The sequence below is a fragment of the Actinomadura alba genome, from assembly GCF_014323705.1.
GTDB classification, from domain to species: domain Bacteria; phylum Actinomycetota; class Actinomycetes; order Streptosporangiales; family Streptosporangiaceae; genus Actinomadura_C; species Actinomadura_C alba.
This window is the reverse complement of record NZ_JABVEC010000006.1, coordinates 170,664-265,104: the sequence shown is the minus strand read 5'-3', so window position 1 is coordinate 265,104 and position 94,441 is coordinate 170,664. Positions and strand designations below refer to the sequence as shown.

Sequence of the window (94,441 nt, the reverse complement as noted above, 5' to 3'; positions counted from 1 at the left end):
GCGTCCCACCGTCGCGAACGCGGACCGCGGTGAGCATCGCCTGCTGCCGGGCCTCCAGCCAGATCGCCCGGGTCATCGCCTGGCGCGCCAGCATGGCGCCGATCACTCCCGCGGGCGCCAGCAGCAGCACGGCGATGAAGGTGACCAGCAGCGCCATCCGGCCGCGAATCGACCGCGGCCGGAGCCGAAGGGCCCCCGCCCGCACGGCGGCACCCAGACGACGGCGCCGGCCGGCGGCTCGCCGATCGGCACCCGGCTCGTAAAGTGCGCGGTCGCGAACCGATGGTCGGTCAGACACGCCGCACCCGGCGGCGGCCCGCCTGCTTGGCGGCGGCCACGCCAGGATCGCGCAGATCGGCGATGACCGGTTCATCGTGCTCACGGCGTCTGCGGACGCGACCCGCGCGGTCCCTCCGGACCCGTACCCGCAGCATCGGCTGTCCCCCCATGCCCACAGACATGCTCTGGCCGCTAGACGACTGATTCCAGACTTCTGGCACCCCAAGCATGGCTCACAACCTGCGGCGCGTCGTTGCGGCCAACGGCCATCCGCGCTTGCGGCCTGCGGGTACCGCGCTCTTACCGCTAGCCGGTAGAGGTCGGCGGCGCGGCATGGCTCAGATGAGCGCCGCCGGGCTCTTGCAGGCCGGCAGCGAGACCCACAGTGAGGTGCCCTTGCGCACCGGGCTGGCGATCTTCATGGTGCCGCCCGCCGCCTCGACGCGATCGATCAGGCCGATCAGGCCGGAGCCGTGCGCCAGATCGGCGCCGCCCACGCCGTCGTCGCGGACCGAGAGGCACAGCCGGCCGTCCAGTACCTCGGCCTCGACCTCGACGACCGAGGCCTTCGCGTGCTTCGCCGCGTTCGCCAGGGCCTCCGCGACGACGTAATAGGCGGCCACCTCGATGCTCTCGTCGAGGCGGGTCCCCATCCGGAGCGTGAGTTCGACGGGCACGACCGAGCGGCGCGCCAAGGCCTTGATCGCCGGCGCCAGCCCACCCTTCGCGAGGATGGCCGGATGGATGCCGCGCGAGGTCTCCTGAAGATCGGTCAGCGAATCGGCGAGCCCGTCGGCCACGGCCGACAACCGCCCGCTGAGCTCGGGCAGCCCGGGCGGAACGCTCTCCCAGGCGGCGCGCAGATCAAGGGCCAGCGAGACCAGCCGCTGCTGGATGCCATCGTGCAGGTCGCGCTCGATGCGCATCCGCTCCTGGTCCGCTGCGGCGACGAGCCGCGCCCGCGACGCGGTGAGCTCGGCGCGGGCCTGGGCGTTGGCGATGACGGTGGCGACGAGTTCGGTGATGTCGCTGATGCGCGTCTCGGCGTCGCCGGGGAGCACCTTGCGGGTGGAGAAGCCGACCGCCACTCCCCACAGCCGGTCGTCGACGATGATCGGCGCGCCGACCGCCGAGCGGACGCCCTGCCTGCGCAGGTAGGTGGCGATCGGGCCGGAGGCGTCCGCGTAGTCGTCGATCCGCGCGGGACGGCCGGTGCGGGCGACCACGGCCGGGATGTTCTCGCCCTTGATCGCCCAGCGGCTGCCGACCTCCAAGCCTCCGGCTGTGTCGCAGCACGTGGCGACGACGGTCGCCAGGCCGTCAGGGTCATAGCGGAAGATCCGCGCACCGTCGATCTCGAGGAGCCGGCACATCTCATCGGTCACGGCATTGCACACCACGCGCGGCGGTGCGCTGTGTGCGGCGATCGTCGCCACCCGCCGCAACGCGGCCCGCTCGTCGTCTCGGTGCTCGAGTGCCACCGCCATGCTGTTGAACGCCCGCTGGAGCTTGCGGATCTCACCACTGTCGGTCTCGGGGACCCGAGCCGACGGGTCGCCGTCCGCCAGACGGCCGGCCATCCGGTCCGTCCGGCGCACGGGCCCTATGATCGCCCGCACGAGGTAGCCGAAGGCCGCGCCGACCATGCTCACCAGCAGGGCGCTCGCGGTCAGCCTACGGACGGTCGAGCCGCTCATGCCGGCCTCCAGAGCGGGGTTTCCCCAGGTCGTGCCCCAGCGGATATCGTGGCCGTGACGATGGAGGCACCGCGTTCGCACAGCTCAGGGCTCGATGAAGACGCCACGGTGACACACCGTGGGCGTCTGGTCGTGGCCGATGACGACGTGCTGCTCCGGGAAGGTCTGGCGAGCCTGCTCACCCGCACGGGGTTCGAGGTGGTGGCGCAGGCCGACGACGGCATGCGGCTGATCGAGCTGGTCCGCAGGCATGGCCCTGATCTTGTGATCATCGACATTCGGATGCCACCGAGTTTCACGACCGAGGGTCTCGATGCGGCCCGGGTGATCCGCGAACGGTTTCCGCAGGTCGGAATACTGCTCCTCTCAGCATATGTCGACCTGGAACACGCGATGGAGCTGCTGGCCGGCGGTGACCGCGTGGGCTATCTGCTCAAGAGCAGGGTCACCGATGTGGCCGAGTTCATCGAGACGCTCGACCGCATCGTCAAAGGGGCCGCGATCGTCGACCCGTCACTGGTCGGCGAACTCATCGCGGCTCGGCACCGTAACGACCCACTGGCCGAGCTCAGCCCGCGCGAGCGCGAGGTGCTCGCCCTCATGGCCGAAGGACGCTCGAACGCCGGCATCGCACGGAAGTTGTGGGTCACCGAGGGAACGGTGGAGAAGCACGTGCGGAGCATCCTCATCAAGCTCCGGCTGCCCGAGACCGAGGCCGATCACCGCCGGGTCCTCGCCGTGCTGGCCTTCCTGGAGTCCCGCCGGCTCTAGAACCACCGCACCGGCGATGCGCCGGGACCGTACGGCCGACCGGTGGCCGGCGCGTCTATCGCCCCTGAGGCGAGCAGCGCCCTGATCGCGTCCGCGGACAGCGCCGGCTTGCTCAGGAATCCGACCGCGTCGCTGTCGGCGATGAGATCCGCGTAGTCCTCCTCGGCGTGGGTCGACGTGAGGATGATCGACGGCCGCCAGGAGCCCTGCGGAGGCGTCGTCCGCGCGACCTGGGTGAGCAGGTGCGCCAGTTCGAGCCCGCAGTCGCCGCCGAGGCAGATGTCGAGCAGCACGAGTTCGGGTCTGAGTTCCTCGGCGCGGCAGACCGCCTCGGTTCCCGTCGAGGCGGTGCCCACCACCGAGATCCCCTCCTGCTCGAGCAGATGACGGGCGGCCTCGAGGAAATGCCGGCTGTCATCGATGAGCAGGCAGCGAATCGCCATGGAGCCAGGATGGAGGCCGCCTCGCTCCCGCCGCATTGCGGCTAACCCCAATCCCGGCACGTCGCCGGGATCGCGGGAACCGGTCCGGCACCCGGCCGATCATGACCTGTCCCACGCCCGGGACAGCATCCAGGTGGCCGTCGCCGCGTCGAAGCGCAGTTCGTACACGCCGATGTCCCCGTCCGGAGCGGCCTCCACCCGCCAGAACTCGCGCTCGCTGGACTCCTCGGCCTCGGGATGCAGGTCCTTCCACCAGTCCCTGGTGGCGACCCAGTGCTCGAGCACGGACCGCACCGTGTAGAGCCGGCCCCTCCACACGAACCGCACCGGACGGCCGTCGGCCACCCACACCTCGATCGGGTCGCCGTACACGCGACTCACCCTGGCCACCTCCCGAGTCCATCGCCCGGGGGAAGGCAGGCGCAGTACGATTCGAACATACGTTCGCCGAGCCGTCAGGGCAAGTCGGAACGGACCGGTCCGGGGTGAGCCATCGACTACCGCTATCCGCTGTCGCTGGCGTGGCTCTGCCACCGCATCGCCCCGTCCTGATCTCACCCGCGACGCTCCCAGCGCGGGCTGGGGCGGGAACAGATCGGTGCCGCCACCCGTTGGCAACGATCACACCACCTCGTAACGATCACACCCCAGGAGTTTCCATGCGCGCGATCGTCGTCTCGAAGCCGGGCGGACCAGAGGCCCTCGACTACACCGAGTTCGACGATCCCGTACCGGGCCCGGGTGAGATCGTGATCGACATCGCCGCCGCCGGGGTGAACTACCTGGACGTCTACTTCCGCACCGGGCGGTACCCGAAGCCGACGCCGTTCGTGATCGGCACCGAGGGCGCCGGCACCGTCACGGCGGTCGGCCCGGACGTGACCGGCGTGAACGTCGGTGACGTGGTCGCGTCGTCGGACGTGAACGGGTCGTACGCCGCCAAGGCCATCGTGCGGGCGGACCGGGCCGTACACGTCCCGGACGGCGTCTCGGCCGAGGACGCGGCCGCCGCCATGCTCCAGGGGATGACCGCGCACTACCTCACCAGCTCGGTCTACGCGGTGCAGCCGGGCGACACGGTCGTCGTGCACGCCGCCGCGGGCGGCATGGGCCTGCTGCTCACCCAGGTCGTGAAGCTGCTCGGCGGCCGGGTCATCGGCACCGTCTCGACCGCGGAGAAGGAGCGGCTCGCCCGTGACGCCGGTGCCGACGAGGTCATTCGGTACACCGAGACCGAATTCGCCCCGGAGGTCCGGCGGCTGACGGACGGGGAGGGCGCCGCCGCCGTGTACGACGGCGTGGGCGCCGCCACCTTCGACGGCAGCCTGGAGAGCCTGCGGTGGCGCGGGACCCTCGCGCTGTACGGCGCGGCGAGCGGACCGGTGCCCCCGTTCGACCCGATGCGGCTCAACACCGGCGGCTCGCTGTTCCTCGCCCGCCCGACGCTGGCCCACTTCGTCGCCACGCGCGAGGAACTGCTCGCCCGTTCCGGTGACGTGCTCGGCTGGGTGAAGAGCGGAACGCTGAGGCTGCACATCGGCCGGCGCTATGACCTCGCCGACGCGCGCACGGCGCACGAGGACCTCCAGGGCCGCCGCACCACGGGCAAGCTACTACTTCTCCCTTAGGACACGACTCTTCGCTAATCTGCCTCAACGTGCGCTTTCGTGCACGACGCAAAGGGAGGCGTGGACTAACCGTGTCGGCAGAGAACGTGGTCGATCCCCTGACGCCCGGCGACCCGCGAACGCTGGGCGCCTACCGGCTGGTGGGTCGGATCGGCCGGGGCGGCATGGGCACCGTCTACCTGGCCGAGTCGTCCGCGGGCGAACGGGCCGCGGTCAAGGTGATCAACCCTGACCTCGCCCACGACCCGTCCTTCCGCGACCGCTTCCGCCGCGAGGTCGAGTCCGCTCGGAGGGTGCGCAGGTTCTGTACGGCCCCGGTGCTCGACGCCAACCTCGACGGCGACCTGCTCTACATCGTGACGGAGTACGTCAACGGCCCCAACCTGCACGAGTTCGTGCGCGACTCCGGGCCGATGCGGGGGGCGACCCTGGACCATCTCGCGGTCGGGGTCGCCACGGCCCTCACCGCGATCCATGGCGCCGGCGTCGTGCACCGCGATCTGAAGCCGGCCAACGTGCTGTTGTCCTCGCTCGGCCCACGAGTGATCGACTTCGGTATCGCCCGCGCGCTCGACACGGTCGTCGACCAGACCAAGACCGGCCAGTTCGTCGGTACCCCCGCCTACATGGCACCGGAGATCATCGGTGGCGGGCGGGCCACCGCCGCCTCCGACGTCTTCGCATGGGGTGCCGTCGTCGCCTACGCCGGTACCGGCGAGACCGCGTTCCCGGGGGCCACCCTGCCTGCGGTGCTCTACCGGATCTCGCACGGCGAGCCGCAGATCGAGGGGCTGGAGGACGAGATCCGGCAGCTCGTCGAGCGGGCGCTGGCCAAGGATCCGGCACTGCGGCCGTCCGCCCAGGAACTTCTGGACGGCCTGGTCGGCCAGGACCGGGCCGACACCGCCCAGACCGCTGAGACGCTCCGCAGCACCTGGCAGACCCACCCGTCCTCCGTGCCACCGTCCCCCGTGCCACCGCCCGGCGGGCCGTATCCGGGCCAGCCGACGCGAGCGGACGGCCCGGGAACGCTGATGGCGCCGCCCGGAGCCTTCCCGGGCAACGGCCCCGCCGCTCCGGTGCCGCCCGGCCGGGCCCCGGGCCACGGTCCCGGCCGTACCTCGGGCGGGGGGCGGGGCCGTACGCTGGCGCTGGCCGGCGCGGTCGTGGCGGGCTTCCTGGTACTCGCGCTCCTCGCCGTGCTGTGGCTCACCGGCTCGGGCGGCCCGCCCACCAGCACCACTCCGGTCTTCAGCGACGACTTCTCCAGCACCGGCACCAGGTGGTCGGGCGGCGAGTACAACCCCATACTCGGTACCGGCTACCTCGGTGGCCGGTACCGGCTGGGGACCACGGGCAACGACACCGACGAGTCCAGTGTGGCGCCGTACGACGCGGAACTGCCGCCACGAGTCCTGGTGTCCGCGGACGTGACCCCGGTGTCCGGACCGAAGTACGGGCAGGTGGGCCTCTGGTGCTTCGGCGAGACCACGAACCTGGACGGTTACCTGTTCCTGGTGCGCCTCGACGGCGACGGCGCGGTCATCCGCAAGGTGTCCGGCTCCAACATCTCCAAGGAGCTCGTGGCGCCCCCGGACGCCAAGGGGTTCGAGACACAGGGGGTCAACAAGATCCAGATCGCCTGTGAGCAGCAGCAGGACAAGAGCATGCACCTGCGGATGTGGCTCAACGGCGAGCTCGCCGCGGAGTACACCGACGCCGCCACTCCGCTGACGCGGGGCAAGGCCGGCATCGTCGTCATGCGGCAGGGCGGCGGCAGCGGTGGACAAATGTCTGCAGACTATGACAATTTCGAAATTTCACGCATAAACGATAAATAGCCAAACGCCGTCGGCACTGACACCGGCCAAATCCGACATAAATGGCGATTCCGGTTTTGGCCGCAGTAAAGCCTACTTCCGGGATTCTTTCCTTGCGGCGTGCCCACCTCGCAGGTCTAATGAGAGGTGCCCGTACCACCGAAAAGGGGGGAATATCGTGTTCATTCAGATCATGGAGTTCGACACGAAGAAGCCGCAGGAGATCATGACGCTCCTGGACGAGTGGCGCGTCCACACCATGGGGAAGAGCCCGGTCAGCCACGACATGATGGGCCGTTGTCATGACCGCCCGAGCCATTACGTCGCGGTCATGGAATTTTCGTCCTACGAGGAAGCGCAGCGCAATAACCGGATGGAGGAGACCGAGCGTTTCGCCAAGCGGATGGCCGAGCTTTGCGATGGGCCCATCGTCTTCGGCGACTACGACGTGATCCGCGAGGACGGCTGAGCCTCTACCGTTGAATTCAGATCTCCAGACAGGTCAGGACGGCCCGGCCAGGCAGCCGCGGCCGCCCTGACTATCGCTCGGCGGAGGACTCGACGCGGTGCCGGCTACCAGCCCTGCCGGGGCAGTTCCTCATTCGCCTCCTTGACGTCCTTGACGGTGTCGACCCCGCGCCAGTAGCCATCGATCTTGTACGCGGCCAGGCGCTTGTCCACCGCCAGCTGCGGGAACGTGGTGTCCTCGTGATCGCCCTTGACCGGCAGCAGCCCCACGACCTCGGGCTCGAAGGCGTAGATCCCGCCGTTGATCCAGTACGGCAGTCTCGGTGACTGCACGAACCCGGCGATGCGGTCCTCCTCGTCCAGGGTGGCGATGCCCCAGGTGGTGCGGTACTGCGCGAGGGCGATCGTGGCCTTGGCCTCGGCCGTCGCATGCCGGTCGATGAGATCGGTCAGCGGGAACCGGCACAGGACGTCGCCGTTGAGGGCCAGCCAGCGCTCGTCCGGATGCGGCAGGTGGCCGGCCGCGAAACGCAGCGCCCCGCCCCGGCCGAGGGGCTCGGCCTCGACGGTGACCTCGATCCGCAGCGGGTGGGGATGGTCGGCGAAGTGCTTTTCCAGCACGTCGGCCAGGTAGCCGCACGAGATCACGACATGCTCGCAACCCTCCCGCGCCAGCCACTCGAGCTGCCAGTCCACGATCGGCCGGCCCGCCACCGGGACCATCGCCTTAGGCCGGTCATCGGTATAGGGCCGCAGCCGGGTCGCCTGACCACCCGCCAGGATGACCGCCTGCCGTACCTCCGCGCTTCTTCCGGTTATCGACATGTGGAAACCCTATTGCCGCGGGCCTGGCGCCATGTCCCGCGCTACGCCATCCGGTCGGGCCGCCGACGGGCCGGCGGAGCGAGGAGCACCCGCGCCTTCGGCCGAGAGGACCGTACGGCCGGCGCTGGATGACCGTCCGTACGATCCCCCGTGATCCGCGTCCGCGGCCGCGGGCTTGCTCCGGCCTCGAATCCAATGCCGCGAACAGGCGTGACCACGTTGGTGGTCCTGCCCGGACCGTTCACATGACCCATTGTCAGGCTAGACCCGCGCGCACCGGCGGGCGTCAGCGGCTCAGCCGCCGGTAACGCCGCATCGACAGCAGGAAGAAGAGCACCACGAGCACCGACGGCCACACGACCGCCATGAGCACCGGATGCCCGGCGATCCAGGAGCCCTCTTCGAGTCCGGGGTTGCCGAACAGCTCCCGGGTGGCGGCGACCGTGGAGGACAGTGGGTTCCATTCGGCCAGCACGCCCAGCCAGTTCGGCATCTGGGACGGTGCCACGAAGGTGTTGGCGATCATGGTGAAGGGGAACAGCAGTCCCCACACGGCGCCGCTCGCCTCGACGCTCGGGATCACCAGCCCCAGGTAGATGCCGATCCACACGCAGGCGAACCGGAGCAGCAGCAGAAGCCCCACCGCGGCGAGCGTCGCCGCGACCCCGCCGTGCGGGCGCCAGCCCACGACATAGCCGCAGGCGACCAGGATGGCCACGTCGATGACGGAGTTGACGATGTCGGCGAGGCTCCGGCCGGTCAACACCGCGGACGGCGCCATGGGCATCGAGCGGAACCGGTCGGTGACGCCCGCGGCGGTGTCGGCGATGACGGCGGTCATCGTCGTCCCGATCCCGAACATCATGGTCTGGGCGAACATCCCCGGCATCAGGAACTCACGGTAGGCGCCCTCGCCGGGCACGGACATCGCGCTGCCGAACACGTAGCCGAACAGCACCACGAACACGATCGGGAAGATCAGGGTGCCGAGGATGCGTGTCGGCTCGCGGACCCAGTGCATGAGGTCGCGGCGGGCGATGGTCCAGCCGTCGAGGACGGCCCAGCGGGCCAGGCTCAGCGGCGTGGCCGGCGGCACCGGCGTCGGCGGGGTCCCCAGGACCGCCGGGGTCGTGGTCTTCACGCCGCGGCCTCCTCGTCGGTGCGGTGACCGGTGAGCCGCAGGAACACCTCGTCGAGTGTCGGGCGGCGCAGGGCGATGTCCTCGGCCGTGATCTCCGCGTCGGACAGCGCTCGTACGACCTCGGTGAGCACGGACATCCGGTCCCGGACGGGAGCGCTGATCCGGCGCAGCTCCGGTTCGGTCTCGGCCTCGGCGCCGCAGACGCGGGCGATGAGCTCGGCGGCCGCGGGCAGCGCGGCCGCGTCACGGACGACGAGGTCGATCCGGTCGCCGCCGACCTTCGACTTGAGCCGATCCGGTGTGCCCTCCGCGATCACCCGGCCGTGGTCCATCACGGCGATCTGGTCGGCCAGCCGGTCCGCCTCGTCGAGATGCTGCGTGGTGAGCAGCACGGTGGTGCCCGCGGCGGCCAGGGTGCGGATCGACTCCCACACCTCCCCGCGGTTGCGCGGGTCCAGTCCGGTCGTCGGCTCGTCGAGGAACAGCACCTGAGGCGCCAGGATGAGGCTGGCGGCGAGATCGAGCCGCCGTCGCATGCCGCCGGAGTACTGCTTGGGCGGCTTGCCGGCCGCGTCCGCCAGCCCGAACTGTCGCAGCAGCTCGTCCGCACGGCGCCGGGCGGACCGGCCGTCGAGGTGGAAGAGCCGGCCGAACATCTCCAGGTTCTGGCGGCCGGTGAGGATCTCGTCGACCGCCGCGTGCTGCCCGAGCAGCCCGATCCGGTAGCGCACCTGCCGCGTCTGACGCGCCACGTCCAGCCCGGCCACCTCGGCCCGCCCGCCGTCCGGCCGCAGCAGCGTGGACAGGATCCGGACGGCGGTGGTCTTACCCGCGCCGTTCGGCCCGAGCAGCCCGCACACCGTTCCCTCCGGAACCCTGAGATCGAACCCGTCGAGCGCCCTGGTCCCGCCGTAGCGTTTGCGCAGCCCGTCGGCGACGACCGCGTCTTCTCCTGCGTCTTTCACGGCACCCACCCCCACTTCATTATTCAAATTTGATGACCAGTCGGAGCGTAGCCAGCCAGAGGGAAGTCGTCAAGTTTGAATAGGCATACGCGGGGAGGCACTCGCGTTCGGATGGCCGGGTCGTCGTCAGGCGCCGGCGGCGCCCCCGGTCACGGCCGTGCTCGGCACCGCCGCGCCGTCCTTGTTCTCCGCGTTCTCCAGGTCATGGACGCATCCCGCGGCATGGCGGCCCGGAGCGTCAGGCCCTTCGCCGGCCATGACGTAGGCGCCGCCCTCAAGCCGCGCGATCAGCCCCCTCGTCCACTCCGCGCCCGTCTCGGCCGAGTAGACCCACAGGCCCAGCAGTTCCTGCAGGCTGTGGTCCCAGTCGCCGAGATGCGGGGCCACGGAGGCGCGCCATTCCTCCAGCGCGGCCAGCCGCTCCCTCAGCAGGCCGATCGCCTTCTCTCTCGTCAGCTCGGACAGGAAACCGAGACCCGCCCAGAACATGTCCTGCCGCTGATCGACCTTCGTCAACGACTCCGTGAGCAGGCGGAAGAATTCCGCATCGCCCTTCTGCGTGAGTTCGTAGTCGGTATGCGGCGGCCCGGCATCGCTCTCCTCCACATCGTGGGCGCGCAGCAACCCCTCTTTGCCGAGCTGCTTCAGCGCGTGGTAGATCGACCCGGGATTGACGTTGGCCCACTCGTCCGTTCCCCAGGAGAGCAGCTCGCTGCGGATCTGGTAGCCATGCGCCCGCCCGAGCGAACGCACGCCTCCGAGCACCAGCAGCCGCGTCGCCGACATCCTCGTCCCGCCTCCACTTGGAGAGCCCCGTGTTCCCCCTCAAGGCTAACGGCCACGTGCGCGATGTCGGAGCCGGCACTCGCAGGCGCGCGCCGCGCGGACCGGCCGGTCAGTCCAGGGGGCGGCGGCCGGCGAAGCCGAGTTCGGTGAGGTGGTACCACGCCAGCTCGGGTTCACCCTCGATCCAGCAGAGCCGTACGGATCGCCCACCGCGACGAGCGGGGAAGTCCACCAGGAAGGGGGCCAGACCTTTGACCTCGATGCCCTGGTCGGTGAACCAGGTCACGTGCTCCTGCAACCGGGCCTCATAGGCCTTGGCCTCGGGCCTGCCGCCCATCGCCGACGATCCGGCGGTGTGCAGATCGAGGGTGAGCTCGGCCAGGTCGGCCCGGAGTCGTACGATCTCGGCGGCCTTCGCCCGCACTTCGGGCATCAGCGCACGCGCTTGCGCGATCGTGAACTCTCGCTCGCTCGTCGTCATCGGTACCCCTCGCCTCCCGTGCGAACATACCGACTCGCGGGCGGGCCCGCCGGGTTCACCGACCTTCGGGATCGTCCGGGATCACCGGGAGTCGCTGGGTGAGCAGGGCCTGTGACGAGATCACGCCGCTGGCGAGCACGGTCTTCTCATGGCGCAGCGAACCGTTCTCCCGCAACAGGTCGTCCGCCTCGGCCCGCAACCTGGTCAGGCGCTTCGCCATCCGCATCTGGACGACGAGACCACCGATGGCGACGCCCACGACGAACGCCGCGATCTGGGGTATCCACAACACCGTCCCGGCCGCGATGAACAGGACCACAACAAGAGCGATCGGGCGGATGTGCCCCTCCACCCAGTCCCAGGCCGCGTTGACGGGCTTGGGGATCTTCACTCGACTCTCCTTCCGGCTCGATCTCGGAGCTCCTGGACATGGCAACAACGATGGGAGCGGAGTCGCATGTTCCTGCCAGTGGCCGATGTCACCGCCCAGGTCGGGCCCTATGCCCGGACCGGGCCGGTTCAATCGCCGGGGACGCGGCTCGTGGACCGGCTCGTGAACCACCCGCGCGCGCTCGCGCTGCTCGACCGGCTGTTGCTTCCGGCACCGGCCTGATCGGCCGGTCAGGACCCGGACGCGGACCCGGGCTCAGGCATCGGCCGGTCGCTTCGCCCGGATGCCGGCCACTCGCGCACCCGGCTCGGGAGCGTCACGGCCACGCCCTCGATCACCAGCAGCAGCCGCTCTTTGGACAAGGTCACCGCGGCCTCCCGTTCGGCCGCGCCGAGCCGGTCGAGCGGCGTGGGCCGCAGGCAGGTGGTGAACGCGGCAACCAGGTCGGGCCGGTCGAGCACATACCGCCCGACGAACCTCGGATCCCTGCCGTCCTTCACCACGATGAAGCCGGGACCACGCCGGAAATGGCAGAAGGCCCGGGGGTGGGACTCCTCCCAGCCCGCGCGCTCCGCGGCCGCTCCCTCGAGGGCCTCGGGCGGCGGCAGGTGGTGGAGCGGGGTGACGTCGAGCGAGCCGGTGAGCCGGCCTCGCCAGCCGACCGTCATGTCGCGTGCGCACTGGTCGCGAAGGAACGCCACGACGCGGGCCGTGGACATCGGCTCGGCTCCGAGCTCGATCAGCGCGTCGATCTCGACGTGATCGTATGTCGCCTGGCGCACCGGCACGCCGGGCAGTCCGGTCGCGTCGAGAGCGGCCATGCTCATGCCTGGACCGTCGGCACGCTCGGGACCGGCGGCGCCAGGGCGGGCTCGTTCTCGAACCTGTCCCACGGGAGGGTGAGCGGCAGCATGACGTGCGGGTTGACCTTCAGATTCTCGGCCGGCCGGCCGGCCGCCTTTCGGGGCGCGGCTCGCGTGGCGAGCGCGACGTGGACGCCGTCGTCCACGAACACCAGGCCGCTCGCCACCTGCTCGGCGAGCCAGTCCTCGACGTCGGCCAAGGTCTGCTCGTGGCCCGCGGCGGCCAGGGCCTTGACGAGTGACTCCGGGCCGCGGCCCCGTTCGAGCGCCCGGTACGCGGCGGCCCGCCAACCGGTCAGGACGTGTTCCCGTTGCGGCCGGCCGGCCCGGGCGTCCTCGACGACCAGCGTGTCACCGGATCCGTCGCGAACGATGAGCCTGGAGCGCGGGTAGTCCCGCTGCCACCGCTCCACGGCCTCGTGGAGCCGTCTCGCGGTGTCGGTGCCGATGCCCAGCGGCGGGGAGTCGAAGAAATAGACCAGGTCGTGCAGCTCCCGCTCGGGGAGGTCGTAGACGTGCTCGTACATCTCCGCGGGGCGCCGCGCGCGGAATCCGAGCTCGGGCCGGTCGAAGTACGGGCTGAACCGCTCCAGCAGCAGGCGCGAGACCGAGCCCGGAGGCTGCAGGTGGACCAGGGCCGGGATCTGGTCGATGACGGCCTCGTAGTCGGCCGCGTTCTCACCGGGGAATCCGTACAGGTAGTTCCACGACACGGTGATCCCGCGGTCCTCGCACTCGCGGAGCAGCCGCAGGTTGATGGCACCGGTCGTGCCTTTGTCCATGAGGCCGAGCACCCGGCGGCTCAGGCTCTCGATTCCCGGCTGTACGTCCGTCACGCCGGCGGCGGCGAGGAGTTCCACCTGTTCCGGCTGCAGGTTCGCCTTGACCTCGTAATGGATCCGCAGGTCCCAGTCGGCCCGCGCGAGTCGCGGCAGCAGGTCACGGAAATACGCCATGTCGATGATGTTGTCAACCATGATCAGATCGAGAATGCGGTGCCGGGTCACGAGGTGCCGGATATCGGACCACATACGCTCGGCCGGCCTGCTCCGGAACTGTATCGACGACCCGTTGAGCCCGCAGAAAGTGCACTGGTGCTTCTCACCCCACCAGCAGCCCCGGGCTCCTTCGAGTACGAGCTCGGGCTCGAAGTGGTCGGCCATTCCCGAGGCGTCCAGCGCACGCTGCCAACCGTCGAAGTCCGGCCGGGGGATCAGTTCCGGTGGCACGGCACGACGCGACTGCGGGTTCGCCACCGGCTCATCGCCCCGCCACCAGCACACGCCGGGCACGTCCACGGGCCGCACGCCGGCCTCGACGCAGCCGAGCAGCTCGGGGAATGCGAGCTCTCCCTCACCTCGTACGACGTAGTCGAGAAAGGGATGGTTTCGGTGCAGGACCTGACCCATGGGACCGTCGCAGTTGCCACCGCCCATGACCACGATGATGTGCGGAGCGCGTTCTTTCAGCCGCCGGGCGGCCGCGAGGCTCGGCACATTCTGCATGAACGTACTTGTGAATCCCACGACGTCCGGCTCGGTGGCGAGGATCTCCTCCACCGCTCGCTCGACGAACTCCTCGGCATGCGAACGAGCACGCCGTACGACCCCGATGTCCACGCCGTAGCCCCGCGCGTACTCCTCGAGCACGCCGGTCCGCCAGTGCGGGTCGCCGTACAGCACACCCGAGAAGACCCAGTCCCCCAGCCCATGGAACACACCGTCGTCGGCGACGGACATGTAGTGCGCGGGAGTCAGCTCACCGTTACTCGACTCCAGCAGGAACTCCGCCCATCGGAGATAACCGTGGTACTCCGTGACGGTGTCACCGGGGCGGCTCTCGGCAAGGCGCGCGCGCAGCAGGGCGATGGGCAGAGACGGCAGCTTGACCGACTGCCATGGCATCGAGACAAGACAGATTCGCATGGTCCTAGTTTTCGCCAGTGGGGTAATCCTTGGCAATAAGACGGAAAGTCACGTTGCGCGGTCGGACGACTACTATGGATCACACTCGATCGCCATGTGTCACCACCTGAGCACTTTGCCACGCTTACCGCAAATAATAACGCCGATGTCCAAATATGGTCAACCACCCGGGTCCAGGCGCATAGCACTATTGACCGGCACTCCATTACCGCTTTAAATCTCGTAGTCATGGCTGGATGCTGCATCCGGAATGAAAACCAGTCAGAATCTGGGTAAAGTGATTGGGGGCCCTTGCATGGCTTATGGCACACCCGATGACCCGTCCGCCCTCGAGGAACCGCCTCCATCCAATCCCGGCATGCTCGCCGCGTTGTCCCATCGCGACTTCGCGCTGTTGTGGTCGGGTCAGTCGCTCAGCGCGATCGGGAACCGGATGTTCCCCATCATCGTCGCGCTCGTGGTCCTCGACCGTCGTGGCGGGGCGGCCGGGCTGGGTCTCGTACTGGCGGTCCAGGGCATCGCCCTGCTCGTGGGGACGGTCGTCGCCACCTCGGTGGGCGACCGCTGGCGGCGCAGCCGGGTGATGATGGCGACCGACGGCGTACGGATCGTCGGCGTGATCATCATCGCCTTCGCCCCGGCGACCCTGCCGTGGCCGGTCTTCATCGGCGCGATCGTCGGCATCGGCGCGGCCGAGGGCATGTTCCAGCCCGCCTACCGCGCGGCGCTGCCGCGGGTCCTCCCCCGAAGCCATCTGCAGGCCGGCAACGCGCTCACCTCGCTGTCGCAGTACATCGCCATCGTCATCGGACCCTCGCTCGCGGGCGTCGTCATCGCCACCCACGGGGCGGGGATCGCCCTGTGGATCGATGTCGCGACGTTCGCCGCCAGCCTCGCGACACTGTCGCTGATAAGAGAACACGCGAGTACGGAGAAGGCCGGAGCCGCCGAGGCGGGTCTGCTCCGACGTGGTGCCCGCGACTTCACCGAGGGGGTACAAGCGATCCGGGTGCGGCCTTGGCTCGCCGCGTCGATCTGTATGTCCACGCTGGTCATGGGCTTCGTCATGGCTCCCGCGATCGTCGCCGCCCCGATCGTGGCGGAAGAACGCCTGGGCGGCCCCCAGGCCTACGGTGCCGCGTTCACCGCCCTCGGGGTTGGATCGATCCTCGGCGCCCTGCTCGGCAGCAGGATCCGTACCGGCCGTCCCGGCGTCGTGGGGGCTCTCGGAGTGATGACCATCTTCGGGGCGATGATGTCGCTGGCCTTCCTGCCGCTTCCGGGTGTCGTGCTGTGCTGGGCCATCGCGGGCATGGGACTCACCATCTTCGAGATCCTCTGGATGACGGCGATCCAGCAGGACGTGCCCGACCACCTGCTCGGCCGCGTCCTGGCCCTCGACTGGCTCGGGAGTGACGGGCTGACGCCACTCGGCTTCGCTCTCGCCGGTGTCGTCGTCGGCGCACTCGGCACCCGCGACGTGCTCGTCGCCGGAGCGCTCCTGGTCCTCGTGATCGCGCCACTGCCCCTGCTGGTCCGCGGCGGCACCACCTTCTCCAGCACCGAGGCCGACGACGCCGCGCGCTCAGCGAAGGCCGAGGCGGCCCTCTGAGCCCGCGCCGGGAGTGGACGAGCGCGCTGGCAGAACGCGCGCTCAGCGTCCGGCGATCTCCTTCAGCGCGTCCAGGCTGGGGGCCTCTTGCTCCTGCGCATCGGCGGCGACGCCACCCCACTCCGGGTCCTCGGGCACACCGATCCAACGGCGCAGTGCGTCCAGCGGGGGCAACCCCTCTTTCTTGCACTGGTCGAGCCGGGAAATCCATAGTCGACCGGCGCGGAAGCCCTCGGCTCCGGCGGACAGGCGGCGCTGGTAATCGGCGGCGTCCTCGGTACCGGACGCCCACAGGTAGCCGAGAACCTCACCGCCCTTGGTCACGGGCAGATAGCGCACGGCCGAATCGGCCTGGAAGGAGTAACCCGGCTTCTCCAGGGTGAACGGCGACAGATCACCCCACCCCTTCGACCGGTCCATCGGCGTGCCATCCGGGAACGTGCCCTCCGGCCCGAGGGAGTCAGGGGGAGGGTCGCCGCCCGGATTGGCCAGCTCGTACAACTCCGCCAGACTCGCCGCCTCGCCCTCCTCGGCGTCGGCGGCGATCGCACCACCCTGCGGATCTTCAGGGGCACCCTGCCAGCGGCGTAGTGCCTGCAACGCCGACAGGCCCTCACCATAGGACTCTCGCATCCGTTCCGACCACGTCACCGGCGACCGGAACGCCTCCTCCGACGCGGTCAGCCGGCGCACATACCCCCCCGCCTTCTCGGTCGGCGATGCCCACAGGTAGCCGATGACCTCACCGGTCAGGGTGACGGGAAGGTAGTGAACGGGGCCCTTCGTGATGAGCAGGTACGTGCCCGGCGGAGGACCGGAACGACGCGGCCGGTCCGCGGCCGAGGGCCCCGATCCGGTCCCGCCGGGAGGCGGGCCGTTCTGTCCACCCGACAGCGGATCACTCTGCTTGCTCTGCGGGCCCACCGGCCGCACTCCCTTCACGTTGTTCGTACATGCTCACCTACGGCAGAACGTCGGCGTCGATGTCGTATCCACCATGGGCGTTCGGCGTCACGCTGTTGATGCGGTAGCGGGTGCCCCGCGGCAGGATCAGCTCACGCTGGTCATCGAACACGCTCTGCTTGCCCATCCACAGCCCGGGCGAGCCTTCCGGCACATTGATGTGCAGGTTGAATTTGAACGGATTCCCATCGACGACGGCGGGTGTCCTGCCCAGCGAGGTCGACATGTAGGCCGGCTCGGTCTGGGTCGTCCCCTCCAGCGCCCTGGGATTGCTCGGATCGAACCCATCCATGAAGCTTACGTCGTGCAGACCTCGCTGCACTTGGACGCCCTCCGGAAGCGGCTGGTCCAGCGCCCGATCGATCTCGTCGATCCGGTGCCAGAAGTCGGCCTCGCTCGGGAATCCGTCGAAGTACCGGGCCAGGAATCCGCGATGGCCCGAGTAGTTGAGCCACTCCTCCAGTCGCGCCTCTGGGTCCGGGCGGCGCAGGATGTCGTCGACGATGGACCGCTGATCCGGTGTCAGATCGGTCCGGCGTGACGCATCGTAGATGTCGGCGATGGACGGGGGACGTCCACCGTTCATCTCGAACAGATGCCATCCCGGCTGGACGCTGTTCCACGCACGGTGCAGGGCGGCCGGCAGATCGGCACCCGGGCGCAGGAACGGGTTCGGGAACGACTGCCTGGTGTACCACCGCACCGCGTTCTGCAGGTCGGGAGGCAGATTCCGGTAGACGTCGCCGAGGCGTTCCTCCCCGTAGCGCTCACCATCGGCATCGGAGTCGAACCGCCGGATACCGTCCTCGACCCGCCCGGGGAGCGGATCGGTGTGCCCACCGGGGTCGGCACCGTCATGATCCGGGTCTGCGCCGTCCGGGTCAGCGTTGTCCGGGTCAGCGTTGTCCGGGTCAGCGTTGTCCGGGTCAGCGTTGTCCGGGTCAGCGTTGTCCGGGTCAGCGTTGTCCGGATCTGCGTTGTCCGGATCTGCGTTGTCCGGATCTGCGTTGTCCGGATCTGCGTTGTCCGGATCTGCGTTGTCCGGATCTGCGTTGTCCGGATCTGCGTTGTCCGGATCTGCGTTGTCCGGGTCGGAGGTGTTCCCATCACCCGGGTTCTGGTCGCCCTGACCTTGCTGATCGCCGGGTCCGTCGGAGTCGCCGTTGGGCGGGTCGGTCGGACCGTCTCCGCCGCCGTCCGTGGGTGAAGGGTCACCCTGCTGCTGGCCGCCGTCGCCGTTCTGCTCGCGTCCGCCGACGTTGACCGGTTCGCGGTCGGGCGTGTTGTCGGTCGTGCTGTCAGGGGTGTTGTCGGCGGGCACGTCGTCGAAGCCGTCGGCGTCCCGCAGGGCGTCGTCGAGGCCGTTGAGCTCGTCGGTGTCCAGATCCAGGTCGTCCAGGGAGTTCTGCAGATCCTGGGTCGAGGGCAGGTTGGACTGCTGACCGGGCAGGTCCGCCTGGTCCAGGTCGACCCGATTGGCGTCCGGGGAATCGACGTCCACATCGGCGTCGCCCCGCCGGCCCGCCCGGATCAGGCCCTTGACCACACCGGCACCACCGAGGAAGCAACTGCCGATGTTCAGCACGCTCTGGGTGATGACGTACCCCGCGCCGTTGCCGCCGTCCCACTCCCGGTACGGCACGAACGCGTTCACCAGGCCGAGCCAGTTGTCGCCGAGGTTGCCCCAGCCCTGCCACCCCCAGCCGTCCGGTCCGTAGAAACCCACCAGGCCCACCAGGCCACCCGCCATGGCCTCCCAGTTGCCCAGCAGACCGTCCCAGCCCTGCCAGCCCCAGCCGTCCTCGCCGTACATGCCCACCAGCGAGGCCAGGTCCTGCACGATCCCGACACCGAAGTCCTTGACGCCGTTCCAGACATCCTCGTACCACGGCGCGTCGTACTCCTGCGGCTTCGCCCACGGAGTCTCGATGTCCTCGATCGTCCGCGACAACCCGTAAACCTGCTCACCATTCCGAACCAACTGCTCATCAGCAGTCGGATCAGAACCAATGAAACGCGTCCCGCCGAACAACGCCGTAATCGCGTTCGCGCAGGTCCGCTCCGCCTCCTGATAGGCCACCAATTTGGCCATCACATCATTGTTCAGGTCATTATGCTGATTGACCTTGTCCTCATCCTCACGCCAATCATCGTCCCCATCGATACTCGCCCGGAACGACACCGCCTCAGACTTCAACCGCCGCAGATCCCCCACCAACGTCCGCGCCGTCGCCGCAAACGTCACCAACGCATCACCCGCAGTACCCGTAGGCGCCTTCAACGAATCCCCGGCCGACGCCACCGGATTCGTCCCGGCGAACAGCAACCCCGCCTCAGGCGCCGAATAAAACTGCGACAACCCCTGCCACGCCGAATCGATGTCATGACCCTTCTGAGCGATACTCACCCCATCCGCCTTCAGAGCCCGCCCAGCAGCATCCACCTCCTCCGGATTCACCGCAGGAATCGGAATCGCACCCGGATCGATCACACCACTCAACGTCGTCACACCACCCAAAACCCGATGACCGGATCTGCCCGGTCTCCGTCATCGTCACGAATCCGCGCCGGCGTCCCCGGCGTCCGTACTGGTGTCCACTGGTGCCGGCGGCATCCCGTTCGCCCATGTACGGGCATCCGACGCCGCCGGCCCGTTCACTGCCGAGTCGCGTTCCGCTGGGCCTCCGCGGCCATTTCCAGGTCGCCGTCGATATACGCCCTGGTGGCCGCGACCGCGCCCGTGATGCAACTGCTCGTCTTGGTGCCCATGCTCTTGAGAGTGGGCGAGTAGTGCTCGACGAATTCCTTCAGCGCGGTGCCGATGGGAGCGCTGGCGGCGCCGGTGCCCGCGTCCTCGACGTGGTTGGCGAAGTCGGTCACCTGCTTCTGGAGGGTCTTGCCGTCGCCGCCCCCGCCGCCGGCGCCGTCGGTGACGTGCCCCGCGACCCTGGTCACGACGCCGCTCACGCCGGGAGGGTCGATGTCCCAACTCGACATGCCGCTGTTCTCCGTTCCTACTCGTCAGTCGATCGACCCGGTGCCACCGGACGGCCACTGGAATGCGGACTCGACGTCGGGCGACTTTCGGGTGCCGCTGAACCGGCCCGCACGGAAACCGGCGGGCGGGCGCGTGGTCGTCGGCCCGTGCTTTCGTACGGTCGCCGCCGCCGCCATTCCGGCCAGGTCCGCCATCTGGGCGACGCTCTCACTGATCTGCTGCGCGTCCGCCTTGATGTCCGATGCCAGCCGGGCGGTCCCCGCCTTGAGCGCCGTGAGGGGATCCGACGCGCCGGTGCCGTCCTCGTCGGGACGGGACGTGTTCATCTCGGCATGGTCGTCCGCATGGTCGCCCAGAGCGTCCCAGCCGGGCTGCTCCACCACCTCGAACTTCATGACCCCGCCTCCCGTTGATCCGCCATGTCGCCCAGACTCTTTGATGGCGCGAACCCTCCGAAGGTTCCGGTCAAATCAAGGTAAAGCAAGACTATGCCGGGACGCATCTGGTCCGCACGCCCTTTGCGGCCGTACATTCAAGGACGAACACATTGGATACGTGGGAACCAACGCTCCTCCGGTCACATCTACATATAGGGAAGAGCCGAAGCCACGACCTGTGAGAGCATGGGCGATGGCGTTCGTGCTGAGGTTCCCTCGAACGGACAGAGCGCGACAAGTGACGAACTGAGTGGGCAGGTGAGAGCATGTCAGGGCGGTGGGACCAGGGCGATCAGACGCTGGTCACCCTGGCGCGGGGCACCCAGGGCGCGAACCAGGACCTGGGGACTCTGGTCAGGCAGCTGATCCAGGCGGCAGAGCCGCTCGTGGGCAAGTTCAACGGCGCCGGCAAGGCGACTTTCGACTCCTTCAAGGCCAATGCCGACCAGATCACGGCGGACCTCAACGCCGGCCTGGGATCGGTCAATACCGGTCAAATGGGCATGGAGCAGGCGTTCTCTTCCGGTGACCAGTCGATGGCGGACGAGGCCCAGTCGAGGATGGGCTCGGCCAACTTCGACGCCGCCAAGTTCCGGTGAGCTGAGCGAGATCGAGGGAGACGCACTGTAATGAGCGGCAACGGACGGCGCAGCTACGACATCGATGCCTCGGGGGAGGCACAGACCAATATCCACGCGATCATCGGTCAGCTCGAAACCCTCATCGGCCAGCGCGACACCGATGTCTCGACCGCGATGTCGGACTTCGAGGCCACCGGGGTCTCCGATGAGTACAGCGCCAAAGAGCTCAAGTGGCACAACGCGGCCAATGAGGTCCGGGAGATCATCCGGCTCGTCAAGGGGACGCTCGAGGCCAACGACGGCACCGCGCAGACCACGCTGAGCAAGGCCGGCGCGGCGGTCCAGGCCATCTGACGGACCGCGCGGCCAGGCAGGGCCAAGCAGACGGCTCGAGTACGGGGGGGACACCCGCTGAGGGGCGTCCCTCCCGCACTGTGTTCAACGCCCGCCGGCAGGCGGGCCGGTTCGTTGTCGGGAGACGTGGGTGGCCCGGGACTATGACACACAGCTGCTCGAATCAGTGGCAGTGCGTCGTCGGCGTCTTCGTGACGCGGCATTGTTCGGACAACACCGCACCCGCCGTACGCTCGACGAGAACATCAACAAGATCCTCATCGGGCTGTGCATCGCCGCGGTCGCGTGCGCGGGCTGCGTCGGCTGGTCGGTCGTGCAGACCCAGTTGCTGAAGCAGAAGAAGGAGCAGGCCGCCCAGTCCCAGACCGCGCCGAATCCGGGTGCGGCGCAGGTGCCGGCCGACTGGGTGGGCGCCCAGGTCACGATTCCGATGCTCCGGACCGCGCTGTCCAGGGCGCGGGTTCCGGCGTCCCTGTACGTGCTCCCGGGCCAGCCGCGTCCCCCGGCGCATCGCACCTCCAGCTACTACCTGCTCGCGAGGAACCAGACCCAGTTCTCCGCCGGGATCGTCGAGGGCCGCGAGGGCCGGATCGGCGCCGAGTTCGGCACCGAGGACGAGGCGTGCCGCTGGATGTACGGCGAGCTCGTCGTCAAGGAGACCCGCCCGGCGCGCCTGACCGCGCTCGAGGAGCAGGAGGCCCCTCGGCTCGCCACGTCATTGGTCGGCGATGTCAGGGCCAAGATGGCGCAGCAGGGGGGCGGCGGCTCGTTGGCCTATCCCCTGCCACAGGGCACCCTGGTGGATCAGTTCGGTCAGGAGAGCGGATCCGCGCTGTTCCCGGCCGGCACACCGTTCGCCCAGCGGGGACAGCCGCCGGCCGCGCGCTTCACCGTGAACTCGCAGGTGCCGTCGAACTACCACCGCTACCGAGTGGTCAGACCCTTCCAGGTCGACGCCTCAGTCGTGCCCGCCGGTTCCGGAGGACCCGGCGGAGCCATGCGTTTCACGATCGCGCCGGCCCTGTTCAGCCAGCCGCCCGCCCTCCCGAGCGTCCGCTGGCTCCTGCGCAACGGCTACCTTGAACGGATCACGGTGGCGACCATCCCAGACTAGGCCGGGCGATCGGGGCCGCTCGGCGGTCGCGCGCACCATCATGCAGGTCCGGGGCGAAGGCCACCGGAGGAGTGACGTCAACGGAAGGCGCTCATGGCTTCGTGGAGCCGGGTCACGATCGTCGGTGACCAGCGGAGGGTCGATGCGGTCCTGCCCGCGCAGGAGCCGATCGGGGCCCTCATGCCGGACGTGCTGCAACTGGTCGGCGACCCGGTGGAGAACCCGCCACGGCTACGGCACCTCGTGACCACGACCGGCGACGTGCTGGACGGGAACTCCACCCTCGCCGAGCGCAGGATCCCCGACGGTTCCGTGCTCCGGCTGATCCGTGCCGAAGAACCGCTGCCGGCCCCCGTCGTGCACGAGGTCCCCGAGGTGGTCGGCGACGCTCTCGACGGCCATGTCTGGCGCTGGGGACCCGGCCCGATGCGATGGACGGCCACGTTCAGTGCGACGGCGCTCACCCTGACCATCGGGCTGCTCATCAGGAACGGCCTGCCCGAGGCCGGAGGACTGGCGATCGTGGCCGCGGCGGCCTTCCTCCTGCTCCTCGCGGGCATGGCGATCGGCGCGACCTGGCGCGAGCCGCTGGGCACGGCGCTGTCGCTCTGCGGCGCGGGCATGGGCGGCCTGTCCATCTGGTTCGCCGCCGACCTCTACGCCTGGGGAGGCTGGGCGCGCTGGGGCGGCATCGCGGTACTCGCCGGTCTGGTCACCATCGGACTCGGCCTCACGTCTCCGCTGCGCGGCGGCGGGACGATCGGCGGTGCCCTCGCCCTGGTCCTCGCCCTGGCCTGGACCATCAGCACCGGCCTCGACCTGGACGCCGCGCGTGTCTCGGCCGTCCTCGCCATCGTCTGCGTGATCCTGCTCAGCCTGCTGTTGCGCATCGCGCTGATGCTCTCGGGACTCACGACGCTGGACGACCGGCGCAGCGCCGGAGCCACTGTCGCACGCAGCGACGTCACGACGGCACTGGCCAGCGCGCACCACAGCATGGTGATCGCCACCGTCGCGGTGGCGATCGCGGTGGTCGTGGCGGGGTACGGCACGAAGACGGTCTTCAACGGCTGGACCGCCGCGCTGTCGGTCCTGCTCGCGATCGTCGTGGCCAGCCGGGCAAGGGTGTTCCCGCTGGCGATCGAGAAGATCACACTGCTCGGCGCCGCCATCTCGGTGATCGTCCACCTGGTCCTGGCCTGGGCCGACCATGAGCCATGGGCGGTGGCACCGGCGATCGCCGTACTGCTGCTCATCCTGCTGCTGCCGATCGTGGTGCTGTCCACCGAGCAGCCGGAGCACGTACGGGCCAGGCTGCGGCGGATCACGAACCGCATCGAGGCGGTGGCCGTCGTCGTGATGGTGCCTGTGGCGATCGGAGCCTTCGGGACCTTCGAGCGCCTGCTCAATACCTTCTGAGCCGAGAGGAAGCCGGGGTGGCGGACCAGAACCGCAGCGGGTGGGACGACCCGCCGGGCGCCGCACGACCCGACCCTGACCAGGGGCCGGGCGAGCCGCCCGCCTCAGGCGAGCACGCGTCGAGGCCCGCGGCGGCGCCCGACCCCCGGTCCACACCGCAGGCACCGCCCGGGCAGTGGTACGGCGGCCAGGCTCCCCCGGCCCCGCACCCAGCGCCGGCACCGGCACCCGCACCCGCACAGTGGTATCCCCAGCAGCCTCCGCCCGGCAACGCGCAGTGGTATCAGCAGCCCGCGTCCCAGCCCCAGCCTCCTCGAGCCGGGTCTGGGTCCGGGTCCGAACAGCCGGCGGCGGCCGGGCCGGTCGCCGGGCGACAGCCGGACCCGCACCAGCAGGGCTCATGGACCTACGCTCCGCCCGCGCAGCCCGGGTCCCCAGGCCCGCAGGTGCCGCAGGTGCCGCAGGTGCCGCAGGTGCCGCAGGTGCCGCAGGTGCCGCCGGCCGGGGTACCGAGCCTCGGCGCCGAGGCTCTCTTGCCGGGGGCACGGCGGGAAGCCGGTGAGCTCGTCGGGCAGCAGGCGCACGGCGACTCCCTGATGCGCCGGGTCGGCCACGGGGTCGCACAGGTCTTCCGGCCGGCCGAAGAGGTCCAGACGGCCGCGCAGTTCGGCGAATGGGTCCAGCATCCCGTCACCACCGGCCGGCGCATCGCCGTGACGAGCATCCGCGGCGGCGCGGGCAAGAGCACGATCGCGGCGCTGCTCGCGACCGTGTACGGCCACTACCGGCAGGACCGCGTGCTCGCCCTCGATGTCGACCCCGGCCTCGGCTCGCTGGCCCTGCGGCTCGGCATCACGCCCACCCACTCGCTGGGGGACCTGGACCCGAACCTCGCCCAGAGCGGTTCGTTCGACGAGGTCCAGCCGTATCTGACGCGCGCCGGCCGGCAGATGTGGGTTCTGCCGGGCACCCGGTCCGCTGTGCACGACAGCACGTTGGACGCGGGAACGTACCAGGGCGCCGCCGCGCCACTGAGCCGGTTCTTCGCACTCACGGTCATCGACTGCGGGGCGGGCCTGCTCGGTGACCTGCATCGCACGGTGCTGAGCAGCGCGCACGCCCAGATCCTCGTCACCCATGCCACGTACGACGGTGCGGTGAGCGCCCGTGAGGCGCTGGACTGGATGATGCTCGGCGGCCTGTCCGAGCTGGTCCGCCGTACGGTCGTGGTGTTCGTCGCCCGCAACCCGGACGCCGAGTCGGTGCTCGATCTCGGCCGGGCGGCCACCCTGGTCCAGGAACCCGGTGCCGGCGCCGTGCGGTTCGCCTACGACCGGCACGTCGCGCTCGGCACCACTCTGGACGCGCGCCGGATGGCCTATGCCACCAGGCTCACGGGCGTACGTATCGCCGCCGAGGCCATGCGCCGCGCGGTCGCAGCCTGAGGCGGCCCCCCAATGTCACCCTTTGGGCGGAATACGCGGTATGAGGCCGGACAGCTCGGCCGGCGGCGCGCCGTCCGGCGTCACCAGGGCGAGCCGGTTGTCCAGCCACCAGAACGTGTCGCTGGAGCACGCGTCGTCGCTGCGCTCGTACATCTCACCGACGACGTCCGTGAACACCGGCAGTACGTCGAAGACGGCGGTGGAGGTCACCGGGTACAGCAGCAGCGTGTTGTGATCGGGCACGCCGACCAGCGCGCCGTAGGGGCACGGCCCGGGCAGGAACTGCGGCAGCTCGGTGAGCGCCGCGGACACGTAGCGGTTGCCGGGTTTGGTGACCAGCCGTACGGACTCGGTCATCGTGATCGGCCGTTCGGTGGCGATGACGCCGATGAGCTCGCGCTCGTGGGTGTTGTTGACGGCCAGGCTGCCGACCCGGGACAGCCCGAGCCGGGCGCATCGCTCCTTGGTCAGCGGCCCTCCGTACAGCGGATGGTCGATGACGACCATCGCGTCCAGGTGCCGCCCGAACTCGGTGACCACGAAGGTCTCCCGGGCCGTGTCCGGCACCCTGGGCACGATGCGCAGCCGCAGCAGCCGCCGCACGTCACCGAGCAGCTCGATCTCTCCGATGGCCATCGCCGCCCGGTCGCTGACGCCGAGCAGCCATTCCTCGATGAGCTTCGGCCACTTGTGCTGCGGGGCGCGCGCGCACCGCTCGACGATGACCGCCGTGGCCGCGCGCGGCTCGGCCCGGCCGACCGGCAGGACGACCTCGGCCGCTTCGGCGTTGAAGCGCGCGTCCGGCACGAGAAGGGGCAGCAGGTCCTGGATGAGGGCATGCACGTCGGCCGCGACGTCGGGGACGTCCGGCGGTTCGGTGCTCATCGGCCCGTCCCCCGTGAAAGGGCTGCACTCACAGATCCTTCTTACCATCGCGGCCGCTTCGGCGATCGCAGCTTCGGCGCAGGAACGATCGGCGCGATGGCCCACGCCCATAGGCTGTACACGACAATCGACGACGTGGAGGAGGGCTGGTGACCACCCGCATCGTCCACCGCCCGGCGCGCACTGTCCACCCTCCGGCCGGGCAGGGTCCTCGGCAGATCGAGGCGCCGCCCACCCTGCCGGACGAGCAGGGCGGCGGAAACCAGCTCATGGCCATTCTGCCGATGGTCGGCATGATGGCCTCACTGACCCTGATGACCGTGGTGCGCAATCCGGCCTTCATGGGGCTGGGCGCGGTACTGCTGGTCGTCGCGGTGGTGGCCGCCGCAGCCATGCTGCTGTCGCGGCGCGGGCAGGTGGGCCGGCAGCGCCGCAGCCAGCGTGAGCGCTACCTCGACTACCTCGAGGAGCTGCGCGAGGACCTCGGCCGGCAGGAACGCGAGATCCGTGCCCAGGCCCGGCTGCTCGATCCGCCCCCCGAGGCGCTGTACGACGTCGTACGCGACCCCACCCGGCTGTGGGAGCGCCGACGCCAGCACGCGGACTTCCTCAAGGTGCGCATCGGCACCGGTTACATGCCGGGCGACCCGCTGATGCTGGGCGAGCAGGGCAGCGCGCTGGCACCGACCGACCCGTTCATGGCCTCGGAGGCCAGGGCCGCCATCCGGCGGTTCGAGAGCATGCCGGACATGCCGCTGACGGTGCCGCTGGACCTCGCGGGGAACGTGAGCGTCATCGGGCCCCGCGAGGACGTGCTGCGGCTGATGCGGGCGCTGCTGCTGCAGGTGACCGCCTTCCACGCCCCCGGCGACATCGCCATCGCCGTCGCCCACCGTGCGGCGCACACCCCGGACTGGGACTGGCTGAAGTGGCTGCCGCACGTGCTCGACCCGCACCGGCGGGACGGCGGCGTGAACGCCCGGCTCATCGCGCCGACTCCGCTGCGGCTCGGCGCGCTGCTCTCCGACGACCTGCGCCAGCGCAGCGACTTCGCCGCGGAGATCCGCCGGGGCATGGGCAAGCGCGATGCCTACCGCCTGATGCGCCGGCTGCTGGTCGTGCACGACACCCATGGACAGGTGGCGGACGAGCTGATCCGTCCCGACGAGGGCCTGTCGCCGGAGGCCCTGGGCACGACCGTCATCCATCTGGTGGCCGACCAGGTCGCCGAGCCCGGCGAGGTCAGCGTCCGGATGACGGTGGCCGGCGACCAGGTACGGGTCGAGGACCTGCGCGGCGAGACGCCCGTGGTGCTGACCGGCACCGTGGACGACGTGAGCGGCCCGATGATGAGCGGGATGGCGCGGATGCTCTCCCCCATCCGGCTGTCGCGCGAATCGCTCGAGGAGGAGGCGGCGCACGCGGGCAGCGTGGAGTTCACCTCGCTCATGAACGTCGAGGACCCGAGCGACCTCGACGTGCGGCGGCTGTGGGCGCCGCGCACCGAGCGCAACTTCCTGCGCGTGCCGATCGGCATCGACGAGGCCGGGCAGCCGATCATTCTCGACCTCAAAGAGGCGGCCCAGCTGGGCATGGGTCCGCACGGCCTGTGCGTGGGGGCCACCGGATCCGGCAAGAGCGAGATGCTACGCACCCTGGTGCTCGCGCTCGCCGCCTCGCACCCGCCGGAGCGGGTCAGCATGGTGCTGGTGGACTACAAGGGCGGCGCGACGTTCGCACCGTTCGAGAACCTGCCGCACGTCGCGGGCGTCATCACCAACCTGGAGGACGACGCCGGCCTGATCGAGCGGGTCTACTCCAGCCTCGCCGGCGAGGTGCAGCGCCGTCAGCAGGTCCTCAAGGACGCCGGCAACATCGCCAACATCGGTGACTACACCTACCGGCGCCAGCACGACTCCGGCATGCCGCCGCTGCCGCACCTCCTCGTGATCATTGACGAGTTCGGTGAACTGCTCACCGCCCGGCCGGACTTCATCGAGCTGTTCCTCTCCATCGGCCGGATCGGGCGCAGCATCGGGGTGCACCTGCTGCTGTCGAGCCAGCGGATCGAGGGCGGAAAGCTGCGCGGGCTCGACACCTACCTGTCGTACCGGCTGGGGCTGCGCACCTTCTCCGAGGAGGAGAGCCGCACCGTCCTCGACACGCCCGACGCCTTCCATCTCCCCGCGCTGCCGGGCTTCGGGTATCTCAAGGTCGACACCAGCGTCTACCAGCGGTTCAAGGCCGGGTACGTCTCCGGGCCCTACCGCGGCCCGGCGGTGATGGTCCAGGAGACCGACGAGGCCGCGCCGGTCCTGCCCTATCCGTCGTACAACACCATCGCCTCCGGGCAGCAGGACGACGACGCCGCCGGCGACGTGAGCCCCGATCTGCCCGACCGCACCGTCGGCCCGACACTGCTCGACGTGATGGTGAACCAGCTCGGCAAGCAGGGCGACCGGGTACAGAACATCTGGCTCCCGCCGCTGCCCGAGGCGATCACCCTCGACATGCTCACCGGTCCGGTGCGGGTCACCGACAACGGGATGTGGCTGCCCCTCCGGGTGCCGCCCATGCACGTGCCCGTCGGCGTGCTCGACGACCCCAAGCGGCAGTGGCAGGGGCTGTGGAACATCGACCTCACCGCCGCCGGCGGCCATGTCGCGCTGATCGGAGGTCCGCAGACCGGCAAGACCACCCTCCTGCGCACGTTGGTGCTGTCGATGGCGCTCACGCACGCGCCGGGCCAGGCGGCGGTCTACGCGGTCGACCTGGTCGGCGGCGGCCTGCAGGTGCTCTCCGGCCTGCCCAACGTCGGCGGCGTCGCGGGGCGGGGCGATCGGGAGCGGGTGCGCCGCACCGTCGAGGAGGTCTGCGGCATGCTGGACCACCGCCAGGAGGTGTTCCGCGTGCGCGGCATCGACTCGGTCCAGCGACTGCGTGACATGCACGCCGCGGGGCAGGTGCCCGAGCTGCCCTCCGCCGAGGTCGTCCTGCTCATCGACGGTTTCGGCGCGATCAGGAACGACTTCGAGGAGATCGACGACATGGTCGGCGACCTCCTGCAACGCGGTGGCGGCTACGGCATTCACATCGTCGCGGGCATGCTGCGCTGGAACGACGTGCGCATGGCCATGCAGTCGAACTTCGGTCAAAAGATCGAACTGCGCCTCAACGACCCGTCCGACTCGGCGGTGGACCGCAAGCTCGCCGAGACCATCAGCGCCAAGCTGCCGGGCCGTGCCCTCACCGACTCGAAACTGTTCGCGCACGTGGCCCTTCCCCGCATCGACCGGCAGCCGGAGGCGAGCGACCTCGGCCGGGTGGTCGAGACGACCGCCCGTACCGTGCGCAGTGCCTGGCACGGCGTCACCGCGCCTCCGGTACGGGTGCTCCCGTACGAACTGGCCGTCAGGTCGCTGCCGGGACCGGACCACGAGCGGCACCGGGTGCCGATCGGCATCGACGAGCGCGCCTTCGACCCCGTGCTGCTCGACCTGTTCGACCGCGACCAGAACCTGTTGGTGCTGGGCGACGGCGAATGCGGCAAGACCAATCTGCTGCGGCTCATCGCCCAGGGCCTCATCGACCGCCACACCCCGGAGGAGGTCGTGTTCGCCGTCATGGACCCGCGGCGCGGGCTGCGCGACCTCGTACCCGAGACCTACCTGGGCGGTTACGCGAGCAACGCGCGGGTGTGCGCGGGCCTGGCCGGTGGAGTGGCCAAGGAGCTCGAAGAGCGGATGCCCGGCGACGGCGACCAGTCGGCCCTCGCCGACGAGGGGCGCTTCGAGGGGCCGCGCATCGTCGTCCTCGTGGACGACTACGACATGCTGACCACGGCCGGGCAACAGCCGCTGGCACCGTTCCTGCCGTTCGTGCCGGCCGGGCGGGACATCGGCCTGCACTTCGTGGTGACCCGCAGGGTCGCCGGAGCGAGCCGGGGCTTGTACGATCCGCTGATCCAGGCGATCCGTGAGATCGGCACCGGCGCCCTGCTGATGTCCGGGGACCGGTCCGAGGGCCAGCTGTTCCCGCGGGTCTACGCCGCCCAGCAGCCGCCGGGCAGGGGCAAGTGGATCCGCCGCGGCGAATCGGCGCATCTGATCCAGACCGCACTCAGCGAGGCCCCCGCGCCGGCGGGTACCGACACCACGAAGGGGAACCAGTGACCCACGACGTCGTCGCCCTGGTCCAGAAGGCACCCGACGTGCGCGCCATCATCGACAGCATGGTCGACACCGGCAAGGACCTGCGGGTCCGCGGGGCCATCGAGGGCGCGGTCATCCAGCTCTGTGACGATCAGGGCCGGACCCTCGTGAGCATCGAACCCCCGCAGTTCGTCCGCGTCGAGGGCGAGGTGGAGCGGCTGCTCGGCGCGGAGGTCGCCGCCCGGGCCCCCGCACCCGTCTGGTGGGTCGAGGCGCGCGCGTCCGGAACGGACCCGCGCTCGGCCGCGCTGGGCCGAAGATTCGCCGAGGAGCTGGTCCGCCGACTCGGCGGCACCGTATGGACCGGATGGCGTGAGGGGCAGAGATGAGCGAGCCGGACGGCGCGGCGGAAGTCCAGGACGACGCCGTGACGACGCTCCACCCCGCGGTGGACATCGTCACCGACAAGGCGGCGGTCGTCATCCAGGACCGCCCCGTGGTCCCGCTGGCCACATGGCTGGTCGACGCGGCCAAGGCGTGCGCCGAAGCCCGCCAGGGCCTGCAGATCCTGACCTCGGCCGACGCGCGGATCACCATGCCGCTGCGGATGACCCTCTCCCAGCCGAAGGCCCGGTGGGTGGTGCGCGAGCCGGGCGACACCGGCTACTTCGACGGCTTCTCCGGCATGCCGCTCGTCTGGGACGGCTCGGCCTTCTCGGTGGCACCGGGCGATCGCCTCAAGGCCGGGCCCTCGCCGACGTTCGCCCGTCCGGCGCCGGAACTCGGCGCCCACCTGGTGCTGGACGTGAAGGTCCTGCACCAGGCCGCGAACGATCTGGTGCTCGGCGGCACCGTGGAGAGGCTGGCGACCGTCCTCGCCGGGGGCGGCCCAGCCGGCTGGGGCATCGCCGAGCCGGCCCTCAACCCGTGGGACCGCGCCGCCCTGACCGAGCTGTGCCACCGCCGGTCGCCTAAGTCGACCTGGGTCATGTTCACCGGTGCCGGGGAACGGCGTTTCATCGGCGGCCAGACGGTGTCAAGGGTGACGTCCGGCGTCAAGGAGGAGATCAGCTTCGTCGTCGGCCACGAGCCGGGCGAGGAACCGCCGCTGGACCTGCTGCCCCGGCTCGCCGCCGAGTTCGCCGAAGCGGGCACCCTGCTGTCGATGACCGTGCAGCGGACCGCCGGACGCCCGGACCTGACCTATTCGCCCCGCTGGTGCGGCGCGCCCGCACCGGTCGGCCTGGCCATCGGGACCGAGGCGGTACGCGAGATCGGTCTCGAACACGCCCAGGCCGGCCCCGTGGCCGGGAAGCCGATCGGGCCCGGCCGTGCCCGCGCGATGTGGTATCCGCTCGGCGACGGCCTCGACCCCGCGGCCTGGTCGCTGTTCAGTGACCTGATGCGGCACCTCCGGCCGGAGGGCCCGGCTCCGCGCCGCTGACCAGGTCCTCTTCGAGCGGGGCGGCGGAACGGTCGGCGGTCATCACGCGGAGCAGCACCGGCGGCAGGAACAGCGACGCGGGCCGCGACCTCAGCGCGAGCACGTCGAGGAGCTGAGCGCAGACCCGCCGGTCCACGTTGGCGGCCCCGACGACCCGGCTGACGTACCGGTTGACGATCCGGGTCCGCAGCCGGATCGGCGGGCCCTCGGTCTCGGCGTAGCGCAGGTCCTCGCCGGTGGCGATCAGCCAGGCGCCCGAGGCGACCCGCGCGGCCGTGCGCTGGAACCTCCGGGTGTCGGCGTGGCCGCGCAACCAGCCGTCCAGCGCGACGGCCTGGAGCGCCGCGACGCTCATGCCCTGACCGTAGATCGGGTCGAACGTGCACAAGGCGTCGCCCATCACGACGAACCCGTCCGGCCACGCGGGCAGGCGGTCGTAGTGGCGGCGCCGGTTGGCGGTGTGGCGGAAGCCCACGATGGGCGTGAGCGGCTCGGCGTCCCGGATCGCCTCGTAGAGCAGCGGGCTGCGCAGGTTCTTGGCGAAGTCCAGGAATGCCTCCTCGCCGGTGGGGGCGTAGTCGCGGCCGGCTCCGCTCAGGCTGCACATCCAGCGGCCGCCCTGCATGGGGAACAGGCCACCCGTGCGCCTGGTGGCGGGCGGGTCCGCCTGCAGGTACAGCGCCTTCCAGCCGGCGGCGAAGCCCTCGGGGATGGCGTAGTGCCGGCTCGCGTACCCGAGCAGCGGATCCACCACCGTCTCGCGGGGGGCCGGATAGCCCAGCTCGGCCAGCCAGCCGGGCGTACGGGCGCTCCGCCCGCTCGCGTCGACCACGAAGTCGGCCCGCAGGGGCTCGCCCGCGCCGGGTTCGCCCCGTTCGCGCGCGATGACGCCCGCGACGCCCCGGCCCCGAGGCACCAGGCCGGTGACCTCGTACCCGGTCATCAGCTCGACGTCACCGGCCAGGCGTCCGAGCAGCGTCCAGTCCAGGAGGCCGCGGCCGAAGGTGAGCAGGCGGGTGACCGCAAAGCGCCGACGCCAGCCGGCCGCGGTGAGCCAGAGCGCGTCCTGCGGCGCCCGGAGCATCGGCGCCCCGGCGGCGCGCATCTCCTCCTCGAACCCGGGGAACAGCCCCTCGATCAGTTCCAGCCCGCGGGTCCACAGGATGTGCAGGTGATGGCCCTGCGGGATGCCCGGTCGTACGTCCGGTGTGCCGGGGAGGTGATCGCGTTCGACGATGGTGACCCGGCCGAAATGACGCGAAAGCACCCGTGCGGCCAGCAGACCGGCCAGACTGGCTCCGACCACCACTGCGTGGTCGCGACTCTCCGGCACCGGCGCCTCCTTGGTCTCGGCGACTGTCGACTGATTGTCGGCCCGTCCGATGGCTTAACCAAGGATCAGTGTGCGAAATGTATGCGTTACCGACATATCTAACGAAACGGTAAGGAAATCGTTGATTGCCCCTTGAGCCCAGCGTGCCGATACTCTAATCCATCGCACGGAGGAAATCGGGGTAGGGCCATCCACCTAGGAGCGCACACCGATGAGCACTGCGACTCGACCGCCATCTCGCACCCAGTACCACCGGGCTGTGAAGGAGGACCTGTCCGAGACCCCTCATCCCGAGTGGGTCGAGACCATGATCGCCAACATCGCGCCGGAGTGGAACGGTGTCCTGAAATCTCCTCTGTTCGCGGCGACCGCACAGGAGCCGTTCCCCGAGGGCGCCTGGCGGACGTCCCTGCCGGAGTTCTTCTGCGTCATCGAGGCGTTCCCGAAGTACATGGGCGCCTACCTCGCGAGGACCACGTTCGGGCAGCGACCGGGCGACATCCTGGCCCGCGACTGGCTGATCGGTAACATCCGCACTGAGGCGCTGCACGCGCAGTGGTACATCGACTGGGCAGCCGCACTGGGCATCCCGTACGAGGAGATGGTCGCCCACCGGCCGGGCCCCGAGGTGGGCGCTCTTTACGAGTTCCTGTGGTCGATGGCCTACCGCGGCTCGCTCGCCGAGGCGTTCGGCGCCATCAACTACGCCATCGAGGGCGTCACCGGTGAGTGGACCCGCCTGGTACTGCCCGCCTTCAAGCGCCGCTGCGGTGAGGACAAGCACGCCCTCATGTGGCTCGTCGAGCACGCGGAGTACGACGACGCCCATCCCCGCGAGGCCCTGGAGCTGATCAAACTCACCGCTCGCGAGGACGAGCACGAGCAGGTCGAGGCGGCGATCCGCCGCTCACTGGAGTTGTTCCGCCGGGCCTTCGACGCCTGTCTCTGACCGGGTCAGGGCAGCTTCCAGTCGATCGGCCGGGCGCCCTGCTCCTCGAGCGACCGGCCGGCCCTGCTGAACGGGCGGGAGCGGAAGAAGCCGCGGTCGGCCGACATCGGGCTGGGGTGCGCCGACTCGATACAGGGCACGCCTTGCAGCAGCGGGCGGAGGTTCCGGGCGTCACGGCCCCACAGAATCGCGACGAGCGGCGTTTCGCGCGCGGCGAGCGCGCGTATCGCCTGCTCGGTGATCTCCTCCCAGCCCTTGCCGCGGTGCGAGGCGGGCTTGCGCGGCGCGACGGTGAGCGCGCGGTTGAGCAGCAGCACACCGCGCTCGGTCCAGGGGGTGAGATCGCCGGTGCTCGGCAGCGGATGGCCGAGGTCCTCGGAGTACTCCCGGAAGATGTTCACGAGGCTGCCCGGCAGGGGCCGCACGTCAGGGGCGACGGAGAAACTGAGCCCCACCGGGTGGCCGGGCGTCGGGTAGGGGTCCTGGCCGACGATCAGGACCCGGACATCGGCGAAGGGCTGTTGGAACGCCCGCAGCACATGGGGACCGGCGGGCAGATAGCGGCGCCCGGCTGCCACCTCGGCGCGCAGGAAGTCGCCCATCGTGGCGATCCGCCCGGCGACCGGTTCGAGTGCCGTGGCCCAGCCGGCTTCAACGATTTCATGTAGTGAACGTCCCGCCATGGGCATTCAGTTTAGTGACAAGACGGACGTCCCGGGTGCACTTGCCCATGTCAACGTGCCGTTAAGTGCGGGTTACTTCCTCACCATCTCCATTGACCTACTGTTGGGTACCACGTAATTCGTGGTGAGGATCGCTTATGCGCTTACGTGCCGTGGGGGCCTCACATGAGCCAACTGACCGCAGTGGACACCAACTTCCTGCATGTCGAGAGCGGGCGGACCGTCGCCCATATCGGCGGGCTCGGGATCGTTGATCCGACGGAGTGTCCAGGCGGCGTGCTCACCCGCGAGGTCGTGGTCGAACTCGTACGGCAGCGCTCTCATCTGGCCAGGCCGCTGCGCCGGAAGCTGTCGGCGGCGCCTCTCGGCATCGACCGGCCCTACTGGGTCGAGGACACCGATTTCGATCCCTCCTGGCACGTCCACGAGGTGGGCCTGCCCGCCCCGGGCACCGACCTGCAGCTCGGCGCGGAGATCGCGCGCCTGCACGAGCGCCCGCTCGACCGGCGACGCCCGCTCTGGGAGCTGTACCTCGTGCAGGGGCTCCATGGCGGCCGGGTCGCCCTGTTCGCCAAGGTGCACCACGCGGCCATCGACGGCGTGCTCGCCGCCGAGCTGCTCACGGCGCTCCTCGACGTCGGCCCGACGCCGCGGCCGGTGCCCGCCCCCGAGGAGTCGGACGAGCCGCAGGAGCCGGAGCGGCCGCCGGGCCCCGTGCGGATGCTCGGCCTCGGGCTCGCCAAGGCCGCCCTGCACCCGCTCCACGCGGCGCGCTCGATCGCGCGCACCGCTCCGTACCTCGACCAGATCCCCGTCCTCGGGCAGTATCCGGGCGCCGACCTCGTGGCGCGCGCCGCCCACAGCATGCTGCGGCGCGACAGCCCGCCCAGGCTGGCGCGGCTGATTCCGCCGCACACGCCCTTCAACGGCCCCATCGGGGCCCGCCGGACCTTCGCCTTCGGGTCCGTGCCGCTGCGCGACATCCGGCGGTTGCGGCGCGAGCTCGGAGCGAGCGTGAACGACATCGTCATGGCGATGTGCACCACCGCGTTGCGCCGCTGGCTGGACAAGCGCGACGCGCTGCCGGAGCAGCCGCTCGTCGCCGCGGTGCCGGTGTCGATGCGCAGGGGCGCCGCCGCGCGCGACCGCGCCAACCGCCTGTCGGCCATGATCGCTCCGCTGCCGACGCACATCGCCGATCCGGCCGAACGTTTCGAAGCGGTGCACTCCACCATGGCCACCGTCAAGCGGCGGTTCGTCTCCACGTCGGCCGGCGACTGGTTCGAGCAGCTCAGCGGCATGGTCCCTGGCGCGTTCTCCGCGATGGCCACCCGGATGGCCCTGCAGGTCGCTCCCGCGTTCGTCCAGCCGGTGAACCTGATGGTCTCGAACGTCCCTGGGCCGCAGGTTCCCCTGTACATCTGCGGCGCGCGGGTGCTCGCCTATCACCCGGCGTCGGTCATCAGCGATCTGACCGGCGGCATCAACATCACCGTGTTCTCCTACAACGGCAGCCTCGACATCGGCATCGTCGCCTGCCCCGAGCTGGTGCCCGGCAGCTGGGACCTGATCGACTACCTGCGCGACGCCCTCGAAGAGCTGAAGATCCTCGCCGACGCCCCATTGCCGTGAAGACGCTCATCGCCACCTGCACACTTCCTAGTGTTGCGACCAACACAACATCTGTTGCAGACTAGCTAACATGCCGGCCAAAGAGATCCTTGCCGCGGTCCGCGAGTTAGAGGTGGCGGGCTGGCGCGTACGGTTATCGGGCGCACAGGCCCATGCCTATGCGCGGGCTTATTGCCCAGGCAGCTCGGCATGCTGTCCACCGTTGACGGTCTACGGGTCGCCAAGGGTGCCGGAGCATGAAGCACTCAAGATCCGGCGAGCGCTGAGACGATGCCCGCACGAAGAGGAGGAGCAACTCTCGTGAACGTCTACTGGTTCGATCTCGAGGTCGCCGGACCCGTCACAGACGCGCACATCGAGAGCCTGGGGGCACTTCTCACTGCACGAGAGGGCATCGACGCCACCGTACAGGCCGACCGCCGAGGGGGGACGATCATGTTCTCCCGTCCAGCCGACGACGCCGTACAAGCCATCGTGTCGGCCATCGACGACGTGGAATCAGCAGGGATGGTCGTGGCCGGCATTGCCGAGGACCGGGTCACCATTGACGACATCGCCGAGCGAGCGGGAGTCACCACTGCGTCGGCCCGCTACTGGATCGCAGGTGAGAGGGGCCCTGGAGGCTTCCCTGAACCCAAGGTGGAGCGTCCGCGCGCCAGCCTCTATTCATGGGCCGAGGTCTCGGCATGGCTCACCGCCGCGAAACTTGGCGAAGTAGATCATCTGGCTGCTGAGACGGCTCGCGCCTGTGCGCTCATCGAAGCGGTTCTCATCGTGCGTCGGGGACTCCGTGAGCTACCGAAACATGACAGACCGTTGATCGCCCGCCTGGTCGCCTGAGACAAGACGCTCAGTCGAAGACGGTCTCCTTGGCGGCGCCGACGATGGTGGTGACCGCACGGAAGCAGCGCACGGCCTCGATCATGGTGGGCAGCGTGTAGGTCACCGTGCGCGGGGCGGTGAGCTCGACACCGGGAATCACCGTGACGAACTCGGCGAGGTGCGTGGCGCTCAGGTCGACGTCGAAGCGGAAGGGTCCGTCGGGCCGCGGCGGCACCCGGCCGGCCGCCGCCGGCAGAGCGCGCTCGGCCGCCTCGCGGATGAGCGCGGCCGTCCGCGACGGCGCCAGGCACCGCGCGGCGTACCGGCTGACGCAGAACTTCACGGTCACCCGCTCGGCGTCCGGCGCGTACGACTCCGCCTCGGCACAGGTCAGATCGTCGCCGGTGACCAGGACGACCGGCACGCCGAGCTCCGCCGCGAGCAGAGCGTTCATCCGCCCCTCACTCGCGGGGGCACCATTGATCCGCAGCTGCTGCAGGCCCGACCAGACATAGGTGTGCGCGAGCACGCCGCGCTCCCCCGCCCCGGTGTGGTAGCCGAGGAACACAACGGCGTCGGCGTCCTGAACGCCCTGCATCATGGCCAGCGGCTTGTGCCGGCCGGTGATCATTGAAGCTCGGGGGTCGAGCTCCTCGATGAGCACGTTGCGCTGCGTGGCGTGCGCCTCGTTGACCACGACCTCCGTGGCACCGCCGGCGTAGAGGCCGTCGACGGCCGCGTTGACGTCACCGGTGAGCATGCGGCGGAACCGCCGCCACTCCTCGGTGCCCGGCTCTACGTCGGCGGGCGCGGTGACCCCCGTGGCACCTTCCATGTCGGCACTGAGCATCACCCGCACGGCCGCCCCTCCTTCCCCCTCGAGCACGCCGCGCTCGTGTTCCCGCGACGTCACCTAGGCTACGGTTCCGCTATGAGCGAGTTCGTATATCCACCGGTGATCGCGACGGCGCGCACCCTGTTCCGTCTCATGGGGCTGCGGTTCCGGGTCGAGGGCGCCGAGCAGGTGCCCCGCACCGGTGGCGCGGTGCTCGTCAGCAACCACGTCAGCTATCTCGACTTCATCTTCGCCGGTTTCGGGGCCCATCCGTCCAGGCGGCTGGTCCGGTTCATGGCGAAGAAGGAGGTCTTCGACAACAAGATCTCCGGCCCGCTCATGCGCGGAATGCATCACATCCCGGTCGACCGGAACGCCGGTGCCTCGTCCTACCGCGCCGCCCTGAACGCCCTCAAGGGCGGCGAGGTCATCGGCGTGTTCGCCGAGGCCACGATCAGCCGGTCCTTCACCGTCAAGGACATCAAGAGCGGTGCGCTCCGGATGGCGGCCGCCGCCGATGTGCCGATGATCCCGATGGCGGTGTGGGGCGGTCAGCGGCTGTGGACCAAGGGGCGGCCGCGCCGCCTCTTCCAGCGCAAGGTGGCCGTCACGATCCTCGTGGGCGAGCCGATGCATCCCAAACGCGGCGACGACTTCGAGAAGCTCACCAAGGAACTGCGCGACCGCATGACAGAACTGCTGGAGAAGGCGCAGCGCGAGTACCCCGACGTGCCCAAGGGCGACGAGACCTGGTGGCAGCCCGCCTATCTGGGCGGATCGGCGCCGACCCCGGAAGAGGCGGCCGAGCTGGACCGCCAGGACAAGGAGATCCGCCGCTCGGCGTGATCCGCGCACCGAGCGGGTTCCGGCGCGGAGGCCGCAATCAGGTAATTCGGTGGACGCGACCGGCGGGCGGCCCTGATCATCGACGGCATGGCCACTGCACAGAACACGCAGCAGGAGGTATTGCATCTCGTCGAGACAACCGAGCCCACCGCTGCGGAGACCGCCCCGGCGATCCTGCTGAACCTCAACGACAACAACTCGCCGGCCGACGTGATGGACGTGCTCTCACTGCGGCCGTTCGCCTCCGGCGAGCAGCCCTGGTCTCGTTCCACCCGGCTGGAACACGTGCTCCCCGACGCCGCGCTCCTGCCGGCGGCCGCCCGGCTGCTCCGGGTCGCGCACGAGGAGGGCAAGCACTCCGTCCTGGCCCAGGGCGACGGCTGGACGCTGCTGACCAACCGGTGGAAGGACGGCACGGCCTACGTCGCGGTGTCCGCGGTCAGCGACGCGCTCGCCACCGAGGTCCTCGGCGAGACGGTCAGGGACGCCACCAAGCCGCCCGTGCCCGACGAGACCCAGGTACAGATGGGCTTCTGGCACATGACGCCGCACGGCTCGGTCCGCAGGGAGCGGGTGATCTCCGCCGACACCTGGGGGGAGATCCGGGGCAACTACACGGCCGAGGTGACCGAGATCCTCGACCGGGTGATGGCCATGACGCGCGACGAGGTGTCCGGCCGGCTTCTGCTGCTGCACGGCCCGCCCGGCACCGGGAAGACGACGGCGCTCCGCGCGCTGGCACGCGCGTGGCTGGACTGGTGCCAGGCCGACTGCGTGCTCGATCCCGAGGTGCTGTTCGGCGACTCCGGCTATCTCATGCAGGTCGCCGTCGGGACCGATGACGACGACGAGGAGAAGCGCCGCTGGCGGCTGCTCATCCTCGAGGACTGTGACGAACTGATCCGCGGCGAGGCGAAGCAGTCCACTGGGCAGGGGCTGTCCCGGCTGCTCAACCTCACCGACGGAATGCTCGGGCAGGGCCGGGACGTACTGGTGGTGATCACCACCAACGAGGACCTCACCCGGCTGCATCCGGCGGTCATCCGGCCCGGGCGCTGCCTCGCCCAGATCGAGGTGGGCCGGCTCTCGCAGGCCGAGGCCATCGCGTGGCTGCGCGACGCGGGCGGTTCCGGTTCCGGGTCCGGCTCCGGCTCCGGGTCCGGCTCCGAGGCGGCTCACCAGATCGGCGCCGAAGGGGCCACGTTGGCCGAGCTGGTCGCGCTGCGCAAGGGCGAGCGGCACCAGCCCGCCCAAGAGCCGGCCGGTGCGACGGGTTTCTACCTCTGAGCAGGCCACGGCCGGCACCCCAGCGGGCCAATGCCCCGAATTGGCCCTGTAAAGTCGGCCCGGTGCCGAGCAGGCTTGTCCCATGACCCAGCATCACCGCGAAACGCGTGCCATCCACGTGCCGATTCCACTGCCCTCCGGCAGCAGGGCCCTTAACGTCCCCCTGTACCAGGGCGGCGTGTTCGCCTTCGACGACGCCGATGAGATGGCCGCCGCCTTCGACGGTCCGCCCGCGGGCGCGGCCGAGGGGGACGGCGAGGGCGTGCACGCGCGTGGCGGGTTCATCTACAGCCGGCTGGCCAACCCGACCGTGCGCGCCCTCGAGGACGCGGTGGCCGATCTCGAGGGCGGTGCGGGCGCGCTGGCGGCCGGGTCCGGGATGGGCGCCATCAACACCGTGCTGCGCGGCCTGTTGCGGACCGGCGACCACGTCATCGCCCAGCGATGCCTCTACGGCGGCACGCACACGACGCTGCGGGAGCTGACCGACCGGTGGGGCGTCGAGGTGACGTACGTGTCCGGTGACGATCCCGAGGAGGTGCGCGCCGCGCTGCGGCCGCGGACCCGGATCCTCTACCTGGAGACGATCGCCAACCCGACCACCCAGGTGGTCGACCTTCCCGCGCTGATCGCCGCCGCGCCGGGGGTCGTGAGCGTGGTGGACAACACCTTCGCCACTCCCCTGCTGTGCCGGCCGATCGAGTACGGCGCGGACGTCGTGGTGCACTCGGCCACGAAGTACCTGAGCGGGCACGCCGACGTCCTCGCCGGCGTCGCCGTCTTCGCCGACGCCGGGCTGCTCCGCGAGGTGTGGGACAGCGGGACCGAACTCGGGGCGACGGCCGATCCGTTCGCGGCGTGGCTGATCCTGCGCGGGATGGCGACCCTGTCGCTGAGGATGGAGCGGCACTGCTCCAACGCGCAGACGCTCGCCGAACGGCTGTCCGCCCACCCCGCCGTGGCGGCGGTGCACTACCCCGGGCTGCCGTCGCATCCAGGCCATGAGATCGGACGGCGGATCCTGTCCGGCTCCGGCGGCGTTCTCTCGTTCGACCTCGCCGGTGGCCGCGCGGCGGGCCGTACGTTCATAGAGGCGGTACGGCTCGCCTCGCTCGCGGCGTCGCTCGGCGATGTGAAGACGCTGGTGATGCATCCGGCGAGCACCTCGCACCGGAAACTGGACGCCGCCATGCTCGCGGCCGCGGGGATCGGCGAAGGGACCGTACGCATCGCGGTCGGCATCGAGCACCCGGAGGACATCTGGTCGGACCTCGAGCAGGCCCTGACCAAGGCCGGCTGACGGCGCGGCGGCTACCCGCCCGTCAGCTCCGCAGGGCGGCGACGAGGTCACCGAGACGGTGGTCCGTCGCCGCCTGGTCGAGCGACTCCCTCAGCGTCCGCTCGTACGTCGGATCCGCGTCGGCCCGCCGGGCGCGGCCCTCGTCGGTGATGACCGTGTAGACACCGCGCCGGTCGTCCGGGCACATGTCCCGCCGGGTCAGCCCCGCCGACTCGAGCCGGACCACCAGCCGGGACACCGAACTCTGGTTGAGCCCGATGAGCTCGGCCAGCTCCTGCATCCGCAGCTCACCGTCCTCGGCCTCGGCCAGCCGGCTCAGCGCACGGAACTCGGACAGCCCGATGCCGTGCCGTCGCTGCAACGCCCTGGCCAGGTCGTTCTCCACCCGGGCGTGGAGTGCCACGAACCGGCCCCACGCCTGTGTTTCCATCGCCATCGCGGTTCCTCCTTGACACCAGCATATATGCAGAGCCAACATATGCATGCACAAGCAATCACTCGAACAGGGAGACGCGCGTGTCCAGTCCACTTCTGCGCCCGTACACCGAAGGCCCGCTGAGAGCGCCCAACCGGATCGCGATGGCTCCCGTGACGCGGGGCAGGGCCGACGACCGGACCGGCGTCCCGCACCCGCTCGCCGCGACGTACTACTCGCAACGCGCCACCGCCGGGCTGATCGTCAGCGAGGGGATCTGGCCGTCGCCGACCGGCAAGGGCGGCCCCGGCATTCCCGGCCTGGCCACCGACGAGCAGGTGGCGGGCTGGCGCGCGGTCACGTCGGCCGTGCACGCCGCCGGTGGACGGATCTTCGCGCAGCTGTGGCACGTCGGCCGGCTCAGCCACCCGCTCGCGCAGCCGGGCGGACGGCCGCCGGTGGCCCCCTCGGCGGTGCGGCCGCCCGGAACCGTCCACACCGCCGAGGGCCGGCGCGACTATGTCACCCCCAGAGCGATGACGGGAGCGGAGATCGTGGAGACGATCGAGGCCTTCGCCGCCGAGGCGCGCAACGCGATCCGGGCCGGCTTCGACGGGGTCGAGGTGCACGGTGCCAACGGGTACCTGATCCAGCAGTTCATCGCGGACAACACCAACCGCCGCGCGGACCGTCACGGCGGCTCGCGCACCGGCCGGCTGCGCTTCGCGATCGAGGTGGTCGAGGCGGTCATCGACGCGGTCGGCGCCGACCGGGTGGGCCTGCGGATCTCACCGGACAACCCGGAGAACGACATCGCCGAGCGGGACCCGCAGGGCGACTACCGCGCGCTGCTCGACGCCCTCCGGCCGCTCGGACCGGCCTACCTGCACATCATCGAGCGTGGTCGCTACTGCGCTCTCGCCGACCTGCGGCCGCGCTGGCCCGGAATGCTGATCGCCAACTTCAACGGGCCGCGGCCGATGACCCGGCAGGCCGGCGAGCACCTGGTCGAGGCGGGGCTGGCCGACATGGTGTCGTACGGCCGGCTCTTCATCGCCAACCCGGACCTGCCCGCCCGGTTCGCCGCCGGAGCGCCGCTCAACGAACCGATCCCCGACCTCTTCTACGGCGGAGACGGCACCGGATACGTGGACTATCCGGCGCTCTCCTCCGTCCGCGCAGGCTCCGGTCGCGGGCAGGTCGAACTCACCGGCCAGAGCCGCCACGATGGGCGATTCAGTGGGTATGGGGAGCATTGACCACCCGGCGTCGTCGGTCGACCCAGATTTCTCCTTTGGTTAGGCTTACCTAAATCAGAGGCTACGACTAGGGGAACACCATGAACAGATCCCGTCCCAAAGTGCGACTGTCCCGGGCGCTCGGCCTTCCCCTGACCCCCAAGAGCGTGCCGTACTTCGAGCGCCGGCCCTACCCTCCGGGCGTGCACGGCCGGGCGCGCAAGCAGGAGTCGGACTACAAGGTCCGGCTGCGCGAGAAGCAGCGACTGCGCGCGCAGTACGACATCCGCGAGGCACAGATGCGCAATGCCTTCGCCCGGGCCGCCAAGAAGTCCGGCAAGACCGGCGAGGAGCTCATCGCGGATCTGGAGACCCGCCTCGACTCGCTCGTCCTGCGGGCCGGCTTCGCTCGCACGATCTACCAGGCCCGGCAGTTCGTCGTGCACCGTCACGTGCTCGTGAACGGTCGCCGGGTCGACAAGCCCTCGTGTCGGCTGCGCCCCGGCGACATCATCACGATCGCCGAGAAGAGCCGGGCGATGACACCGTTCCAGGTGGCCGCCACGGGTGCGTACGCGGAACTGCACCCGCCCTACCTGGAGGTGAGGCCCGACACCCTCGCCGCCCGGCTGATCAGGATTCCGGAGCGCTCGGAGGTTCCGGTCATCTGCGAAGAGCAGCTGGTCGTCGAGTTCTACTCGCACTGACCGAGCCCGACACCGCACCAGGGTCGCTTCGCCCTGTCCCGGCCCTGACACCGGCGCGGCCCGAGGCTGGACAGACCGCCACCCCGATCGGCTACTGTCAACCTAGCGATTGCTTGTTTTTGGTGGACGGAGGCTCCCTTGATCGAATTCAAGCCCGTGACCCGCCGCATCGGGGCCGAGGTGACCGGGGTCGACCTCGCCAAACCCCTGGACGAAGAGCAGGTCGCGACAGTACGGCAGGGTCTGCTGGACCATCTCGTCCTCTTCTTCCGCGACCAGCACATCAGCGATGAGGAGCACGTCCGGTTCGCCAAGCTGTTCGGGACCGCGAACCTTCCGCCCATGGACACCTCGGGCAGCGCCGTGCACGTCCTCGACCAGACCGAGCCCAAGGGCGAGGGCGGCGACCAGTGGCACAGCGACAACACCTTCATGCGGACGCCCCCGATGGGGTCACTGCTACGCGCGGTGATCCTGCCCGACGTGGGCGGGGACACGAACTGGGCCAACATGTACCTCGCGTACGAGTCGCTGCACCCCTCGATCCAGCGCCTCTGCGATGAGCTGTACGCCGAGCACGACCTGACCATGTCGGTGTCGAAGGCGATCGTGAAGGGCCACCGGATGGACCTGCGGGCGATGCAGGAGAAGAACCCGCCCGCCGTTCACCCGGTGGTGCGCGTCCACCCCGAGACCGGACGCAAGGCGCTGTACGTCAACCGCAGCTCGGTCACCCGCCTCGTCGGCCTGTCCTACCGCGAGAACGAGGCGATCCTGCCGCTGCTGTACGACGCCGTACGCTCGCCGGAGTTCCAGGTCCGGCTGAACTGGCGCGTGGGAACGCTCGCCTTCTGGGACAACCGGCCCACGCAGCACTACGCGGTCGCCGACTACACCCAGCGCCGCAAGATGCACCGCGTCACCATCAACGCCCCCGCCGACGTCGACGACGGTGTCCCCAAGGGCCCGGGCGGCACCACCGGAGCCGACGCCCCGACCGAGTCACCCGCCGCCCGTTACCTCTGAGACGACCGGGGGCTGCTTCAGTCCTTCTTCTCCCTGGAGTCTTCTCCGGTGCCGGGCGATGGAGACGCACCATTGCCGGTCAGGCCCGGCAACTGGCCGGCACCGCCTGAAGCGGCTCCCTCGGCGTCACCGGAGGCCTTCTGCTCCGTGACCTTCCAGCCGTCGTCCTCCTTGGACAGCGACAGCCGGAGCAGGGTGTTGGGCGCGTCGTTGGCGCCCTGGGGGGTCTGCAGCCGTACGTCGAGCAGGATGACCGCCGTGGCGAGCTTGCCGTTGACGTCGCCGACGAAGACTCCCTTGATCTTCGAGGTCATGGAGACCTCCGGGTTCTTGGTGAAGAACGCCGGGAGGTTGGCCGCGGTCGTCTGCCGGTAGTTGGCGAGGAGGTCGCCGCCGATGAGCTTCAGGTTGCGGTCGATCGAGGCTTGCGCGGTGCCGGGCGTGTAGGAGAACACGACGTTGCCGTACTCCCCGGCGACCTTGGCCACGTCGCGGCGCTCGGCCTCCGCCTCGGCGCGGGTCGCCGCCGCGCGCCACTGCCAGACGGCCAGCGCCGCCAGCGCCGCGACCAGCACCACGACGAGCCCGGTGGTGAGCCGCGGCGAGGCGAGCACGGCGCGCGGACCGGCGAGCCGGTCCGCGTCGCGGTCGCGGTGTGTCCGCTGTGCCCGCCGTTCGGCGCGTTCGCCGGGGGCTTCGTCATCATCCGCAGCGTCGGACCGCGAAAGGGACCTCCCGGCCGGCGGTTCGGCCTCGTCGGCCTCGTCATCATCGTCCGCCCGGTCAGCCCTGTCGGTCCTGTTGGCTCTGTCGGCGTCGTCCAGTGCGTTCAGCACGTCCCCGAGATCCTCGTCGACGTCCTCGTCGTCGATGACCTCGATGACCCGTACCCGGCGGACTCGCTTCTTCGGCGTGGGAGAGGACGCCGGGGCGCCCTTCGCCGCCTCGTCTCCCGACCCCTCGGTCGCGACGTCACCGGGCTCCTCGATGTCCTCGGCGGCGGCTTGCCCCTTGGTGGTCTTCGAGGTCACGTGGATCTCCTTGGGGTGGGTCGTCACTGTCTGCGGCGTCGTCTCGGCAGCAGCGGGAGCGCGCCCGCCATGACCTTGATCAGCACCAGCAGGGCGAGCAGCGGGGGGACGTACACTAGCCAAGCCGGCGGCCCGGCGGGAGTCTCCGAAGCGGCGTTCTTCCCTGTGTTCACGGCGTCTCCGGGCTGGGTGACCTTCCGGACGGCGGCGGCCTGCGAATACGCGGACGGGTCCCCTGTCGCGGGAGCCCGCTGCTTCACCAGACCCGGGTTCCGGCCGTCCGGGCAGGATGGGATCTTCGCGACCTTGGGCTGCGGCAGCGGGCTCTTGTACTCCAGCGCCGCCTTCTGCCTGGTCGTGATGATGAAGACGACGTTGAGCACGGCCTGGCCCTGGTCGGTGCCGAGCACGCCGTTGAGCGCCTCCACCAGATCCGGGGCGAGGGCGAGGGTGTGCCGCAGGTCCCCCAGTGCCTCCGGCGTGAGCAGCCTGGGCAGCGTGGTGCCGAGCGCGTCGACGGCGCAGTAGTAGTCCGCCTCGGCCCTGCCGAGGAGCCGGTCGGCCCGGTCGACGAAACCGGGTCCCCGGTCCCGGAGGGCGGTGAGCTCGGTGCGCACCTCCCGCAGCGCGGCGGTCAGCGCGGCCAGGTCGTCGATGCCCTCGCCGAGCTCGCCCCGGTGCCGCGCGACGACGTTCGTGATCGTGGTGAGGTCCCTGGTCAACCCGTCGATCAGCTCCGGGTTGGCCGCGAACGTACCGGTGAGCTGGTCGCCGCCGTCGATGAGCTCGCGCAGTGACTCCGACCGCCCGTCCCAGCCGACGGACAGCTCGTGCACCAGCGTGCCCGCGTCCTCGGGATCGACGGCGCTCAGCGCCCTGTTCACCGCCCCGAACAGCTCGCCGTACGACTGCGGGACGGAGGTGCGCGACACCGGGATGACGGAACCGGGGCTCAGGGCGGGCGCCCGGCCCTGACCGGCGGCCGGGGTGAGCTCGATGTAGGGCTCGCCCACCGCCGACTTCCGGGCGGCCGCCGCCGTCACGCTCCGCGGGATCGTGACCCCCCGGTCGATGTCCAGCCGGGCCACGACCTTGTTCCCCTCGAGCTCCACCGAGCTGACCTTGCCCACGCGCACGCCCAGGTAGGCGACCTCGAAACCCGGATGCAGGCCGGGTGAGGAGGAGAACTCCGCGGTGAGCCGGTAGGGGCGCTCGATGAAGTCGAACCGCACGACGTTCTGGATCGCCCAGACGACCAGGACACCGGCCAGCGCGGCGAAGGCGGCGAGGTTGACGAGGATGCGCCGGTTCATCGGCCGCCCCCGAGCAGGTCGTCGAGGTCGGGCAGTACGTCCCGGATGCCCTCGGGAACGCGCTCACGCGGGGGCCGCTGATCCGTTCCCGGCGCGGGCAGCGGCAGCCGCAGCTCGTCCCCGGTGCGGCCGGTGCCGCCGGTCGCACCGGTTCCGGGCGATCCGCCGCCCGGGATGGTGCTCCCGTTCGGGAGGACCAGCCGGAGCAGCGGGTAGAGCAGCAGCTGCCCGTCGTACACGGCTCGGGGAACCTTGGCCTCGAAGTTCACCACCTGCTCGAGCAGGGCGGTGAGCCGGGCCCGGTTGTCGCCGAGCGTCTTGAGCACCGGGTCGAGCCGGCGCAGCATGGTGCGGAGCCGCACCACCCGGCCTTCCAGAACCTTGTCATTCATCAGCCGGGCCAGCCTGGTGAGCTCCCGGATCGTGCGCAGGGCCTTGTCCTTGTTCTGCTTCAGCGCCCAGGTGGTCTTCTCGAGCTGCTCGGGCGCCTGCGCGAACTCGTCCTCGCCCTTGGCGAGCTCGCGGCCGAGCCGGGCGAATCGGTCGACCGCCACGCCGAGCTCCTGCCGCTGTCCGGCGAACAGGGCGAGCAGCCGGCTGGAGGTGCCGACCATGGCGTTGAGCCGGTCCCCCTTGCCCCCGAAGGCGGTGGCGCCCGCGTCCACGACGGTGGCGAGGTCGTTGTTGGCGAGGGCGCTGATGATCGGCCCGGCCTGGCCGACGACCTGCTCGAACGAGGGCTGCACCCGGGTTTTCGTGATCTTGGCGCCGTCGGCCAGGAACGGCCCCTTGGAGAGGTCACCGCCCGGGGGCAGCGTGAGCCGCACGAAGTTCTCACCGAGCAGTGACGTCACCGCGATCTCGGCCGAGGTGCCCTGGGGGATCCGGACGCCGTCCTTGACCGACATCGTGACCTTCGCCCGGTGGCCCTCCAGCCGTACGCCGGTGACCGTGCCCACCTTGACGTCGGCGAGTTGCACGCTGTGGCCGGTCACCAGGTTCTGTACGTCGTCGAAGGTCGCGGTCAGGGTGAGCCGCCCCCGCGGCGCTCCGGCCGTGCGGATCGAGCAGCCGCACAGCAGCGCGAGCACCAAGGTGAGGACGGTGGGAACGAGCACCGAGCCGATGCCGGGCGAGCTTCGAGACCGCCGGGCCGGCCGCGCACCCCCGGTCACCGCACCCGCGGTCACCGCGCCCCCGGTCACCGCACCCCCGGTCACCGGGCTCCCTCCCACGGGCAGTTGGAGTTGGGCGGGGGCAGCGGGCAACCATCCAGCAGGCCGCCGCTGAGCCCTTGCAACCAGGCGCGCAGGAAGGCGTCGGTGGGAAAGCGCAGCACCAGCGACCCCTTGGCGGGGTCGTAGCCGTTGATGAACGTCTCGCTGACCTCTGGCAGTGCCTTGAACATCATGGCGAGCCGCTCGCTCTGCCCCCGCATCGTGAGGGCGACCCGGGTCAGGACGGCGAGGTCGCCCGGGAGCTGCCCCTCGTACTTCGTGAGAATGCCGGTGCCCTGCGTGGTCAGCTCCAGCAGCGCCTTGATCAGCTGCTGGAGGTCCCGGCGTTCGGCCGCGAGCATCCCGGTGGCGGTCGAGAAGCCGCTGATCATGGACGCGAGCGTCCGCTCCCGGCCGCGGACGGCGCCGGCCAGCCGGTTCAGGTTGCGCGCGACCGCCAGCAGCTGCTCGTCCTGACCGGCCAGGTTGGCGGTGAGCCGGGCGGACTGCTGCAGCGCGGAGTTGAACTCCGTGCCGTTGCCCCGGAAGGAGTCGGCCGCCCCGCCGAGCGCGCCGCGCACCTTGGTGGGGTCGAGGGCGTTCGCCACGTTCGTGAACGCCTTGAGCGCGTCGTCGGTCTCGACCGGAAGCGTGGTGCGCTCCTGCGGGATCACGGTGCCGTCGCCGGCCTCGGGCAGCCCGGGCCGCCACGGCGGCGACAGCACGAGGTTCCGTTCGCCGACGAGGTTGAGCGGGACGATGGCGGCGTTGACGTCGCGCGGGACCGGCACGTCCTCGCGCACGGTGAAGTCGACCCGGACGCGGCCGCCGTCGATCCGGATCCTCTCCACCGTGCCGACGTCGACGCCCATGATCTTGACCTTGGACTTCTCGTAGAACGAGGTCGCCCGGGCGAAGTACGCGGTCATGTCCTTGTGCGGCGGGCTCTCCAGCGCGGAGCATCCGCCGAGGGCGGTCGCCGCCGCGACCACCGCCGCGACCATGGCGGCGGCGACCGTGAAGGCACGCGATCCGTTCATCCGCCGCCTCCGGGTGCTCGCGGCTGTGAGATCGGCCCGGGCGGTTGCAGCGGCCCGAGCCCGGTGAGCAGCCCTTCGATCCAGCGGCCCTCACCCCTGGACTGCGCGACCTGGCGGAAGGTCGGGCCGAGCAGCGCCAGGTCCTCGTTGAGCGCGTCCATGTTGGGGGCCAGTCGCCGGGTGAGCACGTGCATGTCGCCGAGGATGGAGTTGATCTCCTTGCTGTGCGTGGTGATCACCCGCGACAGCGTCCGTACGGTCCGGTTGCCCTCACCGATCGTCGTGGCGAGCTCGTTGCGGCGCTTGACGAGCTCGTCGAGGAGCGTCCTGCTCGCATTGATGATCCGGATCAGCTCGGCGTCCTTGGCCGCCAGGGTTCCAGTGATCTTCTTGCTGTTGGCGACCAGCCGCCGGATCTCCGGGTCGCGCTCGTTGAGCGTCGTGGCCAGCGTGTCGAGATTGCGGAGCATCTGCCCGAGCTTCTCGCGCGCCGGGATCTTGATCTTGGACGTTTCGGCAAGGAGCTTGTCGACGGCCTTGTGGTCGAGGGCCCCGGCGATGTGCGTGGCGGAGTCGAGCGAGTCGGTGACGGTGAAGGGCACGCTGGTGCGCTCCAGCGGGATCCGCCGCCGGGCCGGCGAGAGGTCCGCGAGGTAGGGGGCACCGACCGGGCCGGACAGCTTGACGTAGCGGCCGCCGAGCAGCGTGGCGGTCCGCACGTCCGCCCGGGTCGCGCGGCCGAGCCGTACGTCCCGCGCGACGCTCCAGGCGATGACCACGTGTCCCCTGCCGAAATCGGCCTCGACCGAGGTCACCCGGCCCACCTTGACCCCGGCGACCCTGACGTCGTCGCCCTTCCTGAGCCCGCCGGTGTCGCGGAACGCCCCGCTCATCTCGTAGCCGCGCTCGAACAGCCGGAACTGTCCGGCGGCGAAGGCGAACACGCATGAGCCGGCGATGACGGCGACCGACACGAGGGCGACCACCCGCCGGTTCGCGTCGCGAAGCGACGGCAGGCGCGGACGGGACGGGTTCCTGCGGCGACCGGCCATCAGCGTCCTCCCCGCAGGAGGGATTCGAGCCTCTTGAGGTCGCCCGGTGCGGGGTTCGCGTTCGCGGGCTGCCCCGGCAACGTCATCGGGAACGGGCAGGGGCCCTGGACGAGGTTGACGCACAGCGCGGTCGTACGCATGAAATGACCGCCGTTGAAGGTCTGGAAGAGCGCCCGCATCGCCGGCGGGAGTTGCCGGACGACCTGTTCCAGCTTGTCGATGTTCGCCCGCGCGGTGCCGGTGAACCGGGACAGGCTGCGGATCGTACGACCCAGCCGCTCCTCATTGCCGCCGAGGACCGCGTTGAGGTTCGTGGTGACACCGGAGATCTCGACCACGGCGTCGTCGAGGAGCCTCGTGTTGCCGGCGAAGAACTCCGTCAGCTCGGCGAGATTGTCGACGCTCTGCGCGATCTGCCGGTCCCGCCGGGCGAGCGCGCCGCTCACGGTGCTGTAATCCTTGATCATCTGGCTGATGGTCCGGCTTCGGGCGGCGAACGTCCGGGTGAGGCCGTCCAGATTGGCGATGAGCAGGTTGATGTCGGCCGCGTTGCCGTCGAGCGCCTTGGCGAACGCGTTCAGCAGCTGGTTGAGCTGGCCGGGATCGAGGTTGCGGGTGAGCGGCCCAAGGCCGTTGACCAGCTCGCCGAGGTCCACCACGGAGCGGGTGCGCGTCACCCGGTCCCCCGGTTCCAGCATGGCGGCGCTGCGCCCCGGTTCCAGATAGACCGTCCGCTGGCCGATCATGTTCCGCCAGCGGATCGACATGGCGGAGTCCCGGGGCAGCCGTACGCCGTCGTCGACCGCCACGGTGACCTCGGCTCGGCCGTCCGTCACCCCGATGCCCGTGACCCGGCCGACCGGGGTGCCGGCCACCTTGACCAGATCGCCCTCGAGCAGCCCGGTGACGTCGTCGAAGGTTCCGGTGAGCCGGTAGCGGTCGCCGAAGGAGGTACCGGTGATCTGCACGGCGATGAACAGCGTCAGCAGCCCGGTGACCACCGCGAACGCGGTGAAGCGCACCAGCGCGCCGCGCGAGGGCCCGTGTCCCCCGCCGCGGCCGGTCCGCGGGCTCATCGCGGGCCTCCCTGGCCGGCGTTCCGCCCGAGGGGACCGGGCGGCACGCAGAGGTCGATCAGCGTCTTACAGATGTCGAGCGGCAGGTACGCGACCACCTGGGCCAGCAGCTTGCCGTTCGGCCCGGGCACCCGGACGATCGTTCCCAGCGTGCCGAAGTACGCGGTGAGACCGTCCATGAGGATCGGCACGTTCCTGAGCTCGGCGTGGACCGCGTCGATCGCCGCGCCGCCGCTGTCGAGCAGCGCGCCGAGCTCGTCGCCCTGGACCTCCAGATTCCGGCTGACGGTTCCGGCCAGCCGTGCGGACCCGTCGAGCAGATGGTCGACCTTGTCGGGCCGGTCGGTCACGACGGGTGACAGGTCGTTCAGGTCGCGGGTGATGCCGACGAGGGTGTCACCGCGGTCTCCGAACGTGGCGCCGATGCCCTCGACGTCGGACAGCAGCCGCCGGATCTCGGCCCGGTCGCCGTCGGCCTGGTCGAGCAGCCTGCCGCCGTTGTCGACGGTGCGGCCCAGCGCCGGCCCCTTTCCGCGCAGCCCCTCGGCGAAGGTGTGCACGATGGTGTACAGCTCGTGCGGGTCGATCTCGGCGGTCAGCTTGTACGCCGGCCAGGCCACGTCGGCGAGTTCCCGCGGATCCCTGGTCCTGGCGATCGCCGCGCCGTCGCGCAGGTACGGGCCGGCGCCCTCGCCGGATCCGAGGTCGAGGGCGATGTCCTTCGGCCCGAACACCGACACCGGCTCGATCCCGGCGACGGTGCTCCTCGGGACGCGGATGCCCCGTTCGACCCGGATCCGCACGCTCGCCCGGCCCCGGCGGTCCAGCGAGACCGATTCGACGCCGCCCACGGTGATGCCGCGGATCTTCACGTCCGAGTGGTCGTCCAGACCTTGACCAGCGCGTCCGAACGTCGCGGTGTAGTACGTGCCGGAGCGCGACGGGGTCACCCCCTCGACGGCCGCGAAGACGCCGAGGGCGATGACGCCCGCGCCCATGGCGCCGAACGCGGCACGGGACCTGCGCGACAGCGACTGGTCGAAGACGCTCATCCGGTCAGCCTCACCGTTCCGCCATCGCCCCAGAAGATGTACGACAGGAGCAGGTTGAGCAGAACGACCGCGACCATCGACTCGCGGATCGCCCGGCCCGTGGCCACGCCCACGCCGACCGGCCCGCCGACGGCGTAGTAGCCCCGGTAGCAGTGGATGAAGACGATGACGAACGCGAACAACGCCACCTTCAGCGCGCTGTAGAAGACGTCGATCGGCGGCAGGTACAGATGGAAGTAGTAGTCGTAGATCCCCGGGGACAGGCCGAAGAACTCGGTGGTGATGAAGCGGGTGGCGAAGAAGCTGGCGAACAGCGACAGCAGGTAGAGCGGCACCAGGGTGATCACGGCAGCGGCGACGCGGGTGCACACGAGGTAGGCCAGCGAGTTGATGCCCATGACGTCGAGGGCGTCGATCTCCTCGGAGATGCGCATCGCGCCGAGTTCGGCGGTGAAGGCCGAGCCGACCTGGGCGATGAGGGCGACGCCGGCGATGACGGGCGTGACCTCACGGACGTTGGCGAAGCTGGCGACCAGGCCGGTGAAGGACTCGACGCCGATCCGCTGGAGGCCGGGATAGCCCTGCATGCCGACCTGCAGGCCCGTGAAGAACGACATCGAGAAGATCACGAACACCATGCCGCCGCCGACGACGATGGCGCCGACCCCGATCGTGATGTCGCTGACCTGCCGCAGGACGGTCTTGCCGTACTTGCGGCGCAGGATGATCTCGAAGACCAGGCTGTACAGGACCCGGCCGAGGAACACCGGCAGCTCGGCCGCATCGGCGACGCGGGCCGCCCGATCCCGGACCAGCCGGCCGAGCCGGCGCGCGGGCTGGATCGCGACCATCAGATCCTCGGGGGGACGAGGGCGTAGTACAGCATGCTGATCACGTAGTTGGCCGCGAAGACGAGGATCGACGCGACCACCGCCGACCTGTTGACCGCGCGGCCCACCCCCACGGGGCCGAACGCGCAGTTCATGCCCATGTGGCACGCGACCGCCGCAGCGATGAATCCGAAGATCCAGGCCTTGAAGAGCGTGACGAGCAGATCCGACAGCTGCAGCAGCGAGGCCGCGCCGTCGAAGTAGGCGCCCGGGCTGACGCCCTGCTGGACGACGTTGAAGTAGTAGCCGCCCGCGACCCCGGACAGCACGATGAGCGAGCACAGCAGGACGCCGACCGTGCTGGCCGCCCACAGCCGGGGCGTGACCAGGCGATGCACCGGGTTGACCGCCATGACCTCCATGGCGGCGAGCTCGTCGCGGATCTTGCGCGCCCCCATGTCGGCCGTCATGGCCGAGCCGGCGGCACCGCTGATCAGCAGGGCCGCCGCCAGCGGCGCGACCTCCCGTACCAGTGCGGTGACGACGGCCGCGCCGGTGGCCGACTGGGCGCCGATCTGCCGGGAGATCTCGCCCACCTGCAGGGAGATGGTGGCGCCGAGCGGCAGGGCGATGAGCAGCACCGGAAGGCTGGTGACGCGGGCGATGAACCAGCACTGCTCGATGTACTCGCCCCACCAGCGGCGGACGTCCCAGGTGCGCCGCAGGCCCTCGAGCAGCGTGACGAACAGCAGGCCGGTCTGGTCGAGCGCGGACCCGGCCTTCCGCGCGGCCGACCGGGGGACCTCGTAGAGGCTCAGGACCATCGGGCGGGGCCCTCACCGGGAACGGCGATCAGGATCATCCCAGCCTCCTTCGTCCGCAGACGTTGGCGCCTTCCGGTCACGACCGGCGGGCGATGCCACCGTGCGACCCGCACGGCCGTCGCCGGATCGCATCGATTCGCCCCGGATGTGATCTAGAGCACTCTAAGCCAATAAAGTCTAAGAAGCGAGTACTTACATCACTGTTTGTCGAAAGCTACGATCTGTGCGTGCACACACCCACGCGAGGCCGCCCAGACCCGCTGGTCACCGGGGCTCTGGACCGCTGGGACGGGCAGGGCCTCACCGGTGAGCCCTGGCCGTTCATGGCCCTCTGCTCGATCAGCAGGCTCCATCAGCTCCTCAAGAAGGCGCTGGAGGCGGAGCTCAAGCGGTTCGGCATCAACCGCACCGGCTATTTCCTGCTCACGACGCTGGCCCTGAGCACGGGCGGCAGCGCCCGGCTGAGCGCGTTGAGCCGGCTGATGATGGTGCACCAGACCACGGTGACGCTCACGATCGACCAGTTGGAGGCCGAGGGCCTGGTGATCCGCCGGCCGCACGCCCACGACCGCCGTACGACGCTCGTCGAGATCACCGAGCGGGGCAGGGAGTGCGTCAAGCGGGCCAACGAGGCGCTCACCCATGCCGAAACGGTCCCCCTGGACCGGCTGGGCGGGCTCTACCAGGAGCTCTTCGCCGCGCTGCAGCCCGTCCGGGAAGCCGTCGGAGACACCGCCCTCTAGGCGTTCCGCGGAGGCCGGCGAGGCTGGTGTGACGGGAGCGCATACCGTTCCGGCGGCTGCGCGTCCGCCGGTTTACTCAAACGAGATTGTCCAAAACCGAGCGACCGACCACCAACGTGGTGCAATCTACGTGTTCATGCGGGATCAGGAGCAGGGCACGCGCACGCGGTCCAGGCCGGTGGAACCGCAACGCGGATCGCGGGGACGGCGGCCGTCGCCCCCCGGGCAGCGATCGTCCCGGCGGAAGACGACGAACGTACGGTCGGAGCGGCGCGAACGCCGGCCCCGGCGCGAGCCGGGCGACCCGGGCGTCCTCCGCCGGATCCTCACCCACACTGTGACGATCATGTCGCTGGTCACGGTGGCGCTCGTGGCGGCGGTGATCCACTTCAGCCCGGGCGGCGGGGAGCCACCGCCCGCAGCCGGGGACATGTCCGCCAATGAACTGGTCGCGATGATGACCAGATCGGAGATGTCACCGATCGAGGCGGCGGCCGTCGCCAACGCCAAGAAGCGGGCGCACGAGGAACAGGTGCGGGCCGAGCGCATCGCCAAGGAGAAGGCGAAGCGCGACGCCAAGATCAGGGCACAGCAGCGGGCGCGCGCCCGCGCGTCGGCCTCGGCTGCGGCACTGGCCAAGCTCGACACCAGCCCCGCGCGCAATAAGGCGATCGGCAAGCAGATGAACGCCCTCAAGGGCTGGGCCCGCTGCTGGCCGTCGCTCGAGACGATGTGGACCCGCGAGAGCGGATGGAACGAGCGGGCCGACAACCCGACCAGTGACGCCTATGGCATCCCGCAGTCGCTGCCCGGATCCAAGATGGCCTCGGCCGGGTCGGACTGGCAGACCAACGCGGCGACGCAGATCGCGTGGGGACTCGGTTACATCAAGGCGCGGTACGGAGACCCCTGCAAGGCGTGGGGGTTCTGGCAGGCCAACCACTGGTACTGATGGTCCGCGCCGCCGGGCGGCATCGCGCGGGACCGCGAACCGAAGACGCGAGCACGAGTGGACGCCGGCTACCGCGCGCCCGGCGACACGCTCGACGACGGCATTTCATCCCCTACGTGTGCAATCGACTAGTAATCTGACCCTCTAGTCACACATCCAGAGAAAGCTGATTCATGCCGACGTCGACCTGGTTCCGGCTCAACGTCGCGAAGCGTGAGCGGATTCTCAACGCGGCGATGCGGGAATTCGGCGAGCACGGCTTCTCGACCGGCAGCCTGAACACGATCGCCCGCGAAGCCGAGATCGCCAAGGGCTCACTGTTCCAGTACTTCACCGACAAGCAGGAGTTCTTCGCCTACGTGTGCGACGAGGCGTCCCGGCGCACGCGGGAGGGGATGGAAAGCCGGGTGTCGCGTCTCGACTTCGCCCAGTCCTTCGAGGACTGGCTGGTCGACGTCTTCTGTGAGTGGACGGAGTACATGGCCGTCCATCCGCTGGAACGCGGCATCACCGCCGCCGGCATCTTCGAGCTGGACAACGACGTGCGCGGGCTGGTGCGCGAAACCTCCAACCAGCACTATCTGCAGATCATCGACCCGCTGCTCGCCACGTGGGCCGAGCGCGGTGACATCCGGCCGGACGCCGATCTCCGGGTCATCTCCACTCTCGCCGTCCTGCTCTTCCAGCACGTCGCGCTCGCGCCGTACTACGACGGGCTCGACCCGGTGCTCGGCCTGCACGGCCGCACCGTTGAGGAGCAACGGCCGGTCATCCGGCAGCTCGTCGCCGGGCTGCGGCCGCTCTTCTACGCCGGCTGACACCTCCGCACACTCCCGGGCTCGGTCCCGCGCGGGCCGATACTTCAGCCGGTCACGATGTAGTCCGCGGGGTTCGGCCTGCGGGTGGCGGCCCAGTACTCGAAGCTGAAGCCGGGCCACAGAGTGCGGTTCACGCCGTTCTCGTCCAGGTACCAGCTCCGGCAGCCGCCCTGACTCCAGACGGCCCGGCCCAGCCGGCGCTGAACGCGATCGTTGTACCGGCGCATGGCGGGCCCTCGCACCTCGATGGTGCGCCCTCGGCGGGACGACAGGAGCCGCAGGCAGCCGAGGATGTGCTGGATCTGTGACTCGATCATGAAGATGATCGAGTTGTGGCCGAGCCCGGTGTTCGGGCCGACGAGCAGGAAGAGGTTCGGGAAGCCCGGGACCGTGATGCCGTGATGGGCCTCGACGCCGTCCGCCCAGGCCTCCTGGATCTTGAGCCCGTTCCGGCCGGTGATCCGCTGACGGGTCAGCGCGTCCGTGACCTCGAAGCCGGTCCCGAAGATGATCACATCGACCTCATGGGCCGATCCGTCCGCGGTGACGACACCAGTCTCGGTGACCTCGGTGATCCCCTCGGTCACCAGATCGACATGGGGGCGGGTCAGTGCCGGGTAGTAGTCCGAGGAGAGCAGGACGCGCTTGCACCCGATCGTGTAGTCCGGGGTCACCTTGGCGCGCAGGTCCGGGTCGGGGATCTGCCGGTCGATGTGCCGCAGGGCGGCGCTCTTCATCGGCCCGGACAGCCGGGGGTCCACGGTGAAACCGACCGACCGGGCCTCGAGCATCCAGTAGATGGCGGTCCTGAGCGCCCTGGCGGCACCCGGCACGTTGAGCGCCCGCAGCACCGGGGCGGGGAACGCGAAGTCGGGCTTGGGCTGGATCCACGGGGGCGTTCGCTGGAAGACGTACAAGCGCGAGGCGTGCTCGGCCAGCCGGGGCACGAACTGGACGGCGGAGGCGCCGGTACCGATGACCGCGACCCGTTTTCCCCGAAGGTCGATCGAGTGATCCCACTCGGCCGAGTGGAAGGCGGGCCCGGCGAACCGCTCCAGGCCCGGGATGTCCGGATGGGACGGGATGTGCAGGCCGCCGAAACCGGCGATGACCGCCTTCGGGGTGTAGCGGGAGCCGTCGGCGGCCGTCACCTCCCAGTGCCCGGCCGCCTCGTCCCACTCCATGGTCTCGACCGCGCTGTCGAAGCGCAGGTGCGGCTCCAGCCCGTGCTTGGCGACACAGCGGCGCATGTAGTCCCAGATCTCCCGTTGCGGCGCGAACAGCCGGGACCAGCCGGGGTTGAGCTCGAAGGAGAAGGAGTACATGGGCGAGGGCACGTCGCACGCGCAGCCGGGGTAGTGGTTGTCCCGCCACGTTCCGCCGAGGTCCGCGTTCTTCTCGAGGATCAGGAAGTCGTGGAAGCCGGCCTTCTTCAGCTGGATCGCCATGCCCAGACCGGCGAAGCCCGAGCCCACGATGACGATCGACGGCTGGTCGGTCATGCTCTCAGCCTCTCTGCCGCACTGCACCTACTCCAAGTAAGCTACCAGGAGTAAGTTACCGGCGGTAGATGCCGGGATATGGTTCACGTGTGAACAGGCCGATCCCGACCAGACGCCGCCGGATGTCCCGCCCCGAGCGTGAGCGGCAGATGCTGGACATCGCCGAGGAGGTGTTCGCCGAGCAGGGATACCGGGCCGCGTCGATGGACGAGATCGCCGAGCGGGTCGGCGTCTCCAAGCCGATGCTGTACGAGTACTTCGGTTCCAAGGACGGGCTGTTGTCGGCCTGCGTCGCCCGCATCCGCACCGACCTCTACGAGGCGACCCAGGAGGCGATGGCGGGCGCCGGCTCGCCCGAGGACGCGCTGTGGCGGGGGCTCCTCGCCTACTTCGCCTTCATGGACCGGCACAACCGGGCCCTGGCCGTCATCGCGCAGCAGCCGATGCTGATCCCGGCCGCCGCCGCGGACGCCATCGAGGCCACCCGCCGCCGGCAGAGCGGGCTCACCGCCTCGCTGCTCGCCGCCTTCGCGCCCGACGTTCCGGCCCGCGCGGTGGAGGCCTACGCAGAGATCATCATCGGCGCGTGCGAGAGGGTGTCGCTCTGGCGGGCGAGGCGGCCTGAGGTGACGGCCGAGGAGGCCGCCCGCTACGTGATGGACTTCAGCTGGCAGGGGTTGCGCGCCCTGGCGCCGCCACTCCCTCACCGGGGTGACGAGCCACCCCTGTGAGCGGTCCGGTCATGAGCGACCCGGCAGCGAGTCCAGAGCCGTGATGAGCAGATCGAGACCGAACTCGAAGTCGGTCTCGGCGTCGTGGCGCAGCAGAGCGGGACGGAGTGCGACGACGTGCGACACCACTCGGCGTCCGATTCCGGCAGCCGCCACGCGGGGCCGTCGAGCAGGTGATCGAGCATCGTGGCGGCACCGACCACGCGCATCTGGGCGCCCATGGCGTAGCAGAGCAGCGCTCGCATGACACGGACGGACGTCTCACCGTCGAATCCGGCGTCGTCGGCGATCGCAAGGGCGTGCCCGATCGGCCGCAGACCGGTCGGCGCTGGCGAAACCGGCGGGAACCGTGCGGTCGGCGCCCCAGGTAGCCCCCCGCGCCGGATCGTCACGCCCGGCGTCGCCGGTGCGCAGATCGATCGGTTGTCCGGCCTCGATGGCCGCCGCGATGCGCCGTTCCCGCTCAGCCGGATCGTCGGTCATGGCGGGCGCCTCCTCACCTTCCCATCACGGGGAGTGTGCCAGGAAACGACGCTCGGCAGATTTGGTGTCACCGTAAAGGTGATCCGGTTCCCTGTCGGCTCATAGCGCAACCGCGATGCGGGGAACTTTGAATTCGCCCTGGCTCTGCGTAGCGGTCCGATGGCAGAACGCATGCGGCACCTCCGAGCACCACAACATCCGCCAATACCACAATCGCCGGGTTTACCGCGCACCCATTACCAGTAAGGTTTCTGAACGGAAAGCCCTTTCCCGAAATGGCTCTCCGCACACTCTCGACAGCCCCACGTGACGAAGCGGCTTTCCCGATTGCAGGCCACCCGGCCGCGGATCGCCGCGACCGCTTAACGGCCGCCGAGAGCGGGATTCTGTTCATGAGGTAAACAGAAAGGTCGCCGAGTGCGCACACTCGGCGACCCTCCGTGCGGACGTCGTTGCCGACCTGGGGCTATCGCACCCAGGATATTCCGTCGCGTGCCGCGGTCACATCCGTCGCCTCCTCCTTATGGTGACGCGCGAGCCGAAGAAACGTCACTACCCGTTCTTCGTACCCTTAAATCGCGTAACCAGACCGATGCGCTCCGTTGCCGTCCACCCTTGTTACTGAGCCCAACCTTACGAGTCAGGACACCGGGATATCCTGCAGTCGACCGGTTCGGGTCAGAATGGTGGAGAAAGCTCGGCGGCCACCCCTTATTTCAGCGCATCGAGGACTTCCCGCGCCACTCCAGCGGCCTCGGCAAGGTACTTTCGTTCATTCTCCGGACCGGCGTACGGACCCGGCGGCTCGCCGCTGTAACCGACCGTGACGACTCCGTTGCCGATCCGGATCGCCACTTCGCCGACCACCGTCGGCGGCCCCTTGTCGATCTTGTACCAACGGTAGGCCTCGTCGCCGAGCCCGTCCTGGCGTTCCAGCCGTACCGTTCGCACCATGGGATCCTCGCGGGCACGTGTCCACTGGGCGGCGAAGAAGGTCCTCGCGGCCGCGACCGGATCGGTGCCGTCCGCCGGATCGAAGCGGCGGGTCTCGATCCGCAGCCACCGCGAGCCGGCACCGGCGGAGGAGTACGTGCAGGTGGCGAGGGTCAGGTTGGCGCTCTGCCCGCCCCTCGCCCTCGGCACCAGCCGATCGACGGTGGGCCGGCTCACGGTGCCGCACGGCGCCGGGAGCGCGGTGAGCAGCCGGCCGCGCGTCGACGACGGCGCGGGCCGCGGTGGAGCGACGCGCGCGGAAGACCGGGCGACTACGGTGGCCCGGTCGCCCGGTCCGCCGACCTCGCCCCCGTCCGCGAGCAGGATCATGACGACGGACGCGACCGCAGCGAACACCGCGACCACCGTGAAGATCTTCACAACGGCCGACCTGCGCGCCGCGGTCGACGGCGGCTCGGGCGGCGAGTAGACCCGGTCGAAGGTCTCTGAAGGACGCGGCAGGCCCATCCGGCTCCCAACTCCACCGATCTCTACGCCTACTCCAAGAAACCTAGACAGTCCGGATGGATCGATCCAGAGGGTCCGCGGTTCTGTCACCGTCGGGGGACACAATGAAGATGTGCTTCTCGCGGAGATCGCCCGAACGTCCCGTGGCGTGGCAGGTTCCCCGGCCCGCCGCGCCAAGATCGATCTGCTCGCCCGCTGCCTGCGCGACGCCGGGCCGGCCGAGGCCGCGGTCGCCGTCGCGTACCTCTCCGGTGAGCTGCCGCAGCGCCAGATCGGAGTCGGATACGCCGCCCTCCGCGACCTGCCGCCGCCCGCCGACGAGGCCGGTCTGACTGTGGCCGACGTCGATGCCGCCTTCACCGAGATCGGCGCGTTGTCCGGTAAGGGTTCGGTCGCCGGGCGGCGCGAGCGACTGCACGCTCTGCTCGGCCGGGCCACGCGGGACGAGCAGGACTTCCTGATCCGGCTGCTCGCCGGTGAGCTTCGCCAGGGTGCCCTCGACGGTGTGATGGCCGACGCGGTGGCCGCCGCGGCGCAGGTGCCCGCGACGGAGGTACGGCGCGCGGCGATGCTCCGCGGGGCCCTGCCGCCGGTGGCGACCGCCGCGCTGGCCCAGGGGGTGGCGGGGCTCCGCGGCTTCGGCCTGGAGGTCGGGCGCCCGGTCAAGCCGATGCTCGCCGCGAGTGCGCCCTCGATGGACGAGGCGTTCGGCCGGCTCGGTGCGCCGGACGCCAGGGTCGCGGTGGAGTGGAAGCTCGATGGTGTCCGCGCGCAGATCCACGTCGCCGGCTCCGAGACCCGGGTGTTCACCCGCACGCTCGACGACATCACCGGACGGCTGCCCGAGGTGGTCACCGCGCTGCGCGATCTGCCCGTACGGTCGGCCGTGTTCGATGGCGAGCTCATCGCGCTTCGGCCCGACGGGCGCCCCCATCCGTTTCAGATCACCTCCGCCCGCACCGCGAGCCACAAGGACCCCGGTGTGCCCCTGTCGGTGTTCCTGTTCGACCTGCTGCACCTGGACGGCGCCGACCTGCTCGACCGCCCGGGTGCCGAGCGGCAGGCCGCGCTGGCCGGCGTGCTCCCCGGTGAGCTGCTGATGCCCCGTCTGGTGACGGGGTCGGCGGCCGAGGCGACCGGGTTCTTCACCGACGCCGTCGCGCACGGCCACGAGGGCGTCATGGTCAAGTCGCTCGACACGCCGTACACGGCGGGGCGCCGCGGGGCCGGCTGGATCAAGGTGAAGCCGCGGCACACCCTCGACCTGGTCGTGCTGGCCGTCGAGTGGGGCCACGGCCGGCGCAATGGCACGCTGTCCAATCTGCACCTCGGCGCCCGTGACCCGGCGACCGGCGGGTTCGTGATGCTCGGCAAGACGTTCAAGGGCCTCACCGACAAGATGCTGGCCTGGCAAACTGAGCGGCTGCGCGAGCTGGCGATCAGCGACGACTCGTGGACTGTCCATGTTCGGCCGGAGCTGGTGGTCGAGATCGCCTTTGACGGGGTGCAACGCAGTTCCCGATACCCGGGCGGGATGGCCCTGCGGTTCGCGCGGGTGCTGCGGCACCGGCCGGACAAGTCCGCGGCCGAGGCCGACACGGTCGACACCGTCCGCACCATCGCCGCGCTGACCGACCCGCCACCGGCAGAGGGCTCCGGCTGAGGCCGGTGGGGCTCCCGCTAGTGCGCGGGCGGCCGGCGTTCACCGGGATCGGCGGCCGCGCGGGCCATGATCTCCCGCACCACCGCGGTCTTGGCGTCGGCGTAGTGCTGCACGTGCCGCCACGTACGCTGGGACAGTTCCCGCTTGGTACGCGCGTAGTGGTCCCGGTCGGCGTCGCTGTCGCGCAGGCGGTCCCGGAAGCGCAGCATGCGGTCGATCTCGGTGCTGCCGGCACCGAAGACGTGCAGGTTGACGTCGGTGTCCGGTCCCTTGAGAATGCGGTGCTCGAACCAGTCGGGCTCGCGGATCCGCAGCACGTATCCGGCCGCCTCCAGGGCGGGCACGTACGACGGTTCGTCGGCGGAGTCCGGCACGACGAGCAGGATGTCGATGATGGGCTTGGCAGCCAGCCCGGGTACCGAGGTCGAGCCGACGTGTTCCACGCGCAGTGCCCTGCCGCCGAGTACCGAACCGATCCGGGCGGCCTCGCGGGCGAAGAGCCGGGGCCACTCGGGGTCGTATTCGGCGAGGACGACAGGGGCGTTGTGCGGGGTGCGCTCACCGACCGTGATCCGCTGGAGTTCCTCGTCGCTGATCAGGGGCGGATCGGTCTCGTCCATCTTCGATGCCATTCGCGCTCTCGTTCCGTCCGGAGGGCAGCCGACCACCCTAGCAGTCGCCGCCGGCACCACGGTTCCCCCGTGGCGCTAACCGCCGGGGCCGGGAGGCGTCGGGCCCGAGGCGCTCATGTGCTCGTCCTTCATCCGGCTGCGCTGCCGCTGCAGGTGATCGGCCAGGATCAGGTCGTGCCGCCCGGCGATGGCCTCCTGAATCCAGATCTTGCCGCGGATCAGCGGGTACCGGAACCGCTGCTCGCGGTGCAGGGCACGCCGGTACCTTCGCGAGTTCGGCTGGTAGTGCCATCGCGCCCACGGCGAGCCGGGCCGGGCCACCCTGATCGCGCCGACGTAGACGAACAGCGGCACGAACAGCCCGATCAGGCCGGTCCAGATCTTGCCCTTGAGCAGCGTGACCACCGCGAGACTGAGGTTGATGACCAGCGAGAGGAGATAGATGCTCGGCGGGATCAACGGATTGAGCAGCGAGTCCTTGCCCGTGTCGTCCTCCACGCCCGCGAAGCCGACCGGCCGGGCGCCGAGCAGCAACAGCCCGGTGAGCGCCACCGCGACGAACACCGCGTCGACCGACGCACGCCCTTCCTCGGCCCAGTAGACGTCGCGCAGGTGCAGGATCAGCGCGAACTCGTCCAGCACCAGCGCCGAGCCGATGCCGAAGACCGCCGCGGCGATGACGTACGGGGCGTCGTATCCGTCCGGCGTCGCGAACGACGTCACCCCGCCGATCAGCATCAGTACCACCCCGAAGACGACGTGGTGGATGTGCAGGTCACCCGCCTGGACGTTCTTGAACCAGCGCACCCTGGCCCGGATCAGGCGAACGTTGACGCGCGTCAGCACGAACGTGACGATGAAGGCCACGAAGAAGCAGAAGAGCGGCAGCCTGCCGGTGTCCAGGATCCGGTGTACGAACAAGTCCCCCATATCCTGACTACGCCCCCCGCCATGTACGCCCAGTCCCTCGCCGTCCCGCCCGTGCCTGGGCAGGGGCGAACACGCAGGTCACCTACCCGAATTATCGCACCGGAAAGAATTTGATTATGGAGCCAGCCGATACTGTCATCGACCGGTGCGACCCGGCCTGCCGTGCCTGGAGCGCGGAGGCCGTCCGGAGGGTCGAAGCCGACGCGAACCGCAGCGCCGACACCCATCTCCATGTCTTCCCCCTGCCGCCGGAATGGGGAATCGACCTGTACCTGAAGGACGAGTCCGTACATCCGACAGGCTCGCTCAAGCATCGGCTGGCACGGTCACTGTTCCTTTACGGGCTGGCGAACGGATGGATAAAAGAGGACGGCACGATCATCGAGGCGTCGAGCGGCTCGACGGCGGTGAGCGAGGCGTACTTCGCCCGGCTGCTCGGCCTGCCCTTCATCGCGGTGATCCCGCGGACCACGAGCCCGGAGAAGATCGCGCTGATCGAGTTCCAGGGCGGCCGCTGCCACTTCGTCGACGACCCGTCGGCGATCTACGCGGAATCCAGGCGGCTGGCGGAGGAGACCGGCGGCCACTTCATGGACCAGTTCACCTACGCCGAGCGCGCCACCGACTGGCGGGGCAACAACAACATCGCCGAGTCGATCTTCAGCCAGCTGTCGCTGGAGCGCTACCCCGTGCCCACCTGGATCGTGGTCAGCGCCGGCACGGGCGGCACGTCGGCGACGATCGGCCGCTATCTGCGCTACCGGCGCCTGCGGACCCAGATGACCGTCGTCGACCCCGAGGGCTCGGCCTTCTTCGACGGCTGGACGTCCGGCGACTTCGGCCGTACGGCACCGGGATCGCGCATCGAGGGCATCGGCCGCCCCCGGGTCGAACCGTCCTTCCTGCCGACCGTGATCGACCGGATGATCCAGGTGCCCGACGGAGCCTCGATCGCGGCGATGCGCTGGACCACCGAGGTCTCGGGGCGCAGCGTCGGCGGATCGACGGGCACCAACATGTGGGGGGTCGTCCGGCTGGTCAGCGAGATGCTCGCGCGAGGCGAGCGGGGCAGTGTCGTCACGCTGATCTGCGACGGCGGTGAACGTTACGCCGACACCTACGGCTCGGACGCGTGGCTGGCCGCGAAGGGGATCGACATCGAGCCCTACCTCAAGGCGCTCCACGCCTTCCTCGAGACCGGGGAGTTCCCGCCGCCCCGGCCGTGACGACCGGCCTCATCCGGTGAAGTGGATCGGGTTCACCAGGTCGGCGTAGATGAGCAGGGCGCCCATGACGATGAAGACGATCGCCATCGCATAGGTCAGCGGCAGCGCCTTGGCAACGTCGACATAGCCGGGGTCCGGCCGCCGGATGAGCTTGGCGATCCCGCGCTTCAACGCCTCCCAGAGCGCACCCGCGATGTGGCCTCCGTCCAGGGGCAACAGCGGAACCAGATTGAACACGCCGATCGCGAAGTTCACCGAGGCCAGCACGGAGATGAACCACGAGACCTTGTTGATCCCCTCGTTGTCGGACGCGAGGATCTCTCCGCCGATGCGGCTGGCGCCGACGACGCCGATCGGTCCCTCCGGATCACGTTTGTGGTCGCTGAAGGCCGCGTTCCAGACCCCGACCATCTTCTCCGGCATCCGGAACAGGGCGCCGACCGTGTGCTCGGTGAGTTGGCCCATGTAGTCGACGACGGCGCCCGGCCCCTGCCGCTCCTTGGCGATGAGCGGCGTGATGCCGAGGAAGCCGACGCTCTCGACTTTGTCGGGGTCGGTCAGCGAGACCATCTGGTTGGTCGTCACGTTGACGGTGATGGGAACGGTCGCGCCGTCGCGCTCGACGACGATGGGCACGGCCCGGCCGCCGGAGCCGCGGATCAGACCCTGCAGTTGCCCATAGGAGTCGATCTTCGCGCCGCCGTACGACACGATCCGGTCACCGGCCTTGAGCCCGGCCGCCGCCGCGGGCGTCGCGGGCTCCCCCTGCCGGCACTCCCTGCCCGCCTGATCGGCCGGGACGACGCACTTGGCCACCGAACTGACCGTCGGGGTGGCGGTGTCGAGCCCGATCCCCATGATCAGGACCGCGAAGAACAGTATCGCCAGAAGGATGTTCATGGCGGGGCCGCCGAACATGATCAGGAACTTCTGCCACCACTTCTTGCTGTAGAAGACCCGATCCTCGTCGCCCGGCCGGACCTCCTCCAGCGCCGCGCCCCGTGCCGACTCGATCAGGTTCTGGAACGGCCCCGTCGAGGACGACCGGACCTTGCCCGGGGCGTCGGCCTTGCCCGGCGGGAGCATCCCGATCATCCGGATATAGCCGCCGAGCGGGATCCACTTGACGCCGTACTCGGTCTCGCCCTTGCGCCGCGACCACAGCGTCGGACCGAACCCCACCATGAACTGAGGGACCCGGACCCCGAACAGCTTGGCGAAGGACATGTGACCGAGCTCGTGCAGAGCGATCGAGACCATGAGCAGAAAGAAGAACAGCGCCGCCCCGCCGAGAATGATCAGCGTTTCCATCCGCTCGCCTCCATGATCTCCTCCAAGTCAAAACAGCCTACGTTATGCGCGCGTTCCAGCGCGGCGGCTCCGGCGTCCCCGCGGGGGCTCCGGGTCCTCGGGCGCCAGGAAATCACCCGGTGGCGGGTGAGCCCCGAACTGCTAGCCTGAGCGCAGCTGTCGATCTCGTGCGGGAGAGCGCCCCCACAGCCGGTGCGGGCCGCCGAAGGAGCAACTCCTCCCCGGAACCTCTCAGGCCAACGGACCGCACGGGCCAGGCGACCTCTGGAAAGCGGGGACTCCGTCCCCCGCCGAAGGTGCAAGCCCCGATCCGGGGTGAAGCTCTCAGGCACCGATGACAGAGGGGGAGGCACCGACACAGCACGGTGTTGTGGTGGGACGATAAGCCCACGAGCCGCGTCTTAAGGAGCCTGCCCCGATGTCCGCGCCACCTGACGCGACCGCGAAGAAAACGCCGCTGCACGAGATCCATCGCGACCTCGGCGCGAACCTCGTCGACTTCGCCGGTCACCTGATGCCCCTGCGCTATGGCAGCGAGACCGCCGAGCACACGGCAGTCCGCACCAGTGCCGGGATGTTCGACCTCTCCCACATGGGTGAGATCTTCCTGTCCGGGCCCGGGGCCGCCCCGGCGCTGGACTACGCGCTGGTCGGCAATCTGTCCACCCTCGCGGTCGGCCGGGCCCGCTACACGATGATCTGTGATGCCGCGGGCGGCGTGCTCGACGACCTGATCGTCTATCGCGTCGCCGCCGAGACCTTCCTGGTCGTGGCCAACGCCGCCAACAGCGACACCGTACGGTCGGAGCTGCTCGCCCGCAGCGAGGGATACGAGACCGCCGTGGACGACCGCTCCGAGTCGTACGGCCTGATCGCGGTGCAGGGTCCCAGGGCGCAGGAGATCCTCGCTCGCGTGTCCGGCGCTCCGCTCGACGAGCTGAAGTACTACGCGATCATGGCGGGGCGGGTGGCTGCCATCGACACCCTGATCGCCCGCACCGGCTACACGGGCGAGGACGGCTTCGAGCTGTTCGTTGCGAACACCGAAGCCGTACGGCTGTGGCGGGCGCTGACCGAGGCCGGCGGCGAGGACCTGCGGCCGGCCGGGTTGTCCGCTCGGGACACCCTGCGGCTCGAGGCGGGCATGCCGCTCTACGGCAACGAGCTGTCCACCGAGACCACTCCGTACGACGCGGGGCTCGGCCGTGTGGTTAAACTCGACAAACCCGATGATTTCGTAGGAAAGACGGCATTCGCCGCGCTTTCTCAGACACCACCCGGACGCACGCTCGTCGGGCTGGTCACCCGGGGGCGTCGGGTGCCGAGACATGGGTACGACGTGATCACATCCGACGGCACGCCGTGCGGGGTCGTGACGAGCGGCGCCCCGTCACCGACACTGGGTCATCCGATCGCCATGGCGTATCTGAACACCGGTGTCGACACCACCGGACTCGCGGTCGACATCCGCGGCAGGCCGGAGCCGGCCGAGCTGGTGAACCTGCCCTTCTACAAGCGTTCCTGAGTTTGGGAGAGAGAGTCGTGAGCGTTCCTGAGCAGCTCCGTTACACCGAGGAACACGAGTGGATCGCCGACCACGACGCCGAGGACGGCGTGGTCACGGTCGGCATCACCGCCTACGCGGCCGACGCCCTCGGCGACATCGTCTATGTGTCGCTGCCCGAGGAGGGCGCCGAGGTCTCGGCCGGAGAGCCCTGCGGTGAGGCCGAGTCCACGAAGTCGGTGAGCGACATCTACTCGCCGGTGACGGGCGAGGTGAGCGCCGTCAACGCCGCCGCGATCGATGATCCCAGTGTGATCAATTCCGACCCGTACGGCGAGGGCTGGCTCTTCAAGGTGCGAACCGGGGGTGACCACGACGGGCTGCTCGACGCCGATGCCTATTCGAAGCTCATCGAGGAGCACGACCAATGAGCATGTACGACCCGCTCGCCTCCGTCGACCCCGAGGTCGCGGCGGCGCTCGACGCCGAACTCGACCGCCAGCGCTCCACGCTGGAGATGATCGCGTCGGAGAACTTCGCGCCCGTGTCGGTCCTCGAGGCCCAGGGTTCGGTGCTGACGAACAAGTACGCCGAGGGCTACCCGGGACGCCGCTACTACGGCGGCTGTGAACATGTGGACGTCACCGAGCAGCTGGCGATCGACCGGGCCAAGGCCCTGTTCGGCGCCGAGCACGCGAACGTCCAGCCGCACTCGGGGGCGCAGGCGAACACGGCCGTCTACTTCGCGCTGCTGCAGCAGGGCGACACGATCCTCGGCCTCGACCTCGCGCACGGCGGGCACCTCACCCACGGCATGCGGCTCAACTACTCCGGCAAGACGCTCAATGTGGTGCCCTACCACGTGAGCCCGGACGACGGCCTGGTCGACATGGACGAGGTCGCCGCCCTCGCCGCCGAGCACCGGCCGAAAATGATCGTGGCCGGCTGGTCGGCGTACCCGCGGCAGCTGGACTTCGCGGCGTTCCGCGAGATCGCCGACTCGGTCGGGGCGCTGCTCATGGTGGACATGGCGCACTTCGCCGGCCTGGTGGCGGCCGGGCTGCACCCCTCCCCGGTGCCGTACGCCGACGTCGTGACGACGACCACGCACAAGACGCTGTGCGGCCCGCGCGGCGGCCTGATCCTCTGCCGCGAGCCGTACGCCAAGAAGATCAACTCGGCGGTGTTCCCGGGCATGCAGGGCGGCCCGCTCGAGCACGTCATCGCGGCCAAGGCCGTGGCCTTGAAGATCGCCGGGACCGAGGAGTTCCGCCAGCAGCAGGCCCGTACGCTCGAAGGCGCCCGGCTGATCGCCGAGCGGCTGATGGAGGACGACGCGGCCAAGGCCGGGGTGAAGGTGCTCACCGGCGGCACCGACGTGCATCTGGTGCTCGTCGATCTGGTCGACTCCGAGCTCACCGGGCGTGACGCCGAGGACCGACTGCACGAGATCGGCATCACCGTCAACCGCAACGCGGTGCCCAACGACCCGCGCCCGCCGATGGTGACGTCGGGCCTGCGCGTCGGCACGCCGGCGCTGGCCACCCGGGGCTTCACGTCCGACGATTTCACCGAGGTCGCCGACATCCTCGCCCTGGCGCTGCAGCCGTCATTCGACGCCGCCGCGCTGAGCGCCCGCACCCGGGCCCTCGCGGACAAGCACCCCCTCTACCCCGGCCTGTGATACCGCGATGACCGGGCGGCCGCGGCGCCGGGCATACTGAGCCGCCGGCCGCCCACGTCCCGGCTCGTCCCAAATGATCGCTCTGCCGGGCGGCTCGCCGCGCCTCGCGGCAGGAATGAAGTGGAACAGCCATGGCGATCAGCGTCTTCGACCTGTTCAAGGTGGGCATCGGCCCGTCGAGCTCGCACACGGGCGGGCCGATGGCGGCCGCGCACCGGTTCGCCCGTAGCCTGCACGCCGACGGGCTGCTCCCCCGGACCGCGTCCGTACGGGCGGTGCTCTACGGTTCGCTCGGCCTGACCGGCAAGGGACACGGCAGCGACAAGGCCGTCATGCTCGGTCTCGAGGGCGACAAGCCCGAACTCGTCAACGTCGACGCGGTGCCCGAGCGCGTCCAGGGCATCCGCGAGAGCGGCACCCTGCGGCTGTTCGGCGAGCGCGACGTACCGTTCGTGGTCGGCGACCACCTCGTCTTCGAACGCAAGGAGTCGCTGCCCGGGCACCCGAACGGCATGCGGTTCACCGCCCACGACGTCACGGGCGCCGAACTGCGGTCCCGGGTCTACTACTCGGTGGGCGGCGGCTTCATCGTCGACGAGAAGGCCACCGGCGCCGACCGGATCAAAGCCGACGACACCGTGCTCCCCCATCCCTTCGGCAACGCCGCCGATCTCCTGGAATGGACGCGGAAGACCGGCCTGCCCATCTCGGCGCTGATGCTGGAGAACGAGAAGGCGTTCGGCCGCTCGGAGGCCGAGATCCGGACCGGCCTGCTCGACCTGTGGCGGGTCATGCGCGAGTGCGTCCGCCGCGGCTGCGACCAGGAAGGACTGCTGCCCGGCGGGCTGAAGATACGGCGGCGAGCCCCTCAACTGCACCGCAAGCTCACCACAGAGCAACCCGGCGACCCGTTGCAGGCCATGGACTGGGTGACGCTGTTCGCGCTGGCGGTCAACGAGGAGAACGCGGCCGGCGGGCGGATCGTCACCGCTCCCACCAACGGGGCCGCCGGCATCATTCCGGCAGTCCTGCACTACTACGACCGCTTCGTCCCCGGCGCGAGCGACGAGGGGGTGGTCCGGTTCCTGCTGGCCGCCGGCGCGGTCGGCGTGCTGTTCAAGGAGAACGCCTCCATCTCCGGGGCCGAGGTGGGCTGCCAGGGCGAGGTCGGCTCGGCCTGTTCGATGGCGGCGGCCGGGCTCACCGAGGTCCTGGGCGGCACGCCCGGGCAGGTCGAGAACGCCGCTGAGATCGGCATCGAGCACAATCTGGGCCTGACCTGCGATCCGGTCGGCGGACTGGTCCAGGTGCCGTGCATCGAGCGCAACGCGGTGGCCTCCATCAAGGCGATCAGTGCCACCCGCCTCGCCCTGCGCGGCGACGGCGAGCACTTCGTCTCCCTCGACAAGGCGATCAAGACGATGCGCGACACCGGCCGCGACATGCTCGACAAGTACAAGGAGACGAGCCGCGGCGGCCTCGCCGTCAACGTCATCGAGTGCTGACCGTCCGTCCCGTCACTGTGCGGGCCGGTCGACCCGGTACAGCTAGAAGCCATTGAAACGACCGGCCCCGCCGAGTGGGGCCGGTCGCCACGTGCGGGTCGTCAGGGGCGCTGGCCGGGCCGGTCGACGATGACGGCCTTGAGGAGGCTGGCCCAGCTGATGATGTCACCCTTCTTTACATTCACGCCCATCTCCTTGTGGTCCTTGACGACGATGGAGCGGGCGCCGAGGTACTCGTAGGTGTTCGGATCGATGAAGATCTCGTCGCGCTGGTAGCCGTTCTGGAGGCGGTAGAAGGTGACGCCGGGGCGCTTGGCGAGGTCCACGGCACGGGCCTCGTACCCGACGCCAGGGATCTTGGCAAGGGCACCGTACATGGCGGCGCGGAGCTTGGCCGGCAGCACGGTGTCCCACATGGACGCGTGGATGTAGAAGAACGCATACATGTTGCGTTCCTCATCGCCCATGGCGCCGGGCTTCGTGATTCCCGACCCGGCTCCCGGCAGCGGCTCCCGGGTGCCGCCCGCAGTGACCCTCTTGTAGACCTCGGCGAGCAGTGCGTCGGGGTCCTGCGGCAGGGAGAAAATGTCCTGGTAGCTGACCCGGCGCTCGGAACCCTTGTGGAGCTTCAGCTTTCCGTCCGGGTAGTCGGCGAAGCCCCAGTCGTCGATTCGGTGCCACATCTCCCAGGTGTGCTTCACCTTCGGGGTCCCCCTCAGCCAGTCGCCGCCATCCTCGTTGGTCTGGGCGCTGAGAGTCTTCGAATACGCCCACTGGTGGGGCTTGGGCATGGGGTCGTGTTGGGCCGCTGCCTTGATCGCCGCGTTGCTGGCCAGGTCCTGGGCGTTGGCGACCGGGCGCAGCTGGGCGGGCGGCTGCCCGCCGGGACGGTCTCCGCCGGTTCCAACGCCGACCGCCACAGCCGCCGCGAGCAGCGCCGTGGCGGCCGCCCCGGCCAGACCGAGGCGCCAGGCCGGACGCCAGGACCGCTTCCTGGACGGGACCTGCCGCATGTGAGCGGTCAGCCGGGCACGGGCCTGGGTGATGGTCTCTGGGGCCGGGTCCGGCAGCGCGTCGTGCCGGTCGCGTACCTGCTGCAGGTCATCCATGGTTCATCGCCTCCTGTGCTGCGGGGCCCAATGTCTTGCGGAGCTTGCGTCGCGCCCGGTTGATGCGGGAACTCACGGTGCCGATCGGGATGGCGAGGGCGTGTGCCACCTCCGCGTAGCTGAACTGGGCACAGACGACGAGCAGCAGCGCGTCGCGGTCGCCCTTGGAAAGCCGTGCCAGGCCCCGCGCCAGGTCGGGGCTCAACCGTTCCGCAGTCACCTGGTCCGCGACCTGGTCGGCGTGGTTCCCGGCGTGGTTCCCGGCGTGGTTCCCGGCGTCGTCCCGGGCCGCCGAACGGCCCAGGGCGCGATAGAGCCGGATCTCGTTGCGGCGGTACCGGCCGATCAGGTTGGTGGCGATCCCGTACAGCCAGGCCCGCGCCTCGGGGCGGGCCAGATCGTAGCGGTCCCGCTGGTCGAAGGCGGTCAGGAACGTGTCGGCGGCGATGTCCTCCGCGGCACCAGGACCAAGCCTGGACGCCGCGTACCGGTGTATCGCGATGAAGTACCGATCGAAGATCATCGAAAACAGCTCCGGCTCATGCCGCGACCTCTCGATGATCGACGCGTCGGTCGTCTCCTCAGACATCCGCGGGGGAGGAACAGCTGTCAGGGTCATGCATCTGGCGCCTCTCTGACGAAGTGGTCAGCGCTGATTGCCCGAACCCGCAAATCTTCTTCGCACTCCGGAGAAGAAAAATCGCTCGGCCGCCCGCAACCGCTCACGCCGCTACTGCTCGGCGGGCATACCGTGGCTACGCTCCGTCGAGCTCATCCGCCCAGGCGGCGAAGAAGGCACGCAGCTCTGGAACCCTCGTCAAGCCGACAGGCAGCCGCGCGTCCTCAATGTGCGCCAGGCTACGAAGAATCTGCGCGAGGATCTCCCGATGGAATCCACGGTCCAGTTCGGCGGCGCCAGCGAGCAACGGCTCCTTTCCGAAGCGCTGGGCAAGCTGGAAGACATCCGCGAAGTCGCGAGGTTCCGCACGTCCGAACAGCGCCAGCATCTTTCTGGCCGCAAGCTCTACAGGATCGAATGGCGGTCCCAGAACAGTGATCCTCGGCGCTCTGACCGGCGGAGAGTCAACGGCCAAGTCCACGACGAGCCGTTCAGCAGCGGAAATCTCGAGTCGGCAGAAGGTATCGAACTTGCGGATGACAGCCGACTCCCAGCCTCGATCCTCGGCCGCACTGCGAAGCGCATCCGCAGCTGCTGAAATCGAAACCTCCCCCTGTCCACCGAAGAAGTCGAGATCCTCGGTGCTGCGGTGGGTCAGCCCTTGAGCCAAGAGCGCCCCAGCACCGGCAAGGAGAAAGCCTTCACTCTCCGGTAATGAGAAGAAGAGCCGGGCCACCTGGATCTGAAAAGCGGTCAGACCGCCATCTGACGGTGCCGTCACCGGACAACGACGTGCTCGACGAGCGGCACCCATGCCTCGCGGATCTCCGTGGGTAGTACCAACTCCGGCCACAGATCTATGAGCAGGGCACCGTCGACATATCTGCGGATGTCCTCGGGCAGCCCTTCGAGCAGGACTCTCTGAAAGACCAGCCGGCGGTCGGCCGGATTCGAGAGGTCGTATTCGGCACCGGGGTCTGACCAGTTCAGGTGAAGCGGAAGCACGACCTTGGCGAACGCCCGATCGAGCGGCAGCCGGAAGAGGCGATCGGGGACGGAGAACGGACGTCCCCGGCGGGTGAGGTGATCGGTGAACTCGACGCGCGGGTCGAGCGCGAACTCGTACCCCGCCGCCTCGACGATCCGCTCCGCGGTGTCGAGCGTCGGCGATTTGCGGCCGTGCTCGTACGCCGAGAGCGTGGTGCGCGACGTGCCCGCGGCCCAGGCGATGTCGGCCTGGGTCTTCCCGGCCGCCAGCCGGGCGCGCTTCAGCAGCTCTTCCGCTGCCATGGCGACCACCTCCACGCCCAGGGTATCCGATCGGATACCTTTCAGGTGCGCGAGCGACGAGAGCGACTCACTTCGCGATCACCGGTTCAGGCGCGCGTGGGCACGACGGTTCGCCGTCGGCGACCAGAACCCCGCGTGGAAGGTGAGCCGGGCGAGGGCCGCCTGGCCGTTGCCGTTCGGGTGGAAGAAGTCCCACCGGCTCACCTCCGACAGCGAGAAGCGGTAGTCGAAGACCGCGTTGCGGTCGGAGGCGCATCTCGGGTACTCGGCGCAGACCCTGGCGAGAACGTGGTTGTAGGCGATGACCCGCCGGCGGACACGATCGCGCCGGTCCATGTCGGCCGCCGCCATCGACGATGGATGGAACAGCATGGACCGGCACACGCCGAACAGCGTCCAGGCGACCCGGGCGACGGCGTCCTCCTTGCCCACCTGCCAGAGGCGCTTGACGTCGGGGATGCTGCTGACGAAGACCAGCGCGTTCGGGACGCCCTGCCGCAGCGTGTCCATCCCGGCGCGGAACCGGCTCTCGAAATCGGCGACCGAGGTCATCGTCTGCTCCGAGCGCGTGCACGCGTCGTTGGCGCCGATCAGGATCGTGACGTAGTCCACGCGCTGCGCGACGGCCGAGCGCGCCTGGCCCTCCAGGGCGATCACCTTGGCGCGCGACACGGCGTTGTTGTGGACGACCAGCGAACGGTTCCTCATGCGCAACCGGGCGTAGTGACTCCTCACCGGCGCCTCGGATCCGCCGGCCCACGAACGACTCTCACAGTCGACGTACCAGCCGCAGGCGTTGAAACCACGGGTGATGGAGTCACCGAGCACCGCCATCCTGGCCGGTACGAACGCGAACGGGGCGAAGGCGGCCGACACCGGGACGGCCGGTCGCACCGCTCCCGTCGCCAGGACGGCCACGACCGAGACGAGGACCAGGACACGGCGGACAGGGCGATCGACCATGGACACCTGCTCGGGCCGGTAACAGGGCGGAAGCGCCGCGTAAGCGGCACTGCTGCCATTGTGCGTCCCGAACACCGGCACATGGCGATGTTCGCCGATGGTTTTGCCAAGAATAACAAGTCCACCCGACTAATTACTGAATGCTGTAATTTATCGCTACATTCTCATTCAATACCACCGAATCCCCCCGCCGTGACCATGCAATTGTTCGCAGCCAAAGCCGTGAAGGTGTTAGGTTCCGGCCATTCTTTAGGCCAGACTGATCGGCGTCGGGCGCCGCTGCTCGACGCTCCGCCGGGGGAGGGCGATGAGCGAGACGCAATTCACGGATCTGCTGGAGAACCCGGTGTCGCCACGCGCGGCCCGGCGGGCCGCGCTACGCGAGTTCCGTTCGCGCAGGGTCCTCGCGGCACTGTGCGCGGCCGGGCTGCTGACGGCCGTCGGCGCGCTGGCGGCGCTCGAGGTGATCTCGCGGCTGGTCGGCCGGCCGACGCACGAGACCACGGTCGCCCGTGGCAGCGCGCTCCTGCGGGACCTGTCCTGGAACGACCCGCAGGTGCTGCTCGCCACCGGCGCGCTCACGGCCGCGGGCGCCGCCCTGCTGCTGCTCGGAACGCTGCCCGGGCGTACCGGGATGGAACCGTTGCGGGGCACCGACCCGCAGCTCGCGGCGGCCATCACCCGCACCGGGCTGCGCCGCTCGCTGACGGCGGCCGCGCTCGGCGTGCCCGGCATCGCGCGGGTGACCGTACGCCTGCGCGGCCGGTTCCGGCGCCGGGTGGTCGTGCACGCCACCACGGAGTACCGCAACCCGGGCAACCTCGCCGACCTCGTGGGCACCGCGGTGGCGGTCCGGCTGGACGAGATCGATCCCATCCGGTGGCGGCGCGTGGCCGTACGGCTGAAGTGGAGACAGGACTGACATGCGGCTCGGGCTCATCTTCACCGGCCTCACGATGGCGGCCTGCGGAGCCTCGGCGCTGTTCGTCGGGCTCGGCGTCCTCGGCCCCGCGTCGGCCGCCCGGCCGGTGCTGGATCCGGCGTTGGCCCGCTTCGCGGCCGGGCACCCGTGGTTCTGGCCGGGCGTGGCCGGGGTGAGCGTCTCGCTCACACTGGTCGGGCTGCTCTGGCTGCTCTCGCAGGCGCGGGCGGCCGTACTGCGCCGGCTGAACCTGACCCGGTGGAGCACCCGCGTGCGTGTGCGGGTCGCCGCCGGCGACCTGGTCGAAGAGGTACGGCACCTGCCGGGGGTGCAGAGCGTGCAGGTCAGGCTGACCGGATCCGCCGCGTGGTCCCGGTTCGTGGTGTCGGTGGTGTGCGACGAGGACGCCGACCTCACCCTGCTGCGCGGCCACCTCGGCGAGGAATCGCTGGTCCGGCTCCGCACCGAACTCGAAATGTACGAGCTGCCGACGATCGTGCGGTTCCGACTGGTGTGCCCGTAGCCCGTCCACGGCTTGACCGGTAGGGAATTCCCTACATATGGTTTCCCGCCATGGACACTGTGGACGTCTTCGCCGCGCTGGCCAGCCCGGTCCGGCGTGAACTGATCCACCTGCTGCTCGACGGGGCGCATTCGGTGAACGACCTGGCCTCGCATTTCGAGATGAGACGCCCGAGCGTCTCAGAGCATCTGAAGGTGCTCCGAGACGCCGGGCTGGTGAGCGAGCAGCGCAGCGGCAGGCACCGGCTCTACCGGCTGGAGGCGGGCCCGCTGATGGAGCTCTCGCAGTGGCTCTCGCCGTACGAACGGTTCTGGCGGGAGCGGCTCACCGGACTGCGCGAGCTGGTCGACGAGGCCGGTGAGGACGAGAGCGAGGGTCGGACATGAGCGCCCGGCGCGGATCGATCGAGGTCGACGAGTTCCTGGCGCACCCACCGTCCAAAGTGTGGCGGGCGCTCACCGATCCGACCTGCTGGCACGGTGGCTGATGCCGAGCGACTTCAAGCCCGTCGTCGGTCACCGGTTCACGTTCCACACCCGGCCGATCGCCTCGGTCGGGTACGACGGGATCATCCCCTGCGAGGTCCTCGAACTCGACGAGGAACGGTTGCTCCGCATCGGCTGGGGCGGCGGCGCGCTCAACACCACCGTCACGTGGCGGCTGGTGGCGGAGGGCCGCGGGACCCGCCTGTTCATCGAGCACGCGGGCTTCGCGATGATCCCCCTGCAGGCGTCCGCATTCCAGGGCATGGGCAGCGGGTGGCGCTCCCACGTCATGCGCTCACTCATCAAGGTCCTCGCCAGCCCCCGAACCTCCGTCGTGATCATGCACTTGTTCCCGCGACGATCCGCCCAGCCCCCCTGCTCCGCATCCCCCGAGGAGCCCTTGGTGAACAACTGCATGATCACGGCCGAGAACCCTCCGCCGTGATCACGCACTTAAGCACCACAGCCCTACACCCGCCCGCCCGCCCGTCGGGCACTGACGACTCACACGCGAACAACTGCATGATCACGGCGGAGAGATCTCACGCCGCTCGCGGGCCGGACAGCCGGGAGAGGTTCGTCCCGATCTCGATCATTTGCTCGTCGTCGGGCCGCCAGCCTCGGTCGAGCAATGCCGTGACGAGGGCGGTCAGAAACGGCCGGGGTCGCACGAGCACGTCCACACTGGTGATCGGGATGATGACCCAGCCGTGGCGCGCCTCCAGCCAGCGCCGACGATCTTCGTCGTGGGCCCGCGCCGCGGGAGTGCTGTGGTACGGCTCACCGTCGTACTCCACTCCCACCCGGTAGTCCTCGTACCCCAGGTCAACGAAGAGCGGGTTGCCGTGCCGCCCCATCACCGGGATCTGTGTGCCCGGTCTCGGCAGGCCAGCGTCGATGATGCGGACCCTGCTCCAGCTCTCGCCCGGTGATTCGGCGCCTCGGTCGGCCGCGGCCAGGACGCGCCGCAGCAACCTCGCGTTGCGCTCGCCGGCCAGCCGTGCCGCCATCTCGCCGAGCCGGCCCGGATCGACGTTCCACCGAAGGAACTGGTCCACCGCCGCCACCGCCTCGAGCCGGGGCAACCAGCGGCCACAGTCCATGGCCGTACGCTCCATCGAGGTCACACGCACTCCGGATACCTCGGTGATCTCGTCCGGCGGCAGTTGCGACAACCTCACCTCGATGCCTGGCCGCCGCGGCGGGGTGTGGTCGGGCGGCACCACCAATTCGACCGGCCAGCGCGCGGCGTCGACCCCCGGCGGCAGGACGTCGAGTCCCCATAGCCAGGCGGCCGTACGGCGCGCCACAACGGTGTGGGGCGGTAACAGCCGACTGATCACGGATGCGCGCGCTTCCAGTGAACCGATCTGATCGGGCCGGAGGTACGCGCCACGGGTGATGGGTACGAGGATCCCGTCGCGGACACGGCGTGACAGCAGGCCCTTCGAGATTCCTCGAGCGGCCGCCTCGCGGAAGGTGAGTCCGTCCATGGGCTCACGATGCGTCCGATCACTACCGCGTCGACAGAGGGTCCGCGCCATCTGTGGACAAGCGCAGCACCTCGCGAGCTCACATCACCGACAAACGCCACGAAGCAACCCTGTCGGGACGCGAACAACTGCATGATCACGACCGGGAATCCTCTGGCGTGATCATGCACTTAAGCGCCACCGCCTTCCGCCCCGTCCTCTGTTGGCCCGTCCACCACTGGGCCCCTCCCTGGCTGTCCCCTCCCCGGCTTGTCCCTCGCCCCGCCAGTTCCCTCGCCCCGCTGGTTCCCTCCCCGGCTTGTCCCTCCCCCGCTGGTGAGCGAGCACGAATTGAGCTCGATTCGGCCGGGGCGCCTGCGGGCTAGTTCGCGATGCCGATGACCTGCTCGATCGTCTCGGGCCGCTCCAGCACATCGAGCATGAGCGCGGCGACGTCCGCACGGGAGACGAACAGGCCGCGCCGGAGGTTCTGTCCGACCGCCGTACGGTAGGCGCCGGTCGGCGGCTTGTCGGTCAGCCGCGGGGGCCGCACGACGGTCCAGTCCAGACCACTGTCGCGCAGGACGCCCTCCATCTCCGCGAGGTCGGCGTAGTGCTTACGGAGTGCGGCCTTGGTCAGCGGACCGAACAGGTGCCGCATGAAGAACCCGTCACCGGGGTCGTGCCTGGGCGGCTTCGGCCGGCCGCCCGAGGGAACGGTCCCGATCGGCGCGGCGCTGACGGCGACGAGGCGCCGTACGCCGGCGTCCGTCATCGCCCGGACGATGGCGCGCGTACCGTGCTCGGCGACTCCCGCCTCCGCCGCGGTCACGGGGCCGAGGCCGGACAGTACCGCGTCCGACCCGGCGACCGCCGACTTCAGCGTCGCCGGATCCGGAGCCGCCAGGTCGGCGGCGACGACGCGAACGTCCGCGGTCACCTTGGCCGGGTTCCGTACGACGACCGTGACGTCGTGCCCCGCGGCGAGGGCCTGCTCCACGGCCAGGCGGCCGATACCGCCGGTCGCGGCGAAGATCGTGAGCTTCATCCTGGACTCCTAGTCACGGAAGGCGGCGGCATTGTCCGCCGCTCCGGTAATCAAGATCATGCGAGCTCCTCCGGGAGCGGCTTGGAGTAATCTGAACTACGCGGTTCATATATTACGGAGACCATATCATATGAGTTCCATATCAAATGCGGAGGCCGACGCGACCCGCCGGCACAGGCGGCTGAGCACGTCGGTCAAGGACTCGCTGCGTGAGCTGAGCGTCCAGCTCTCCCTGCTCAACAGCCAGGTCGGCGCGCGCCTCGCACTCAAGGAGATCGACGTCGGCTGCCTGGACCTCATCACCCGCGAAGGTCCGCTCAGTCCCAGCGCGCTGGCGCGTCGTGCCGGTCTCCACCCGGCGACGCTGACCGGGATCCTGGATCGGCTGGAGCGCGGCGGCTGGATCGGTCGCGACCGCGATCCCTCCGACCGCCGGGCCGTTCTGGTCCGCGCCCTCCGCGACCGCAACCCCGAGCTCTTCCACCTCTACGCGGGCATGACGACCACGATGGACGAGATCTGCGCCGGCTACTCCGACGCCGAACTGGAGCTGCTGGCCGGGTTCCTGCGCCGTACCGTCACCGCCGGCCGTACCGCGACCGACGACCTGGCGGCCGGCTGAACGTCCTGAGGGACGTCGGAGCCCGCGAGGCGGTCAGCGGAAGACGACGGTCTTGTCGCCGTTCATCAGGACGCGGTGCTCGGAGTGCCAGCGGACCGCGCGGGCGAGCGCCAGGCACTCCATGTCGCGGCCGACCGCCATGAGTTCCGCCGGGCCCTGGGTGTGATCGACCCGGGCCACCTCCTGCTCGATGATGGGTCCCTCGTCGAGGTCGGGGGTGACGTAGTGCGCCGTCGCGCCGATGAGCTTCACGCCGCGGGCGTGGGCCTGGTGATAGGGCCTGGCGCCCTTGAAGCTCGGCAGGAACGAGTGGTGGATGTTGATCACTTTGCCCTGGAGCTTGGCGCACAGGTCGTCGGACAGGATCTGCATGTAGCGCGCGAGCACGACGAGATCGGTCTGGTAGTGCTGGACGAGCGCGAGCACCTCGGCCTCCTGCGCGGCCTTGCCGCCGGGGGCCACCGGCAGGTGGTGGTAGTCGATCCCGTACGACTGGGCCAGTGGGCGCAGCACCGGGTGGTTGGACACGACAGCGGCGATGTCGATGTCGAGCAGCCCGGACCGCTGCCGGTAGAGGAGGTCGTTGAGGCAGTGCCCGCCCTTCGAGACCATGATGAGCACTCGGGGCCGGACGCGGATGTCATTCAGACGCCAGTCGATGGCGAGCTCCGGGACCAGTGCGGCGAACGCCCCGCGCAGTTCGTCGTCGCCGATACCGTCGGCCGTCTCGAACTGCACCCGCATGAAGAAACGGCCGGTGTCGCGGTCGCCGTACTGCTGGCTCTCCAGGATGTTGCAGCCGTGCTCGGCCAGCAGGCCCGAGACGGCAGCGACGATACCCGGCCGGTCGGGGCACGACAGCGTCAAGACGTATTCAGCGCTCACGATTCATTCCCCTGAGGTCGGGTCGTTGTTGTACGTCCTGAGGCGGACGGGTGGCGACAGCTGTGTCGTCCCGGCGGGCTCGCGCCGCGGAGCAGCGGCTCACCGCCCCATGGCCGCATCCGTGGATCGCCGGCGTCAGGCCTATGAGCTTACGTCCTGTGCCCTCGGCGCGCCCGCCACCCGCATGGTCGGCGTTGCTTCGCGGGCCCGCGCTCCGCACCGCGTCGGCGTCCGCGAGACCCGACCGCGGAGGCGGACGGGAAGGAAGTTGCGGCAGCGAATTCTGAGCCGTGATCTTGTGTCCTAATTGAAGATGAACTCTCCTCGTATTTGGTCATTTTGTGGCACCCTGACCTGCATGGACCTCCGGCAGCGCTACGACGCCACCACGTCCGGTCTGGAACCACCGTTCGCGGTCGTCGACCTGGACGCCTTCCGCGCCAACGCCGCGGACCTCGTGCGGCGGGCGAAGGGCAAGCCGATCCGGGTCGCGAGCAAGTCGGTGCGCTGCCGTGCCCTGCTGGAGCAGGTCCTCGCCATGGACGGGTTCGAGGGGATCATGGCGTTCACCCTGCCGGAGGCGCTCTGGCTGACCGAGCGGCGGGTCAGCGACGACGTCCTCGTCGCCTACCCCACGACCGACCAGGCCGCGCTGGGCAAGCTGGCCGCCGACGAGCGCGCCGCCGCCACCATCACGGTCATGGTCGACTCCGTCGAGCACCTCGACCTCATCGAACAGGCCACCGGAGGCCGCCCGGTCCGCGTCTGCATCGACATCGACGCCGCCTTCCGCGCCCTCGGCGGCGCTCTGCGCGTGGGCGTCCGCCGGTCCCCCGTCCACACCCCGCGGCAGGCGGCCGCGCTCGCCGAAGAGATCACCAGGCGGCCGGGCCTGACTCTCGTCGGCATCATGGCGTACGAGTCGCAGATCGCCGGCGTCGGCGACATCCCGCCGGGCCGGCCGGCCCGGGGGCGCGTGATCCGGGCCATGCAGTCGCGCTCGCGCATCGAACTCGCCCGCCGCAGGGCCGCGATCGTCAAGGCCGTCCACGCCGTACGGCCGGACCTGGAGTTCGTCAACGGCGGCGGCACGGGCAGCGTGGAGAAGACCGCCTCCGAGCGGGCCGTCACCGAGGTCGCCGCGGGGTCAGGGCTCTACCAGCCGCACCTGTTCGACCACTACTCCAACTTCCGCGGCCGGCCCGCAGCGCTGTTCGCGCTGCCGGTCGTACGGCGGCCGAGCGCCGGCGTGGTGACCTGCCTGGGCGGCGGCTACCTGGCATCCGGCCCCGGCGACAAGGTGCGCCTGCCTCAGCCGTACCTGCCGTCCGGACTCTCCTTCGACGGCCTCGAGGGCGCCGGCGAGGTCCAGACGCCGTTGATCGGCTACACCGCCGACCTGCTGCGCGTCGGCGACCGCGTGTGGTTCCGGCACACCAAGGCGGGTGAACTGTGCGAGCGGTTCTCCGAGCTGCACCTGATCGAGAGCGATCGTGTCATCGGGGCGGTGCCCACGTACCGCGGCGAGGGACACGCCTTCCTCTAGGCCGTCTCCGCTGAGAGGGTGGGCCCATGAGCGACACCGCCGATTCGCCCACGCCGCCGCTCGTCAGCGTGCGCGGTGAAACCGTACTCGAGGTCGAGCCGGAGATCGCCCGGCTCACCGTCTACGTCCATGCCCGCGACAAGGACCGGAGGCGGGCGCTCGAACGGCTGACCGAGCGCAACCGCGAGTGCCTCGATCTGATCGGGGAGTACGGCGACGCCGTCGAGCAGGTCGAGACCTCCGGTCTGTCCATCTCCCCGATCGTGCGGGACAAGCGCCGCGACGAGAAGGTGGACCGCTACCAGGGCACGGTGCACACCACCGTGACCGTCGCCGAATTCTCCGTGCTCGGTGAGATCGTCACCCGGCTCGGCGATCTCGAACTCACCAGCGTGCACGGGCCGTGGTGGGCGCTGCGCCGGGACAGCGACGTCTACCGCCGGGCCGCGCAGCAGGCGGTGCGGGCGGCCGTCACCCGGGCGACGGACTACGCCGACGCGCTCGGCTGCCGGCTGACCGGGCTGGTGCGGCTGTCCGACGAGGGGCTCAGCACGGACGGCGGAGGACGTGAGCAGGTGTACGGGATGGTCGCGGCCGCCGTCCCCGCGTCGAGTTCGGGCGCCCTCCCCGCCATCGATCTGGAACCGCAGAAGCAGGTCGTACGGGCGGCCGTCGAGGCGCGCTTCACGATGACCGCCCCCGAGCTGTGAACCGCCGGAGGACGCGGGCGGTGAGCTGATGTGAGCGGTCAGGTGATGTGGGCCGTCAGGTGATGTGGGCCGTCAGGTGATGTGAGCGGTCAGGTGATGTGGGCGCTCAGGTGATCTGGGCGAGCAGTTCGCGGGCCTGGGGGGCGAAGACGTCGTCGCCGCTCTCCACCGCGCGCTGCAGCAACTCCCACGCGGCCGTGGCGTCCCCTTCGAGATGGCGGATCTCACCGAGCCGGAACGCCGCCTCGGCCACGACCTCCGACTCCTTGGTCATCGCGAGCGTCTGCTCGTAGAACCGCACGGCGCCCTCGCGGTCGCCGACCCAGTAGCACAGCTCGCCGAGATGGGCCGCGGCCAGCGGCGCCTCGGCCGGGTCTCCGGAGTCGATGACCTGCTGGTACCAGATCAGTGCCTCGGGCAGATCGCGGCGCCGCTTGGCGGACGCTCCGAGGAGCATGGCGGCCGGCACCGTGGTGAGCGGGCTGCCGGTCTCGAGCGCCCGCATGAACCATTCGCGCGCGCGTGCCTCGTCCTCGTCGCGGTGGCTCTGGCCCAGGCCGAGCATGGCTCTGGGCGCGAACTCAGCGTCGCCGGTCTCGGCCAGCCGCTGGTAGACCTGGCGGCCCTCCACCACCTCGCCCGCCTCGACCAGAGTGCCGGCCAGCGTGTAGAGGGCCATCGGATCACCGCCCTCGGCCGCCCCGCGCAGCGTGCGCAGAGCCTGCTCGGTGTCGCCCCGTTCGCTCTGCATGACACCGAGCATGGTGTGGAACAGCGAGCCCGCCGGCGACTCGGGATCGGCCACCCGTGCCTCGGCGACGGCGTAGGCGGCCGCCTCGTCGCCCTGTTCCCGCAGCAGCGTCAGCAGCCGCGAGCCCGCGACGTGGCGCAGTTGCGGGTCCTCGTGCCCGTGCAACCGCTCGTACCGGGCCAGGGCCTCGCCGCGCCGGCCGTGCTCGGCGAGCAGGTCGGCGAAATCGAGTTCCAGGAAGTCCGCCCAGCCGGCGTCGAAGGCCATCGCGCCGTCGTAATACCGGCGGGCCGCCTCGATGTCACCGGCCGCGGCGCACGCCGCGGCGAAACCCTTGGCGATCCCGATCGGGTCGGCGTCCGCCCCGTCCGCCATGCCGGGGGCCATGGCCACCCCGCGCGGCCGGGCCCGGGCGGCGAGCTCGAGCGATCGGAGAGCCAGAGCGTGATCGCCCGCGTCGTGGGTCCGGTGGGCGATGGCGAGGAGGTTCGTCAACGCGTCCCGCGCCCACGCGATGAGGGCGGGGTCCGCCCCGGTGCCGACGCCGGCCGCGCGCCCGTACGCCTCCACGGCACCGGCCGCGTCGCCCTCTCCGTGCAGCCATCCGCCCAGCCTGTTCGCGGCGCGGGCGACCGCGTGCGCGATGCCGGAGTCGAGCGCCGGCTCGAGTTCCCGCTTCGCCGACTCGGCGTCGCCCTGATCGTGGAACAACTGAGCCAGCTCGACGTGCAGGTTCGCGGCGGTTTCGAGATCACCCGCCTCGATCCCCCGCCGATAGAGCGTCGCGGCGGCGTCGGTGTCCCCGGCGGCCCTGTGGACGTCGCCCGACACCCGGCAGCCCATGGCGACGGTCTCGGGATCGCCGGTCGCGATGGCCCGCTCGGCGGCGGCCAGGGCGGCGTCGTGCTCGCCCTCGCGCATCAGCAGCGCCAGCAGCCGGCGCAGACAGTACAACGCCTCGGGGTGGTCGGCCGCCGCGCCGTCGGCGAGCGCCGCGCGGGCACCGGCCACGTCCCCTGCCTCCTCGAGGAGGGTGGCGAGGGTCAGCGCCGCGCCGACGACCGCGTGGGCGTGCCCGGAACCGACCGCGCGCTGGGCGGCGTCGATCGCGCCGGTACGGTCACCGCGGCGCTCGCGCCACGTCGCGACATGCCCCCAGGCCGGCCCCGCCAGCTGCGGGTCGCCGTGCTCCGCCGCCCGCAGAGCGAGCCGCTCGGCCTCCGCGAGGTCGCCGCCGCCGGCCGTGAGCACGGCCAGATCGATCGCGGTGCGGGCGGTCTGGGCCGGGTCGCCGAACTCGACGGCGAGTTGCAGCAGGGCCCGGGTGCCCTCCGCGTCACCGTCGCCGCTGTGCCGCTGCGCCGCGTTCAGCACCAGCTCTTGAGCCAGGTCCGCGTGCCCGGGGTGCGTCGCCAGCTGCGCGAGCAGCGGGCGTACGGCCACCGTCCGATCCTCGTGGAGGGCGAGGACGAGTTCGGCGACGTCGGCCGAGCCGTGCAGTTCGGTGAAGGCCGCCAGCGCACCGGCACGGTCGCCGTTCTCCGCGCGCGTCCAGGCCCGTTCCTCCAGCGTCGCCGCACCCAGCCGATCGCGCGCCTCCGCCGCGATGCGCGGGTCGTCGAGCGTCGCGGCGCGCTCGAAGGCCGCGCGGGCGCCGGCGGCGTCACCGGCCTGCTCCAAACGGTCGCCGAGGGTGAGAACGGCCAGGGCGGCCTGTTCGGGATCGATCCCGGCCACCCGTTCGAAGGCCTGCCTCGCCCCCTCCAGATCACCCACGTCGGCGAGGCGGCAGCCCTGATCGTGGGTCGCCCGTGCCATGGCCTTGAGATCGCCCGCCGACTCGGCCGCGGCGATGGCGCGCTCGCCGGCGGTGATCGCGCCCGGCACGTCACCCTGCTCGTGCAGCATCGCCGCGAGCGTCGACGCGGCGACCAGCGCCGTGGCCGGGTCAGGGCTCTCGACGGCGTCCCGGTAGGCCTCCATGGCCGCCGCGATGTGCCCGGCCCGGCGGAGCACCGAGGCCAGTTCCATGACGGCGTCCGGGCCGGAGAACCGCTCGAAGGCCTCCCGGGCCGCGGTGACGTCGCCGGTCTCGGCCAGCACCTCACCGAGGCGCCGCGCCGCGTCGGCCGCGTACTCGGGCTCCCCGTGCTCGTCGCCGGTGTCGGCGACCTGGCGGAACGCCTCCGCCGCGCCGTCGAGATCACCGAGTTCGCGCCGTGCGCGGCCGATCCCGTGCGTCGCGCGGGCGACCATCGCGCGGTCGTCCCCCGCGGCGGCCTTCTCCCAGGCGACGATCGCGCCGACCCGGTCGTGCGCGTCGTCGCGAAGCCCACCCAGGCGCATCGCCGCCTGCTGCGCGACCTCGGGGTGGCCATCCGCGACCATCAGGCACAGCGCGCGGTCGGCGGCGGCGGCGTCGCCACACCGCTGCCAGGCGCGAGCGGTCTCGATCGCGAGCCTCGATGACATCACGTATCCGTCGTCGGCGTCGCCCAGCGCCTTCAGCTGGGCCACCGCCGGCGTCGCCGCGTCGAAGTCCTGGTCGAGCAGGTACCGGGCGAAGGAGGCGGCGCTCGCCGGTTCGGACGAGGATTCGGGTATCCGGGCGAAGGCGTCGCGCGCCGCGCCGAGGTCGTCCAAGCGCACCCTGGTGAAGCCCAGCAGCCACGCGTGCCAGGCCGCCCGTTCCGGGTCGCCCCGGTCGAGCACCTCCTCGTGCAGCGCGCACAGGCCCGGCAGGTCTCCCTGCCGCTCCATCACCGCCACGAGAGCGCTTTCGGCGCCGGGGCGCAGGCCGGGATGGCCGGAGGCCAGCACCGCGCGGTAGGCCGCGGCCGCCTCTGCCAGGTCGGCCGTCTCTGCCGCCTCAGCCTGCTCTGCGACCTCTGCGACCTCTGCGACCTCAGCCTGCTCTGCCACCTCAGGCTCTGCGACCTCAGCCTGCCCTGTAGCCTCAGGCTGCTCTGCCACCTCGGCGGGACCGGCCGGCTCGGCGGGCACTGCGACCTTGGCGTGACGTGCGGCGAGCACGGTGCCGAGCGACCGCGCCACCCACGGCGCGAGCACCGGGTCGCCGTCCTCGCGCGCGCGGCGGAGCATCGCGATCACCGCGTCGTCGTCGCCCCGCGACGGCAGCGACTCCGCGTGGACCACGGCGGTGTACGACAGCGTGAGCGGGTCCCCGGTGGTGGCGGCGGTACGGAACATGGCCGCCGAGGTGGAAGGCTCCAGGCCCAGGTCGGTGAAGAGCCGGGCCAGCATCGCGGTCGCCAGTGCCGAGGTCGCCGGGTCATCGTCCTCGGTCGCCGCGCGAAAACCGGCCACGCCGTGCTCACGGCCGTACCGCTGATGATCGACGGCGGCCACGAGCAGCGGATGCCGGTCACCGCGCGGCGAGCGCAGCAGGTGGAGCAGCAGTGCGGCGCCGAATCCCAGGGCCGGGTCGGCTTCGTCGGCCACGTGACTGAGCAACTCGTCGGCCAACTCCGCGTCGCCTTCCCCGAGCTCGATGAGCGCCAGCACCGTGGACGCGTGCCCGGACGCCCGCGGGATCTCGGCGTCGATGACGCGGTGCAGCGCCGCGCGGGCTCCGGCCAGATCGCCCGACCGCAGCCGCTCCAGCGCGCCGCCGATGTCGAGGTCCGGCCGGTCCGCCGCGACGACCTCCGGCTGCCGCGGGCCCGGCGGGGAGTCCTCGAGATCGGGTTCCACGGCACTGGCCGGAGCGGTCTTGGAGGGCGTCGGGCCGGCCGTGAACTCGGCCGCCTCGGGGTACTCGCTCCGGCGAACGCGCTCCAGTGCCGTCCGGGCTCCGGACAGGTCGCCGAGCCGCGTGAGCACCTGTGCCAGGGCGGCGTCGGCCAGTGCCGCGATCTCGGGGTCGGACCCCGCCGACGCGATGCCCAGCGCGCCGTGCGCCGCAGCCCAGTCCTCGCCGTTGATCAGCAGCACACCCAGCGACAGCGCCGATCGCTGCCCCAGGACCGGATCACCGCTCTCGATCACGGAACGGTGCGCGGCCCGGGCGCCCTCGACGTCGCCCTGATCCTCCAGCACGCCACCGAGCACATGGGACGCCTCCCGCGCCGCCTGTGGATCGGCCGAGGCCACGGCCTCGCGCAACAGCGTGACCGCCGCGTCCAGCTCGCCGCGCTCCCAGCATTGGACGGCCGCGTTGATCCGGTCGGCCCACGAAGACATGTTCGTACCCCTCTGTCCCTTTCGCTTGAGCGCATAGCGACATACCGCGCGAAGACCGATGTCCGGCACTCGCCACCCCAGATCGACGGCAAAGCTACACACCAGGTTCCGTGGTCGCAGCCGAACCGGACGTTCCGGCCACTCGCGCGTTCACCCGCCAGGCGGCTCGGGGATGTGCCCGATGAGACGGCGGATACACCAGAGCGCCATGACCCGCATGGGTCACAGCGCTCCGAGGGGACCTGGTCAGCGGCGTTTGCGACGCCAGAGCACGACGGCGGTGACCGAGATGGCGACACCCACACCGACCACGAGCGCGGCGGTGCGACGGCCGCGATTCGGCTCACCGAACTCCTTGGGGCCGGAGACGGCACCGATCGCCGCGGCGACCTGACCGGCCTCTTCCTTCATCCGCTCGACGCCGCGGCGGGCCGCGGTCTTGGGGTTCAGGCGATCGGCCAGCGCGTCGACGGTGCGCCCCAACTCCTCCCGAGTGCGCTCGATCTCCCGCTCCAGCGCCTCCGGATCGCGGGCTCTGTCGGCCATGAGGTGTCCTTATCGTTCGGGCATCCAGCGCGCGTCATGTGATCCGTAGTCTGTCAGGTCTTCCCCGGAATCGCGCACGGACCACCTGCGCAGTGTGAACCAGCGACAGCGGTACGGTAAGACACGTCCACAGATTGAAAGGGAGATCTGGTGTCCGAGCGGCTGCAACCGGGCGATATCGCCCCCGAGTTCGAGCTTCCCGACTCAGAGGGCAAGCCGGTTTCCCTTTCGTCACTGCGCGGCAGGCGAGTGATCGTGTACTTCTACCCGGCCGCCATGACACCCGGCTGCACCAAGGAGGCCGTGAACTTCCGCGACGTGCTGCCCGAACTCGAGGCCGCCGGGGTCACCGTCCTCGGCATCTCCCCCGACGAACCCGCCAAGCTGGCCAAGTTCCGCGACCGCGACGAACTCACGTTCCCGCTGCTGTCCGACCCCGGCACCGAGGTCCTGCGGGCCTACGGCGCGTACGGGGAGAAGATGCTGTACGGCAAGAAGCTGGTGGGCGTCATCCGGTCCACTTTCATCGTCGATGCCGACGGTAAGATCGAAAAGGCCTACTACAACGTGAAGGCCACCGGGCACGTCGACCGCATCCGCCGCGAGCTCGGCGTCTGAGCGTCCGGGAGCACCCGATCCGCGTAGGATCGGGTGCACCTCCTCACCCGTGGTCGCGTAAGGGGCCGTAGTCCAACGGCAGGAGACACAGGTTTTAGGTACCTGACAGTGTGGGTTCGAATCCCACCGGCCCCACCACCGCGCCTCAGTAGGCGAGGTCCCTGCGGCGGAACGCTCTCAGACCCAGTGCGCCGAGCGCGATCGCGGCCGACAGCAGCACGACGATCGGCACGACGGTGACATCGCCGGCCGGAAGCGCCGGGACATGGCTGAACGGCGAGATGTTCATGACCGCCTGCGGCAGCTCCAGGATCGGGCCGATCTGCTTGATCACAAGGCACACCGTCAACCCCGCCCACGACAATGCGACCGACCAGCGGGGCAGCAGCCCAAGCATCACGATGACGAATCCGGCGAGTGCCAGAGTCGCCGGTGCCTGGACGAGCGCAGCCGCCATCAGGCCGGGCAGGTCGGACATCGTGCCCGTCGCGATCCCGTAAGCCAGACCGGTGCTCAGGCCGGTGAGCAGGAGGAGGACGACGGTGCCGAGCACGGCGCAGGCGATGTGCCCGCTCATCCAGCGCGGGCGGCTCACGGCCGTGGCGAGCACCGACTCCAGCGGCCCGGTCTCCTCGGCCCGCATTCGCAGCAGCGCCTGCACGGTGTACCCGGCGATGACCGTGCCGAGGATGCCCATCATCGCCGAGAAGTAGACGTCGATCAGGCTCCCTCCCCCGCCGAGCCGGCCGATGAGGTCGGTGAGGTCATCACTGCCGCCGAGCATCTCCTCCGCGTCATGGCCGACGGCGCCGAAGGCGGCACCCATGACCGCCATCCCGGCGGCCCAGCCGATCAGCACCCCGCGCTGCAAGCGCCACGCCAGGCCGACCGAGCTGAGCAGGCCGCGCGACGCCGTCGCGGGTCCGGAGCGTACCGGCATCATCCCGGTGCCCACGTCGCGGTGGGCCGTGAGGACGAACGCCACCGCCACGAGGCCCGCGAAGAACGCGGCGTACACCGCGAGGATCCACCAGTCGTCATCGTGGAACGGGCCGATCCGCTGCCCCCACCCGATCGGCGACAGCCACGAGGGCCACGCGCTCTCGGCCGCCATGCCGCTCGGCCCGGGCTCGGCCAGGCCGTCGCCGGCCGCGCGGAACAGGTAGGCGAGGCCCACGCAGGAACCGGCGAGGCCATTGGCGCCACGCGCGCTCTCCGACACCTGCGCCGTGACGGCCGCGATGCCGGCGAAGGCGACGCCCACCGCGCCGAGGGCCGCGCCGGCCGCCAGGGAGCCCTCCGCGGGCAGGTCGTTGGCGAGCAGTGCCGAGGCGAACAGGACCGCCAGCACGACGTTGGCCCCCACGGCGACGATCAGCGCGGACGTCAGGCCCGCGTACCGGCCGACCACCGCGGCGCCCACCATCTCGGCGCGCCCCGTCTCCTCGTTCTGCCGGGTGTGGCGGACCACCGCCATCGTGCTCATCAGCGCGGTGAGGACGGCGAGCAGGCCGAACGTCTCCACCATCGTGATCGCGCCGATGCCCGGATCGGTGACCGCGCCGTTGAACACCCGCGACACCACGCTCGTCACGTTGGTCCTGGCGTAGGCCGCACGTTCCTGCGCGGTGTCGTAGAGCCCCGTGACGCTCGAAGCGGTCGCCATCGCCATCGCGATGAGCCCGACCAGCCAGACCGGGAGCTGGATCCGGTCTCGGCGCAGGGCGAGCCGGGTGAGCGTGAGCGTGCCCGCGAACGCCGTCATCGGACGGCCGCCGTGGCCTCGCCGGTGACCGCCGGCTCGAGCTCGTCGCCGTAGTGCCGCATGAACAGCTCTTCGAGCGTGGGCGGCGCGCTGGTGAGAGAGCGCACGCCCAGGTGCGCGAGATGGCGGTGCACTCGTTGCAGCTCGCCGGTATCGACCTCGAACCGGGCGTGGGTACCGTCGACGGTCAGGTCGTGCACTCCCGGCAGATCCTCGATCCCGCTGACCGGCCCGGCCGTCTCGACCGAGATCGTCGTCCGCGTGAGGTGGCGCAGTTCGGCGAGCGTCCCCGACTCGACGGTCCTGCCGTCCCTGACGATGCTGACCCGGTCGCACAGCGCCTCGACCTCGGCCAGGATGTGGCTGGACAGGAGTACGGTCCGGCCGGCCCGCCTGACCTCGTTGACACAGTCCTGGAAGACCGCCTCCATCAACGGGTCGAGACCCGAGGTCGGCTCGTCCAGCAGGTACAGCTCGACGTCGGAGGCGAAGGCGGCGACGATGGCGACCTTCTGTCGGTTGCCCTTCGAGTAGGTGCGGCACTTCTTGGTCGGGTCGAGGTTGAAGCGTTCCAGTAGGTCGGCGCGCCGGGAGGGGTCGAGCCCCCCACGGAGCCTGCCGAACAGATCGATCGCCTCGCCGCCTGACAGGTTCGGCCACAGGTTCACGTCACCCGGGACATAGGCGAGCCGCCGGTGCAGCGTCACCACGTCGCGCCACGGGTCGCCGCCGAGGACACGCACGTCGCCGGTGTCCTTGCGGAGCAGGCCGAGCAGCACCCGGATGGTCGTCGACTTGCCCGCCCCGTTGGGCCCGAGGAAGCCGTGCACCTCTCCGGTCCGCACGGTGAGGTCGAGTTCGTCGAGCGCCCGGAGGTCGCCGAAGCTCTTGACCAGCGTGGAAATCCGAATCGCATCGGTCATTGCAGTTCTCACCCCGAAGAATGGCTGTCGCCCGATATGTGCGCTTTCGTACTGACCACCGGTCAGTCAGATCAGCGTAAACGGTTTTCCGGCGGTTAGCCAATCGGAGTTAGGCTCGGGATGTGGAGGAGCGGGGCGGGCGACAGGACCGGCGGGCCGAGCGGAACGACCAGACCGCGCAGACCGGGAACGCGCAGACCGGGAACGCGCAGACCGGGAACGCGACTCTCGACACGCGGGCACGGATCATGGACGTCGCGCTGGCCCTGTTCTGCGAGAAGGGCTACCAGCGATGCTCCTTGCGTGAGATCGCCCAGCGGCTGGATCTCAGCAAGGCCGCGATCCTCTATCACTTCCCGTCCAAGGCGCATATCGTCGCCGCGCTGACAGAGCCGATGGTCGCGGACTTCGAGGACGTCCTCGCGGCGGCCGCCGCGCGGCCGGATCCGGCCGGCGCGCGCTGGACGGCGATCGAAGACGCCCTGGACGCCTACCTGAGCCACCGCCGCCTGCTCCAAGTGATCTTCCAGGACCTCACGATGCTCGCGCACGAGACCGAACTCCAGCGGCTGGTGCGGCTCATCATGCGGATGTACGAGGTCGTCGCCGGTCCGAACGCCGGCCTGAGCGAGCGCGTCAGGGCGGTGCAGATGATGGCGGTGCTCGGCGACCCCATCGTGATGTTCGCCGACGTGCCCACCGAGCGGCTGCGCGCGGAGATCCTCGCGGGGGCGCGACTGCTCCTCGGCGAGCGGCCCTCGCCTGGGGCGCCGCCCGCCACGCCCTCCCCCGCCGGCGTCGGCTCGGCGGCTCCGCGACCACGTCGCGGCGCCGGCCGGCCCAGCGTGATGGACGGCGGGAAGGCCGCCGCCGCGCGACGGATGTACGCGGCCGGCTCGCACAGCGTCACCGAGATCGCCACCGCACTCGGGGTCTCCCGGGCCACGGTCTACCGGCATCTACGGGATGCGGAAGATCACGGTGACGAGCCCATCGAGGAAGCACAGGTGTAGCAGCCACAGGCCGCTATTTTGCAACATAATTATGCGACATAATTTTGAGATTTTGCGACAGATCTCGACGTCCGGCCCGCGCCGCCCTCGGCTCTGAGAGAACAACCGGCATGCCCCACCGCCTGATCGCGTTGACTGGCAGCGGATACGCCGCGGAAGGGGACGCATGGGCGAGCACGAGGCCTTCTGGATCGACCACGGATACGACCGGGAACGCGCCGCGGGCGGGTCGAGCCGCTACGCCGAGCACGTCATGACCAACAGCGCCGCCTTCGACGGGTCGTGGGGCGACATCGCCCCGGTCACCTTCGCCTGCGCCGCGTGGCGGCTCGCCACCACCCCGTCGCCCGCCTACGTGCGATGGCACCGGCGCATCCTCTCCGCCGCGTGCGACCGCAACCCCTGGGACGGCGGCCTCACCGCCCATGTGCTCGTCGTCTCACCGCTGCCCGCCGAGCTCACCGCCTCGCGCCACTGGTGGCGCGACCGAGGGTGGCGCGACTGGCCCCAGACGTTCGGCCAGTACCTGGACCCCACCGATCAGGATCAGGCCCGCGGCCCGTTCCTGCGGACGACTCTCCTCATCGACGCACCCGTACCGCTCGGCACGCTCCCCGCGGCCCCCGACGGCCCGTCCGAGACCCTGGCCGACACCGCCGGGCTCGCGGTGTCGGCCCTCGTCAGGGAACTGAACGAACTGCTCAACCCCGTCATCCGCCAGCTCGAGACGGCCCAGGCGCAGGGCTGAGCCCGTCGCCGGGCCCGGTCGCGGGGATCGCGCCGGTCAGGCGGACGCCGGCCGGCCGGTCGCCGCGACGACCTCCACTACGTCGCAACGCCGAAGGGACGCGTCGCGTCGCCGGCCGTCACCGCCTTCCTCCGCTCAGCC

The 94,441-nt window shown here is 70.2% G+C and carries 92 protein-coding genes, 1 tRNA gene and 2 riboswitches (1 of these 95 running past the window's edge); of the genes, 44 read left to right on the top strand and 49 right to left on the bottom strand.

Annotated features, from left to right (window positions below):
* Nucleotides 1–290: 290 nt before the first annotated feature.
* Both HKK74_RS11265 and HKK74_RS11260 read right to left on the bottom strand, forming a co-directional pair.
* On the bottom strand, nt 291–461 hold the full coding sequence (locus tag HKK74_RS11265; protein ID WP_187243079.1) for a hypothetical protein: 171 nt from the start codon (nt 459–461) through the stop codon (nt 291–293).
* 156 nt (nt 462–617) lie between these two features.
* Nucleotides 618–1,976, bottom strand: coding sequence for a GAF domain-containing protein (locus HKK74_RS11260; RefSeq protein WP_187243078.1), 1,359 nt, complete (start codon nt 1,974–1,976; stop codon nt 618–620).
* A 108-nt stretch (nt 1,977–2,084) separates the two neighbouring features.
* Here HKK74_RS11260 and HKK74_RS11255 point away from each other — a divergent pair, with 108 nt between their 5' ends.
* Entirely contained in the window at nt 2,085–2,747 is a 663-nt protein-coding gene (locus HKK74_RS11255; protein WP_312881412.1) for a response regulator, read from the top strand.
* Here HKK74_RS11255 and HKK74_RS11250 read toward each other — a convergent pair.
* Nucleotides 2,744–3,190 (bottom strand): response regulator, encoded by a 447-nt coding sequence (locus tag HKK74_RS11250; RefSeq protein ID WP_187243077.1) that lies wholly within the window; start codon nt 3,188–3,190, stop codon nt 2,744–2,746. The genes HKK74_RS11255 and HKK74_RS11250 overlap by 4 nt on opposite strands.
* 99 nt (nt 3,191–3,289) lie before the next feature.
* Nucleotides 3,290–3,571, bottom strand: coding sequence for a DUF6504 family protein (locus HKK74_RS11245; protein WP_187243076.1), 282 nt, complete (start codon nt 3,569–3,571; stop codon nt 3,290–3,292).
* A 278-nt stretch (nt 3,572–3,849) separates the two neighbouring features.
* Between HKK74_RS11245 and HKK74_RS11240 the strand changes: the two genes are divergently transcribed.
* The 3 genes from HKK74_RS11240 (at nt 3,850) to HKK74_RS11230 (ending at nt 7,107) form a co-directional block, all read left to right on the top strand.
* A complete protein-coding gene (locus HKK74_RS11240; RefSeq protein WP_187243075.1) occupies nt 3,850–4,818 on the top strand; it encodes a quinone oxidoreductase family protein in 969 nt (322 codons plus the stop codon).
* 71 nt (nt 4,819–4,889) lie between these two features.
* Nucleotides 4,890–6,659, top strand: coding sequence for a serine/threonine-protein kinase (locus HKK74_RS11235; RefSeq protein ID WP_187243074.1), 1,770 nt, complete (start codon nt 4,890–4,892; stop codon nt 6,657–6,659).
* Between the two features lie 172 nt (nt 6,660–6,831).
* Nucleotides 6,832–7,107, top strand: coding sequence for a hypothetical protein (locus HKK74_RS11230; protein ID WP_187243073.1), 276 nt, complete (start codon nt 6,832–6,834; stop codon nt 7,105–7,107).
* 104 nt (nt 7,108–7,211) lie between these two features.
* Here the strand turns inward: HKK74_RS11230 and HKK74_RS11225 are convergent, their stop codons facing one another.
* From HKK74_RS11225 to HKK74_RS11200, 6 genes are all read right to left on the bottom strand, one after another.
* Nucleotides 7,212–7,931 (bottom strand): nucleotidyltransferase family protein, encoded by a 720-nt coding sequence (locus tag HKK74_RS11225; RefSeq protein ID WP_187243072.1) that lies wholly within the window; start codon nt 7,929–7,931, stop codon nt 7,212–7,214.
* A 286-nt stretch (nt 7,932–8,217) separates the two neighbouring features.
* Nucleotides 8,218–9,072 (bottom strand): ABC transporter permease, encoded by an 855-nt coding sequence (locus tag HKK74_RS11220; protein WP_312881411.1) that lies wholly within the window; start codon nt 9,070–9,072, stop codon nt 8,218–8,220.
* On the bottom strand, nt 9,069–10,037 hold the full coding sequence (locus tag HKK74_RS11215) for an efflux ABC transporter ATPase subunit, DrrA-related (protein ID WP_187243071.1): 969 nt from the start codon (nt 10,035–10,037) through the stop codon (nt 9,069–9,071). The genes HKK74_RS11220 and HKK74_RS11215 overlap by 4 nt, the downstream gene beginning before the upstream one ends.
* A 126-nt stretch (nt 10,038–10,163) precedes the next feature.
* The gene (locus tag HKK74_RS11210; protein WP_187243070.1) at nt 10,164–10,823 is read right to left on the bottom strand and encodes a PadR family transcriptional regulator; all 660 of its coding nucleotides are present in this window, start codon (nt 10,821–10,823) and stop codon (nt 10,164–10,166) included.
* Between the two features lie 109 nt (nt 10,824–10,932).
* The gene (locus HKK74_RS11205) at nt 10,933–11,304 is read right to left on the bottom strand and encodes a DUF2203 domain-containing protein (RefSeq protein ID WP_187243069.1); all 372 of its coding nucleotides are present in this window, start codon (nt 11,302–11,304) and stop codon (nt 10,933–10,935) included.
* Nucleotides 11,305–11,359: 55 nt separating this feature from the next.
* Entirely contained in the window at nt 11,360–11,695 is a 336-nt protein-coding gene (locus HKK74_RS11200) for a hypothetical protein (protein ID WP_187243068.1), read from the bottom strand.
* Between the two features lie 66 nt (nt 11,696–11,761).
* On the opposite strand from HKK74_RS11200, the gene HKK74_RS11195 reads away from it, so the two are divergent.
* The gene (locus HKK74_RS11195; RefSeq protein ID WP_187243067.1) at nt 11,762–11,917 is read left to right on the top strand and encodes a hypothetical protein; all 156 of its coding nucleotides are present in this window, start codon (nt 11,762–11,764) and stop codon (nt 11,915–11,917) included.
* Between the two features lie 8 nt (nt 11,918–11,925).
* On the opposite strand, the gene HKK74_RS11190 is transcribed toward HKK74_RS11195, so the two are convergent.
* Both HKK74_RS11190 and HKK74_RS11185 read right to left on the bottom strand, forming a co-directional pair.
* Nucleotides 11,926–12,522 carry a DUF5825 family protein gene (locus HKK74_RS11190; RefSeq protein WP_187243066.1) on the bottom strand — a complete coding sequence of 199 codons (597 nt, stop codon included), beginning with the start codon at nt 12,520–12,522 and terminating at the stop codon, nt 11,926–11,928.
* Nucleotides 12,519–14,483: a RiPP maturation radical SAM C-methyltransferase gene (locus HKK74_RS11185; RefSeq protein ID WP_187243065.1), complete on the bottom strand. Its 1,965-nt coding sequence runs from the start codon at nt 14,481–14,483 to the stop codon at nt 12,519–12,521. The genes HKK74_RS11190 and HKK74_RS11185 overlap by 4 nt, the downstream gene beginning before the upstream one ends.
* Nucleotides 14,484–14,841: 358 nt before the next feature.
* Between HKK74_RS11185 and HKK74_RS11180 the strand changes: the two genes are divergently transcribed.
* Nucleotides 14,842–16,095 (top strand): MFS transporter, encoded by a 1,254-nt coding sequence (locus tag HKK74_RS11180; RefSeq protein WP_187243064.1) that lies wholly within the window; start codon nt 14,842–14,844, stop codon nt 16,093–16,095.
* Nucleotides 16,096–16,137: 42 nt separating this feature from the next.
* On the opposite strand, the gene HKK74_RS11175 is transcribed toward HKK74_RS11180, so the two are convergent.
* The 4 genes from HKK74_RS11175 to HKK74_RS11160 all read right to left on the bottom strand — a co-directional run bounded on the left by HKK74_RS11175 (nt 16,138) and on the right by HKK74_RS11160 (nt 20,451).
* A complete protein-coding gene (locus tag HKK74_RS11175) occupies nt 16,138–17,019 on the bottom strand; it encodes a hypothetical protein (RefSeq protein ID WP_187243063.1) in 882 nt (293 codons plus the stop codon).
* A 37-nt stretch (nt 17,020–17,056) separates the two neighbouring features.
* Nucleotides 17,057–19,009: an ADP-ribosyltransferase gene (locus tag HKK74_RS42115; protein WP_187243062.1), complete on the bottom strand. Its 1,953-nt coding sequence runs from the start codon at nt 19,007–19,009 to the stop codon at nt 17,057–17,059.
* 704 nt (nt 19,010–19,713) lie between these two features.
* Entirely contained in the window at nt 19,714–20,055 is a 342-nt protein-coding gene (locus HKK74_RS11165) for a DUF6507 family protein (RefSeq protein WP_187243061.1), read from the bottom strand.
* Between the two features lie 24 nt (nt 20,056–20,079).
* Nucleotides 20,080–20,451, bottom strand: a complete 372-nt coding sequence (locus tag HKK74_RS11160) for a hypothetical protein (RefSeq protein ID WP_187243060.1) — start codon at nt 20,449–20,451, stop codon at nt 20,080–20,082.
* Nucleotides 20,452–20,759: 308 nt separating this feature from the next.
* Between HKK74_RS11160 and HKK74_RS11155 the strand changes: the two genes are divergently transcribed.
* The 5 genes from HKK74_RS11155 (at nt 20,760) to HKK74_RS41350 (ending at nt 25,406) form a co-directional block, all read left to right on the top strand.
* Nucleotides 20,760–21,092, top strand: coding sequence for a hypothetical protein (locus tag HKK74_RS11155; RefSeq protein WP_187243059.1), 333 nt, complete (start codon nt 20,760–20,762; stop codon nt 21,090–21,092).
* 30 nt (nt 21,093–21,122) lie between these two features.
* On the top strand, nt 21,123–21,428 hold the full coding sequence (locus tag HKK74_RS11150) for a pore-forming ESAT-6 family protein (protein WP_187243058.1): 306 nt from the start codon (nt 21,123–21,125) through the stop codon (nt 21,426–21,428).
* Between the two features lie 172 nt (nt 21,429–21,600).
* Nucleotides 21,601–22,542, top strand: a complete 942-nt coding sequence (locus HKK74_RS11145) for a TNT domain-containing protein (protein WP_312881410.1) — start codon at nt 21,601–21,603, stop codon at nt 22,540–22,542.
* 93 nt (nt 22,543–22,635) lie between these two features.
* The gene (gene eccD / locus HKK74_RS11140; RefSeq protein WP_187243056.1) at nt 22,636–23,961 is read left to right on the top strand and encodes a type VII secretion integral membrane protein EccD; all 1,326 of its coding nucleotides are present in this window, start codon (nt 22,636–22,638) and stop codon (nt 23,959–23,961) included.
* 17 nt (nt 23,962–23,978) lie between these two features.
* The gene (locus HKK74_RS41350; RefSeq protein ID WP_187243055.1) at nt 23,979–25,406 is read left to right on the top strand and encodes a MinD/ParA family ATP-binding protein; all 1,428 of its coding nucleotides are present in this window, start codon (nt 23,979–23,981) and stop codon (nt 25,404–25,406) included.
* Nucleotides 25,407–25,421: 15 nt separating this feature from the next.
* Here HKK74_RS41350 and HKK74_RS11130 read toward each other — a convergent pair whose 3' ends face one another.
* On the bottom strand, nt 25,422–26,291 hold the full coding sequence (locus HKK74_RS11130; protein WP_187243054.1) for a hypothetical protein: 870 nt from the start codon (nt 26,289–26,291) through the stop codon (nt 25,422–25,424).
* Nucleotides 26,292–26,440: 149 nt separating this feature from the next.
* Between HKK74_RS11130 and eccCa the strand changes: the two genes are divergently transcribed.
* Genes eccCa through HKK74_RS11115 form a run of 3 tightly spaced genes read left to right on the top strand, consistent with a single transcriptional unit; the run spans nt 26,441 to nt 31,886 of the window.
* Nucleotides 26,441–30,463, top strand: coding sequence for a type VII secretion protein EccCa (gene eccCa, locus HKK74_RS11125; protein ID WP_187243053.1), 4,023 nt, complete (start codon nt 26,441–26,443; stop codon nt 30,461–30,463).
* Nucleotides 30,460–30,831, top strand: coding sequence for a hypothetical protein (locus HKK74_RS11120; RefSeq protein ID WP_187243052.1), 372 nt, complete (start codon nt 30,460–30,462; stop codon nt 30,829–30,831). The genes eccCa and HKK74_RS11120 overlap by 4 nt, the downstream gene beginning before the upstream one ends.
* The gene (locus HKK74_RS11115; RefSeq protein WP_187243051.1) at nt 30,828–31,886 is read left to right on the top strand and encodes a DUF6177 family protein; all 1,059 of its coding nucleotides are present in this window, start codon (nt 30,828–30,830) and stop codon (nt 31,884–31,886) included. The genes HKK74_RS11120 and HKK74_RS11115 overlap by 4 nt, the downstream gene beginning before the upstream one ends.
* Here the strand turns inward: HKK74_RS11115 and HKK74_RS11110 are convergent.
* Nucleotides 31,834–33,219, bottom strand: coding sequence for an FAD-dependent oxidoreductase (locus tag HKK74_RS11110; protein WP_187243050.1), 1,386 nt, complete (start codon nt 33,217–33,219; stop codon nt 31,834–31,836). The two genes, HKK74_RS11115 and HKK74_RS11110, sit on opposite strands and share 53 nt — an antisense overlap.
* Before the next feature lie 259 nt (nt 33,220–33,478).
* On the opposite strand from HKK74_RS11110, the gene HKK74_RS11105 reads away from it, so the two are divergent.
* Nucleotides 33,479–34,168, top strand: coding sequence for an iron-containing redox enzyme family protein (locus HKK74_RS11105; RefSeq protein ID WP_222722134.1), 690 nt, complete (start codon nt 33,479–33,481; stop codon nt 34,166–34,168).
* Nucleotides 34,169–34,173: 5 nt separating this feature from the next.
* Here the strand turns inward: HKK74_RS11105 and HKK74_RS11100 are convergent, their stop codons facing one another.
* Nucleotides 34,174–34,851: a uracil-DNA glycosylase gene (locus tag HKK74_RS11100; RefSeq protein ID WP_187243048.1), complete on the bottom strand. Its 678-nt coding sequence runs from the start codon at nt 34,849–34,851 to the stop codon at nt 34,174–34,176.
* A gap of 165 nt (nt 34,852–35,016) precedes the next feature.
* Here HKK74_RS11100 and HKK74_RS11095 point away from each other — a divergent pair, with 165 nt between their 5' ends.
* Both HKK74_RS11095 and HKK74_RS11090 read left to right on the top strand, forming a co-directional pair.
* Nucleotides 35,017–36,483 (top strand): WS/DGAT/MGAT family O-acyltransferase, encoded by a 1,467-nt coding sequence (locus HKK74_RS11095; RefSeq protein WP_187243047.1) that lies wholly within the window; start codon nt 35,017–35,019, stop codon nt 36,481–36,483.
* Nucleotides 36,484–36,783: 300 nt separating this feature from the next.
* Entirely contained in the window at nt 36,784–37,323 is a 540-nt protein-coding gene (locus HKK74_RS11090) for a hypothetical protein (protein WP_187243046.1), read from the top strand.
* Between the two features lie 10 nt (nt 37,324–37,333).
* On the opposite strand, the gene HKK74_RS11085 is transcribed toward HKK74_RS11090, so the two are convergent.
* Complete coding sequence (locus HKK74_RS11085; RefSeq protein WP_187243104.1) at nt 37,334–38,164, bottom strand: M55 family metallopeptidase; 831 nt, start codon at nt 38,162–38,164, stop codon at nt 37,334–37,336.
* Between the two features lie 72 nt (nt 38,165–38,236).
* Here HKK74_RS11085 and HKK74_RS11080 point away from each other — a divergent pair, with 72 nt between their 5' ends.
* The 3 genes from HKK74_RS11080 to HKK74_RS11070 all read left to right on the top strand — a co-directional run bounded on the left by HKK74_RS11080 (nt 38,237) and on the right by HKK74_RS11070 (nt 41,573).
* The gene (locus HKK74_RS11080; RefSeq protein ID WP_187243045.1) at nt 38,237–38,986 is read left to right on the top strand and encodes a lysophospholipid acyltransferase family protein; all 750 of its coding nucleotides are present in this window, start codon (nt 38,237–38,239) and stop codon (nt 38,984–38,986) included.
* Between the two features lie 87 nt (nt 38,987–39,073).
* The gene (locus HKK74_RS11075) at nt 39,074–40,273 is read left to right on the top strand and encodes a DUF5925 domain-containing protein (RefSeq protein ID WP_187243044.1); all 1,200 of its coding nucleotides are present in this window, start codon (nt 39,074–39,076) and stop codon (nt 40,271–40,273) included.
* Nucleotides 40,274–40,355: 82 nt separating this feature from the next.
* Nucleotides 40,356–41,573, top strand: coding sequence for a trans-sulfuration enzyme family protein (locus HKK74_RS11070; protein ID WP_187243043.1), 1,218 nt, complete (start codon nt 40,356–40,358; stop codon nt 41,571–41,573).
* Nucleotides 41,574–41,595: 22 nt separating this feature from the next.
* On the opposite strand, the gene HKK74_RS11065 is transcribed toward HKK74_RS11070, so the two are convergent.
* A complete protein-coding gene (locus HKK74_RS11065; protein WP_187243042.1) occupies nt 41,596–42,009 on the bottom strand; it encodes a MarR family winged helix-turn-helix transcriptional regulator in 414 nt (137 codons plus the stop codon).
* 80 nt (nt 42,010–42,089) lie between these two features.
* Here HKK74_RS11065 and HKK74_RS11060 point away from each other — a divergent pair, with 80 nt between their 5' ends.
* From HKK74_RS11060 to HKK74_RS11050, 3 genes are all read left to right on the top strand, one after another.
* Nucleotides 42,090–43,247, top strand: a complete 1,158-nt coding sequence (locus tag HKK74_RS11060; protein ID WP_187243041.1) for an alkene reductase — start codon at nt 42,090–42,092, stop codon at nt 43,245–43,247.
* An 80-nt stretch (nt 43,248–43,327) separates the two neighbouring features.
* Nucleotides 43,328–43,933: a 30S ribosomal protein S4 gene (gene rpsD, locus HKK74_RS11055; RefSeq protein WP_187243040.1), complete on the top strand. Its 606-nt coding sequence runs from the start codon at nt 43,328–43,330 to the stop codon at nt 43,931–43,933.
* A 138-nt stretch (nt 43,934–44,071) separates the two neighbouring features.
* Nucleotides 44,072–44,959: a TauD/TfdA dioxygenase family protein gene (locus HKK74_RS11050; protein ID WP_187243039.1), complete on the top strand. Its 888-nt coding sequence runs from the start codon at nt 44,072–44,074 to the stop codon at nt 44,957–44,959.
* Between the two features lie 17 nt (nt 44,960–44,976).
* Here HKK74_RS11050 and HKK74_RS11045 read toward each other — a convergent pair whose 3' ends face one another.
* From HKK74_RS11045 to HKK74_RS11005, 9 genes are read right to left on the bottom strand one after another with little or no spacing between them, the layout of a single operon-like run.
* On the bottom strand, nt 44,977–45,990 hold the full coding sequence (locus HKK74_RS11045) for a hypothetical protein (protein ID WP_187243038.1): 1,014 nt from the start codon (nt 45,988–45,990) through the stop codon (nt 44,977–44,979).
* Between the two features lie 23 nt (nt 45,991–46,013).
* Nucleotides 46,014–47,303, bottom strand: coding sequence for an MCE family protein (locus tag HKK74_RS11040; protein WP_187243037.1), 1,290 nt, complete (start codon nt 47,301–47,303; stop codon nt 46,014–46,016).
* The gene (locus tag HKK74_RS11035) at nt 47,300–48,523 is read right to left on the bottom strand and encodes an MCE family protein (RefSeq protein ID WP_312881408.1); all 1,224 of its coding nucleotides are present in this window, start codon (nt 48,521–48,523) and stop codon (nt 47,300–47,302) included. The genes HKK74_RS11040 and HKK74_RS11035 overlap by 4 nt, the downstream gene beginning before the upstream one ends.
* Nucleotides 48,520–49,560 (bottom strand): MCE family protein, encoded by a 1,041-nt coding sequence (locus HKK74_RS11030; RefSeq protein WP_187243036.1) that lies wholly within the window; start codon nt 49,558–49,560, stop codon nt 48,520–48,522. Before HKK74_RS11030 ends, HKK74_RS11035 begins: the two co-directional genes overlap by 4 nt.
* Nucleotides 49,557–50,612: an MCE family protein gene (locus HKK74_RS11025; protein WP_187243035.1), complete on the bottom strand. Its 1,056-nt coding sequence runs from the start codon at nt 50,610–50,612 to the stop codon at nt 49,557–49,559. The genes HKK74_RS11030 and HKK74_RS11025 overlap by 4 nt, the downstream gene beginning before the upstream one ends.
* Nucleotides 50,612–51,688 carry an MCE family protein gene (locus HKK74_RS11020; protein WP_187243034.1) on the bottom strand — a complete coding sequence of 359 codons (1,077 nt, stop codon included), beginning with the start codon at nt 51,686–51,688 and terminating at the stop codon, nt 50,612–50,614. The genes HKK74_RS11025 and HKK74_RS11020 overlap by 1 nt, the downstream gene beginning before the upstream one ends.
* Nucleotides 51,685–52,740: an MCE family protein gene (locus HKK74_RS11015; protein WP_187243033.1), complete on the bottom strand. Its 1,056-nt coding sequence runs from the start codon at nt 52,738–52,740 to the stop codon at nt 51,685–51,687. Before HKK74_RS11015 ends, HKK74_RS11020 begins: the two co-directional genes overlap by 4 nt.
* Nucleotides 52,737–53,591: an ABC transporter permease gene (locus tag HKK74_RS11010; RefSeq protein ID WP_187243032.1), complete on the bottom strand. Its 855-nt coding sequence runs from the start codon at nt 53,589–53,591 to the stop codon at nt 52,737–52,739. Before HKK74_RS11010 ends, HKK74_RS11015 begins: the two co-directional genes overlap by 4 nt.
* Nucleotides 53,591–54,394: an MlaE family ABC transporter permease gene (locus tag HKK74_RS11005; protein WP_187243031.1), complete on the bottom strand. Its 804-nt coding sequence runs from the start codon at nt 54,392–54,394 to the stop codon at nt 53,591–53,593. Before HKK74_RS11005 ends, HKK74_RS11010 begins: the two co-directional genes overlap by 1 nt.
* A gap of 227 nt (nt 54,395–54,621) precedes the next feature.
* Between HKK74_RS11005 and HKK74_RS11000 the strand changes: the two genes are divergently transcribed.
* From HKK74_RS11000 to HKK74_RS10990, 3 genes are all read left to right on the top strand, one after another.
* On the top strand, nt 54,622–55,137 hold the full coding sequence (locus HKK74_RS11000; RefSeq protein ID WP_312881407.1) for a MarR family winged helix-turn-helix transcriptional regulator: 516 nt from the start codon (nt 54,622–54,624) through the stop codon (nt 55,135–55,137).
* 136 nt (nt 55,138–55,273) lie between these two features.
* A complete protein-coding gene (locus HKK74_RS39780; RefSeq protein WP_246491450.1) occupies nt 55,274–56,089 on the top strand; it encodes an aggregation-promoting factor C-terminal-like domain-containing protein in 816 nt (271 codons plus the stop codon).
* Nucleotides 56,090–56,262: 173 nt separating this feature from the next.
* Nucleotides 56,263–56,907 carry a TetR/AcrR family transcriptional regulator gene (locus HKK74_RS10990; RefSeq protein WP_187243028.1) on the top strand — a complete coding sequence of 215 codons (645 nt, stop codon included), beginning with the start codon at nt 56,263–56,265 and terminating at the stop codon, nt 56,905–56,907.
* Between the two features lie 44 nt (nt 56,908–56,951).
* Here the strand turns inward: HKK74_RS10990 and HKK74_RS10985 are convergent, their stop codons facing one another.
* Nucleotides 56,952–58,409, bottom strand: a complete 1,458-nt coding sequence (locus HKK74_RS10985) for a flavin-containing monooxygenase (protein WP_187243027.1) — start codon at nt 58,407–58,409, stop codon at nt 56,952–56,954.
* An 89-nt stretch (nt 58,410–58,498) separates the two neighbouring features.
* Here HKK74_RS10985 and HKK74_RS10980 point away from each other — a divergent pair, with 89 nt between their 5' ends.
* Nucleotides 58,499–59,140: a TetR/AcrR family transcriptional regulator gene (locus HKK74_RS10980; RefSeq protein WP_312881406.1), complete on the top strand. Its 642-nt coding sequence runs from the start codon at nt 58,499–58,501 to the stop codon at nt 59,138–59,140.
* 261 nt (nt 59,141–59,401) lie between these two features.
* Here the strand turns inward: HKK74_RS10980 and HKK74_RS10975 are convergent, their stop codons facing one another.
* On the bottom strand, nt 59,402–59,623 hold the full coding sequence (locus HKK74_RS10975; RefSeq protein ID WP_187243026.1) for a hypothetical protein: 222 nt from the start codon (nt 59,621–59,623) through the stop codon (nt 59,402–59,404).
* A 711-nt stretch (nt 59,624–60,334) separates the two neighbouring features.
* Complete coding sequence (locus HKK74_RS10970; protein WP_187243025.1) at nt 60,335–61,084, bottom strand: hypothetical protein; 750 nt, start codon at nt 61,082–61,084, stop codon at nt 60,335–60,337.
* 112 nt (nt 61,085–61,196) lie between these two features.
* Here HKK74_RS10970 and HKK74_RS10965 point away from each other — a divergent pair, with 112 nt between their 5' ends.
* Nucleotides 61,197–62,747, top strand: coding sequence for an ATP-dependent DNA ligase (locus HKK74_RS10965; protein ID WP_187243024.1), 1,551 nt, complete (start codon nt 61,197–61,199; stop codon nt 62,745–62,747).
* 17 nt (nt 62,748–62,764) lie between these two features.
* On the opposite strand, the gene HKK74_RS10960 is transcribed toward HKK74_RS10965, so the two are convergent.
* Together HKK74_RS10960 and HKK74_RS10955 are read right to left on the bottom strand one after the other, a co-directional pair.
* Nucleotides 62,765–63,379, bottom strand: coding sequence for a GrpB family protein (locus tag HKK74_RS10960; protein WP_246491422.1), 615 nt, complete (start codon nt 63,377–63,379; stop codon nt 62,765–62,767).
* Nucleotides 63,380–63,454: 75 nt separating this feature from the next.
* On the bottom strand, nt 63,455–64,309 hold the full coding sequence (locus HKK74_RS10955) for a hypothetical protein (RefSeq protein WP_246491421.1): 855 nt from the start codon (nt 64,307–64,309) through the stop codon (nt 63,455–63,457).
* 116 nt (nt 64,310–64,425) lie between these two features.
* Between HKK74_RS10955 and cds1 the strand changes: the two genes are divergently transcribed.
* Nucleotides 64,426–65,535, top strand: coding sequence for an L-cysteine desulfhydrase Cds1 (gene cds1 / locus HKK74_RS10950; protein ID WP_187243023.1), 1,110 nt, complete (start codon nt 64,426–64,428; stop codon nt 65,533–65,535).
* Between the two features lie 9 nt (nt 65,536–65,544).
* On the opposite strand, the gene HKK74_RS10945 is transcribed toward cds1, so the two are convergent.
* Entirely contained in the window at nt 65,545–66,846 is a 1,302-nt protein-coding gene (locus tag HKK74_RS10945) for a M50 family metallopeptidase (protein WP_187243022.1), read from the bottom strand.
* A 160-nt stretch (nt 66,847–67,006) separates the two neighbouring features.
* Nucleotides 67,007–67,103: riboswitch (glycine riboswitch) on the top strand.
* 1 nt (nt 67,104) lies between these two features.
* Nucleotides 67,105–67,197, top strand: a riboswitch (glycine riboswitch).
* 67 nt (nt 67,198–67,264) lie between these two features.
* Between HKK74_RS10945 and gcvT the strand changes: the two genes are divergently transcribed.
* From gcvT to HKK74_RS10925, 4 genes are all read left to right on the top strand, one after another.
* Nucleotides 67,265–68,371 (top strand): glycine cleavage system aminomethyltransferase GcvT, encoded by a 1,107-nt coding sequence (gcvT, locus tag HKK74_RS10940; RefSeq protein ID WP_187243021.1) that lies wholly within the window; start codon nt 67,265–67,267, stop codon nt 68,369–68,371.
* Nucleotides 68,372–68,388: 17 nt separating this feature from the next.
* The gene (gcvH, locus tag HKK74_RS10935; protein ID WP_187243020.1) at nt 68,389–68,781 is read left to right on the top strand and encodes a glycine cleavage system protein GcvH; all 393 of its coding nucleotides are present in this window, start codon (nt 68,389–68,391) and stop codon (nt 68,779–68,781) included.
* On the top strand, nt 68,778–70,034 hold the full coding sequence (gene glyA / locus HKK74_RS10930; protein ID WP_281397728.1) for a serine hydroxymethyltransferase: 1,257 nt from the start codon (nt 68,778–68,780) through the stop codon (nt 70,032–70,034). Before gcvH ends, glyA begins: the two co-directional genes overlap by 4 nt.
* 131 nt (nt 70,035–70,165) lie before the next feature.
* Nucleotides 70,166–71,539, top strand: coding sequence for an L-serine ammonia-lyase (locus HKK74_RS10925; RefSeq protein WP_187243019.1), 1,374 nt, complete (start codon nt 70,166–70,168; stop codon nt 71,537–71,539).
* Between the two features lie 101 nt (nt 71,540–71,640).
* On the opposite strand, the gene HKK74_RS10920 is transcribed toward HKK74_RS10925, so the two are convergent.
* From HKK74_RS10920 to HKK74_RS10900, 5 genes are all read right to left on the bottom strand, one after another.
* Nucleotides 71,641–72,648 carry a CU044_5270 family protein gene (locus HKK74_RS10920; RefSeq protein ID WP_187243018.1) on the bottom strand — a complete coding sequence of 336 codons (1,008 nt, stop codon included), beginning with the start codon at nt 72,646–72,648 and terminating at the stop codon, nt 71,641–71,643.
* Nucleotides 72,641–73,237, bottom strand: a complete 597-nt coding sequence (locus HKK74_RS10915; protein ID WP_187243017.1) for an RNA polymerase sigma factor — start codon at nt 73,235–73,237, stop codon at nt 72,641–72,643. Before HKK74_RS10915 ends, HKK74_RS10920 begins: the two co-directional genes overlap by 8 nt.
* Before the next feature lie 166 nt (nt 73,238–73,403).
* Nucleotides 73,404–74,048 (bottom strand): nucleotidyl transferase AbiEii/AbiGii toxin family protein, encoded by a 645-nt coding sequence (locus tag HKK74_RS10910; RefSeq protein WP_222722131.1) that lies wholly within the window; start codon nt 74,046–74,048, stop codon nt 73,404–73,406.
* On the bottom strand, nt 74,045–74,557 hold the full coding sequence (relB, locus tag HKK74_RS10905; RefSeq protein WP_187243016.1) for a type II toxin-antitoxin system RelB family anti-toxin: 513 nt from the start codon (nt 74,555–74,557) through the stop codon (nt 74,045–74,047). Before relB ends, HKK74_RS10910 begins: the two co-directional genes overlap by 4 nt.
* Before the next feature lie 78 nt (nt 74,558–74,635).
* Nucleotides 74,636–75,520, bottom strand: a complete 885-nt coding sequence (locus tag HKK74_RS10900) for a GDSL-type esterase/lipase family protein (protein ID WP_187243015.1) — start codon at nt 75,518–75,520, stop codon at nt 74,636–74,638.
* 307 nt (nt 75,521–75,827) lie between these two features.
* Here HKK74_RS10900 and HKK74_RS10895 point away from each other — a divergent pair, with 307 nt between their 5' ends.
* From HKK74_RS10895 to HKK74_RS10880, 4 genes are all read left to right on the top strand, one after another.
* A complete protein-coding gene (locus HKK74_RS10895) occupies nt 75,828–76,442 on the top strand; it encodes a DUF6286 domain-containing protein (RefSeq protein ID WP_187243014.1) in 615 nt (204 codons plus the stop codon).
* A gap of 1 nt (nt 76,443) precedes the next feature.
* Complete coding sequence (locus tag HKK74_RS10890; RefSeq protein ID WP_187243013.1) at nt 76,444–76,965, top strand: hypothetical protein; 522 nt, start codon at nt 76,444–76,446, stop codon at nt 76,963–76,965.
* A 50-nt stretch (nt 76,966–77,015) separates the two neighbouring features.
* On the top strand, nt 77,016–77,351 hold the full coding sequence (locus tag HKK74_RS10885; protein ID WP_187243012.1) for an ArsR/SmtB family transcription factor: 336 nt from the start codon (nt 77,016–77,018) through the stop codon (nt 77,349–77,351).
* 100 nt (nt 77,352–77,451) lie between these two features.
* Nucleotides 77,452–77,895 (top strand): SRPBCC family protein, encoded by a 444-nt coding sequence (locus HKK74_RS10880; RefSeq protein ID WP_222722130.1) that lies wholly within the window; start codon nt 77,452–77,454, stop codon nt 77,893–77,895.
* 97 nt (nt 77,896–77,992) lie between these two features.
* On the opposite strand, the gene HKK74_RS10875 is transcribed toward HKK74_RS10880, so the two are convergent.
* Nucleotides 77,993–78,943 (bottom strand): type IV toxin-antitoxin system AbiEi family antitoxin, encoded by a 951-nt coding sequence (locus HKK74_RS10875; RefSeq protein WP_187243011.1) that lies wholly within the window; start codon nt 78,941–78,943, stop codon nt 77,993–77,995.
* Between the two features lie 361 nt (nt 78,944–79,304).
* The gene (locus tag HKK74_RS10870; RefSeq protein ID WP_187243010.1) at nt 79,305–79,970 is read right to left on the bottom strand and encodes an NAD(P)-dependent oxidoreductase; all 666 of its coding nucleotides are present in this window, start codon (nt 79,968–79,970) and stop codon (nt 79,305–79,307) included.
* 130 nt (nt 79,971–80,100) lie between these two features.
* On the opposite strand from HKK74_RS10870, the gene HKK74_RS10865 reads away from it, so the two are divergent.
* A complete protein-coding gene (locus tag HKK74_RS10865; protein WP_187243009.1) occupies nt 80,101–80,592 on the top strand; it encodes a MarR family transcriptional regulator in 492 nt (163 codons plus the stop codon).
* Nucleotides 80,593–80,625: 33 nt separating this feature from the next.
* On the opposite strand, the gene purU is transcribed toward HKK74_RS10865, so the two are convergent.
* Entirely contained in the window at nt 80,626–81,480 is an 855-nt protein-coding gene (gene purU / locus HKK74_RS10860) for a formyltetrahydrofolate deformylase (RefSeq protein ID WP_187243098.1), read from the bottom strand.
* A 355-nt stretch (nt 81,481–81,835) separates the two neighbouring features.
* Here purU and HKK74_RS10855 point away from each other — a divergent pair, with 355 nt between their 5' ends.
* Together HKK74_RS10855 and HKK74_RS10850 are read left to right on the top strand one after the other, a co-directional pair.
* The gene (locus tag HKK74_RS10855) at nt 81,836–83,023 is read left to right on the top strand and encodes an amino acid deaminase/aldolase (RefSeq protein ID WP_187243008.1); all 1,188 of its coding nucleotides are present in this window, start codon (nt 81,836–81,838) and stop codon (nt 83,021–83,023) included.
* Nucleotides 83,024–83,049: 26 nt separating this feature from the next.
* Complete coding sequence (locus HKK74_RS10850; protein ID WP_187243007.1) at nt 83,050–83,733, top strand: SIMPL domain-containing protein; 684 nt, start codon at nt 83,050–83,052, stop codon at nt 83,731–83,733.
* A 106-nt stretch (nt 83,734–83,839) separates the two neighbouring features.
* Here HKK74_RS10850 and HKK74_RS10845 read toward each other — a convergent pair whose 3' ends face one another.
* Together HKK74_RS10845 and HKK74_RS10840 are read right to left on the bottom strand one after the other, a co-directional pair.
* A complete protein-coding gene (locus HKK74_RS10845) occupies nt 83,840–88,687 on the bottom strand; it encodes a tetratricopeptide repeat protein (protein WP_187243006.1) in 4,848 nt (1,615 codons plus the stop codon).
* 246 nt (nt 88,688–88,933) lie between these two features.
* Complete coding sequence (locus HKK74_RS10840; RefSeq protein ID WP_187243005.1) at nt 88,934–89,233, bottom strand: DUF3618 domain-containing protein; 300 nt, start codon at nt 89,231–89,233, stop codon at nt 88,934–88,936.
* A gap of 150 nt (nt 89,234–89,383) precedes the next feature.
* Between HKK74_RS10840 and bcp the strand changes: the two genes are divergently transcribed.
* Together bcp and HKK74_RS10830 are read left to right on the top strand one after the other, a co-directional pair.
* The gene (bcp, locus tag HKK74_RS10835) at nt 89,384–89,851 is read left to right on the top strand and encodes a thioredoxin-dependent thiol peroxidase (protein ID WP_187243004.1); all 468 of its coding nucleotides are present in this window, start codon (nt 89,384–89,386) and stop codon (nt 89,849–89,851) included.
* A gap of 61 nt (nt 89,852–89,912) precedes the next feature.
* Nucleotides 89,913–89,989, top strand: a tRNA-Leu gene (locus tag HKK74_RS10830).
* Nucleotides 89,990–89,996: 7 nt separating this feature from the next.
* On the opposite strand, the gene HKK74_RS10825 is transcribed toward HKK74_RS10830, so the two are convergent.
* Both HKK74_RS10825 and HKK74_RS10820 read right to left on the bottom strand, forming a co-directional pair.
* Complete coding sequence (locus HKK74_RS10825; RefSeq protein ID WP_187243003.1) at nt 89,997–91,616, bottom strand: ABC transporter permease; 1,620 nt, start codon at nt 91,614–91,616, stop codon at nt 89,997–89,999.
* Nucleotides 91,613–92,539 carry an ABC transporter ATP-binding protein gene (locus HKK74_RS10820; protein WP_187243002.1) on the bottom strand — a complete coding sequence of 309 codons (927 nt, stop codon included), beginning with the start codon at nt 92,537–92,539 and terminating at the stop codon, nt 91,613–91,615. Before HKK74_RS10820 ends, HKK74_RS10825 begins: the two co-directional genes overlap by 4 nt.
* Before the next feature lie 122 nt (nt 92,540–92,661).
* Here HKK74_RS10820 and HKK74_RS10815 point away from each other — a divergent pair, with 122 nt between their 5' ends.
* Entirely contained in the window at nt 92,662–93,552 is an 891-nt protein-coding gene (locus tag HKK74_RS10815) for a TetR family transcriptional regulator (RefSeq protein ID WP_187243001.1), read from the top strand.
* A gap of 166 nt (nt 93,553–93,718) precedes the next feature.
* On the top strand, nt 93,719–94,300 hold the full coding sequence (locus HKK74_RS10810; RefSeq protein ID WP_187243000.1) for a hypothetical protein: 582 nt from the start codon (nt 93,719–93,721) through the stop codon (nt 94,298–94,300).
* A 135-nt stretch (nt 94,301–94,435) separates the two neighbouring features.
* On the opposite strand, the gene HKK74_RS10805 is transcribed toward HKK74_RS10810, so the two are convergent.
* Nucleotides 94,436–94,441, bottom strand: the final stretch of a protein-coding gene (locus tag HKK74_RS10805) for an SLC13 family permease (RefSeq protein ID WP_187242999.1). 1,605 nt of this gene lie beyond the right edge of the window; only the last 6 of its 1,611 coding nucleotides appear in the window; the start codon falls outside the window, past its right edge; it ends in the stop codon at nt 94,436–94,438.

Excerpts from the sequence above, each read along its gene's own strand:
- HKK74_RS11190 (WP_187243066.1), bottom strand. The coding sequence starts at position 12,522 with ATGAGCATGGCCGCTCTCGACGCGACCGGACTGCCCGGCGTGCCGGTG.
- HKK74_RS10945 (WP_187243022.1), bottom strand. The coding sequence starts at position 66,846 with ATGGAAACGCTGATCATTCTCGGCGGGGCGGCGCTGTTCTTCTTTCTG.
- HKK74_RS10820 (WP_187243002.1), bottom strand. The coding sequence starts at position 92,539 with ATGACCGATGCGATTCGGATTTCCACGCTGGTCAAGAGCTTCGGCGAC.
- HKK74_RS10955 (WP_246491421.1), bottom strand. The coding sequence starts at position 64,309 with ATGGGGGACTTGTTCGTACACCGGATCCTGGACACCGGCAGGCTGCCG.
- glyA (WP_281397728.1), top strand. The coding sequence starts at position 68,778 with ATGAGCATGTACGACCCGCTCGCCTCCGTCGACCCCGAGGTCGCGGCG.
- HKK74_RS10920 (WP_187243018.1), bottom strand. The coding sequence starts at position 72,648 with ATGGATGACCTGCAGCAGGTACGCGACCGGCACGACGCGCTGCCGGAC.
- HKK74_RS11185 (WP_187243065.1), bottom strand. The coding sequence starts at position 14,483 with ATGCGAATCTGTCTTGTCTCGATGCCATGGCAGTCGGTCAAGCTGCCG.
- gcvT (WP_187243021.1), top strand. The coding sequence starts at position 67,265 with ATGTCCGCGCCACCTGACGCGACCGCGAAGAAAACGCCGCTGCACGAG.
- HKK74_RS10960 (WP_246491422.1), bottom strand. The coding sequence starts at position 63,379 with ATGGCATCGAAGATGGACGAGACCGATCCGCCCCTGATCAGCGACGAG.
- HKK74_RS11040 (WP_187243037.1), bottom strand. The coding sequence starts at position 47,303 with ATGAACCGGCGCATCCTCGTCAACCTCGCCGCCTTCGCCGCGCTGGCC.
- HKK74_RS11070 (WP_187243043.1), top strand. The coding sequence starts at position 40,356 with ATGACCCAGCATCACCGCGAAACGCGTGCCATCCACGTGCCGATTCCA.
- HKK74_RS10895 (WP_187243014.1), top strand. The coding sequence starts at position 75,828 with ATGAGCGAGACGCAATTCACGGATCTGCTGGAGAACCCGGTGTCGCCA.
- HKK74_RS11240 (WP_187243075.1), top strand. The coding sequence starts at position 3,850 with ATGCGCGCGATCGTCGTCTCGAAGCCGGGCGGACCAGAGGCCCTCGAC.
- HKK74_RS11180 (WP_187243064.1), top strand. The coding sequence starts at position 14,842 with ATGCTCGCCGCGTTGTCCCATCGCGACTTCGCGCTGTTGTGGTCGGGT.
- HKK74_RS11005 (WP_187243031.1), bottom strand. The coding sequence starts at position 54,394 with ATGGTCCTGAGCCTCTACGAGGTCCCCCGGTCGGCCGCGCGGAAGGCC.
- HKK74_RS11080 (WP_187243045.1), top strand. The coding sequence starts at position 38,237 with ATGAGCGAGTTCGTATATCCACCGGTGATCGCGACGGCGCGCACCCTG.
- HKK74_RS10990 (WP_187243028.1), top strand. The coding sequence starts at position 56,263 with ATGCCGACGTCGACCTGGTTCCGGCTCAACGTCGCGAAGCGTGAGCGG.
- HKK74_RS11205 (WP_187243069.1), bottom strand. The coding sequence starts at position 11,304 with ATGACGACGAGCGAGCGAGAGTTCACGATCGCGCAAGCGCGTGCGCTG.
- HKK74_RS11155 (WP_187243059.1), top strand. The coding sequence starts at position 20,760 with ATGTCAGGGCGGTGGGACCAGGGCGATCAGACGCTGGTCACCCTGGCG.
- HKK74_RS39780 (WP_246491450.1), top strand. The coding sequence starts at position 55,274 with ATGCGGGATCAGGAGCAGGGCACGCGCACGCGGTCCAGGCCGGTGGAA.
- HKK74_RS11115 (WP_187243051.1), top strand. The coding sequence starts at position 30,828 with ATGAGCGAGCCGGACGGCGCGGCGGAAGTCCAGGACGACGCCGTGACG.
- HKK74_RS11260 (WP_187243078.1), bottom strand. The coding sequence starts at position 1,976 with ATGAGCGGCTCGACCGTCCGTAGGCTGACCGCGAGCGCCCTGCTGGTG.
- HKK74_RS11030 (WP_187243036.1), bottom strand. The coding sequence starts at position 49,560 with ATGAACGGATCGCGTGCCTTCACGGTCGCCGCCGCCATGGTCGCGGCG.
- HKK74_RS10875 (WP_187243011.1), bottom strand. The coding sequence starts at position 78,943 with ATGGACGGACTCACCTTCCGCGAGGCGGCCGCTCGAGGAATCTCGAAG.
- HKK74_RS10845 (WP_187243006.1), bottom strand. The coding sequence starts at position 88,687 with ATGTCTTCGTGGGCCGACCGGATCAACGCGGCCGTCCAATGCTGGGAG.
- HKK74_RS10880 (WP_222722130.1), top strand. The coding sequence starts at position 77,452 with ATGCCGAGCGACTTCAAGCCCGTCGTCGGTCACCGGTTCACGTTCCAC.
- HKK74_RS10865 (WP_187243009.1), top strand. The coding sequence starts at position 80,101 with ATGAGTTCCATATCAAATGCGGAGGCCGACGCGACCCGCCGGCACAGG.
- eccD (WP_187243056.1), top strand. The coding sequence starts at position 22,636 with ATGGCTTCGTGGAGCCGGGTCACGATCGTCGGTGACCAGCGGAGGGTC.
- HKK74_RS11250 (WP_187243077.1), bottom strand. The coding sequence starts at position 3,190 with ATGGCGATTCGCTGCCTGCTCATCGATGACAGCCGGCATTTCCTCGAG.
- HKK74_RS10850 (WP_187243007.1), top strand. The coding sequence starts at position 83,050 with ATGAGCGACACCGCCGATTCGCCCACGCCGCCGCTCGTCAGCGTGCGC.
- HKK74_RS11265 (WP_187243079.1), bottom strand. The coding sequence starts at position 461 with ATGTCTGTGGGCATGGGGGGACAGCCGATGCTGCGGGTACGGGTCCGG.
- HKK74_RS10840 (WP_187243005.1), bottom strand. The coding sequence starts at position 89,233 with ATGGCCGACAGAGCCCGCGATCCGGAGGCGCTGGAGCGGGAGATCGAG.
- HKK74_RS10870 (WP_187243010.1), bottom strand. The coding sequence starts at position 79,970 with ATGAAGCTCACGATCTTCGCCGCGACCGGCGGTATCGGCCGCCTGGCC.
- HKK74_RS10810 (WP_187243000.1), top strand. The coding sequence starts at position 93,719 with ATGGGCGAGCACGAGGCCTTCTGGATCGACCACGGATACGACCGGGAA.
- HKK74_RS11230 (WP_187243073.1), top strand. The coding sequence starts at position 6,832 with ATGGAGTTCGACACGAAGAAGCCGCAGGAGATCATGACGCTCCTGGAC.
- HKK74_RS11150 (WP_187243058.1), top strand. The coding sequence starts at position 21,123 with ATGAGCGGCAACGGACGGCGCAGCTACGACATCGATGCCTCGGGGGAG.
- HKK74_RS11010 (WP_187243032.1), bottom strand. The coding sequence starts at position 53,591 with ATGGTCGCGATCCAGCCCGCGCGCCGGCTCGGCCGGCTGGTCCGGGAT.
- HKK74_RS10890 (WP_187243013.1), top strand. The coding sequence starts at position 76,444 with ATGCGGCTCGGGCTCATCTTCACCGGCCTCACGATGGCGGCCTGCGGA.
- HKK74_RS11075 (WP_187243044.1), top strand. The coding sequence starts at position 39,074 with ATGGCCACTGCACAGAACACGCAGCAGGAGGTATTGCATCTCGTCGAG.
- HKK74_RS11160 (WP_187243060.1), bottom strand. The coding sequence starts at position 20,451 with ATGAAGTTCGAGGTGGTGGAGCAGCCCGGCTGGGACGCTCTGGGCGAC.
- HKK74_RS10825 (WP_187243003.1), bottom strand. The coding sequence starts at position 91,616 with ATGACGGCGTTCGCGGGCACGCTCACGCTCACCCGGCTCGCCCTGCGC.
- rpsD (WP_187243040.1), top strand. The coding sequence starts at position 43,328 with ATGAACAGATCCCGTCCCAAAGTGCGACTGTCCCGGGCGCTCGGCCTT.
- HKK74_RS11095 (WP_187243047.1), top strand. The coding sequence starts at position 35,017 with ATGAGCCAACTGACCGCAGTGGACACCAACTTCCTGCATGTCGAGAGC.
- HKK74_RS10925 (WP_187243019.1), top strand. The coding sequence starts at position 70,166 with ATGGCGATCAGCGTCTTCGACCTGTTCAAGGTGGGCATCGGCCCGTCG.
- HKK74_RS11025 (WP_187243035.1), bottom strand. The coding sequence starts at position 50,612 with ATGGCCGGTCGCCGCAGGAACCCGTCCCGTCCGCGCCTGCCGTCGCTT.
- cds1 (WP_187243023.1), top strand. The coding sequence starts at position 64,426 with ATGGAGCCAGCCGATACTGTCATCGACCGGTGCGACCCGGCCTGCCGT.
- HKK74_RS10975 (WP_187243026.1), bottom strand. The coding sequence starts at position 59,623 with ATGACCGACGATCCGGCTGAGCGGGAACGGCGCATCGCGGCGGCCATC.
- HKK74_RS11130 (WP_187243054.1), bottom strand. The coding sequence starts at position 26,291 with ATGAGCACCGAACCGCCGGACGTCCCCGACGTCGCGGCCGACGTGCAT.
- HKK74_RS10970 (WP_187243025.1), bottom strand. The coding sequence starts at position 61,084 with ATGGGCCTGCCGCGTCCTTCAGAGACCTTCGACCGGGTCTACTCGCCG.
- HKK74_RS10885 (WP_187243012.1), top strand. The coding sequence starts at position 77,016 with ATGGACACTGTGGACGTCTTCGCCGCGCTGGCCAGCCCGGTCCGGCGT.
- HKK74_RS11100 (WP_187243048.1), bottom strand. The coding sequence starts at position 34,851 with ATGGCGGGACGTTCACTACATGAAATCGTTGAAGCCGGCTGGGCCACG.
- HKK74_RS11225 (WP_187243072.1), bottom strand. The coding sequence starts at position 7,931 with ATGTCGATAACCGGAAGAAGCGCGGAGGTACGGCAGGCGGTCATCCTG.
- HKK74_RS11195 (WP_187243067.1), top strand. The coding sequence starts at position 11,762 with ATGTTCCTGCCAGTGGCCGATGTCACCGCCCAGGTCGGGCCCTATGCC.
- HKK74_RS11210 (WP_187243070.1), bottom strand. The coding sequence starts at position 10,823 with ATGTCGGCGACGCGGCTGCTGGTGCTCGGAGGCGTGCGTTCGCTCGGG.
- HKK74_RS10915 (WP_187243017.1), bottom strand. The coding sequence starts at position 73,237 with ATGTCTGAGGAGACGACCGACGCGTCGATCATCGAGAGGTCGCGGCAT.
- HKK74_RS11165 (WP_187243061.1), bottom strand. The coding sequence starts at position 20,055 with ATGTCGAGTTGGGACATCGACCCTCCCGGCGTGAGCGGCGTCGTGACC.
- HKK74_RS11065 (WP_187243042.1), bottom strand. The coding sequence starts at position 42,009 with ATGGCGATGGAAACACAGGCGTGGGGCCGGTTCGTGGCACTCCACGCC.
- HKK74_RS11015 (WP_187243033.1), bottom strand. The coding sequence starts at position 52,740 with ATGAGCGTCTTCGACCAGTCGCTGTCGCGCAGGTCCCGTGCCGCGTTC.
- HKK74_RS10855 (WP_187243008.1), top strand. The coding sequence starts at position 81,836 with ATGGACCTCCGGCAGCGCTACGACGCCACCACGTCCGGTCTGGAACCA.
- HKK74_RS10900 (WP_187243015.1), bottom strand. The coding sequence starts at position 75,520 with ATGGTCGATCGCCCTGTCCGCCGTGTCCTGGTCCTCGTCTCGGTCGTG.
- HKK74_RS10985 (WP_187243027.1), bottom strand. The coding sequence starts at position 58,409 with ATGACCGACCAGCCGTCGATCGTCATCGTGGGCTCGGGCTTCGCCGGT.
- relB (WP_187243016.1), bottom strand. The coding sequence starts at position 74,557 with ATGGCAGCGGAAGAGCTGCTGAAGCGCGCCCGGCTGGCGGCCGGGAAG.
- HKK74_RS11020 (WP_187243034.1), bottom strand. The coding sequence starts at position 51,688 with ATGAGCCCGCGGACCGGCCGCGGCGGGGGACACGGGCCCTCGCGCGGC.